This window comes from Pseudomonas sp. S2_B10 (assembly GCF_054668425.1).
The window spans coordinates 5,481,851-5,597,193 of record NZ_CP162768.1 but is presented as its reverse complement, the minus strand read 5'-3'; the positions used below and the strand labels follow the sequence as shown (position 1 = coordinate 5,597,193).

The window sequence follows — 115,343 nt, the reverse complement described above, 5'->3', positions numbered from 1 at the left end:
GTCGAGGCCGACGCGTCGACGATCACCAGCCAGATTTCATGGGGCGAACGGGTGCGCTGTTGAAACAGCAAATCGGCGCGGCGCTGCGGGCGGCCATTGAGCAGCGTGCCCGGCCAGTTCACCGAACCGCTGCTGGCAGCGTGCCGTTGGCCCTGGCGGCCATTGTCGAGTTGTCCGGCACGGGGTCTGGCATTCGCCCCCGCGTCGGATCGGGGGCGAATGCCTAGGGCTTTTTTGCCTGTGGCGGCCAGCTCGGAACTTCGCGGCGGGCACCGGTAGCTTGCGCCGTTGCCGGCATCTCGCCCCACTGGCCCTGGCCTTCGCCGGATTTGCTGTCTGTGCCTGACGGAGATTGCGCTTGTGATTGGGCGCTGGACGAAGGTTGTTCGCGACGGCGATGGCGCAGGGCAAATTCGGCCACCGCGTCGATATCCTCTTCAGCAATCGCATCGGCCCCACGCCATGCCGCATGGGCGCGAGCCGCGCGCAACCAGACCAGATCAGCGCGCAAGCCATCGACGCCGGCGGCGAAACAACGCTCGGTAATCAACGCCAATGCCGCATCATCCAGAGGGATGGCCGCCAAGCGCTCGCGGGCGCTTTCACAGCGCGAACGCAGGATGTGTTGCTCGCTCGCCCACTGCGCGCAGAACCCTTGCGGATTGCTGTCGAAATCCAGCCGCCGGCGAATGATCTGCCCGCGTTCGGCGGGCGCAGTGTGGCCACTGAGGGCAACGTTCAAGCCGAAGCGGTCAAGCAGTTGCGGCCGCAGCTCGCCCTCTTCCGGGTTCATGGTGCCGATCAGAACGAATTTCGCCGAATGCCGATGGGAGATGCCGTCACGTTCGATCAGGTTGGTACCGCTGGCGGCGACATCGAGCAGCAGGTCGACCAGATGATCGGGCAGCAGATTGACTTCATCGACGTACAGCACGCCACCGTCAGCCTTGGCCAGGACACCGGGCGAAAACTGCGCGCGACCGTCGCTCAGGGCAGCGTCGAGATCGAGGGTGCCGACCAGGCGCTCTTCCGTGGCGCCCAGCGGCAAGGTGACGAACTGGCCGCTGGCGAGCAGGTCCGCCAGGCCCCGGGCCAGGGTCGACTTGGCCATGCCGCGCGGACCTTCGATGAGTACGCCGCCGATTTTCGGGTCGATGGCGGTCAGGCACAGGGCGAGCTTCAAGTCATCGGCGCCGACCACGGCGGAGAGCGGGAAATGCGGGGTGTCGGTCATGGGTTTCTCTTTCGTGGTCGTGGATGGTCGTGACGTTGTGGTGTGTCAGTTGTTGCCCTCGCCCTAGCCCTCTCCCAGAGGGAGAGGGAACAGACCGTGATGGCCTCTCGAGTTCTGTCGACGTGATGCATCGGGTCGACGCAAACTTCGACAGCGCTAAAGATCGGCCCCCTCTCCCTCCGGGAGAGGGCTGGGGTGAGGGTAGCTTTTTAGCGGCTACATATCTTCCTCGATATCCAACAGCAAATTCTCCAGCGCTTCTTTATAAGCCCCCGGCTCCTGCCACATCCCGCGCTGCTGCGCTTCGAGCATGCGTTCGGTCATGTCGCGCAGCGCATGGGGATTATGCTCACGAACAAAATCCCGGGTCGCCGGATCGAGCAAATATGCCTCCGCCAGCAACGCATATTGATGGTCGTCGATCAATTGCGTAGTCGCATCGAAGGCGAACAGATTATCAACCGTCGCCGCCAGTTCGAACGCGCCTTTGTAGCCGTGACGCTTGACCCCGTCGATCCACTTCGGATTCGCCGCGCGCGAGCGCACCACGCGGTTCAATTCTTCCTTTAAGGTACGAATCTTCGGCAGATCCGGTTGGCTGTGATCGCCGTGATAGCTGGCCGCCGCTTCGCCGCGCAGCGTCTCCACCGCCGCGAGCATGCCGCCCTGGAACTGGTAGTAATCGTTGGAATCGAGCAAGTCATGCTCGCGGTTGTCCTGGTTTTGCAGCACCGCTTGCACCTGGCTCAGGCGCTGGCTGAATTGCGCGCGGGCGGCCGTGCCCTCGTCGGCACCGCCGTAAGCATAGGCGCCCCAGTTCAGGTAGACCTCGGCGAGGTCTTCGCGCGACTGCCACAGACGTCCGTCGATAGCGCCTTGCACCCCGGCGCCGTACGCTCCCGGTTTCGCCCCGAAAATCCGCCACCCGGCTTGACGCCGCGCCGTGTCCTCGTCGAGGCCTGATTGCAACAGCGCTTCGCGTTCGGCGCGCACTCTGGCGGCGAGTGGGTTCAAGTCATCCGGCTCGTCCAGTGCGGCCACCGCTTGCACGGCGGCGTCGAACAGGCGGATGAGATTGGCAAACGCATCACGGAAAAACCCCGAAACCCGCAGCGTCACGTCGACTCGCGGACGATCGAGCAGGCTCAGCGGCAGAATCTCGAAATCATCCACGCGCTGACTGCCCGTGGCCCAGACCGGACGCACGCCCATCAAAGCCATGGCCTGAGCAATGTCATCGCCGCCAGTGCGCATGGTTGCAGTGCCCCACACGGACAAGCCGAGGTGGCGCAAGTGATCGCCGTGATCCTGCAAGTGTCGTTCGAGAATCAGCGTGGCGGACTGGAAACCGATGCGCCACGCTGTAGTTGTTGGCAGATTGCGCACGTCGACTGAATAAAAATTACGCCCGGTGGGCAACACGTCGAGGCGGCCACGACTGGGCGCACCGCTGGGGCCGGCCGGGACGAAACGACCGCTGAGGGCGTCGAGCAGACCGCGCATTTCGGCGGGGCCGCAAGCGTCGAGGCGCGGGGCGACGACTTCGCGCAGATGGTCGAGTATCAAATCAACCTCAGTCCAACCCGCCCCTTGTGGGAGCGAGCCTGCTCGCGAACTCGGTGTGTCATTCAACAATGATTTACCTGACGCACCGCTTTCGCGAGCAGGCTCGCTCCCACAGGGGACATTCAGTGCTTGGAAGATCAGGTCTGCGGCGAAGAGTTCGAGGCGTTCGCGGGTGTCGCCGGCGGTGCGCCAGACTTCTTCGCTGATGGCCTGCAACTCGATCGGACACGGGCCATTCCAAGGATCGGCCAATGCACAATCCAAGGGGTCGAAGCCCAACTCAAACGCCTTGGCCAACGCTCGCAACAAGCTCGACTGCGCGCCTTTACCGTCACCGCGCGGGATGCGCAGCAACGCCAGCAAGGTGTCGATACGCAAGCGCCCGCTCGGCGATTCACCAAAAATGTGCAACCCATCGCGAATCTGCGATTCCTTCAGATCGCACAGATAAGTGTCGAGACGCGGCAACCAGATCGCCGCATCGGCATCGCTGTCCAGCGCTGCATCCAGTTGCAGCTCGCGGTCGATCTGCGTGTCCCGCACCAATTGCAGAATGTCGCGCTGCAACTCGCGGGCACGGCGCGGATCGAGCAGTTGCGCCTCGTAATATTCGTCGGCCATCAACTCCAGATTACGCAGCGGCCCATAGGTTTCGGCGCGGGTCAGCGGTGGCATCAGGTGGTCGATGATCACCGCCTGCGTGCGCCGCTTGGCCTGGGCGCCCTCGCCCGGGTCGTTGACGATAAACGGATAGATATTCGGCAACGGCCCGAGCAGCGCGTCGGGCCAGCAGTTTTCCGACAGCCCAACACCTTTGCCCGGCAGCCATTCGAGATTGCCGTGCTTGCCGACGTGGATCACGCCGTGGGCGCCGTAGGTGTTGCGCAACCAGAAATAGAAGGCCAGATAGCCGTGCGGCGGGACCAGATCCGGGTCGTGATACACCGCGCTCGGATCGACCTGGTAACCCCGGGCCGGCTGAATGCCGACAAAGGTCAGACCGAAACGCAGACCGGCGATCATCAGGCGACCGTCGCGGCACATCGGATCGTTTTGCGGCGCCCCCCAACGCTCGAGCACCGCCGCGCGATTCGCCTCCGGCAGTGCATTGAACATTGCCAGGTAATCGTCCATCGTCAGGCTCTGCTGGCACGGGCGCAGGTCGAGACTGTCGAGGTCGTTGCTGACACCGCCGAGCAGTTGCTGGATCAGTTCGGTGCCGCTGTCGGGCAACTCGGCCGTGACCGGATAACCCTCTTCGCGCAACGCGCGCAGGATGTTCAGCGCCGCCGCTGGCGTATCGAGGCCGACACCGTTGCCGATGCGGCCGTCGCGGGTTGGGTAGTTGGCAAGGATCAGCGCGATGCGTTTTTCGCCATTGGCCACACGCGCCAGATCAACCCAGCGCCGCGCCAGTTCGGCAACGAAATCCATGCGTTCAGGCTGGGCGCGATAGCAGACCACATCGGACTGACTGCGCTCGCTGCGCCAGGCCAGATCCTTGAAGCTGATCGGTCGGCTGATGATGCGTCCGTCAAGTTCCGGCAAAGCAATGTGCATCGCCAGATCGCGCGGCCCGAGGCCCTGTTCGCTGTCGCGCCAGCCAAGCTCGTTGTCCTGGGCGCAGATCGCTTGAATCACCGGGATGTTGCGGCGAAACGGGCGTAGATGCGGCGCCTCGGGACTCGATTGGGCAAAACCGGTGGTGTTGAGAATCACCCCCGCCTCGACTTCATCCAGCCAGTCCTCGACCACCGACAAGCAACCGGGTTCTTTCAGACTGGCCACCGCGATCGGCAGCGGATTGAGTCCGGCTGCCTGCAAACGCTGACAGAACACATCGATGAACGCCGTGTTCGCCGCCTGCAAATGCGAGCGATAAAACAACAGCGCCGCCACCGGTTGACCGGGCAGCCATTCGGCTTGCCAGTCGCTCAGGGCAGCGCTGTTTTTCTGTGGGTGATAAATCGCCGTGCGCGGCAGGGTTTGCGGCTCGCTCCACGGGTAATCGCGGGCGAACCATTGGTTGCCCAGGCAACGGAAGAAATCCAGCGCGTTACCCATGCCGCCCTGACGCAGGAATTGCCAGAGTCGATCGCGCACGTCGGCGCTGACCGTGCTCAAGTCGCTGAGCTCGGGGTCCGGGCGGTCATCGCCGGGCACCAGAATCAGTTGCACGCCGCGTTCGGACAACTCGACCAGCCGCTCGACGCCGTAGCGCCAATAGGCGATGCCGCCGTGCAGCGAAATCAGAATGACCTTGGCGTGGCGCAGCACTTCGTCGACATACAGATCGACCGAGGCATGATTCTGCACCTGCATCGGGTTGGCCAGACGCAGGCTCGGATAGTCATCGGGCAGTTGCTGCGCAGCCTCGGCGAGCAGCGCCAGGCTGGAATCGCCGCTGCACAGGATCACCAACTCGGCGGGGGTTTGTCCGAGATCGGCAATGTTGTCATCCGAGACGAATCCGCCGGGCTGGGTCCTGAGCAGGTGCATGACTTAAACGCTGAGCGCAGCGCGCAACTGCGCTTCGAGTTGTGCCGCATCAAGCTCCTGACCGATCAGCACCAGACGCGTGACGCGCGCTTCTTCGGCGCCCCACTGACGGTCGAAATGCTTATCGAAACGCGTGCCCACGCCCTGGATCAACAGGCGCATCGGCTTGTGCGGAATCGCCGCGAAGCCTTTTACCCGCAGGATGCCGTGCTGCACCACCAGTTGCGTCAGCGCATCGAGCAGCAGGCTCTCGTCAGCTTGCGGCAGTTCGATTGAGATCGAATCGAAGGCGTCGTGATCGTGATCGTCGTCATCACCGTCATGGTGGTGATCGTGGTGACTGTGGCGGCTGTCGATGTGCTCCTCGGAGCCGGCACCGAGACCGATCAGCACGTCGAGCGGCAGGCGGCCGTTGCTGGCTTCGATGATTTTTACCGCTGGCGGCAGCTCTTCGGCGACTTCAGCGCGCACCCGAGCCAGATCTTCCGCGCTGGTCTGGTCGGCTTTGTTGAGGATGACCAGGTCAGCACTGGCCAGTTGATCAGCGAACAATTCGTGCAGCGGCGACTCGTGATCAAGGTTCGGATCGAGTTTGCGCTGGGCATCGACCTGATCCGGGAACGCTGCGAAGGTGCCAGCAGCGACGGCCGGGCTGTCGACCACGGTGATCACCGCGTCAACGGTGCAGGCGCTACGGATTTCCGGCCACTGGAAGGCTTGCACCAGCGGTTTTGGCAGGGCCAGGCCCGAGGTTTCAATAAGGATGTGGTCGAGATCGCCGCGACGGGCAACCAGTTCGCGCATTACCGGGAAGAATTCTTCCTGCACGGTGCAGCACAGGCAGCCGTTGGCCAGCTCATAAACGCGGCCGGTGGCCTCTTCTTCGGTGCAGCCGATGGTGCATTGCTTGAGGATTTCACCGTCGATGCCCAACTCGCCAAACTCATTGACGATCACCGCGATGCGCCGGCCCTGAGCGTTGTCAAGCATGTGCCGCAGCAGCGTGGTTTTGCCCGAACCGAGGAAACCGGTGACGATGGTGACGGGGAGTTTGGCCAGTGTTTTCATCGGTATGCCCTTTGGCAAGCGGCGGGCATACGGGACGAGAACCGGCAGCGCGCGTGCACGCCGGAAGCATTCGCCACCGGATCACCCCGCCCGGTTGTAGTGAGAATCTGTGACGAGGCAGGTCTCCTGGCTGACGGCGTTCAGGCGTTGGGCCTGGCGTCCATTGCGCCTTCCCGCTGGCTCATCGGTTGAGCTGGCAGTGGCGTGGCAACGAACATCACCGTTCACAGTTGCGGGGGCAGCCGCGGCTTTGACCGCGTTCCCTTCTTAGCTTCGGCGAGTGCCGAAGAACCTCGAAAGCGCAAGGCTACGCATGGGTCCGTCGTGGGTCAATGGTCGGTGAGTCTGAAACTGGGGGTATATCCGTTGCTGCGGTAACGGCTTCTTATGGTTTCGCTCTTACAGCGAGTCCCTTTTTCAAACGCCAAAAAGGAACCAAAAGGCTTTGCCCCGGCGTACGGCCCGCTCGCTGGGGCTCGGGGTACCTTCGTTACGGGACCGATCCGGGCGCAGCGGCTACGGTTTGCTTCGCTGCACCTCCTTCCGCTGTGTACGACTGCGTCGTACGGTCGCTGCGCTCCCACCCCCGGATCGATCCCGTAACGAAGCCTGCCGAAGGGGCAAAAGATCAAAAGCCAGAGCAAAAGCAAAGGCAAAGGCAAAAGCAAAAGATCGCAGCCTTCGGCAGCTCCTACAGTTGGATCGCGCACCAGCTCAAGAACAGGTCGGCTGTCAGGCCGCCTTCGCGAGCAGGCTCGCTCCCACAAAAGCAAAAGTAAAGCAGCGCAGCCGCCCCACTCAACAATGAGCGTTAGCTCGAGTGCTCTTGATCTTGATCCACCGGCGACGTCGCAAGGCTGAGTGGAGGGATTGATCCGGGCGTGGGAGCGCAGCGACCGTACGACGCAGTCGTACACAGCGAGTGTAGGTGCAGCGAAGCAAACCGGAGCCGCTGCGCCCGGATCAGTCCCGGAGCGAAGGAACCCGAGCCTGCGAGGGCCGAACGTAGGAGCAAGCCTTTTTGGGTACTTTTTCGGCGTTTGGAAAAAGTGCCTCGCCGTAAGGGCGAAACCGTAATCAGCAACACCCGCAGCAACGGATATACACACAAAAACATCAGAAAAATACCCCCACTGCAGTACCGAAAACTCCCGGAAATTGACTAAAAACCCAAACCCATGTTCTCCTGCACACCTTGTTACGGGTGCCCCTCACAGGGTGAAACGGGAAACCGGTGAATCATGTGCTTTACTCAAAGCCATGTCAGTCCGGTGCTGCCCCCGCAACGGTAAGCGAGCGAAGCGTCAGATCCACTGTGCCCCGGCATGGGAAGGTGATGCTTGCAGGTCGGCGACCAGCCAACCCCTCGCGAGCCCGGAGACCGGCCCGCAACACCCAGCACGCGCAAGCGCCGCTGAACACAAACAAACCCGCGGTGGGCGGGCGCTGTTCGAAATCCCTGCGTGCCCGGCCCGCAGGGATTTTCATGCGCTCTGTTTACCCGCTGACATTTCAGAGGGAAGCGCTATGTCGATCATCAGTAACACCGTCAGCCACACTGACCACATCTCCAGCAGCACCACACTCGGCCAACGCGTCGCCGCCGCCCTCTTCGCCTCGATCCTCGGTGCCAGCCTGGTCTGGTTCGCCGGTTTCTCGCACATCGAAGCGGTGCACAACGCCGCCCACGATACCCGCCACAGCGCCGCGTTCCCGTGCCACTGAGGCCTGCCGAAATGATCAAGCGTATCGCGCAAACCGCAGGCTTCACCGGCTTGCTGGCCGCCCTGCTGCTGACCCTGCTGCAGAGTTTCTGGGTATCACCGTTGATTCTGCAGGCCGAATCCTTCGAGAAATCCGAACCGGTCGCGCAAGTCCACGAACACGCCGCCGGCACCGCCGCCCACAGCCATGATGGCGAAGCCTGGGAGCCGGAAGACGGCTGGCAGCGCGTGGTCTCGACCACTGGCGGTAATCTGGTGGTGGCAGTGGGTTTCGCCTTGATGCTCGCCGGCCTGTACACCTTGCGCGCGCCGACCAAGACCTCGCAAGGGCTGCTCTGGGGTCTGGCCGGTTACGCCACGTTCGTTCTCGCGCCGACCTTGGGCCTGCCACCTGAATTGCCGGGCACTGCGGCTGCCGATCTGGCATCGCGGCAGATCTGGTGGATCGGCACTGCCGCTTCGACCGCCGTCGGTCTGGCACTGATTGCCTTCAGTCGTCACTGGCTGATGAAGCTTCTCGGTGTGGCGATTCTCGCCGTGCCGCATGTGATCGGCGCCCCGCAACCGCAGGTGCATTCGATGCTCGCTCCAGAGGCATTGGAAACCCAGTTCAAAATCGCTTCGCAGCTGACCAACGTCGCGTTCTGGCTGGCCTTGGGCCTGATCAGTGCATGGTTGTTCCGCCGCAAAAGCGCAGGCCCATATCAGGCATGACCGATGACCGCGCAGCGCCGACCCTCGTGGTCGGCCTCGGCTGCCAGCGCGGCTGCCCGGCCAGTACGTTGCGTGCATTACTCGATCAAGCGTTGCAGGCGCACCGCATCGAGTTGCGAGCGGTCAAGGCTTTGGCGAGTATCGACCTCAAGCGCGACGAACCGGGGTTGCTGGAACTGGCCACACAATTGAACCTGCCGCTGCAGTATTTCAACAGTGCCGAACTGGCGCCCTATCAGCAGCGCCTCAGCCATCAATCGCAGATCGCCTTTGAGCGCACCGGCTGCTACGGCGTGGCGGAAAGCGCCGCGCTGGCGCTCGCCGAGCAACTGATTCAGGCGCCGGCGAAACTGCTGATCCACCGGCAGAAATATGCGCAGGCCACGCTGGCATTGGCCGGCGCTGCATAAAATCCCGATAATCCCCGCCATCGATCATGAGCACGCTTCATCTGCAGTGTGCCTGCGCCTCTTCACAAGGATTCAACGATGACCGTCTACTTCATCGGCGCCGGCCCCGGCGACCCGGAACTCATCACCGTCAAAGGCCAACGGCTGATTCGCAGCTGCCCGGTGATCATTTATGCCGGTTCGCTGGTACCCGCAGCGGTGCTGGAAGGTCATCAGGCCGAAATCGTGGCCAATAGCGCTGAACTGCATCTGGAACAGATCATCGATCTGATCAGGACTGCCCATGCCCAAGGCCAGGATGTGGCCCGTGTGCATTCCGGAGACCCAAGTCTGTACGGCGCGATTGGTGAGCAGATCCGCTACTTGCGTGAGCTGAACATTCCTTTCGAGATCATTCCGGGCGTAACCGCGACGGCGGCATGCGCAGCGCTGCTGGGCGCCGAGTTGACCCTGCCGGACATTTCGCAAAGCGTGATCCTGACCCGTTACGCCGACAAGACCGCGATGCCCGCCGGCGAAGAACTGGCGAGCCTGGCGCAGCACGGCGCGACCATGGCCATTCATCTGGGGGTCAATCATCTGGAAAAGATACTGGTTGAACTGCTGCCGCATTACGGCGCGGACTGCCCGATTGCCGTTATTCACCGCGCGACATGGCCGGATCAGGACTGGGTGGTAGGTACATTGGCGGACATTGCCGCAAAGGTCGAGGCCAAAAGCTTTCGGCGTACGGCGCTGATTCTGGTCGGGCGGGTGCTGGGCAGCGAGGTGTTCAGCGAGTCTTCGCTGTATCGCGCCGGGCATGCGCATCTTTATCGGCCTTGAAGACGCCTTCGCGAGCAGGCCCGCTCCCACAGGTCATTGCATTTCAATGTGGCAGCGAGCCTGCTCGCGAATGGGGCGGCAAAAGTTGCCCATAAAAAAACGGCGCTCACGGGGCGCCGTTTTTCATGATCGCAGCGAACACCTTAGTAGTAGGCGTTTTCTTTCTGCGTGTGGTCGGTCACGTCGCGAACGCCCTTGAGCTCCGGAATGCGCTCGAGCAAGGTGCGCTCAATGCCTTCTTTCAAGGTTACGTCAGCCTGGCCGCAGCCCTGGCAACCGCCGCCGAACTGCAACACGGCAATGCCGTCCTCGACAACATCGATCAGGCTGACCTGACCGCCGTGACTGGCCAGCCCCGGGTTGATCTCGGTTTGCAGGTAATAGTTGATGCGCTCGTTGACCGGGCTGTCGGCGTTGACCATCGGCACCTTGGCGTTTGGCGCCTTGATGGTCAGCTGGCCGCCCATGCGGTCGGTGGCGTAATCAACGACCGCGTCATCAAGAAACGCTTCGCTGAAGGAATCGATGTAGGCGGTGAAGCTTTTCAGCCCCAGCGCGGTGTCTTCAGGCTTCTCTTCGCCCGGCTTGCAGTAGGCAATGCAGGTTTCGGCGTACTGGGTACCAGGCTGGGTAATGAAAACGCGGATGCCGATGCCCGGGGTGTTCTGCTTGGAGAGCAGATCAGCCAGGTAATCATGGGCGGCGTCGGTAATGGTAATAGCGGTCATAAAAACTCCTCGCAGGCGTGGGCGCAGTTTACGCCAATCGGCGCGGCTGACAAAGTCCTAGTATTTTTGTCGGGAAAGAATCCCGGGCACACGCCTGCGAATACTCAAAGATTCTCGTACCGGTTCATATCCAGCACGCCCTCTTCCACCGGGTCGGTTTCATGGATGTACTGGCTCAGATCGTGGAAATACAGCCAGAACTGCGGATGACTGCGCCGAATGCCCCAGCGCTCGACGATCTTTTCGAACCGATTGGCATCCCTGGCATTCTCCATCGCATCGACAAACGCCGGCACCTGCTCGGCCGGGACGTTGAACATGAAATTCGGGTAACTGGTGAGTACGCCCGGATAGACAGTCAACGTGTCGAGCCCCGGCTGATAGCGCAGCGACTCACCGAGCAAAAACGCCACGTTGCTGTGGGCGCGGTTGCGCAGCACGCTGTAGACCTCGCGCTTGCCACTGGCGGTTTCAACGCGCAGCAAGGTCGCTTCGGGCAACTGGTCGATGACTTTCAACCCTGCGGCCGGGCGCGAGGCCAGACGGCTCAGGGCCTGCTCGGCATCCTGCAACGCCGGATCGATATTCGGTCGCGAGCAATAAGCGCCGTCGCAGCGATTGATCGGGTCTGGCCGCGCGTTCAGATCACCGTAGCGCGCCAGCAACTGCATGGCGAAATCATGTTTCGGGTCTTTTTCGTCGAGTTTCAGCGCGGTCGGTTTGTCGTCATCGATGGCCTCGTAATCGAGCCACATCTTGAACTGGCCGCCGTCCTGGTACCAATCGTTGAGGTAGTCCTCGCGCGAGTCGGCGGGCATCAGGCGCAGGAAGTTCTGCTCCGCGCCGTTACGGATCAGATCGAAATACAGACGGGTCTGCGCCTGATGGGAAACGTTGCCGAACACGTCGAAATTGACCGCGAGCTGGTAATAAGTGCGCTCCAGCAGCGGATAGTCGAACAGCCACATGGTTTGCGGCACCTCACCGATAAGCCCCTTGGTCACCGAAGCGCTGTCGAAATGGCGGAAAATGCTCAGCAAGGCGTTGTCGTTGCCGGCCCACAGCGTCGACCAGCTCGGCGCCGGCAGATCGGCATAGCTGTCACGGCGCAGTGCCTCGTATTCGTTGCGCTTGTCGCGATAGTTGCGCCACAGACTCAGCACGCTGCCGACATCGTCGTTCTGCCCCGGCATCGCCAGCAGCGGCGTGGCCTGGCCGCGGTAGTTCGGGTCGGTGATATAGAGATCATGTTCCGGCGCCTGGAACAGCGCCCAGAAGTTGTCGCGGATCACGTCGGTCGCGATCTGCCCACGGCACACCGGGCCGCGAATGAAGGTGCGGACGAAGTATTCGGCGTTATCGAGCATGAACTGATAGCGCGCCTGCGCCGGAATCGCTTCGAAAGTGGCAAACGGATTGGCACGGCTTTGCGGGCCGTAACCCGGCAGCGCGTTGACCTGCCAGTTGCCGCTGTAGAACAGGCTTTTGATCCGGGCCATTTTCGCCGCGCTCAGCGGATAAGTGATGTGCGTCTTGTGCACGATCACCCCTTGCACCGGCCACATGCGGTAATACACCTGCGTGCCCGGGTCGTCGTTGGGGCGGCGAGTGGCGATCAGATCAATCGGCTGGCCGCTCGGCGTGCGCGAACGCACCCACTGGAAATAATGCCCCGGCTCGCCGTCCTTGAAATAGATGTGCGCCAGATACCAGTGCTCGAACAACCAGCGCCCGACCAGACTTTGCCGAGCACCGGGAGCATTGAGCAGGTTCTCCCACTGCAGGATCTGCATGGCCTCTTTGGCACTCGGCGCCAGGCTCTGTTCGTCGATCGGCGCGCCAGACGCCAGCCAGCGCTGCAAGGTCTGGTATTGCTGGTCGGTCAGGCCAGTGACCGCCAGCGGCATGCCCTCTTTCGGGTGCGCGCCGGCATATCCGTCGAACTCCGCAGGCATTGCGCATAGATTGTTGCGATTGAGCCCAAGAACAATCTCTTCTGGCAGTTTGGCGTTCGGCGTCAGCGGCGTCTTGTGGCCGAGTTCAAGCATGCGTGCCATCAGCGCGGCCTGGCTGCCCTGGGCATCGAGTACCGAATAGAAGTCTTTCTGCTGCCAGGCGCGCTTGCCGAAGGCGTCGTAAAACAAGCGCGTGGTCGGTGCAGCCTGGGTGCGTTCGCCGTCATATACCGGCATCTTGCTCGCGCCACGGGCGGCGCCTTCGCCACTGCCGAGATTGAGCTGACAGGCCGAGTCATAGCACGCATGGCAGGCTACGCACTTCTCGGTGAAGATCGGTTGGATATCTCGGCTGTAGGAGATGGAAGAAGAAATGGCGGGATCTTGCGCCGCAACGCTCCCGCTCAGGACCAGCAACCATAAACTGATGAAGCGGTGCGGCATGCTGCTGATCTCGATGATAAAAAAAGGCTGCGATTCTACCGTTATGACGCTCGTACCAACATGAGCGATATTCATGCAAAAGCTGCACATGCTCCAAAAGCGCACAGGTTTGCTATGATCGCGCTCCTTCGTAATGGTCTTTCCGAGTAGTCCACATGTCCGATCGCAGCGTCCGCCTTCAAGCTCTCAAGCAAGCCCTCAAAGAGCGCATCCTGATTCTCGACGGCGGGATGGGCACGATGATCCAGAGCTACAAGCTCGAAGAACAGGATTATCGCGGCAAGCGCTTCGCGGACTGGCCGAGTGACGTCAAGGGCAACAACGACCTGCTGGTGATCACCCGTCCGGACGTGATCGGCGGTATCGAAAAAGCCTATCTGGACGCCGGCGCCGACATTCTCGAAACCAACACCTTCAACGCCACGCGCATTTCCATGGCCGATTACGGTATGGAAGAGCTGGCGTACGAGTTAAACGTAGAAGGCGCACGTCTGGCGCGCAAGATTGCCGACGCCAAGACCGCCGAAAACCCGGCCAAGCCGCGCTTCGTGGCCGGCGTGCTCGGCCCGACCAGCCGCACCTGCTCACTGTCGCCCGACGTCAACAACCCCGGCTACCGCAACGTCACCTTCGATGAGCTGGTGGAAAACTACACCGAAGCCACCAAAGGCCTGATCGAGGGCGGCGCCGATCTGATCCTGATCGAAACCATTTTCGACACCCTCAACGCCAAAGCGGCGATCTTCGCCGTTCAAGGTGTGTTCGAAGAGCTGCACCTCGAATTGCCGATCATGATTTCCGGGACCATCACCGACGCCTCCGGCCGAACCCTGTCGGGGCAGACTACCGAAGCGTTCTGGAACTCGGTAGCGCACGCCAAGCCGATTTCCGTAGGCCTGAACTGTGCCCTCGGCGCCAGCGAACTGCGCCCGTACCTGGAAGAGCTGTCGAACAAGGCCAGCACCCACGTTTCGGCGCACCCGAACGCCGGCCTGCCCAATGAATTCGGCGAGTACGATGAACTGCCCTCGCAAACCGCGAAAGTCATCGAAGAGTTCGCCCAGAGCGGTTTCCTCAACATCGTCGGCGGTTGCTGCGGCACCACGCCGGGGCACATCGAAGCGATTGCCAAAGCTGTGGCCGGTTATGCGCCGCGGCAGATTCCGGACATTCCCAAGGCCTGCCGCCTCTCCGGTCTGGAGCCGTTCACCATCGATCGCAGCTCGCTGTTCGTCAACGTCGGCGAGCGCACCAACATCACCGGTTCGGCAAAATTCGCCCGCCTGATCCGTGAAGACAATTACACCGAAGCCCTCGAAGTCGCGCTGCAGCAGGTCGAGGCCGGCGCGCAGATCATCGACATCAACATGGACGAGGGCATGCTCGATTCGAAGAAGGCCATGGTGACCTTCCTCAATCTGATCGCCGGCGAACCGGATATCTCGCGCGTGCCGATCATGATCGACTCGTCGAAATGGGAAGTCATCGAAGCCGGCCTCAAGTGCATCCAGGGCAAGGGCATCGTCAACTCGATCAGCATGAAAGAAGGCGTCGAGCAGTTCATCCACCACGCCAAGCTGTGCAAGCGCTACGGCGCTGCGGTGGTGGTGATGGCCTTCGACGAAGCCGGCCAGGCCGACACCGAAGCGCGCAAAAAGGAAATCTGCAAACGCTCCTACGACATTCTGGTCAACGAAGTCGGCTTCCCGCCGGAAGACATCATCTTCGACCCGAACATCTTCGCCGTCGCTACAGGCATCGAAGAGCACAACAACTACGCCGTCGACTTCATCAATGCCTGCGCCTACATCCGCGACGAACTGCCGTATGCGTTGAGCTCCGGCGGCGTGTCCAACGTGTCGTTCTCGTTCCGTGGCAACAACCCGGTGCGTGAGGCGATTCACTCGGTGTTCCTGCTCTACGCGATCCGCGCCGGGCTGACCATGGGCATCGTCAACGCCGGTCAACTGGAGATCTACGATCAGATCCCGGTGGAGCTGCGCGATGCCGTCGAAGACGTGATCCTCAATCGCACCCCGGACGGCACCGACGCCCTCCTCGCCATCGCCGACAAGTACAAGGGCGACGGCAGCGTCAAGGAAGCCGAGACCGAAGAGTGGCGTAACTGGGACGTCAACAAACGTCTGGAACACGCGCTGGTCAAGGGCATCACCACGCATATCGTCGAAGACACCGAAGAATCCCGGCAGTCGTTTGCGCGGCCGATCGAAGTGATCGAAGGCCCGTTGATGTCCGGCATGAACATCGTCGGCGACCTGTTCGGCGCCGGCAAAATGTTCCTCCCGCAAGTGGTGAAATCCGCCCGCGTGATGAAGCAGGCCGTGGCGCACTTGATCCCGTTCATCGAACTGGAGAAAGGCGACAAGCCGGAAGCCAAGGGCAAGATCCTCATGGCCACGGTCAAGGGCGACGTCCACGACATCGGCAAGAACATCGTTGGCGTGGTGCTTGGTTGCAACGGCTATGACATCGTCGACCTCGGCGTGATGGTCCCGGCCGAGAAGATCCTGCAGGTCGCCAAAGAAGAAAAATGCGACATCATCGGCCTTTCCGGCCTGATCACCCCGTCGCTGGACGAGATGGTCCACGTTGCCCGCGAAATGCAGCGTCAGGACTTCCATCTGCCACTGATGATCGGTGGCGCGACCACCTCCAAGGCGCACACTGCGGTGAAGATCGAGCCGAAGTACAGCAACGATGCCGTGGTCTACGTGACCGACGCCTCGCGCGCCGTCGGCGTGGCGACACAGTTGTTGTCCAAGGAACTCAAGGCCGGTTTCGTCGAAAAAACCCGCCTGGAATACATCGACGTGCGCGAGCGCACTTCCAATCGCAGCGCCCGCACCGAACGCCTGAGCTATGCCGCCGCCATCGCCAAGAAGCCGCAATTCGACTGGGCCAATTATCAGCCAGTGGTACCGACCTTCACCGGCAGCAAGGTGCTCGACAATATCGATTTGAACGTGCTGGCCGAGTACATCGACTGGACGCCTTTCTTCATTTCCTGGGACCTGGCCGGCAAGTTCCCGCGCATCCTTGAAGATGAAGTGGTCGGTGAGGCCGCCACTGCGCTGTACAAGGACGCCCGGGAAATGCTCACCAAACTGATCGACGAAAAGCTGATCAGCGCCCGTGCGGTGTTCGGTTTCTGGCCGGCCAATCAAGTCAACGAAGACGACATCGAGCTGTACGACGACAACGGCAAGCCGCTGGCCAAGCTGCATCACTTGCGCCAGCAGATCATCAAGACCGACGGCAAGCCGAACTTCTGCCTCGCCGACTTCGTTGCGCCCAAAGACAGCGAAGTCACCGACTACGTCGGCGGCTTCATTACCACCGCCGGCATCGGCGCCGAAGAAGTGGCCAAGGCTTATCAGGACGCTGGCGACGACTACAACTCGATCATGGTCAAGGCCCTCGCCGACCGCTTGGCCGAGGCCTGCGCCGAATGGCTGCACCAGCAAGTGCGTAAAGAACATTGGGGTTACGCCAAGGATGAAACCCTCGACAACGATGCACTGATCAAAGAGCAATACCGTGGCATCCGCCCCGCTCCCGGCTACCCGGCCTGCCCGGATCACACCGAGAAAGCGGCACTGTTCACCCTGCTCGATCCAGAGGCTGCGGAAATGCGCGCCGGGCGCAGTGGCGTGTTCCTCACCGAACACTACGCAATGTTCCCCGCCGCAGCGGTCAGCGGCTGGTACTTCGCCCATCCGCAAGCGCAATACTTTGCGGTGGGCAAGATCGACAAGGATCAGGTGCAAAGCTACACCGCACGCAAGGGACAGGATCTGAGCGTGACCGAGCGTTGGCTGGCGCCGAATCTGGGTTACGACAGCTGAGGCTTGTTGCAAAGCCGATCCGGGAGTTTGCGATTCCCGGATCGGGTCAGCTCCTCAGTCCCGACGCGAGGACGGCCCCGGTTGCGGTGACGCCGGGCGTGTCTGCGAATCCCCCGCAGCGACCCGCGCAAGGTTTACCAGTTCCTGGCGAGACAGCTCCTTGAGTTTGTCGGTGCGTGCCTGCGCCAGCTCGATTTCCAACTGGCTCATCGCTTCCACGTACAGTCTTCGCGAGTCCTCGTCGTTCCACTTGTCTGGATGCGCATCCTCGACTTCTTCCTGACGGTGTGTGGCGCTGCGTTCAAGCTCATCGAAGATGGCGGCGTGTCGGTCGCGCATGTAGCGAATCCAGTAATCGCGGGCAATCAAGTCCTCGAGGAACAGGTCTGACGCTTCGTCGGCCAGCACAGAAGCGCGTGCCTCGCTCAGCAGTTGTCCCTCGATCGGTGTCCTGTACAACATGTGATCCGGTTGCGCAGGCAGCTCTAACCCGTCGGGCCAGCCGCGCGTCATGCCGATTCGGTACTGCAGACGGATTTCGGCCCGATCCTGGAACCTGCCAGCTGCTTCCGCCAGCCTGTCGACCCTTTCCAGTCGGAACAGGCGCCGCGTCAGCTCGACCAACGCTATGCCGCGCTGATCAGGCAGATGGCGTGGGATGTCGCGCAATGCGGTGTATTCATAGACCCGCGTTTCCAGCTCACTGAACGACAGTATTCGGCCATCGGGGCAGGTGCCGTGAGTCGCGGAGTTGAAGAAGAGCAACTCGCGCAACTCCGTGTTTTCGCTTGCCGCTTCTATCACCCGCCATACCCGTTGCGTCAGATCAGCGCCCGACACACTGAAATCGGCAGTGTCGTGCAACATCGACAGCAGGTGAAAGAACGCCTCATGGTTGGGTTCGCGCGCCAATTGCAGCCATAGCGCTTGCCGCGTTTCGCGCGTCTGGGTCCGGGTGTAATTGAGCCAGGTGTTCATTGCCTGCTCATCTACGTCTTGCTGCGGATTGGCGATGATTTCGTCTGCTTCCACGGCTTCATGCCTGTCCACGCGTCCGGCACCGCCGGCATTACTGTCATCCCTATCGCTACTGTCGGAATCAAAAGGCGTATCGGGCTCGCTTTCGGACGTCGTTTCATACTCGGTAATTGCGCGCTCGAGAGAGGCAAACGAATACCCCATGACGCCACGGTTCGCGTTAGCCGCACTGTAGTCCCTGAGCTGTTCCAGACTCTCGAGAGGCAGTCGGTTTTCGCGCAGGTCGGTGCCTGCCACAAGTCGCTCATGGTTGCCATCCAGCAGCGTGTCGGGAAATAGGGAAATACGGTTGCCAAGAAGATTGAGAGTTTGCAAATGCTCCAGTGCCTGTACCCCATCAGGCCAGTGGCTTATCGAATTGAGAGACAGATTCAGGCGCTCGATCCGGGTGAGTGCGCTGGCGTTGAATTGGCTCAGTTGGTTATGACTCAGATCCAGCGAACGCAGGCGATTGCCCATTTGCTGCAAAACGCCAGGCGCTTCAGCAAAATGGTTAATGCGTAGCTCCAGATGCTCCAGCCTCTGCAATGTACCGACAGCCTCCGGTAGCCCCTCCAGATTGTTGGAGTTAAGCACCAGCGTGGTCAGTTCAGGGAAAGCGCTGCAAAAATCATTCAGGCTCTGCAAGGAAAACCCTACCGAAGTCAGGTCGAGCGTTCGTACTTGCGTAAACGCGTTCGACAGAGGCGGCAACTCAACAATGTACAAGCCGCTGAGGTCGAGCTTGCGACCCGCTTCTTCGGTATGACGGGTCAGTCCATCGACCCAGCAATCACGGATTCTCATCGCCGTGAAGACTCTGTCTTGCGTCGAAACCCGAGCGGCCGCCGGCTTGAAGATCCAACCGTTCAACTGACGCGTCAGCGCCTCGTCACTCTCTCGCCAGTCCTTGATCCGGGCATCAATCTGCGCTTCATCCAACCCTGCGCCGCCCAACCGCGCAATACAGTGCTGGGCCTGTTCCTGGGAAAGGTCCGGATTCAATTCCCGCAACCGCCTGACCAGACCTGCGCTACCTTCAGCCGCAGATGACGCAGTACGCAGCGGTAACAGAAACTCGTGAATCCGGGAAAACGCGGTGCCTTGGCACCGAGGTGGTCGCAGCGACCAGGTAGCCGGCCGGCTGACTTTCATAGCTTTTCAATGCACCTCGAGGCAAACCGTTGCTCGCCTCGATACGCCCGCGCGCCGTCGTCAGAGCTGCCTCTGCCTCAGCGCTGAACGGGTTCCCGGTCAGATGGCTCTTGAGCAATACGCTGTCGATGGCAAGAACGCGCTCGGGCAGCGAATCGAGGCTGTTGTCTCGCAGATCCAGCCACTTCAACCCGGACAGATTTTCCGCCCCCGCTGGCCACGTTTGAAGGCTATTGCCACTCAAATCCAGCACTTCGAGCTTCGGCATGGCCGTCACGTCCAGCGCCGTCAAACGGTTGCGCCGCAAGTTCAGAAACTCAAGCGCCTTGAGCTCGGCGAACTGGCTTTGAATTTCCCCCGTAGAGGTGATCTGGTTGCTGGACAGGTCCAGCCGCGTCAGCTGCGCAAAATCCGCCGGTTTCACCGGCAAATCGGTCAATCCGCAGCCTGTGATTTGCAGCGTCCGCACGCCGCTGAACGCTTGCAGAAAAGCCTGAATCTGTCCAGCCGGCACGTTCAACCGATCCAGACGTAAGGTCTGCACATGGGAAAATGTACCGGCCGGCAATGGCACAAGCTCGCTGATGGCCGCGCCATGGTTCAAACCGTCTGTGTCAGACAGCTCGAATACCAGAGAATCGTCCCCCAGGTCGAGCAGGCGATAGCGTTTGCGTACGCTCGCGCGCCAGTTTTCCTCAAGCTCACGCACCACCGCGCTGTTCGGCGGCGACTGCCAGCGCGGCTCGCGTGCAGCGCCACGCAGGCCATCGGACGTCGTCGGTTGATAAAACCGGCGGAAGATCCCGGCGTGTTCCAGGCGCAGCAGTTCGATCGCTTTCAACCGGGTTTCCGGGGTATTCCAGACAGTCATGATGTGCTCAGGCAACGGATCGAGAAAGCGGCCTTCACCCGTCAGGAATTTCAGTTCACCGAGGCAGTACTGGCGGACCATCAAGTTCAGGTCCATCAGATGCCCCATGGACCCCGAATAATTTTTGACGTACTCGAATGCAGGTTTGAATGCCTCATGGGAGAAGTTCGACCAATTCAGTGACAGGCCCGCCCACAGTTTTTCATGGCCGGTATAGAGCGCTGGAGGAATGGAAGCGATTGACGTCCGAAACAGATCCAGCCTCTGCAGCTCGGGAAGCGCTTGTACGAATGCTGGCCATTGCGTCATGCCGGGTGCTTCGATCTTGAGTCGTTTCAGGTGTTTGAGCGCGGCCAGTTCCAGTGCCGGCGGGTTCTCGTCAATGAATCCTTGAAAATCGAGTTCAAGGGCTTCGAGCGAGGTCAACATTTTCACCCGCTGAGGGAAATCTGTGGCCATTGCCGGGGCCGAGGTCCTCAGCTTGAGCGTTTTCAATGCAGGCATCCTGGCTAAGCTTGCGGGCAGAGAGGACAGCGACTGCTGGTGCATACCCAAATCAAAATAACTCTCGCGCTCACCCAGCGAGAGTTTTTCCAGGCCGGGAAACAGGGCAAGAAAAGCGTCGGCATTGCCATCAGTAATGCCATCTCCGCGAAGGGATAATTTACGCACGTGGGAAAAGTCTGCTGTCAGCGCGGGCAAAGCATCGTAAGTCACCAGGCGCAGTTGATCCGCATTGGGCACTTCATCGACCAAAAGGGCATTGCGCCAACTGGTTTTAAGCGCTTGCGCGACCAGCAGATTCTGAACAGTACCGGAAGGTTCCCAGGGAGCCATCGCGTTGGTCCCCGCCCACTCGTCCAGTGTTGCCTCAAGTTGTTGCCACTCTTCGCGTCGCGACTGCAACCACCGAAAAATCTCCCGGTTGTTTCTGCCCGCACGCACCTGCTCAAGGATCAATCCACTGGCCTGCTGATCGGTGAGGCCCGGGTAGAGGTCGCGCAGGTCGGCAACCAGATTGCGCTCCAGCCAACCCGCTCTTCCGCTGGCGGGATAGCCGATCAACGCTTCGTTTACCCGTACCGGCGGTCTCATCCACTGCACTGGCTGTTCCAGCAATGCGGCCGCCATGCCGTGGTGCTGGTCAGCGTGGGCGATGATTTTCTTTTGCAGTTCGGCCGACTGACTGACCTCGGGCACCCCCAGGGCGCGCCGCGCGTGATCCGGCAGAGCGTGCATGAGAGAGGCATAAAAGTTGTCGCCGTGGCGTGGCAGGCTGTTGAGCGTTTCGCCTCGGTCGTTGAATGCCTGAAATTGCTGGCCGCTTTTGATCAGGTACTTTCTCTCGAAGGCCGTCTGGCTGCCAATGCTCTCAAGCAACGGACCGCTGTCGCTGCCCTCGCGTATTTCAAGGCGCAAGTTGTCCGGCCAGCCGGGCAACTGTTCAAGCGTGTGCAACGCCAGGCATCGACTGTCCGCCGAGGCAATATTCTCGCTGCGCAGCCCCGCATATGCCCGCACCTGCCGGCTGCGGCGCGCATACCAGCGAGCTTCCTCCAGCATGCGCAGCGGTATGGGACGAGTTGAGCCGAGCCGTTGCAGTTCATCCGGCCGCGCCTGCGCCAGCACTTGCTGTGCAGCTGACTCACTGAGTCCCGGACAGGCGTTCTGCAATTGCCTGACCTGATCGGCGACAGGCTCGGTGCCCTGATAAATACTGTCGTAAATGGCCGATTGGCGGGTTTGGGCATAGGCCGCAATTTGCTTGGCGAGTTCTGCAGGTCTCGCTTCTCGAACCCGCGCACCTTCACCTCCGAGCAAGTGGACGATTTCCGATTCATCCAGTCCGCCCAGAACAAGCTGCGGCAGGTCGCCGCTGAGGACGTCCGCCCGGGAAATCCGGATCGGTGCCTTGCCCCCGACACCCCGCACCCGATATCCGCCGCCATACTTGACGGATCTGCCGGTCAGTTGCGTCCCCTCAAAGACTTCCAGTACGCGATTGGCCGGCCAGCGCGGCATGTCAGTGACCAGTGGCAGGGCATACAGATACTTGTCATCGACCGGCGCCCCACCCTCCAGTTGCTCAATGACTTGCGCGGCTTGTGCATCGGTTTTCAACAAGCGCATGGCCTGAATCAGCTCCGGTGGCGGCACTCCATGGTCGAGGTGCATCTTGCGCAACATATCGTCGCTGACGCCGCTGATATCCATCGCGTTGAGCAGCTCCGTATCGGATAGCGGCTCGCAGATGTGGCCCATGCGCCGCAACAGCGTCAGACGATCCCATTCCAGAGGACGTTCCAGGGTATGGCGCCACGCTCCATGGCCATTACTTTGCAGAACAGGTTGATAGGCTGCAGGATCGGTCGGGTGCTTTATGCGCCACTGGTTGATCGAGTCGTCGAAGACCTGCTCATACACCTTGTTGTCCTGACGGATCCAGGTTTTGCCATCCACCGCATACTGCCCGGAAGGATTCGGGGTCAGGTGTGCGTCAAGGACAACAGCGGCCTCGTAGCCGCTGAGATCAGGTTTCCACAGGCGGGTTTCGCCATTGGGTAACGTGACCGGACTCAACTGTTCGATGACCGGTACAGCCCTGGCGGCCGAGAACTTCCTTACACCTGCTCCAACACCCGCCATCACGGCAACCTGAGCGAGATTCTCGGCCACGTCGACCAGGTGATCCCTGGCGGCCCTGCGATCACCTTCACTCCACTCGATAGCGCCTTCAAGGGTTTCATACAGCAGTTGTCCCGCCATCACGATCATCATTGTTTCGCCCAGCACAGGCACGAACATCGACACCAGATTCAAGCCCAGCATGCCGATCTGCATCAGATGGGCCAGTTTGGCATCTCGTGCGTTCGCATCGACATCGGCAGTGGGTACCGCGTGGCTTCGCGCGTCGGCCAACGCCTTGGCGCGATTCTGCGCATAAAGGTATTGCCACAAGTCCTCGTTGGGCGCCCAAAGCCCCCTGCCCTTGCGTTCGACTGTCGAAGGCGCGATGTACGGATCAACCGCCGGCTCCCACTTGACTGTGCGTTCGGGCGGAACCTGTTCGATGGTGGTGAATGTAGAACCACCGGTAAAACCCTGTACGAAGGCCAGCCAAGGGGAACGCAGAACGTCCCAGGCATCGCCAGGTGAGTCGGCTGCCTTTTGCCTGAACTGGCTGAAATAGTACGGGCGCTGATCATAGGGCAGGAACTGACTGAAAAAACGCTGGTAGGCGGTGGGCTCTGCGCTGGTCTGTTGCGACGCATCACGTGCGGTGAGCAAGCGCTCGAGCTCTTCGCGCATTTGCTCGAACGTGTAGCGCTTGAGCGGATGTTCCGGGTCGTTGGGGATGTAAAGGATCAGTTCATCGGTGTAACGGTATTTTTCGCAGATGACGAAAGCCACGCACCCGGTCAGCCTTTTTTTCATCAGCCCGAGGTCCTGGAACCAGACTTGCTTGCGCCCCATCCACGGGTGCATTTCGCCGTCGATGACCGAGAGGATCATCGCGTGATCTGCCGCCTCGATGTCATTGCGCAATAGCGCCTGTTCGGCTGCGGCGCGCATCGCTGCCTTCTGGCTGGCGATGAAGCGTTCGCTGAGCACCGCCTCTGCCACCGCGTCCCCCGGATGAAAAAAACCCTGCAGGTAAGTCTGGTATTGCTGACCTATATCCAGATTGCGGCAAAGGTGCAAAAACTGGCTGACCGAGAGGCCTGTGTCGACGTGCTTGAATGTGTCCGCAGCAGGCGTCGCCACAACAAAACCGGAGCTTGAATGATAGGTCCCCTCGCATTCGTCAGCTTCGAAGTTGTGCAGCGAGGCTTCCAGCAGCGTGATCTTGAGAACCTCGAACGAGGCCAAAACGGTTCTCTGAATACCCATTTCGACCGGGCGCCGCAGACATAACAGGGTGTTGTCTACGTCGATTTCCAGCGCGTATTTATCCTTCAAGGCTTTGATCAATAACGGCCTGGCGAATGATTCGACATCGACGAATTTCGCCATGCTCTTGTCGAGACTGTTCTGGGCAATGACACTGGCCTTGAAAGTCTCGTCGAGGGTTTTGCGCTGGGCCGGCGTCGCATTCTGATACCAGGCCGGTAACGCGGTCGGAACCGCCTTGAGCGCCTCGCGCCGATGCGGCAAAGCGCTGGTCAACCATTGCGGGATCGATGTCTCGAGAAACTCGCCGTGCAGACTTTGCGTTGCAATGAGCTTTACTGACCGACCGGGGTCTGCCGGCTGAGCGGTCGACGCAGGCAGCGCGGACACTGGTTTGGGCGGGATAACGTTCATGGTCACTCCTTTTTCATGGAGCGGACAGCAAACCATGTCGCGTTATCGCTTCTGCGTTATCCGGGTATCGCTCAAACTTGTCCGGGCTGCTTCGATGGCATCCCGGACCCAGCGGATTGGCTATGCTTCAGGAGGATGACTTTTCGCAGAGGGATTTATGGACGATCCAGTCGACAACAAACCGCCGAGTTTCTGGCAGATGCTGCACAGCGTCATGGCGGCGGCGTTCGGGGTGCAGAGCGGCAAGAACCGGGAAAGGGATTTCACCCACGGCAAACCCAGTCACTTTGTGATTCTGGGAGTTTTGTTCACGGCGGTGTTCGGCCTGACGCTGTTTGCCATCGTCAAGCTGGTGCTGTATCTGGCCGGGGTGTGATGGCACTGAACAGGCATCTGCCACAGGTTATCCGGGCCTTGGGAGAACGGCCCGGAGCGCGGATGTTACTGGTGACTGACCCAGAAGACCGCTGTTCCTACTACGAGAATGATCAGAAACAAAATGGCCCACGCGTCGACACTGCTGTCGCTTTTTCTGGCTTTGGTCGGGTTGCTCATTGCATCGCCTCTTGTCGGTTTTATCGGTGATTGCACAAAGACTCGATCACAGTTAAGACGATGATTGTCCGCACGACAAATGTGGATTAGATGACCGGCATTCGCGTTAGGCGATTTGGTTCTTTACATATACTCAAACATCACTTTTGCGCATAACTGCAAACGGGTATATTGCCCCGGCTCCGTGACGGAGTGCGCGGCCGTGCGCGCAGAATTGCAGAGGCAACATCGGACTCCAGCAAGCGAAAACGCAGCGTTTTCCGAGAAGCCCAAGGCTGAGAACAGGACTTATATGTACGTATACGACGAGTACGATCAGCGGATCATCGAGGACCGCGTCAAGCAGTTCCGTGATCAGACCCGACGCTATCTGGCAGGTGAGCTGAGCGAAGAAGAATTCCGCCCCCTGCGCCTGCAAAATGGCCTGTATATCCAGCGTTTCGCGCCGATGTTGCGCGTGGCCGTGCCTTACGGCCAGCTGACTTCGCGTCAGGTGCGCATGATGGCGAAGATCGCCCGCGACTACGACAAGGGCTATGCCCACATCAGTACGCGGCAGAACGTGCAGTTCAACTGGCCGGCGGTTGAAGACATCCCGGACATCCTCGCTGAACTCGCGACCGTGCAGATGCACGCCATTCAGACCAGCGGCAACTGCCTGCGCAACGTCACCACCGACCAGTTTGCCGGCGTCGCCGCCGATGAAGTGATCGACCCGCGTCCATGGTGCGAAATCGTCCGTCAGTGGACCACGTTCCACCCGGAGTTCGCCTACCTGCCGCGCAAATTCAAGATCGCCGTCAACGGTTCGACCAGTGACCGCGCTGCCATTGAAGTCCACGATATCGGTCTGGAACCTGTCTATAACGCTGCTGGCGAGCTGGGCTTCCGAGTGTTGGTCGGCGGTGGCCTCGGTCGTACGCCGGTGGTTGGCGCATTCATCAATGAATTCCTGCCGTGGCAAGACCTGCTGAGCTATCTCGACGCCATCCTGCGGGTGTACAACCGCTACGGCCGTCGCGACAACAAATACAAGGCGCGGATCAAGATCCTCGTCAAGGCGCTCACGCCTGAGGTGTTCGCGCAGAAAGTCGACGCGGAAATGGAGCACCTGCGCGGTGGCCAGACCACGCTGACCGAGGCCGAACTGCATCGCGTCGCCAAGCACTTCGTCGATCCGGACTACAAGACCCTCGACAACCAGACCGCGCAACTGGCCGATCTGGACAAAGAGCATCCGGGTTTCGCCCGCTGGCGCAGCCGCAACACCCTGGCGCACAAAAAACCGGGCTATGTCGCTGTGACGCTGTCGTTGAAGCCGACCGGCGTTGCCCCGGGCGACATTACCGACAAGCAGCTCGACGCCGTCGCCGATCTGGCCGAGCGCTACAGCTTCGGTCAACTGCGCACCTCCCACGAGCAGAACATCATTCTCGCCGATGTCGAGCAGAGCCAGTTGTTCACCCTGTGGGGTGAGTTGCGTGAAAGCGGTTTCGCCACGCCGAACATCGGCCTGCTGACTGACATCATCTGCTGCCCCGGTGGTGACTTCTGCTCGCTGGCCAACGCCAAATCGATCCCGATTGCCGAATCGATCCAGCGCCGTTTCGATGACCTGGATTACCTGTTCGATATCGGCGAACTGGACCTGAACATCTCCGGCTGCATGAACGCCTGTGGTCACCACCACGTTGGCCACATCGGCATCCTCGGCGTGGACAAGAAAGGCGAAGAGTTCTACCAGGTTTCCCTCGGCGGCAGCGCCAGCCGTGATGCGAGCCTGGGCAAGATCCTCGGCCCGTCCTTAGCACAGGAAGCCATGCCTGACGTGATCTCGAAGCTGATCGACGTTTACGTTGAACAACGTACCGAAGACGAGCGCTTCATCGACACTTATCAGCGTATTGGCATCGACCTCTTCAAGGAACGCGTCTATGCAGCGAATCATTAAGAACAACGAAGTCGTCGACGAAACATGGCACCTGTTGCCGAAGGATTTCAACATCGATGAGATCAGCAACTGCGACGATCTGATCGTTCCTCTGCAGTTGTGGCGCGAGCACAGCCGCATGCTCAAAGCCCGCGACGGCGGTCTGGGCGTGTGGCTGGATGCTGACGAGGAAGCCGAAGAAATCGGTGAAGACGTCGGTGAGTTCCAGGTAATCGCGCTGAATTTCCCGGCGTTCACCGATGGCCGCAGTTATTCCAATGCCCGTCTGCTGCGTGACCGTTATGGTTTCAAAGGCGAGCTGCGCGCGATTGGCGACGTGCTGCGGGACCAGCTGTTCTACATGCACCGCTGTGGCTTCGACGCCTTTGCCATTCGCGCGGATAAAGACCCGTACGAAGCACTGGAAGGTCTCAAGGACTTCTCGGTGACCTACCAGGCCGCCAGTGACGAACCGCTGCCGCTGTTCCGTCGGCGCTAAGCCAGCGGGTTTATTGCGGACACAAAAACGCCGGTCATTGACCGGCGTTTTTTTATGCCTGGTGTTCACCAGAAGCGTTGCTGGGTAAGACGACTCCACCAGCTCAACAGCACGCGGTCTACCGAACCGCTGGCGGCCATGCCGATGCGTTCCTGCAGGCTTTTACGCTCGGCGTAGTGCAGGTGGTAAATCTCAGCCTGTTTGGCTTTCTGCGCCAGGTATTCATCGCTGGTCTTGAGCTCGTCCACCAATTGGTTTTCCAGCGCAGCGATACCGAGCCACACCTCACCGGTAGCCACTTCATCGATCGCCAGTTGCGGGCGGTACCGCGCCACGAAGTTTTTGAACAAGCGATGGGTGATGTCGAGGTCTTCCTGGAACTTCTCGCGGCCCTTTTCGGTGTTTTCGCCAAACACGGTCAGTGTGCGTTTGTATTCACCTGCGGTCAGCACTTCAAAGTCGATGTCGTGCTTTTTCAGCAGGCGATTGACGTTAGGCAATTGCGCGACCACGCCGATCGAACCGAGGATGGCGAACGGTGCACTGATGATCTTGTCGCCGATGCAGGCCATCATGTAACCGCCGCTGGCCGCGACCTTGTCGATACAAACTGTCAGTGGCACGCCCGCATCACGGATTCGCGCAAGTTGAGAAGACGCCAGACCGTAGCTGTGCACCATGCCGCCTCCACTTTCCAGACGCAGAACCACTTCGTCTTTCGGCGTGGCCAGGGTCAGCAGTGCGGTGATCTCGTGGCGCAGGCTCTCAGTGGCGGAAGCCTTGATATCGCCGTCGAAGTCGAGCACGAACACCCGGGATTTGGTCTCAGGCTTGTTCTTCTGTTTCTTCGCGCTTTTTTCCGTTTTCGCTTCGCCCTTGCGCAATGCCTTGAGCTGATCCTTGTCGAGCAAGGTCTGCTCCAGGCGTTCACGCAGCCCCTTGTAGAAATCGTTGAGCTTGCTGACCTGCAACTGCCCTGCCGATTTGCGCCGGCCTTTGCTGCGCAACGCGGCGAAACTGGCGAGCACCACCAGAATCGCGATCACCAGTGTGACGGTCTTGGCCAGAAAGCTGGCGTATTCGGTGAAAAAATCCACAGAGACTCCTCAAAGCAATGCGTGACGGTGTATTACACGCGGAATGGCTCCAGCATACCCATGCGTCGGCTCGTCGGCCAGCCGTGAAACCTCTGGCAACACGCCTGTAACGGGCATTTCAAACAAGCGTATGTTTTTTCATTGACAGCCTTACGCCATCCTCATAACCTCGCCTGACCTTCAACGTACCGGGACGACGCGGACGTGGGCAGCATCTACTTGATACGACATGGCCAGGCCTCCTTTGGTGCAGACGATTACGACGTCCTGTCGCCGACCGGTGTGCGTCAGGCAGAAATTCTCGGCCAGCACCTCGCCGACCTTGGTATCAGCTTCGATCGTTGCCTTGCCGGTGATCTGCGCCGCCAACAGCACACCGCCAGCAGTGCACTGGAGCAATTCAGCGCCAGAGGCCTGCCGGTTCCAGTCCTCGAAACCGATTCCGCTTTCAACGAATTTGACGCCGACGCGGTGATCCGCGCCCTGCTCCCGGCCATGCTGCCGGAAGAGCCGGAAGCCCTCGACATCCTGCGCAACGCCGCGCAGAACCGCGGTGAATTCCAGCGCATCTTCGCCCTGATCGTCGAGCGCTGGCTTGCCGGCACCTACGACACACCCGGACTGGAAAGCTGGCTGGGTTTCGTCGAACGGGTTCAGGCCGGGCTGCACCGCATCCTCGACCTGGCGGAAAAGAACCAGAAAATCGCCGTGTTTACCTCCGGCGGCACCATCACTGCCCTGCTCCACCTGATTACGCAAATGCCTGCCAGACAGGCCTTTGAATTGAACTGGCAAATCGTCAACACCTCGCTCAACCAACTGAAGTTTCGTGGTCGCGAGGTGGCTCTGGCTTCCTTCAACAGTCACGCACACCTGCAACTGCTGAAGGCCCCGGAACTCATCACTTTTCGCTGAGTCCGGCTTACTGTGACCCTGGCTGTAACCACCCAGCTCCCATGACCAAGAAAGGATCGAACCATGACCTCCGTAGCTGATGCCGTAAAAGCAATGCAAGCCAAGTTCAACCCAGCCGCCGCTGCCGGTCTGGATCTGGTCTTCGGTTTCAACATCACCGACGAAGACAAGCATTACGCACTGATCGTCAAAGACGGCACCTGCAACATTCAGGAAGGCGAAAACCCGGACGCCAACTGCACGCTGGTGCTGGATAGCGAAACCCTGAAAGGTATCGTCAGCGGCGAGACCGACGGCATGCAGGCCTTCATGAGCGGCAAGCTGCGCGTTGAAGGCGACATGATGCTGTCGATGAAGCTGTCCGAGCTGTTCCCTTCGTAAGAAGCTTCTTGGTAAAACACAAATCCCGCTTATTGGCGGGATTTGTCGTTTCAACCATTGAAGACATGGCAACGTGAGTTAACGCTTGGCTGAAGCCGTCCCATCAAGCTCTTTTTTTACCTGGAGGTATGCCGCCTCTTCATCACTTTTTTCGATCAGATTCGAAGCCATCGAGCGGGGCAGGAGTTTCTTTTCTGTCACGTCCCAATCGATCGTAACGACCACGGTCTTGTTTGCAAACGTGATGAAAAGCCAATAGGAATCCACCGGCCTGTCAGGCTCGGCAAATGAACTATAGGCATACCGTATCTGGCGGTGCAGGTCCGGCGTATTCAGAATGAGGTCTTCGGTGTCCAACTTCGGAAACTGTCGCCCTACAGCGAATAACGCTTCGGTCAAGAGAACATCATTCTCAATATGTCGCAAACTTTCAGGCTTATTGCGCAGCATGGTCACTGGGCTCTCTTCAGGCGGAGTACCCATGAGACGCGGGCGATACATACCTGAACTGAACCACCGGCTGGCATCGAAACGGTTCTCTTCCGGACTCCACGGGCCGTAATACATCATTGCTTTGGCTGGCATCTGGGCTTCCTTGGCGTAAATAAATAGTCCTGCAAAGCTGGCAGCAATCAACAAGACACAGAAGACGTGACGTTTGCCTATAAACTTCAGGAGCGTCATAGCGGTTTATAGGCAAGCAGGTGTTTGGGTACGCCGTCCGGTGTATCACCTGATCGAACGTCACGATGTGCGCCTAAGGCATCCAGCGGAAATCCAATCTTTCGTTCATACAATGCTCGGCTGTCATCGTGCGCCAGCAAATTGCGCTCTTCTTCAGAGACTGTTGGCGTCGGCGCCTGCGGCGCCTGTTCATCAGGTAATTGCGCCGTTGGGTCTTTGAGGGTCTTGCGATGTTCGATCAGCTTTCGTTCATAAGCGGTTTTTCGACTCAAATAATTCCGCATCGCTCGCCCATCAGCTGCTTCTCTTTCACGAATGCCCGGCACAGATCCCCGTTCCGCGGCAGTACCATAAGTTGTGTCGTAGTTGCTGCGTCTTGGAAATGCCCACACGGTGGTCCGGGTAGCATTAGCAAGAATCTGCGCCAGGCTGCGCTCGTAATGAGGATCTTCTGTTTCATTGACCTTGAAGTCGGCATCGATACCCAAACCTGTGCGACAAGCGTAGGAGTGAATTTTCGCACCATAGGCAAACGCTTCGGGTTTGAACATATACGCCTGTGCATCACGCAGACGGTAGCTATCGTTTTTATCCAGCTCGTAGCCCAACTCGATACTGCCCACCACACCATGGGAAAAAAAGTCGAGCTGTTTGATCTCGCGCCCGCGGCGTTGCCGAGCTGCGATGAAATCCACAAGACCGGATATCGAGTCCATCTCTCGGTACTGGGCCCCGTGCTGATTTTCGACAACGTCCTTCAAAGCCGTCAGCAAGTTCTCCGGATAGTCATTTTTGAAAATCAGAAATACACGCTGGATCGTGAAGTTTGGAGTGCCGGTTGGATACTTTGTGAGTTGGCGGATACCCTGATTGATAAAGCGCATCTTGTTGCCCTTCTGGCCACGAACCTTTTCATAAAGGGACATGTAAGACGCACCCACAACCGTTACGTAATCCTGTGCCAGCGTACCTTTCACTTGGGTCGTTGTATGTCGATCGCTTGTTCGAGCTTGATTCTTTTTGGGGGCTGCCACCTGCCACCTCCCTTAGTAATCTAGGCCGAGCGCGTCGAGATGGGCGGCGGCTTCCTTACCCCACTGCACAACTATCGAAGTCGGGTTGGCCGTAAACACTCGCGCGGCGTTACCATGACTGTCGGTATGGCCTACGAGACGCTGCCCGTCACCCGTTTCGATGCAATAGAGCATGTCGGGAATAGCTTCGCCAGTGGCCTCATCAACCAGTTGGAAGCGCTCGCTGTGTTTAGGAACAGTGATAATCGGGGAGAAAGGTGCGGAACCGACCTGGGTGCCGACAAAAACGTCGCCAGAGCCCGTGATTATCATGCCTCCGTGGGCCGTCGCACTGCCCAAGAAAGCAATAGGCTTGCCATTGATCAAAATATTGCTGATGCCTTCGGTGACAGTGTCTCCGCACGCTGTGGTGTCTCCGACACGCAAAACTGGCATTCCATTGATGTTTACATCACCGGAACCGCTGTTACTGGGATTGGTGCCATGGCCTGTGATCGGGCATGCATTAAGATCGCTGAGTCGAGCGGCAGGCTTTGCCATCTTTAACTTCCTTGTAGTAAGCGTGGGCGCGAAATGTACCGGATCTTTATATTGGTTGAAAGCTTCAATCCAGACGTAGAATGCGAGCCGCCGCGAATGTAGCTGGCAGCGACTCATCGGCCCTTGATCGCTCCCGGAACCTGGAAATTGTCGTGTCGGATTCGCAGGCCCACACAAATCCGATCAACCCTCCTGCAACAACCGCGTATCCAGCCCAAACCGCTCTTGCGAAACCATCCTGAACTGACCTTCCGCCAGATCGCAACTCACCAGCAAATTCCACGAGTGTCGGGTGGCCACCGAAGGCACCAGAATAAATGGATGTTCAGCCAGCAGTGCGTCGGCAAACTTTCGCTGGTTGGGCGAGGTTTTTATCGGGGTGAGCCAATGCGGATTGGGCACGTCTTCCGGTTGCACGATTCTGACGCTGGCGTCGTGGGTGATTTCAAAACAGGTCAATACATAGGGCTCCTGATCAAGTGCATCGAAGCTGCCATGGGCGGCCACCTCCAGTATCGCCGTGGAAGGGTCGACCGACGCATAAACGACTCTGCGGCCAGGGGTATTCCAGCGACCGCCGTCCCGTTTCGACCCCAGGCCGCTGTCCCAGGTCTCGCTGTACACCTCGCGATCCAGCCGCCACGCGTACCAGCGATCATCCCAGGGCAAGGGATTCATTGATAAACCCCGTATTTGATCTGGTTCAGATACTCCTCCACCATCCTGAAGCCCAACGCATTTCCAACCAGATCGAGCGGCACATAACCGTAGAAGTAAGTGGCGCGTTGCTCCAGCCATGATTCGGCCTTGGCCTGTCGCCCGAACACCTCGATGGCCAGTTCCAGCGCTGCCGCATATTGGTAGGCGATGATGCTCTGCGGCGTGTCCAGGCGCACCGACGCGCCTTCCTTGAGCAGACGTCGCACGGTTCTCACAGATTTGCCGGTGATACGTTTGACCATCTCTCCCTGTTGGTACAGTTCGGAGGTTGCGATCATGTTCACCACATCGTGCAGCTCAAATCCTTCGGCTGTGCAGCGCAGAATGAGCATCGGATCGTCGCCGGTGTCCTGCCCTCGCAACAGCAATTCCAGAGGTTTGCCCTCAAGCTTCTTCAGGCCCGTGAGCCGGGGCACTTTGGCGCTCGGCATGGCAACGTCCTCCGAGGGGCATCTCGCGCGGTCGTCGCGCCAGTAATGGCGAGGCGAGTAAGCAGGCGTATGGCTTTCAATCAGTGGGATTCGCATAGTCCATCCTTTGTCCAGGTCCAGAGCGATCTGTGCGCTCGATGACTTCAATGTCAGGACTGATCCTATAGATCCGGCGTCCGACGACCAACCTGAAAAAGTCGTCAGAAATATCCCCTCATCTGATCAAAACGCTCCTGTTTCCGTAGGACTTAAACGGAATTTTCAGCGGTTTAATCCGTTGTGGCTTTCAAGTTGGGGAGAGGGACTTTTGACTTACAATGCGCCCCACCTTCAGATATCGGCCCCGCCCCATGGACATCGACCTCGCCCGCACTTTCCTCGAAATCGTCCGCCACGGCAGTCTTGCCGCCGCCGCGCAGAAGCTGTTCGTCACACAAACGGCGATCACCGCACGGGTGCAGAAACTCGAGGGCCAGTTGGGCAGCACGCTGTTCGTGCGCAATCGCGCCGGGGCGAAGTTGACGGCCAATGGCGAAGCGTTCGTGGTCTACGCCAATCAACTGGTGCAGACCTGGGAAGCCGCGCGCCGCGACTTGCCGCTGCCGGAGGGTTATCACAACGTTCTGCACATTGGCGGTGAGGTCAGCCTGTGCAACCCGTTGATGCTCAGTTGGGCGGCGGAACTGCGCGAGAAAATCCCCGGCCACGCACTGCGCATGGAAATTCGCGACGGCGAAAATCTTTTGCGTCAGCTCGAACTCGGTGTGCTCGATGCGGCGCTGGTTTATCAACCGGAATACTGGCCGGGATTGCAGGTCGAGCAAGTGCTGGAGGAAAAACTGATTCTGGTGCGCGCGCCCGAGCGTCCGGAGCCTTACGTCTACATCGATTGGGGACCGGACTTTCGTCGTCAGCACGACGCCGCCCTGCCGGAAAAAGCCAAAGCCGCGCTGAGCTTCAACCTTGGCCCGCTGGCCCTGCAATACATCCTCGAACATGGTGGCAGCGGTTATTTCCGTACCCGGGTCGTGCGCACTTATCTGGAGACCGGCGCACTGGAAGCCGTCACCAAAGCCCCGGAATTCGGTTATCCGACCTATCTGGTGTATTCCCGCGATCGCGATTCGGCAGTGCTGCAACAGGCTTTCGATTTGTTGCGCGAGGTGATCCGCACCGATGACGACTGGTCGCAGCGCTGGAACCCGTTGAGCTGACGGGCAGCTTCAGTCCAGAGCATGGCGCTTAAGGCCGCAAGGTTCGCCCTGCACAAGTCAGCGGATCGGCTAATCTGCCGGGTATAACAACAATACCCGCAGGTGAAAGCGTTGAGGCAGACCACCGAGGCATTCCGCAGCCGCTACCGTGCGGCCATTCATCCTTTATACAACCCGTGGTTGCATGGCGCGTTCGTGTTGCTGTTCGGCATTTTCGCCGTCGCTGCGTTCTGGCGCACGGTGCATTCAGTGAGCTGGCTGGAATGGCTGACCGTGCCGCTGAGCCTATTGTTGTTCAACTTCGGCGTGTACATGGTCCATCGCCATCTGGGCCATCACAAAAAAGTTTTCGCGAAGATGTTCTACGCGCGGCATGCCGGGGACCATCACAGCTTTTTCACCCCCGGCCATATGACCTACGACAGCGCGCGGGACTGGCGAGTGATTCTGTTTCCAGCCTGGCTGATCGTCATTCATACGCTATTGATCACCCTGCCCCTCTGGTGGCTGCTCGCGCAGGTCAACGCCAATGTCGCCGGGCTGTTTGCCGGGTGCATGGTGCTCGGTTATCTGCTCTATGAGGTATTCCATGCCTGTGAACATCTGCCACCGCAGAATCCGTTGACTCGTTTGCCGTGGATTCGCCAGATGCGCCGTCTGCACGAACTGCATCACCGCCGCGAGCGTATGCAGGAGCGCAATTTCAACATCGTTCTGCCCTTGATGGACTACCTGTTCGGCACGCTGTACCGCGAGCCGGAACCCGCCCCTTTGAGTTATTCGAAAATGCCCATGACGCGCATGCAGCACCAGATCGATATCGCCGGCGAACCGGTCGCCGTGCTGGCTTATGCCGCCAGCGTCAGTCACTGGCCGGACTGGCATCCCTCCTCATTGAAGATTGACGGTGCGCAAGGTCCACTGCATGCCGGTGCACGTTTCGAAGAGGACATCCATGCCGGCGGACGTGCCGGTCACTTGCGTTGGGAGGTTACTGAATATCTGCCGGGCCGGCGCTGGTGCGCACGCGCGCAAAGTGATCAGGGCTTGTCCCTGCGGTTGACTTACGAGTGCTCAGCGGAGGCTGGCGGCACGCGTTTCGTGCGCACGCTGGAATATCGCTTTGACGGTTTGCTCATGCGTCTTGCCAATCGCCTGCTGCTCAAGCGGCGCATCGAGCGCGAATCTGCCGCGTCCATGCTCGCCCTGCGCGACATGGCTGCGCAATTTATCGGCGCGGCGAGGGCCAGCGCGTGAAATTACGTTATGTGCTGTGCCTGCTGATCGTTCTCGTCATCGCCTTCTTGTTGTTGCTGCCGACCAAGGTCGAACCGGTCGCCTGGACGCCGCCACCGGCGCCGTCATTGGAAGACGGCATCTACGCGGACAACCAGCGCCTCAAAGCTGTGGCGAAGGTCGGGCCGAGCGACATCGAAGGGCCTGAGGCGTTGCTACTGGAAGACGAATTCCTCATCACCGGATTGCATGACGGCAGGCTCATCCGTAGCAGCCTCGACGGTACGCAGCGCAAGGTCCTGGCCGACACCGGTGGCCGTCCACTGGGCCTGGCCCGTCATCCGAATGGCATGCTGGTAGTTGCCGATGCGGTCAAAGGCTTGCTGTCGCTGGATGCGCAGGGCCGCGTGATTCCGTTGACCACCGAGGCCAACGGCGTGCCATTTGGATTTACCGATGATGTAGCGGTCGACAAGTCAGGCCACTACGCCTACTTCAGCGATGCCTCGAGCCGTTGGGGCTATGGTCATGACGGCGAGGCGATCATTGAGCACGGCGCCGACGGACGTCTGCTGCGCTACGACTTTCAAACCGGCAAGACCAGCGTCTTGCTCGACAAGTTGCAGTTTGCCAATGGCGTCACTCTTGGTCCGGACGAGGCCTATGTGCTGGTCAACGAGACCGGTGCTTACCGCATCAGTCGCTACTGGCTGAGCGGGCCGAAGGCCGGTACCCATGATGTGTTCATCGACAACTTGCCGGGGCTTCCGGACAACCTCTCGTTCAATGGCACCAATCGCTTTTGGGTAGCGCTGTATGCGCCGCGCAATGCCTTGCTCGATGGCACCGCTGAACACCCGTTCGTGCGTAAGATGATCGTGCGGGCTTTGACGGTTTTACCCAAGCCTGTCGAAAAGCGTGGGTTTGTGCTGGGACTGGATCTGGACGGCAAGGTGATTGCCAATCTGCAGGACGCGAGCGAAGGCAATTATTCGCCGATTACCACGGTGCGCGAGTATGGGCAGTGGTTGTATTTCGGCTCGTTGAAGGCGAGGCATATGGGGCGAATGGGGTTGGATGCGGCGCTTAAGTAAAACCGAAAAATTTTCACCGTATGGACCGACGATATCGCTGGCAAGCCAGCTCCCACAGTGTCCGTGTGAACTCCAAATATGTGTTCACCAGACGAACCTGTGGGAGCTGGCTTGCCAGCGATAGCGGTCTGTCAGTTGCCGGACCGGTCGAACTTCTCCGGATCTTCATCCTCCGGCAGTTCCTTCACGGTTTTTTCCGGATGCGCTGTGGTATGCGCCGGGCTGTTCGGTTCAGGACGGGTAGGAATCGGGTCGAAACCACCCTGCTCTTCACTGGGGAATTTGGGGTCGTTCATATGGCACCTCGCAACAAGTCGATGGTTTGCAGACTCTGCACATTGGAGGTGCCATTGGCCGTAGCCGTTCCCTTTAGAAAATGACCACGGGTCGGGGGACTACTGTCCCGTCAGCGGCTGCCCGGCGAGTTGAGCAACGATCTGTTCCTTGACGATCACGCGCTTCTCTTTGAGCTTTTTCAATTCGTCGTCAGTGGGGGCGTCTGACTGGGCGTTCTCGGCTTCGACCACGGCTTTATCCACGTCGAAATACTTGTTGAGCAGCGAATCCAGCTTCGGATCCTCGGAGCGTTTTTGCTCGATCTCTTCCTTCTTGCAGCCCAGGTCCTGATACAGATCATGTGAAACCGGCATGAAACACCTCCATCAATTTGATCGACAACCAGCGCGACCGATGCGCTGACTCATTATCAGCATGGCCTTGCCCGATGACTTCTGTCGACTCCCTGTCAGACCAGCGGTTGCCGTTCGTCGCCCTGTCGTAAATGCGATAAAACCTTTGGCGTCTGCGCTCGCTCCATTGGATAACGCTCACAAAAACCTGCGTGGAGATACCCAATGGACGGATTCAACCTGCGTCATCTCGCTCTGGCTGTTGCACTGTCTGCCGGCATGGGCAGCGCCTTTGCCGCAACCGACAACGACTTTGTCGACAATGCCGCCGCTGGTGGCATCGCCGAAATCGAAACCAGCAAGCTGGCACTGGAAAAAAGCCAGTCAGCCGACATCAAAGCCTTCGCTAACCAAATGATCGCTGATCACACCAAGGCCAATGAAGAGCTGAAGAAGATCGCGACCACCAATGACATCGAAGTCCCTGACGACACCACCCTGGTCAAACAAGCCAAGGAAAAAATTCTCGACATGCGCGATGAATCCTTCGATGCGGCCTACGCCAACAACCAGGTCAAGGCTCACGAAGAGACCATCGAGCTGTTCAAGAAGCAGGCGAACACCGTGACCGATGACAAGGCCAAGGGCGCTACTGAACTGAAAGCGTTTGCGCAGAAGATGTTGCCAGCGCTGGAAAAACACCTGGCCCACGCCAAAGAGCTGCAAGCCAAACATCCGAGCAAGTAACCGGCCGGCAATAAAAAGGCCGCATCCTTCGATGCGGCCTTTTTGCGTTTCAGCGATCAACCGCCATCGGTGTCAATATCGGCGTCGGTGCTTTCGCCCGGTTCAGGACGGTCCGGGTCAGGCTTGAAGCCGGGGCTGAAGTCGTTGCTGTTGTCGTTGTGATGCTGCTTCTGATCGACCTCGGCAGCCGCGCTGTCCGCCTGCCCTTCTTCAACCGGCGCGGGAGTATTTTGCCCCGGCGTTTGCGGGTCGATGGCCGGGTCGTTGCGGTTAATTGACTCTGAGGACTGATTTTGCTGTTGCGGCGCTTGCTCGTTCATATCCACCTCATTCATAGTCCTGCCTCCTTCTTCCAGCACGACTGGAAAACGTCGGGCATGCAGATTCGAAGCCTGACGCCGTAGATTCGTTCAAAAGATCGTTGCCTGCCGCCACGCCGACTAGAGTTAGCGGGGCGTTCGACGCGGCAGGCAGAAAAATTCATCGCTAGCTGAACAACTATTTCAAGCGGTAAATGTCAGTCAAATCGCGCCGGTCATTTCGCCGAGCCGGCCCATATACGTAACGGAGCGACACGCACATGGCAGCACTGCAGAACAGCACAGTTGAAGCAATCAAGAACAACCAGACTCAGCTGTTGAGCGAGTGGACCAAACGCCTCGAAGCCAGCGGCGCCACACGCAACCTCAAGGAACACGACCTCGCTCAGCAAACCCGCGACTTGCTGGGCCTGCTCCTGGCGGGTCTGGAAAACGGCAACGGCAGCAAGATCGCCGCTGCGGGTTGGGAGGATACCCGTCAGTTCCTTGAAAAGCTGTCGCAGAGCCGCGCCCTGCTCGGCCAGGATTCCCAGCAAACCGCCAATTTCATCTTTGCCCTGAAAGGCCCGTTGTTCGCCCTGCTGCAAAACCATTATCAGGACCAGCCGGCACTGCTTGCCGAGCAATTGCTGGAAGTCTCCGAATTGCTCGACACCGTCGGTATGCACACCATCGGCACCTTCCAGAAATCCCGCGAAGCGGTGATCAAGCGTCAACAGGAAGAGCTGCTGGAACTGTCGACTCCGGTGGTCAAGCTGTGGGATGGCGTCCTCGCCCTGCCAATGATCGGCACCCTCGATTCGCAGCGCACCCAAGTAGTCATGGAATCGCTGCTGCAACGCATCGTCGACACCGGTTCGGAAATCGCCATCATCGACATCACCGGCGTGCCGACCGTTGACACCCTGGTCGCCCAGCACTTGCTGAAAACCGTGACCGCAATTCGCCTGATGGGCGCTGATTGCATCATCAGCGGCGTGCGTCCACAGATTGCGCAAACCATCGTTCACCTGGGTCTGGATCTGCAAGGCGTAGTGACCAAGGCCAACCTGGCCGACGCATTGAAACTGGCCCTGACCCGCTTGGGTGTCAGCCTCGTCAAGACGGCTTGACCATGGAACGTATTCCGATTCTTCAAATGGGCGATATCTTGCTGGTGACCATTCAGGTCGACATGCATGACCAACTCGCCCTGACCCTGCAGGACGATCTGTCCGAGCGCATCAGCCGGACATCCGCCCGGGGCGTGCTGATCGACATCACGGCGCTGGACATGGTCGATTCGTTCATCGGGCGCATGATCGGCGACATTTCCGGGCTGTCGAAAATCATGGACGCCAAAACCGTGCTGGTCGGCATGCAGCCGGCAGTGGCGATCACGCTCGTTGAGCTGGGCATGACTTTGCCAGACGTGAGCACCGCCCTGAACGTCGAACGCGGGATGAAACTGCTGCGGGAACGAGTACTTGCACAATGACCGTGCGCAGTAGCGGTACGCAACCCATTCTCATTGAACAGGACGTAGTGCTGGCCCGCCAGACCACGCGCAAGCTCGCCACCGAATGTGGCATGCGCCTGATCGACCTGACCAAACTGGTGACCGCTGTCAGTGAGTTGGCGCGTAACACCATGGTCTATGGCGGCGGCGGCGACATGGACTGGCAGATTCTCGAGGAAAACGGCCGGGTCGGTTTGCGCATCACCTTCCGCGACGAAGGCCCTGGCATCCCCGACATCAAACTGGCGATGACCGACGGCTGGACCTCCGGCAGCGGGTTGGGCCTTGGCCTGACTGGCGCCAAGCGCCTGGTCAATGAATTCGAACTCGACACTGAGCCCGGCAAAGGCACGCGCATTACGATCACACGATGGACATGAATATCACCGGGTCGTTGACCCAGGTTCTGCCGATCGAGGACAGCAGCCAGATCGGACACGCCCGGCGCACCGCGCAGAAACTCGCCGAGCAGCATGGCTTCGACGAAAACGATGCCGGCCGCGTGGCGCTGGTCGCGACCGAACTGGCCAGCAACGTACTCAAGCACGCCCAGCGTGGTGAATTTCACCTGCGTTTACTGGCTCGGCCGGATAGCGGTTTCGGCATCGAAATGCAGACCGTGGATCGGGCCCAGGGCTTTGATCTGGATGCCTGTCTGGCGGATGGCTTTTCCACTGGCGGCACACAAGGCATCGGCCTCGGCGCCGTATCGCGGCAGACCAGTGTCTTTGATGTCTACGCCGACCACCGTGGCGCGGTGTTGCTGGCGCGGATCTTTGCCCGCAGCGATCGGCAGGCCGATATCCGCTTCGGGGTCAGCCAGCATTCGCTGCATGCCGATCCGGCCTGCGGCGATGTCTGGCATCTGAAATATGAAGGCTCGCGGATCAGCGCGCTGGTGGTCGATGGCCTCGGTCATGGCGAAGACGCCGAGCGCGCAGGCCTGGCCGGGGCGCAGGCATTCGCCCGGGCACCGTTTGCCGATCCTGTGGTATTGATGGAAGACCTGCATCAGGAAATGCTCGGCACGCGCGGTGGCGCCGTGGCGTTCGCGCAGTTTGACAGCCAGCGCGACGGCCTGACGTTCGCCGGTGTCGGTAACATCGGCGCCAGTCTGCTGGAGCCTGGCAAATCCCGCGGCCTGGCCTCACACCCCGGTATCGTTGGCGGCCAGTACCGTAAAGCCAAACCCTTTGACTATGCTCACGTGAACGGACATTTATTGATCATGTACAGCGACGGCCTACAGTCCCGTTGGAATCTTGCAGACTACCCCGGCCTGGTGCATCGCCATCCTGCCGTGATAGCCAGCGTCCTGCACCGCGACTTTTGCCGTGGTCGCGATGACGTGACGGTGCTGGTCGTGGCTCTGGAGGCCGCCCATGGCTGAATCGACTCACTTGAGCCACGCCGAACAGGCGGCGCTCATCGCTCAGTTGCAGCGCGAAACCACTGCCCTGCGCGAAGAACTCGATGAAACCAACCAGGGTGTTCTGGCGCTGTACGCCGAGCTCGACAATCAGGCCGAAGAACTGCGTCAGGCATCGGATCTCAAGAGCCGTTTCCTGTCGTACATGAGCCATGAATTCCGCACGCCGCTGGGCTCGATACTGAGCATCAACAGTCTGCTCGCTGACGAACTCGACGGTCCGCTCAGCCCTGAACAGCACAAGCAGGTAGCCTTCGTCAGCACCGCTGCCCGCGAGCTCAGCGACATGGTTGATGACCTGCTCGATCTGGCGAAGATCGAAGCCGGGCGCATCAGCATTTCCCCGGCCTGGTTCGACATGTTCGACCTGTTCTCCGCCCTGCGCGGGATGTTCCGGCCAATCGTCGACGCCTCGGCGGTGGATCTGATCTTCGAAGAGCCACTGGGCCTGCCGCGCCTGTATACCGATGACAAGAAGCTCGGGCAGATCCTGCGCAACTTCATTTCCAACTCGTTGAAATTCACCACCCGTGGCGAAGTGCGGGTATCGGCGCGAATGGAAGGTGAAGACAAAGTGCGCTTTGCCGTCAGCGACACCGGCATCGGCATCGCGGCCGAACTGCATGACACGCTGTTCGAAGACTTCTCCCAAGTCGATTCGCCATTGCAGAAACGTCTGCGCGGCACCGGTCTGGGTCTGTCACTGTGCAAGCGTTTCGCCGCCCTGCTCGGCGGTGAAGTCGGGGTAGACAGTACGCCGGGCGTCGGCTCGACGTTCTTTGTCATCATCCCGCTGGCGATCGCTCTGGAGAACGTCGATGAATCGTGACATCCGCCTGTTGATCGTCGATGACAACGTCGCCACCCGTTACGCCCTGCGCCGGCGCTTGGAGCGCCATGGCTACACGGTGCTCGAAGCCGGCACCGGCAGCGACGGCCTGGCCCTGATCGAGGGCGAAGCCCTCGATGCGTTGATCCTCGACGTCAACCTGCCGGACATGAGCGGTTTCGACATCGTCCGCCTGCTGCGCGCCGACCCGGGCACCGCGCTGCTGCCAGTGATTCATGTGTCAGCGGCGTCGATCCAGACCGGCGATATCATCACTGGTCTCAACGCGGGTGCCGATGCCTATCTGATTCACCCGGTCGACCCCGATGTGCTCTTGGCGACCCTGCGTACCCTGCTGCGGGTGCGCGACACGGAAAATGCCCTGCGCGAGAGCGAGGCACGTTTCCGCGAGATTTTCGCCAACGTCTCGGCACCGATCGCCGTGCTCGATGCCAATCTGAAAGTGTATGAATGCAACCACGCCTTTGCCCAACTGATCGTCGATAACCGCGACGCGCAGGCGCTGCGTGAATGCTTTGCCGAAGATCAATGCTCGATCCTCGATGAACTGCGTCTGCGTCTGGTCGACGGCGAGCGCTGGAAAGGCACGCTGAACATGCGTGTGCAGGGCGAGATTCGCGAGACGCAATGGCAGATTTCGCCGTATCGCACCCCGGAACTGAGTCTGGTGTTCGTCGAGGACGTCACCGAACACCGCCACCGCGAGCGCTCGCACCTGGCGCGGCTGGATGACACCACCACGCAGCTGGCCAAGGAAGTCGCCGAGCGCGTGCACGCCGAAGCGCAATTGCTGCAAGTGCAGAAAATGGATGCGCTGGGCAAGCTCACCGGCGGTATCGCCCACGACTTCAACAACCTGCTGACCGGGATCATCACCAGCCTGGAACTGATCCAGAAACGCGTGGCCGATGAGCGTCTGGACAAGGTGCAGTTCTATACCGAAGCAGCGCTGAACTCAGCCATGAGCGCGGCCTCATTGACCCATCGTCTGCTGGCATTTGCCCGCCAGCAGCCGCTCGATACACGGCCGGTGGACATCAACGAGCATGTCCGCTCGCTGGAAGAATTGCTGGTGCGCACCATCGGCGAGCGCATCACCCTCAAGCTGGAACTGACCAACAAACCGGCGATTGCGCTGGTCGACCCGGTGCAGCTGGAAAGCGCGGTGCTCAATCTGGTGATCAACGCCCGTGATGCCCTGCCCTCGGGCGGCAATATCTGGGTCAATACTTACGCCGCTTATTCCCATGGCGATCCGAATCTGGCCGATGGCGCGTACGTGGCGCTGTCGGTACGCGACGACGGCACCGGCATTGAACACAACGTGATCGACAAGGTGTTCGAACCGTTTTTCACCACCAAGCCTTTGGGCCAGGGCACCGGGCTCGGTCTGTCGACGATCTACGGTTTTGCCCGTCAGTCCGGCGGTGACGCGCACATCCGCAGCGTCGCCCGACGTGGCACCGAAGTGACCATCATGCTGCCCGGCACCAACGACCCGACCGGGGCCGACGCACCTGTGCCCGTGCCTGACGCGAAAGGCAGTGGCGAGCATGTGCTGATCGTCGAGGACATGGCCACGGTGCGCTTGTTCGTCACCGAAGTGCTGGAGGATGCCGGCTATCGCTGCACGCAAGCGGCGGATATCGAATCGGCGCTGGAGCGCTTGCAGAACGACCCGTCGATCGACCTGCTGCTGACCGACGTCGGCCTGCCGCGCATGAGCGGGCGGGAGTTGGCGGATGTTGCCCGTGGCTGGCACGAAGGGCTGCCGATCCTGTTCATGACCGGCTACGCCGAAACCGCGCTCAACCGCCAGGTCTTCCTCGGTACAGGCATGGACATGCTGGTCAAACCGTTCCAGATCAGCGAACTGCTCGACAAGGTCCGCCGCACGCTGGATGGCGCCTGAACTGGCGCCATCGCTGGCAAGCCAGCTCCCACAGGGGCATCAGTGTGCGCAGATTTTCGGCAACAACTTGAATTTCTGTGGGAGCTGGCTTGCCAGCGATGGCGGCCAGCAAGGCGCTGCAGTTATCGGCTTAAAGCACGGGCAAGAAACGGCGCGGTCTTGCTCTTCTTGCTGGCGGCGACTTTCTGTGGTGTGCCGGCGGCGACGATCCTGCCGCCCTGATCACCGGCGCCGGGGCCGATGTCGATCACCCAGTCGCTCTGCGCGACGACACGCATTTCGTGTTCGACCACAATCACCGTGTGCCCCGCCGTTACCAGCGTATCGAGTTGTTCCAGCAAGCGATCGACATCTCTCGGGTGCAATCCCGTGGTCGGTTCATCCAGTACATACAAGGTCGCACCACGCTGGCTGCGCTGCAACTCGGTCGCCAGTTTGATCCGCTGCGCTTCACCACCGGACAGTTCCGTGGCCGGTTGCCCCAGGCGCAGATAACCCAGGCCGATATCGCGCAGCACTTCCAGCGAACGACGAATCCCCGCCTGTTCGGCAAACACCGCTACCGCTTCATCGACTGTCAGTTGCAGGACTTGGGCGATGCTCAAGCCCTGCCAGAGAATCGCCAATGTCTGCGGGTTATACCGCGCTCCGTGGCAGGTCGGGCATGGCGCATACACGCTGGGCATGAACAGCAATTCCACACTGACGAACCCCTCACCCTCGCAAGTAGCGCAACGGCCCTTGGCGACGTTGAAAGAAAACTGCCCGGCATCATAGCCCGCCGCTTGTGCCTCAGGTGTCGCGGCAAACAGCTTGCGCACGTTGTCGAACAACCCGGTGTAAGTCGCCAGATTGGAGCGCGGCGTGCGTCCGATGGGTTTCTGATCAACCTGCACCAGCCGTTTGATCGACTCCAGGCCGGCGCTGATCTGCCCGGTGCTGGGCGGCGGAGTGTCATCTTCCAGGCTCGGCTCTTCTGACTCGGCCTCGGCCACCGGACGGCCCAACTGCGCGCCGACCAGTTCGAGCAAGGCCTGACTGACCAGACTCGATTTGCCAGATCCCGATACGCCGGTCACCGAGGTGAAACAGCCCAAGGGGAATTCGGCGCTAAGATTATTCAGGTTATTGCGCGTCACGCCGTCGAGCTTCAGCCAGCCGCTCGGCTTGCGCGCGGCGCGCTCAGGGCGTTGGTTTTCGGCAAACAGATAAGCGCGGGTCTGCGAATCTGCAATATCAGCAAGTCCCGCAGGCGGACCGCTGTACAGCACGCGCCCGCCCTTCTCGCCCGCCGCTGGGCCGACGTCGATCAGCCAGTCGGCACGGCGCATGGTTTCGACATCATGCTCGACTACAAACAGCGTGTTGCCGTCCGCCTTCAAGCGCTGCAACGCTTCGAACAGCGCCTCACCATCCGCCGGATGCAGACCGGCAGACGGCTCGTCCAGGACATAAATCACCCCGAACAGCTGCGAACCCAATTGCGTGGCCAGGCGCAAACGCTGCAACTCGCCCGACGACAAGGTCGGCGTACTGCGTTCCAGCGCCAGATAACCCAGGCCGAGATCGGTCAGGGTGCTGACCCGCTCCAGCAAATCCTCAGCGATGCGCTGCGCCGCCAGACGCTTTTCCAGCGACAGGTTCGGCGTATGGCGCACGTCCGGTGCGCTGGCATGCCCGCTCGCGCCATGGGCGACACGCTGCTGACGGGCCTCGCGGGTTTGCGCATGGCTGAGGGTGTCGCCGCTCTCCTCGGCGTGTTCCAGATAATTTGCCGCTGCTACAGGCCGCAGCACTTCGGCCACTTGCAGCAACGGCATCTGCGACAGCTCACCGATGTCGTAGCCGGCGAAGGTTACCGACAACGCCTCGCGCTTGAGCCGTTTGCCCTCGCACAATGGGCAAGGGCTGCCGCGCATGAACTGCGAAACACGCTTCTTCATCAGCGCACTTTGCGAGTGGGTGAAGGTGTGCAGGATGTAGCGCCGCGCGCCGGTGAAGGTGCCCTGATAACTCGGCTCCATCTTGCGCTTGAGGGCGACGCGGGTTTCCTCCGGGGTCAGCCCGGCGTACACCGGCACCGTCGGCGTCTCTTCAGTGAAGAGAATCCAGTCGCGCTGCTTTTTCGGCAGTTTCTTCCACGGAATATCGACATCAATGCCCATGGTCACGAGGATGTCGCGCAGGTTCTGCCCTTGCCACGCCAAGGGCCAGGACGCCACGGCGCGCTGGCGGATGGTCAGGTTCGGGTCCGGCACCATCAGCGCTTCGGTGACTTCATAGACGCGACCAAGTCCATGACACTCCGGACAGGCGCCCTGCGGCGTGTTCGGTGAAAAATCCTCGGCATACAGCATTGGCTGCCCCGGCGGGTAACTCCCGGCCCGGGAATAGAGCATGCGGATCAGGCTCGACAACGTCGTCACGCTGCCCACCGACGAACGCGCGCTCGGCGTGCCGCGCTGTTGTTGCAGAGCGACGGCAGGCGGCAGTCCTTCGATGGAATCGACATCCGGCACGCCGACCTGATCGATCAGCCGCCGCGCGTAGGGCGCCACCGATTCGAAATAACGCCGCTGGGCCTCGGCGTAAAGCGTGGAAAACGCCAGCGACGACTTGCCCGAACCCGAGACGCCGGTGAACACCACCAGCGCATCACGCGGAATATCGACGTCAACATTCTTCAGGTTATGTTCGCGGGCGCCGCGCACACGAACCATGCCGGCGGGTGCTTTGGAATTGCGCTTGGAAATCATCGGCCTGCCTTGATTGAAAAACTGGGCAGCGCTCGGCATCAGGTGCCGAGCACCTCGCAAATCATCTGCAGTAAAGCTTGCGGGCTGTAGGGTTTGCCGAGCAGATGCGTATCGGGGCTGAGCTGGTGGTCGCGGGAAATGATGTCGCGGGTATGCCCGGAAGTGAACAGCACCGGCACTGGCGGCGTCTGCACCTTGGCCCACGCGGCAAGATCGGAACTCTTGATCAGGCCGGGCATGACCACGTCGGTGAAGATCAGATCGATCTCGATGCCTTCCAGCAGCATCTGCATGGCCACGTCGCCATTGCACGCGGTCATCACCCGATAGCCTTCTTCGCGCAGCAACTCCACCGCCGAAGCGCGCACCGCGTCATTGTCTTCCACCACCAGAATGGTTTCGTGGCCGCCGCTCTTGCGCTCGCCGACACTGGCGGTCTCTTCACGAACCGGACGCAGACTGCGCGGGAAATACAACTGCACCCGCGTGCCTTCGCCGAGCTTGCTGTCGATCTCGACGTGGCCGCCACTCTGTTTGACGAAGCCAAAGACCATGCTCAGACCGAGACCAGTGCCCTGCCCGTCGGCCTTGGTGGTGAAAAACGGTTCGAAAACCTGTTCCAGCATTTGTGGGGCAATGCCCACGCCGGTGTCGGTGACCGCCACGCGCACATACTCACCGGACGCGATGCCCTTGCCGACGCAGTATTCGCTGTCCAGGCAGACATTGGCGGCACTGAGGCCGATAACGCCCTCGCCCTTCATCGCGTCGCGGGCGTTGATGGCCAGGTTGAGAATCGCGTTTTCCAGTTGGTTGCGGTCGACGTTGATGTGCCAGGGCTGCGGCGGCAACTGCACGTCGATCTGAATGGTTTCGCCCAATGCACGTTGGAGCAATTCGCCGACGCCTTCGAAAATCTGCTCAGGGTTGCACACGGCCGGTGACAGCGGTTGCCGCCGGGCAAATGCGAGCAATTGCGAAGACAGTTTGGCACCGCGTTCGACCGCCGCCAGCGAAGCCACGACCCGGCGTTGTACGTTGGCATTGTTGGGCTCATGCCGGGCGAGCAGATGCAGGTTGCCGGCGATGACTTGCAGCAGATTGTTGAAGTCGTGGGCAACGCCACCGGTCAGGCCGCCGATGGCTTCGAGCTTCTGCGATTGGCGAAGTTGTTCCTCGGCTGCCAGCCGCGCATTCACTTCGGCGGCCACGCGCTGTTCGAGATTACGGGTGAATTTGAGCAGTGATTCTTCGGCGTTTTTGCGCTCATGGATGTCGATCAGCACACCGGGAAAGCGAAACGGCTTGCCTTGCTCATCGAACTCGCAGGCACCACTGGCCAACACCCACAGGTACTGGCCGTCGGCCCGCTGCACGCGGTATTCAGCGTTGTACGGCTCGCCAGTGCGCACGCTATGGGCAACTCGCTCCTGCACCCACCGATGATCTTCGGGATGGATGCGCGATTCGGCGATGTCTTGGTGCAGATCGCTCAGGTCCTGATCCGGCGGGTAGGAAAAGGTGCGGGCGAAACGTTCGTCAGCAGAGAAGCGATTGTTCTTGATGTCCCAGACAAACGAGCCCAGCAGTGCGCCGGCATTCAGCGCCAGACGCACGCGCTCATTGTCGGCGCGGTACGCATCTTCCGCCGCCTGGCGCAGACGCTCGGAATGCACCAGCTCGGTGGTCTCGACCACCATCGCCATGACGCCACCCGGCACGCCTTCATCGTTGGCCACCGGGCTGTAATACAAGTCCATCCAGACGTCTTCGGGCACGCCGTCGCGCAGCAATACCAGCTCTTTGTTGCGATAGGACAAGGTGCCGCCGGCCAGGCAAGTGTCAACGACGTGGCGGTTGAATTCGGCGACTTCCGGCCAGCCCAGCTCTACCGGCACGCCAAGCAGATAGGGATGGCGGCCACCGGCGAATTCGGAGTAGGCGTCGTTGTAGATCATGTAGCCGGCATGGCCCCAGAGCATCACCATCGGCAGCGGCGAAGCCAGCATCAGCTGCACGGTGTTACACAGACTGGCCGGCCAGTCGGCGAGCGGACCCAGTTCGGTGAGGCTCCAGTCGAACGCACGGATGCGTCCGGCCATTTCGCCTTTCCAGCCCTCACAGCCGTGGCTTTCGGATAAAAACTGCATCGCCTGACTCAGTGTCCTTTTTTGCGGTTTTCCGATCTATCGCAACGCTACAACGACGCGACGCCCGTGTGTTTCGAGGCCCTGAAAACGCATTGGTTTCATTGGAGGTATAGCCGATTTGCGACACAGAGCCATTCAGATGCCAATCAAGTGTTTGAGTGGGTGATAGCCGGTTTTCATTTTTGCAGCAACGTCGAGAATCGCCTTCTCGATTCCGTTGAGGTGCGTGCAGGTCAGCTCGATCGCGGCGCTCTGATTACCGGCCTCGATGTACTCAAGCAAACGCAGGTGTTCATCGTCGCGGCAGGCTTGATGACTGTCGTCATCGAGCGCGGCGGCATACAGCGAAGCGCGCGAGATCAGCTTCTGGAACCAGTCGAGCAGCACCGGATTGTTCAGGCTGCGCGCCAGTTTGAGGTGGAATTCGCCGAGCAGATGGATCAGCCGTTCATGGTCGCCGGCCGCATGGGCGGCATCCTCCAGCAACAAGTGCTCACGCAGATCCTGCATCGCAACGGTGTCTTTGCGCCGGCACAGTTCGGTGACGATGCCGATTTCGATCAACCGCCGGGTTTCGAACAGCGAACGCAGCTCTGCGTCACTGGGCAGCGACACCGATGCACCTTTGTTGGGCTCAGTGGTGACCAGACCATCGGCTTCCAATTGCTTGAGCGCAGCACGCACCGACGTGCGGCTGACATTGAACAACTCGGCCAGCGAGGCCTCACCCAGCTTCATGCCCGGGCGCAACGAACGCTTGCTGATCGCCGCGTAAACCCCTTGGTAGACGCGATCGACCGTGGTTTCCAGTTTCTTTTCGCTCATTCGAACACTCCTTTGGCGTCGGGCAATTCATCCTGGCAGTGGCTGGCCATGGAGATTGATCGGGTTCCCGTACCGTTGTGAAGCGCAGAATATCTGCCTTCGGTCCAAAGGTGCAGCCTTTTGATTTATCTCGATTTTGAATAAACAGCCAAAACCTGTGGGAGCGAGCCTGCTCGTGAAGGCGGCGGCACAGTCAACATCGTCATTGCCTGACAGTCCGCTTTCGCGAGCAGGCTCGCTCCCACTCTGATACGAGGCAGATCGACCATCTTCATTGCAACCAAAATCCCTGTGGGAGCGAGCTTGCTCGCGAAGGCGGCGGCACGTTCGACATCGTCATTGCCTGACAGTCCGCTTTCGCGAGCAGGCTCGCTCCCACTCTGATACGAGGCAGATCGACCATCTTCATTGCAACCAAAATCCCTGTGGGAGCGAGCTTGCTCGCGAAGGCGGCGGCACAGTCAACATCGTCATTGCCTCAGACTGCGCTTTCGCGAGCAGGCTCGTTCCCACAAAGGTCAGTGGAAATCCCGGCTCTGCACGTGAATGCCATTGAGCAGCGGGCTAAGGTCGCTCATGCGCCCGGCGATCAGGTGGCGCACATCGCCTTCGCGTTCCCAGCGGCCGTCGACCTTGAGCAATTGCGACCCCACCAGCACTTGGCGCTGACGCTCGGCCAGGTCACGCCAGACCACCACGTTGACGTTGCCGAACTCGTCTTCCAGGGTCACGAACGTCACGCCGCTGGCCGTACCGGGGCGCTGTCGGCCGGTGACCAGACCGGCCACGCTGACCGGCCGGCCATGTTCGATATCCATCAATTCCCGCGAGCTGCGGCAACGCCGGGCCTGCAACTCGCCACGCAACAACGCCAGTGGATGCGGCCCCAGCGTCGTCCCCACCGTGGCGTAATCAGCATGCAGGTCTTCGCCAACGCTGGGTTTGGGCAGGACGATTTTGACTTCTTCTTCGTTGGGCAGGCCGGCGAACAGGCCGAGCTGTTTCTGCACCCCGGCCACTTCCCAACGCGCACGATGACGATGCCCGGCCAGACCGCGCAAGGCGCCGGAGTCTGCCAGCAAGGCCTGCGCACGACTGTCGAGGGCGGCGCGCTCACCCAGGTCAGCGACATCGGCAAACGCCCCGTGTCGGCGCGCGGCTTCGATGCGCCGTGCGTCCTCTTCGCGAAAACCCTTGATCATGCGCAGGCCCATGCGAATCGCCGGTTGCCCGGCACTCAGCGGCTCGAGGCTGCAATCCCAGTCGCTGGCGCGCACGTCCACCGGACGGATCTGCAATTGGTGCCGCCGCGCGTCCTGCAGAATCTGGTCCGGACTGTAAAAGCCCATCGGCCAACTGTTGATCAATGCGCAGGCGAACGCCGCCGGCTCGTGACACTTGAGCCAGCAACTGGCGTAGGTCAGCAAAGCGAAACTGGCGGCATGGGATTCGGGGAAGCCGTAACTGCCGAAGCCCTTGATCTGCTCGAAGATCTGCGCAGCGAATTCCGGTGTGTAGCCGTTCTTTTTCATGCCGGCGGCGAGGCGCTCCTTGTGCGGCTCCAGTCCGCCATGGCGCTTCCACGCGGCCATGGAACGGCGCAGTTGATCGGCCTCACCGGGGCTGTAGTCGGCAGCGACGATGGCGATCTGCATGACCTGTTCCTGAAACAGCGGCACGCCCAGGGTTCTTTTGAGTACGACTTCGAGCGCCGGCGACGGATAGGTTTCCGCCTCTTCGTTATTACGTCGGCGCAGATACGGATGAACCATCCCGCCCTGAATCGGCCCGGGACGGACAATCGCCACTTCGATGACCAGATCGTAGAAAGTCTTTGGCTTCAGGCGCGGCAACATCGACATCTGCGCCCGCGACTCGATCTGGAACACGCCGACGGTATCGGCGCGACTGATCATTTCGTAGGTCGGTTTGTCTTCAGGTGGAATCGTCGCGAGTGTCAGGTCCAGATCACGATGCCGGCGCAGCAGATCGAAGCAGCGGCGAATCGCACTGAGCATACCCAAGGCGAGAATATCCACCTTGAGCAGGCCGACCGCATCGAGGTCGTCCTTGTCCCATTGGATGATGGTGCGATCGGCCATGGCTGCGTTTTCCACTGGCACCAGGGTATCCAGCGGTTGCTCGGAAATCACGAAACCACCGGGATGCTGCGACAGGTGCCTGGGGAAGCCGATCAGTTGCCCGGTCAGGCTCAGTACCCGACGCAGCACCGGACTGTCCGGGTCGAAGCCGCCTTCACGCAAACGTTCCAGCGGCGGCGCTTCATCGCTCCAGCGCCCGCAGCAATCGGCCAGCGCGTTGATCTGATCCGGTGGCAGGCCGAGGGCCTTGGCCACATCGCGCACGGCACCGGTCGCGTGATAGGTGCTGACCACCGCGGTCAGCGCCGCACGCCGCCGGCCATAACGGTTGAACACGTATTGCAGGACTTCCTCGCGGCGCTCGTGCTCGAAATCGACATCGATGTCCGGCGGCTCGTTGCGCTCTTTGGACATGAAGCGTTCGAACAGCAGCGTAGTGCGATCCGGATCGATCTCGGTGATGCCCAGGGCAAAACACACCGCCGAGTTGGCGGCCGAACCACGGCCCTGACAGAGGATGTTCTGCGTGCGGGCAAAGCGCACCACATCGTGCACGGTGAGGAAGTAGCTTTCGTAGCCGAGTTCAGCGATCAGTTGCAGCTCGTCATCGATCTGCTTGAGCACCTTGGCCTGAGGCCCTTTAGGCCAGCGCCAGGCAATGCCCTCCTCGGTCAGATGACGCAACCAGGAACTGGCATTGTGGCCCTCGGGCACCAGCTCTTTCGGATATTGATAGCGCAGCTCGCTCAGATCGAAGGTGCAGCGTCTGGCCAGTTTTAGCGACGCTTCGAGCAAGTCCGGCGGATACAGTGCGCGCAGCTCATCGAGGCAACGCAAATGCCGCTCGCCATTGGGATGCAGGCGCAAACCCGCTTCGGCCACGGGGACGTGATGACGGATCGCGGTCATGGTGTCCTGCAAGGCACGGCGCCCCCGGGCATGCATGTGCACATCGCCGCTGGCCACGGCTGGAATCTGCAGCTCAGCCGCCAGAGCCAACAATGCCGCGAGCCGCTGCTGATCGTTCTGCCCGCGATGCAGTTGCACCGTGAGCCACAGGCGGTCGCCGAAGGTTTGTTTCAGCCAGCGTCCTTCTTCGCGGTCATCCACTGAGTCCGGCACCCACAACACCAGCAAACCCGGCAGTGCTTCGTCGAAGTCTTCGCGCAGCACCTGATACTGGCCTTTCTGCGTACGCCGCCGGGCCTGGGTGATCAAGCCGCACAGGGCCTGATAACCGGCAAGGTTTTCCACCAGCAGTACCAGTTTCGGGCCGTTGTCGATGCGCACCTCGCTGCCGATGATCAGCGGCAACTCCACGGACTTCGCCGCTTGCCATGCACGAACGATCCCGGCGAGGGTGCACTCGTCGGTGATCGCCAGTGCCTGATAGCCGTGCTTTTTCGCCCGTTGAAACAGCTCCAGCGCGCTGGAGGCACCGCGCTGGAAACTGAAATTCGACAGGCAATGCAGTTCGGCGTAATCGGCACTCATGCGAACCAGCCTTGCAGCCACAGCGGGCCGCCCTCACCCACAGCGCGCCAGGCCCAGCCCTGCTGACCGGCGCGGTTCTGGATCAGGTAGTAATCACGCCGCACGTCGCCACCGTCCCACCAACCGGATTCGATGCGCTCCGGCCCCATGAGAATCCGCGCCGAACCTTCCGGCACGCTCTGCGGTTCGTTGAGCAGCCAGCCCGGGCGCTTGACGCTGGGCAAACCTGTGCAAGGCTGTTTGTCGACGCCATTCTGCCACGCGCACTCGGGGCGATGATCGGCCTGAAAGCGCAAGCCCTGCACCGCGTCATCACCCAGCCGTGCGCGCAGACGTTCGCGCAATTGCTCCCAGGGCAAGGTCTGCTGCGGGCGGTCGTCGAACAGTTCCTGATACTGCGGAACGAAACTCGGCAGGTCTTCGGCGCGCAAGCGAAAACCACGCACCGGCGCCTCGACCTGGACTTGCTCCAGCCGGCCACGGGCCAGTTCAAACAGCATCGCCGCGTCACGCTCGGCACTGAGCAGGCCGACCTTGATCACCGTGTCCGGCAGCCCTGCGTGTTCCAGATGCAGATCAAAACGCTGCACGCCACTGTCGCGCCCACAGAGGAACGCCGACAGGTCGCCGGTCAAGCGCCGTAACGGGAACAGCAATGCCTGATGGGATTGCACGTCGAAATTCAGTTCGATGCGGATATCGAAACGGTCTGGCGGCAGATAGAACGCCAGCGCCAGCGGGCGTGCGCCGAACAGCGTGTCGAGGTGCTTGAGCATCTGCGCTTCGAAACGCCGGGCCAGTGCCTGGCGTGGCAGGCTTTGCACCTGACTGAGATTGCGCAGGCCCATGCGCGACAACGCCGTGGCGACATTCGGCTCCAGCCCCACACGATCAACCGGCAATTGCCCGAGATGATGCTGCAAGGCTTCGCTGTCCGGCACCACCAGGCCATCGTAGGCATTGGCCAGCACTCGTGCCGCCACCGGGTTCGGCGCGGCGACGATGCGATGGCGAAAGCCCAGATCTTTCAATTCCTGGCGCAGGCGAGCTTCAAATTGCGGCCAGGTACCGAACAGTCCGAGGCTCGATTCGATCTCGAACACCACGGTACGCGGGTAATGCACGCTGACCTGCGCGCTGAAGCGATAGGCCCACGCGGCGAGAAACTGCTGCCAGTGCTCGACCTCGGCCACCTCGTAATCGGCGGTGGCAAAGCCTTTGCTCATGGCTTGCGCGGCGGTCATCGACATGCCGGGGCGCAGGCCGAGTTTGCGCGCCGCCGGATTTACCGCTTGCAGCACTCGGCGTTGGGCCGGACCGCTGAGCAGCACCAGCGGCTCTTCAGGGTCGGGGCGCTGACGCAGCACAGCGTCGAGGGCCAGTTGCGGAAAGAGAATACATACCCAGCGCATGACGATCAGTGCCCCACGGCAAAGGCAATCGGCGCCGCACGCGCCAGCCCGCCACGGCATTTGAGTACGCGGAGTTGCGCCGGTTTGGCATCGATGGCTATGCGCAACGCTGCCGGTGACGGGTTAACCGCCTCGCTCAACGGGCGCCAGGCAAAGGCCAGGGTCTGGCCGGTTTCCGCCGCTACCTGCAAACGCCGCAAGGCTCGGTCATCGGCCTTGTTCGGCCAGCACAGCACCGCGCCGCAACTGCCCGAGCGCAGACACTGCTCCGCCGCCCACAAGGCATCGCGTTCGCTGGCCTGAATCACCGACAACTGGCGCAAATCGACCCCGGCATTGGCCCAGGCCTGCGGGTACGGCACGAACGGCGGCGCCACCAGCACGATGCGCTCACCGGCCGCGGACAATCGCGCCAGGGTTGGCCAGACCAGTTGCAGCTCGCCGACACCAGGGCCGGCGAGAAGGATTTCGCTCAGCGCCGCTTCCGGCCAGCCGCCGCTGGGCAGAGCTGCGTCCAGTCCCGCATGCCCGGTCGGCTGCGGACTCGCCGCCGGTGGCGCAGGCCTGCCGCGCCAGACTTGGCCGCCATTGAACAGCGCATCCAACGCAACGACGACGCCCATCAGCCTTGCCTCACCAGACCACAGAACACGCCTTCAATGGCCAGATCCTGATCATCACGCACGACAATCGGCTTGTACGCCGGGTTGCGCGGCAGCAGGCGCACTTCATCCCCGACCCGTTCGAAGCGTTTGATGGTGACTTCACCGTCCAGACGCGCAACGACGATCTGGCCGTTCAGCGCCTCGGGATTGCGCCGCACACCGACCAGATCGCCATCGAGAATGCCGTCTTCGATCATCGAGTCGCCCTGCACCCGCAGCATGTAATCCGGGGTGCGGGAGAACAGCGCCGGGTCGAGCAGCAAACGGTTATGGATATCGGCATCGGCGCCAATCGGCGCGCCGGCGGCCACACGACCGAGTACGGGGATCTCCAGCAGCTCCGGACGCGATGGCTGGCCGAGCAAACGAATGCCCCGGGCCTGATGCGGATTGACCTCGATGAAACCGGCTTCGGTGAGCGCCAGCACATGCTTGCGCGCCACGCTGCGCGAGGCAAAACCAAAAGCCTCGCTGATTTCAGCGAGGCTTGGGGGCTGACCGTGCTCAGCGATGCGATCGCGGATAAAGGTCAGAATGGCGGTACGGCGGGGAGTCAGATTGGTCATGGAGTACATTTGTACTCCTGTGGGAAATGCCTGACAAGAACCGCCAGTCGGCGCATGCCGACGCAGGGAGCTGCAATCGGATCAATCTGTGAACACAGTCCCTGTGGGAGCGAGCCTGCTCGCGAAAGCGTAGTGTCAGGCGACGATGATGTGAATGTGCCGACGCCTTCGCGAGCAGGCTCGCTCCCACAGGGGGCCAGGAAAATTCAGGAATTCAGTTGCGCCAGGTACTCCCACGGATAAATCCCGCGTTGATGCCCGTCGCTGAACACCAGTTGCACACCATAACCCTGCGGGTTGAGTTCGATCAGACGCACGCGCTCATCGACCAGCGGCGTGACGCCGCGCAGGCGAAATGCGCGGCATTGCGAGCACGGGCATTGCCGGCGCAGATCGGCATGCTTGAGCAGCGATTCGCGCCCGTCCGGCCAGCTCAGGTGTAACGTGCGCTCACTCTGCGAGTTGCCCACCGACAGCGGATTCATTGCAGCTGACTCAACGCGATGCGCACGGCTTTGCGCACTTCCGGGTCGCCGTCGTCCTGCGCTGCCTGCAACGCGGCCACGGCGCCGCGATCGTTCAACTCTCCAAGCGCCAGCGCGGCCTCCTTGCGCAGGTTGCTGATGCGGTGGCCGAGAGTATCAATCAGCGCATCCAGCGCCGGGACGAAGCGCAGACGACCGAGGCTGCGAGCGGCGCGCAGGCGCACTTGCCAGTAATCATCGCTCAGCGCTTCGACCAAGGCCGGGCCGGCGTCGCTGTGGCCAACCTTGCCCAGCGTGGTCGCAGCTTCTTCGCGCACTTGCCAGGCGGGGTCGTGCAAGGCCTGGCTCAGCGCCGGCAACACTTCGGCGCCACTGGCCAGACCCAGCGCACCCGTCGCGGCGCGACGCACTTCGGTGTCCGGGTCGTCGCTGGCCAGTTGCGCCAGGGCTGGCAGCGCGTCGAGCTGTTTGAGCCAGCCGAGCACGCCAACCGCTTCGCGCCGAACATGAGCATCGGCATCTTCCAATGCCGCGACGGCAGCCGGCGAGGCCTCGGCAAAGCGCAATTCTCGCAACGCCCGAAATGCGGCGATGCGCACACTGACATCGGCATGTTCGGTCCACGGCAGAATCACGCGCCCCGCCGCTGCAGTCTTGAGCAGGCTCAGGCTTTGCGCCGCTGCCGATTGCACAGCGGGCGACGGATCCGTCAGCGCTTCGCACAAGGCTTGCACGACCGCATCGTCCTCCCACGCTTCAAGCAATCGCGCAGCTTCAGCGCGAACATCCTCGGCAGGATCCTGACGAAGTCGATCAACCAGCCAGAGCAAGCCATCCGGTTCTTCGAGATCGGCCAGATCGATCAGGGCAATGCGCCGCACGCCAGCGTCTTCAGCCGTCAGGCGCGGATGCAGGGCGAGGATGTCTTCGTTGTCGGTCACAGCAAAAATAGAGGTCATAAGGCAAATCGCGGCAAAGGGTTTTCAGGAGGCAGGCCGAGCGGATTGAGGCGCGGCAGCGGTCGGTCGTTGTCGTGGCGCAGCAGGTCGAGGCAGTGGCGCTTGAGGCGAGCGAATGCCGGGCTGGTGACCAGTTCACTGGTACGCGGGCGTGGAAAGTCCAGAGGCAAGTCTTCGATGATTCGCCCCGGTCGCGCGCTCATCACCAGCAAGCGGTCGGCGAGAAACAACGCCTCGTCGATGTCGTGAGTGACGAAAACCACCGTGGTGCGGATGCGCGTCCAGATGTCCAGCAGCAGTTCCTGCATGTTCAGACGGGTCAGCGCATCCAGCGCGCCGAACGGTTCGTCCATCAGCAACAGTCGCGGGCGATTGACCAGCACCCGGGCGATTTCTACCCGTTGCTGCATGCCCCCAGAGAGCTGATCGGGCCAGCGCTCGGCGAAGCCTTCGAGGCCGACCAGTTTGAGGATGTCGTCAGCGGCTCGATGCCGCTCAGCCTTGCCGACCCCGCGCATTTTCAAGCCGAAGGCGACGTTGTCGCGCACCGTGCGCCACGGGAACAGCGTGTGATGCTGGAACACCATGCCGCGTTGCGGCGACGGGCCGGTCACCGCGCTGCCGTCGACTTTCAAGCTGCCGGTACTGGCATTCAAGTGTCCGGCCAGGGCGCCGAGCAAGGTCGACTTGCCGCAACCGGAGGGGCCGAGAATGCACACGAACTGGCCGGGTTCGATCTGGCAATCGAGGCCCTGCACCGCTTCGAAGGCTTCGCGGCCCTGGCCGAGGACGATGGACAACTGGCGAATGTCGATCCGCCCTGCCGGGATTTGCATCACGCTCATCAGGCTTTGCCTCGCGGTCGATGCCAAGGCGTGAACAAGCCGCCCAGGCGTTTGATCAGCCAACTGCTGCCCATGCCCAACACGCCGATCAGGAGCATGCCGACGACAATGTCGGCGTAGTTCTGAATGGTGTAGGACTCCCAGGTGTAGTAACCGATGCCGAACTGCCCGGAGATCATTTCCGCCGTCACCAGACAGAACCACGACGTGCCCATGCCGATCGCCAGGCCAGTGATGATGCTCGGCGCAGCGCCCGGCAGGATTACTTCCAGCAGAATCGCCCGACGCCCTGCCCCGAGGCTCTTTGCCGAGGCGATCAGGCGTGGATCAACGCGTTCGACGCCGTGCACGGTGTTGAGCAGGATCGGGAACAGCGCGCCAGTGAAGGTGATGAAAACCATCGACAACTCCGAGGACGGAAACATCAGGATCGCCAGCGGAATCCACGCCACGGCGGGGATCGGGCGCAGGACTTCCAGTGGCGGCAGCAAAATGTCTTCAGCCCATTTCGAACGGCCGATGGCCAGGCCCAGGGCGATGCCGATGATCAGCGCCGCCAGATAGCCGGCGAAGACGCGGCCGAGGCTGCTGCTCAAGTGCTGCCAGAGTTTGCCCGAGTCGCCCAGGCCCAGTGCGGCTTCGATCACCGCCAGTGGCGTCGGCACGTTGGCAAAGGTGACCAGGCCGAGGTTCCAGTGATGGCTGGCGGCGAGTTGCCAGAAGAGCAGGCAGAGCAGCAGTGAGGCGGCTCTTGATGTCCAGCGCAACGGTGTTTTCATAGTCCGGTTTCCAGTTCGGGTTCTGTGTGATGGCTGAGATTTACCCCCTCACCCCAGCCCTCTCCCCCAGGGGGGCGAGGGGGAAAGGGAGCCGATTTGCGTGCTTTTCACGACCTGAGTTCGACTCGGTACTTCACGTCGGCGTATCTCTCACCAACAACTCGGTCAGTCCCCTCTCCCCTCCGGGAGAGGGTTAGGGTGAGGGGCTTTTGATCTCAGCGCTTGCAGACCTCAGTTCGACTCGGTAATTCACGTCGGCGTATCTCTCACCAACAACTCGGTCAGCCCCCTCTCCCTTTGGGAGAGGGTTAGGGTGAGGGGCTTTTGATCTCAGCGCTTGCAGACCTCAGTTCGACTCGGTACTTCACGTCGGCGTATCTCTCACCAACAACTCGGTCAGTCCCCTCTCCCTTTGGGAGAGGGTTAGGGTGAGGGGCTTTTGATCTTCAGCGCGCAGCAACAACCTGCGCAGTGGCATCGCTGAAGTCGAACACCTTGCCACCCTGCGCCGCAGCGTATTGCTGGGCCTGGCCCTTGAGCAGAAATGCGCTGAGGCGACCCTTGGCATCGCTGGCAAACCACGCTTGTTCGGCGAGCAACTTGATCCCGCTGTCACTGGCCTGCGCATACACCGCACGAATGTTCTTGCCCTCCTGCTTCAACCCTGCCAACGCGGTGAAGGCCGCTTCAGCCGAGCCGTAACGGCGGACTTTTTCCTCACCGCGCACCCAGATTTCCGCGACATGGCTGACGTCGGTGATGGCTCTGCCCGTCGCCGCATCCACGCCCGGCAATGGCGTCTGCGCGTAGTTGGCCAGTTGCGCGGTGTAATCGAGGTTCGCAGCCTTGAAGGCGGCGCGGATGTACTGGTCGTCGATGAAGTTGTTCAGGTCGAGCCCGCGATCGGCTTTCTTCAGCAGCTTCAAGGTATCGATGGCGGTACCGACAGCCTGGCGGTATTCCGGTTTCCAGCTCAGGTCGCGGGTCTGTACGCCGAGCGGGCCGTGGAACAGGTAGTTGACCTCGGCATCGACCCCGGTGACTTTGGCGATCAGTTCGCTGTACTTCTCGGGTTCGGCGGCAAGCAGTTGGTTGGCTTCGATGCTCGCGCGCAAATAGGCGACGACGATTTCCGGGTACTTCCTGGCGTAGGCCTGATCCACCAGTGCGCCATGGAAAGTCGGCGCGTTGGCCTGGGCGCCGTCGTAGATCTTGCGGGCGAAACCACGGCTCGGGAACAGCTCGGCGAACGGCACGAAATCGGCGTGGGCTTCGATCTTGCCGGCCTGCAATGCCGAGCCGGCGACTTCCGGTGGCTGGGCGATGATGTTGACATCCTTGAGCGGGTCCCAGCCCTGCTCTGCCACGGCGCGCAGCAACATGCCGTGAGCCGTCGAGGCGAACGGCACCGAAATGGTCTTGCCCTTGAGTTCGCTCAGGCTCTGCACCGACGAAGCGCTCGGCACGACGATGCCGTTGCCGCTGCCCTTGATGCTGCCTGACAGCACGCTGATGAACAGGCTGTGCTTGCCCGCCGTTTCGAATGCCACGCCGTTGAACGCACCGGGGAAATCGGCCATGGCACCGAAATCGAGTTTGCCGGCGACCATCTCATTGGTCAGCGGCGCGCCACTGGTGAAATTCTTCCACTGCACGTCATACTTCGCGTCTTTGTAGGCGCCATCGTGGGGCAGGTATTTTTCCAGCAGACCCAGTTCCCTGATCAACAACCCGCCAGCGGCGCAGTTGATGGTGGTGTCCTGAGTGCCGATGGCGATGCGGATGGTTTCGGCCGAGGCCGACAAGGTGAATGAAGCCAGTACCAGACCGGCAAGTGCTGCACGCAACATGAGTGTTTCCCCTCGAATCATTTGTTTGAAGTTCGTCTCCGCCGCGATCAGGGCGCGGTGGGAAACGAGGGGTGTTTTGCATTCAGCGTCCGGGGTTCACCGGATGGCTATTGGATAATCACAATTGCAATGTGGGAGCGAGCCTGCTCGCGAAGGCGGCGGGTCAGTCACCATCATTGTTGAACGAACGATTGCTTTCGCGAGCAGGCTCGCTCCCACAATGGATTTGGGGTCAACGCAACAAATAGGGGATGTCGACCTTCACCGCCCCAGTCGGGCAATCCTTCTCGCACGGCATGCAGTACCAGCATTCATCGAACGCCATGTAGGCCTTTTGCGTGGCCGGGTTGATCGCCAGCAGGTCCATCGGGCAGACGTCGACGCACACGGTGCAGCCCTTTTCGGCGATGCATTTGTCCTCGTCCACGGTGACCGGGGCGTTGGAGCGGAAGAAGATTTCCTGAGCTTGATAAGCCATGGTTCGGACTCTCTTTCTAGTGATGCATCAAGCGGCGAAGGCGCCGACCCGCAGGCGGTGATAGGCCTGCATTTCTTCGGCATCGAGCGGGATGATGTAGGGCTCGACGGCCTTCTTGAAACTGGTCATCTGGCCGTCCTCGCCCTTTTTCAGATGGCAGTGGCAGAACCAATCGGCGTCGTTGCGTTGCGGATGATCGACGCGAGAGTGGTACAGGCCCCAGCGGCTTTCGGCGCGGAACAACGAAGCGCGGGCGGCCATTTCGGCGCAATCGCGGATCACGCTGGTTTCCATCGCTCGCATCAGTTCGTGAGCGTTGTTGGCTTTCATCTGCTCGAGATCGCGTTCGATGTCGCTGAAACGCTGCAGGCCGATCTGCATCTTCTTGGTCACTTTCGGCGGTTGCAGGTAGTCGTTGACGAAGCGGCGCAGCTTGTATTCCACCTGCGCCGGTGGCAGGCCGTGTTCGCGGTCGAGCGGCGCGTAGACCCGGGCTTTTTCCTTGGCGATCTGCTCGCTGTCCAGTGCGGAAAACTCGCGGCCGGCGACGAACTCCGCCGCGTTGTGCCCGGCGAACCAGCCGTAAGTGAACGCGCCAAGCATGTAATTGTGCGGCACCGCAGCCATGTCGCCGGCCGAATACAAGCCTTTCACTGAAGTCTCGGCACGCTCGTTGACCCACACGCCGGACGCCGAGTGGCCGCTGCAAAAGCCGATTTCCGAAATGTGCATTTCAACCATCTGCGTGCGGTAGTCGGTGCCACGGTTGGCGTGGAACTGGCCACGGCTCGGGCGCTCATTGCTGTGCAGGATTTCCTCGATGTTCTGGATGGTTTCCTCGGCCAGGTGATCGAGTTTGAGGAACACCGGACCGTTGCCGCTCTCCAGTTCCTGATGGAACTCCCACATCATCTGTCCGCTCCAGTAGTCGCACTCGATGAAGCGTTCGCCCTTGTTGTTGGCGGTGTAGCCACCCAGCGGGCCGGTGACGTAGGCGCAGGCCGGGCCGTTGTAGTCCTTGATCAACGGGTTGATCTGAAAGCACTCGAGATTGGCCAGCTCAGCCCCGGCGTGATAGGCCATCGCGTAGCCGTCGCCCGCATTGGTCGGGTTCTCGTAGGTGCCCATCAAGTAGCCAGACGATGGCAGGCCGAGGCGTCCGGCCGCGCCGCAGGCGAGAATCACTGCTTTGGCCTTGATCACATGGAAGTCGGCGGTGCGGCAATCGAAGCCCATAACACCGTTGACCGCGCCCTCCTTGTCGGTCAACAAACGCGTGCAGACCAGGCGATTGGTGATGCTCACCCGCGCACGTTTCAACTGCCGATACAGGACTTTCTTGATGTCGTGCCCTTCCGGCATCGGCAGCACATAGGCGCCCATGTGGTGGACCTTTTTCACCGCGTAGTCGCCGGTCTCGTCCTTCTCGAACTTCACGCCCCAGCGGTCGAGTTGTTCGATGGTTTCAAAACTGTGCGTCGCATAGGCGTAGACCGCCGCCTGATTGACGATGCCGTCATTGGCGATGGTGATTTCCTTGGTGTACTGCTCCGGTGTCGAGTGGCCGGGAATGATCGCGTTGTTCAGGCCGTCCATGCCCATGCTGATCGCGCCGCTGCGCTTGACGTTGGCCTTGTCGACCAGCAACACGCGCAAATCGCGGTTCTTCTCTTTGGCCTTGATCGCCGCCATCGGCCCGGCCGTGCCGCCGCCAATCACGACGATGTCGTATTCCTGTTCTAGAACGTTGCGGGTCATGCCTGCTCCCCTTTTTGCCGGTCGATCCGCAGGCGGTACTGGAACGCATCGCCACGGTAATAAAGGTGTTCGAAGTCCAGCGGCTGGCCGTGGGCATCGTGGGTCAGGCGCTCGATGCGCATGATCGGCGAGCCCGCTTCGACGCTGAGTGCCTGGGTCAGGTCGCTGTCGGCCAGCACCGCATCGATGGCCAGATCGGCGTGGCCGAGGGCGATGCCGCAGTCGTTTTCCAGAATCAGAAAGATGTCGCGGGTGACCAGATCGGCCTTCTCCAGCCGCTCGCCGACGTCTTTGGGCAGGTAGGTGATTTCCAGCGAGATCGGCTCGCGGTTGATCAGGCGCACGCGTTTGATCTGCGCGACGATTTCACCCTCGGCCACCTGCAGACGCTCGGCCACACGCTTGTCGGCCGGAATGAATTTGAAACTGCGCAGGCGGTTGATCACTTCATAACCGCGCCCGGTCATCGACTCGGCGAGGCCTTGCAGGCTGCTGACGTTCTGAAAGGTTTTCGGCTTGGCGACGAAGGTGCCCTTGCCATGGATTTTGAAGATCAGCCCTTCTTTCTGCAGATCGCCCAAGGCCTGGCGCACGGTGATGCGGCTGACTTTGAACAGCGCACCGAGTTCGCTTTCGGAAGGCATTTGACTGTCTTGCGGGTATTCACCGTCGAGAATCCGCGCACGCAGAACGTCGCGCAGTTGGGTGTGCAGCGGAACGCTACTGAGGGAGAGAACGTTATCGGTCATCACGGAATCACTTGTCATAACGAGTTATGACGTGATCTTAGAGATGTGATGACGAGGTTGAGAAATATTGTTTGGGCATAACCTTAGATGCGTGTTGCGCCGGCAAAACCTGTGGGAGCGAGCCTGCTCGCGAAAGCGGTGTGTCAGTCACCCAAGATACTGACTGACAGAATGCTTTCGCGAGCAGGCTCGCTCCCACAGGGGATCGTGAGCTATTCAGCGTTTGAGTATCCGGTCCATGACCCAGTCGGTCTTGACGGCTTGCTCGGCCACGGCGGGGTGCTGTGAATCACCCCGAATATGCGCATTCATCCCCAGCACGTGATGCCACTGGATATGCTCGTGATGGGCAATCTCCAGGCTGATCTGCTCGTCGGCAAACAGCTGCACCGGATGTTCATCAAACACCGAAAACCCGATCCGCCCTTTGCTGCCGATAATCTCGACGCGATCCTCACGGCGGTCCGCAACAAAGTTCCAGCAGCCCATGCCCAGCGCTCCGGAAGCGAACCGCCACGTGGCGCTGACCGCATCTTCGGCGGCGTACAGACCCGCCTGACGCGCGGTGAAACCGGCGACCTCAACGATGTCGCCAAGCAGATACTGGAACAGGTCCAGGCCATGGCTGGCCAGGTCGGCAAAGTAGCCGCCGCCAGCCACCGCAGGGTCGGTGCGCCAATTATCGCGACCCTCAAGATCAGCCGGCGACGGCGCTTTGGTCAGCGTCCAGCTCATATGCCGGACATCACCGATGCGGCCCTCCTCCAGCCAATGCCGCACCTGGGCAAAGCGCGGTAGCGAGCGGCGGTAATACGAGACGAACAAGTGCAGACCGGCAGCGACAAACGCTTGCTGCATCTCGCGGCTTTGCCCGGCGTTGAGCGCCATGGGCTTTTCCACGCAGCAATGCTTGCCGGCGGCGGCGACTTTCAGGCTGTAGGCATGGTGGCTGTCGGGCGGCGTGGCGATGTACACCGCGTCCACCTCGGGATCGTTGATCAGCGCATCGACATCGGTGTAGACGCGACTAATGCCGTGGCGCGCAGCGTAGTCGGTCACCGCTTCGAGGCGACGGCCCATTACCGCAATCAGCGCCGAACCGGGCGCCTTGTAAAAGGCCGGCCCGCTCTTGCGTTCAGCGACGCTACCGCAACCGATCATGCCCCAGCGCACCACGTTCATCTTCAGTCCTCAGCCGATGCGCAGCGCGCGCAGATCAAGGCGTCCGTCCTTGAGCGGCGGGCACCAGTAGTAGCCGCCGGTGATTGGTCGGCTGATCTGGTACAAGCCATCGGCAATACCGTCTTCCAGACCGCTCATACGGCGCAGCTGCGCTTCGAAGGCATCGAGGGAGAAACCGAAAGCGAGGAACATCAAACCGGCACGATCGCCTTCGATCCACGGCATCGAACGGCGCACGACGAACGCTTCCGGCGCGAAGCTTTCCTGCGCGGTGCGTTTAACGTGGGCGGAGATCGGCGCGTCGTCGATTTCTTCGTTATCGCTCAAGCGCCGCCCCATGATGTCGTCCTTGGCACCGGCAGACAGGCGATGAAAGCCCTTGAGGTCGTGCTGCCATTGCTGGATCGCGGCGAAGCTGCCACCGACCAGTCCATCAGCACCACTGCTTAGCAGTGCGGCGGCGACAGCGGCGTCATCGTGGGGGTTTTCCGTGCCGTCTTCGTAACCGGTGAGGTCGTGGCCGTCCATGTGGCGGAAGGCTTCCTGCATCTCGACCAGACGCAAGGCCGGGGCCAGCGCGGCTTCGATAGCGTTGCAGCGGTTGAGCAGCTCACCACGGTCAACACCGTGCAGCCAGATCCACAGGGCATGCTGGGTCGACGGGTTATTCACGCCAACTCCGGTCAGCGCCGGGAAGCTGCGCAGGCCATCGATCTCTACGTTCAGCGCCTTGGTCAACGACTCACCAAAGCCAACCACCGCCGACTTGCCATCCACCAGCATCAGCAGGTTGTCGATCGCCTGCGGCAAGGCTTCAACCGACGCCAGGGCGAAAAACAGATGACGTGCTTGCGCAGGAACAGGGGTAGCGAGAATGCCCGGCTGGTAGTAACTCATGTGAACTCCTTGAAAAAGTGCGCGGAGTTTACCTGTAGCCGGATCGTTTGTGTGGGTAACGAGAGCGTCGTCGTTCAGCGTTCACCGCCTTCGATCAACGCCCTCAATACCAGCGCATCGGCGGTGGCGGCACCGCTGGCGGTGTTGTCGAAGATGCACCAGATGTCTCTGCCGTCGGCCTTCGCGCGCCGCAGGTTCTGAGCGAGCTGTTGCAGATAAGCCGCTTCATAAGCGCTGTGATAAATCCGTGGCGAGCCGTGCAGGCGCCAATACTGCAGGCCTTGCCAGCCACCCGGCGCGGTGTCGCTGCTGATCCGCGAGGGATCGACCACCGCTTGGGCGATTTGCAGATCGACCAGCATCGCCTCAGCGCCAGTCCACGATTCGTGTCGCGGTTCCAGCACCACACTGCCTTTGAACCGCTCGCGCAGGGCACGAAAAAACGCCTCGGCGACCGGCGCCTCAAACGCCAGTTTCGGTGGCAGTTGCACCAGCAGGCAACCGAGTCGATCACCCAAGCCCTGGCACTGTCCGAGAAACTCATCGAGCGCGGCCGCGCTGTCCGCCAGCCGCTGTTCATGGGTGATGAGCTTCGGCACTTTCACGGCGAAGCGAAAGTCCGGCGCCACCGAGTCGGCCCAGCGCTCGTAGGTCTGACGGCGATGCGGGCGGTAGAACGAGCTGTTGATTTCCACACAGTTGAAGCGCGCGGCGTAGCGTTGCAGGTGCGTGCCTTCGGCGGGGAATGCCGGCCAGTGCTCGCGACCGAGACTCCAGCCGGCGCAACCGATAAAGATCGCTGGCTCGTTCAAGCGCCCACCGTCATTTCTTCCCGGGCAACACGGCGCCGAGCACCTGCTTGGCGGTCTGCACAATCACCCCGGCTTCATCCGGATCACCCTTGAGCAGGGTTGTGGCGAACTTCTTCGCTTGCTCAAGCTTGATGTGCGGCGGCAGCGGCGGCACGTTCGGGTCGGTCTTGAACTCGATCAGCACCGGCACTTCCGAGGCGAGCGCTTGCTCCCACGCAGCGGCGACCTCTTCTTCACGATCAACAAAAATGCCCTTGAGGCCAATGGAGATCGCGAACAGGTGATACGGCACGTCCGGGATGCTCTGCGACGCTTCGAACTTTGGATCGCCCTCCATCACCCGCTGCTCCCAGGTGACTTGATTGAGATCCTCGTTGTTGAACACCGCGCAGATCCATTTCGGGCTGTGCCATTGCCGCCAGTATTTGGCGACAGTGATCAGCTCGGCCATGTTGTTCATCTGCATCGCGCCATCGCCGACCAGGGCAATGACCGGGCGTTCCGGGTAGGCAAACTTGGCCGCGATCGCATAGGGCACCGCCGCGCCCATCGAGGCCAGGCCACCGGACAGTGAGCATTTCATGCCGCGACGGATTTTCAGGTCACGGGCGAACCAGTTGGCGCAGGAGCCGGAATCACTAGTGATGATTGCCTGCTCAGGCAAGCGCGGTGACAACTCGTAGACCACTCGTTGCGGGTTGACCGGATCGGCTTTGGCCATGGCGCGTTTTTCCAGGGTTTTCTCCCAACTGCTGCGCCAGCCTTCGATCTTCTTGCGCCACTTGTTCGAGGTTTTCTGTTCCAGCAAGGGCAGCAACGCGGCAAGGGTTTCCGCTGAATCGCCGACCAGATTGACCTCCATCGGATAACGGAGGCTGAGCATGTCCGGCTGCAAGTCGATCTGCACGCCGCGCGCCTGGCCTTCCTTGGGCAGAAACTCGGAATACGGGAAGCCCGAACCGATCATCAGCAAGGTGTCGCATTCGCTCATCAGCTTGTAGCTGGGCTCGGTGCCAAGCAGGCCGATGCTGCCGGTCACCCACTGCAAGTCATCGGGGAGTGCCGCTTTGCCGAGCAGAGCCTTGGCGACACCGGCGCCAAGTTTTTCCGCCACGGCGATGACCAGATCGGTCGCCTCCAGCGCGCCGGCACCGACCAGAATCGCGACTTTCTCGCCGCTGTTCAGTACCTCGGCGGCGCGTTGCAGATCGGCTGCATAAGGAACGACTTTCGGCTTGCTGTAGCCGACGCCGGAATGCGCGGTGCCATGGGCGCGCGCCGGTTGTTCGTAAGGCAGATCCTGCAAGTCATTGGGCAGAATCAGCGCGGTGACGCGGCGCTCGCCGACGGCGGTACGCACGGCGCGATCAAGCAGATGACGCACTTGCGAAGGCGCCGAAGCCTGCTGCACAAAAGCCCCGGCGACGTCTTTGAACATCGACACCAGATCCAGCTCCTGCTGGTAGTGACTGCCCAGCGCCGTACGCGCCTGCTGACCGACAATGGCCAGCACCGGCATGTGGTCCATGCGCGCATCGTAGAGGCCGGTGATCAGGTGCGAAGCGCCGGGACCGGAGGTGGCGATGCACACGCCCAGCTCGCCGGTGAACTTGGCGTGGGCCGAGGCCATGAACGCAGCCATTTCCTCGTGCCGTGCCTGAACGAATTCGATCTTGCCTTTGGCTCGGCTCATGGCGCCGAACACGCCGTTGATGCCATCCCCTGGATAGCCAAAAATCCGCGTCACGCCCCATTCGCTGAGCCGCTCAACCAGAAAATCACCTACTGTCATCGTCATCTTGACCCTCGCCATTTACCGCTGCATGGACATGTAAGGGTCTGGACAGCCCGGTGCGCGATGAAGTTTCGCTGGATTTTCCGGGCATCAACATCGGCGCCGTGTTTGCGCGGCAATGATTTTTTGAGGCGTGCGCCCTGCTCTGTGGTCGATTGAGGAATGATCGAAGGAGGATGGGCCATGACTGAAGTACAAACCCTGCTGCTGCAACGCAATGACTGGGTGCCGAACAATCCGCGTCTGCCAGTGCTGATCTACCGCAGCGCGATTGCCGTTGAAGGCGACGATCCGGCGGCGCGCTTCGAGCAGACCTTCGGCGCCAATGGCTGGCCGGCGCAATGGCGCTACGGCATTTATGACTATCACCACTACCACACCGAAGGCCACGAAGTGCTTGGCGTGGCGGCCGGTCAGGCGCGGTTGATGTTGGGCGGGCCTGACGGGCAAGCCGTCGACGTCAGCGCCGGGGATGTGTTGTTGCTGCCGGCCGGAACCGGCCACTGCAATCTGGGATCGAGTGAGGATTTTCTCGTGGTGGGTGCTTATCCGCCGGGGCAGCAGGCGGATATTTGCCGGGCCGCGCCGAGTGATGCGCAGTTGGCGCGGATTGCGGGGCTGGCGTTTCCTGAGACAGATCCGGTGCAGGGAGTCGGGGGGGCGGTTGGGCGGTATTGGAGCCATTAGGCGCGGCGACCCTGCCGACGCTTTCGCGAGCAGGCTCGCTCCCACAATGAATACGGGTGAACCCTGTTTCTCTGTCCAATACATACCCTGTGGGAGCGAGCCTGCTCGCGAAGGCGGCAGATCGGTTTACATCATTCAATATGAATAACCGCACTCACCGCTGGCACCCGCCGGAAATTTTCCCTACGGTGTCTACCTGTTCTCTCCCAGCATCGACGAGGTCCGTTTCATGAGCAATGCGTCTTACGTTCCGCCCAAGGTCTGGAAACACGAAGCCCCGTCCGGCGGCCACTTCGCCAGCATCAACCGGCCGATCGCCGGGCCGACCCACGACAAGCAACTGCCGGTCGGCAAGCATCCGTTGCAGCTGTATTCGCTGGCCACGCCCAACGGCGTCAAGGTCACCATCATGCTCGAAGAGTTGCTCGCACTCGGGCACAGCGAGGCCGAATACGATGCGTGGCTGATCCGCATTGGCGAAGGCGATCAGTTCTCCAGCGGCTTTGTCGAGGTCAACCCGAATTCGAAAATCCCGGCGCTGCTGGATCGCAGCGTCGAGCCGCCGATCCGGGTGTTCGAGTCCGGTTCGATTCTGCTGTATCTCGCGGAAAAGTTCGGCGCCTTGCTGCCCAAGGATCCGGCCGGTCGCACCGAAACCCTCAACTGGCTGTTCTGGCAAATGGGCTCGGCGCCGTATCTGGGCGGCGGCTTCGGGCACTTCTACGCGTATGCGCCAGAGAAGCTCGAATATCCGATCAACCGCTTCACCATGGAAGCCAAACGGCAGCTGGATGTGCTCAACCGCCGTCTCGCCGACAACACCTATCTGGCCGGCGACGATTACACCATCGCCGACATCGCCGTGTGGCCCTGGTACGGGCAACTGGTGCGCAACAACGTTTACTCGGCGGCGGAATTTCTCGCCGCGCACGAGTACACCCATGTGCAGCGCTGGGCAGAAGAAATCGCCAAGCGGCCAGCGGTCATCCGTGGGCAGCGAGTGAATCGCACCTGGGGTGATGAAGACAGTCAGGTGCCGGAGCGGCATGAGGCGAAGGATCTGGACTGATAGCAAAAACCGCATAACCCTGTGGGAGCGAGCCTGCTCGCGAAAGCGTCGTATCAGACAACGCATCTGTTGAATGACCCACCGCCTTCGCGAGCAGGCTCGCTCCCACATTTGCGTCCGAAGGCCATCAAATCCAATTGTGAAAAAATCATTAACTAACTGACTCGTACGGGTTTATTCCCCCGGAAACTTCCGACATACTAATGCGAATAATTCTTACATTCACTCGCATTAGTTTCGTTTGGGTAAATCTTGGGGAAGCAGATAGATGTCGTTTCACACCATTCACCGCCGCTCGAACCTTTCACCTAACCTCCTCGCACTCGCCATCGGCATGGCCAGCATCGCTCCTGCGTTGGCTGAAGAAACCGCAGCCACTGCGCCAGCCAATGGCCCGCTGGAACTGCAAGCGACCGAAATCGGCGCTACGCAGATGAGCAGCACCACCGAAGACACGCAGTCCTACACCACCGGCCCGATGCAGACCGCGACCAAGCTGTCGCTGACCATGCGCGAAACGCCGCAGGCGGTGACGGTAATCACTCGTCAGCGCATGGACGACCAGAACATGACCAGCGTCAACGACGTGGTGCGCGGTACGCCGGGGCTGTTCCTCAGCGAGGCCAGCGGCCCGGGCCGGCAGACTTACAAGGCGCGCGGTTTCGACATCGACAACATCGTGTACGACGGCCTGCCCAGCTCGTATTCGCCGTTCACCCTGGCGGTGCAGCCGAACCTGGCGATGTTCGACCGGGTGGAAATCGTTCGTGGCGCGACCGGCCTGGTCACCGGTGCCGGCAACCCGTCGGCGGCGATCAACATGGTCCGCAAGCGTCCAACCGCCGATCAGCGCGTGACCCTCACTGGCGCCGCCGGCAGCTGGGATGACTACCGTGGTGAAGTCGATGCCTCCAGCCCGCTGAACGACAGCGGCACCCTGCGTGGCCGGGTGGTGACGTCGTATCAGGGCGCCGACAGCTTCCGCGACAAGGAGGAAAACGATCACGGCCTGTTCTACGCCATCGGTGAAGCCGACCTGAGTGACAGCACCACCGCGACCCTCGGCTTCTCGCGGCAAAACGATCAGACCAACTATTTCTGGGGCGGCCTGCCGATCGGCGAAAACGGCCACCACCTCGACCTGCCCCGCTCCACCTACCCGGGCACCGATTGGGAAAACCGCAAGCTGCAGGTCGACACCGTGTTCGGTGAAGTCGAACACCGTTTCGCCAATGACTGGAAACTGCACCTCGGCGGCTCGACGTCGACCCTCGAGGGTGAATTCTCCGGCACGTACCTGTCGCGCTACGACGGCCCGCTGGAAACCACCGCCTACCAATCGCACCACACCGACAAGCAACGCGCCTTCGATGGTTTCGCCAGCGGCCCGTTCGAAGCGTTCGGCCGTACCCACGAATTGGTAGTCGGCGCCAGCAACCGCGTGTACGACGCCACCACCAAGGAATACGCGCCCTACGACACCGGCCTGCCGATCGCCGCGCCCAAGCCTGACTTCGTGCGCAGTGGCAAGTCGCGTAACGTCACCACCCAGGACGCGGTTTACCTGACCACGCGCTTGAGCCTGGCCGACCCGCTGACGTTGATCCTCGGCAGCCGCCTGGACTGGTATGACTACGACGATCGCAGTGCCGACGGTGACTTCAAGGTCACGCGCAACCTGACCCGTTACGCCGGCCTGATCTACAAACTCGATGACCATCATTCGGTCTACGCCAGCTACACCGACATCTTTACCCCGCAAACCCAGAAAGATCTCGGCGGCAAAGTGCTCGAGCCGATCGTCGGTGAAAACTACGAAGTCGGTATCAAGGGCGAATATTTCGACGGTGCGCTGAACGGCAGCGTGGCGGTGTTCCAGATGGACCAGACCAACCGCGCCACCCAGGCGGCGACCCAGCTCGGCTGCCCGGAACTGACCTGCTACGAAACCTCCGGCAAGGTTCGCGCCCAAGGCGTGGACATGGAACTGCAAGGTGCGCTGACCGAGCAATGGCAAGTCGGCGCCGGCTACACCTACACCCGCGCCCACTACATCAAGGACGAAAACCCGGCCAACAATAACCAGAAATTCGACACCGACATGCCCGAGCACCTGTTCAAGGTCTCCACCGTGTACCGCTTCAAAGGCCCGCTGGAAAAACTGCGCGTGGGCGGCAACGTCTACTGGCAGAGCCGCATGTACAACGACATCGCTCTGGCCAATGGCGGCAGCTATCGTCTAGAACAGGGCGGCTACGCGGTCACCGACCTGATGGCCGGTTACGAGGTCAACAAGCACCTCGACCTGCAGGTCAACGCCAACAACATTTTCGACCGCAAGTACTATTCCTCCATCGGCACCGACGTGACCTGGGGCTCGACCGACAACTACGGCACCCCGCGCAGCTACATGATGACGGCCAAGTACAAGTTCTGAGGCGATAGCGCTCAGCAAGCACCGCACAGGGCGTCGAGAGTTTTTCCGGCGCCCTTTTTTGCAGGTTCATTAGGCATGTCCGGCGTTTACCGATAGTCTCTGGCGACACTTTCGCGAAGCGCCGGCCATGCCCCAGACAGATTTCTCCTCCGACCTCGAAGCCATCGGCAGCATTGACGCCGTGCCGGTGATCCTGAGCATGGTCAAGCACATGACCGGCATGCGCTTCGCCGCCGTAGCGCGGGTTACCGAGAGCAAGTGGATCGCCTGCGCCGTGGATGATTCGATTGACTTCGGCCTGTTGCCTGGCGGCGAGCTGGTGCTGGAATCGACGATTTGCCATGAAATCCGTCAGCACCATCAGCCGGTGATCTTCGGCCATGCCAGCCAGCACCCGGTTTTCTCCACGCACCACACGCCGAAAACCTATGGTCTGGAAAGCTACATTTCGATTCCGATCATCAAGGCCAATGGCGAGTTTTTCGGCACACTCTGCGCCATTGATTCGGTTCCGGCGAACCTCGACGACCCGGCCATCGAAAAGACCCTCACCCTCTTCGCCCAGCTGATTGCAATGAGCCTGGATACCCAGGGCCATTTGCACGCGACCAAAACCGCACTGGCCGATGCCAACGAATTGGGCCGTCTGCGCGAGCAGTTCATCGCCGTACTGGGCCATGACTTGCGCACGCCACTCAGTGCCATTCGCATGAGCGCCGATCTGCTGCAAAGCAAAGCCGAAGACAAGCGCTCGCGCACGCTGCTATCGGCGATCCGTACCAGTTCGGTGCGCATGGGCGTGCTGATCGAAAACATCCTCGACTTCGCCCGGGGTCGGCTCGGCAGTGGCATCCCGGTGCAGCGCAAACTGGTCGATGACTTGCAGCAAACGCTGCGCCAGACCCTTGAAGAAATCCAGGTGGCGTACCCGCAGGCGACGTTTATTGATTCGCTTGAGGTACCGACCGGGGTCTATTGCGACCCGCTGCGGATCAGTCAGTTGTTGTCGAATCTGCTGGGCAACGCGGTGACCCACGGTTCTACGGCCGAACCGATCGTGCTCAAGGCGTTTGCCGAGGGCGACGAGATGGTGATTTCGCTGACCAACCAAGGCGCGCCGATTCCACCCGCGCTGATGCCGCTGCTGTTTGAACCGTTCTCACGTTCCGAAGCCGGTCAGCGCAATGAAGGGCTGGGGCTGGGCTTGTACATTGCCGGGCAAATTGCCAATGCGCACAACGGCACCTTGACCGTGACGTCCGACAGCGAGGCAGGCACCTGTTTCGTGGCGCGCTTCCCTGCCCGCTTCAAGTGGGTCTGAGCGCTGCTCTAAATATTCAGTGGCGTCTGCGGCGTGTCCGGGTTGAGCTGGCGGCGACGAAACTGCCCCGGTGGCTGGCCATGAATCTGGCGAAAACGTCGAGAGAAATAGGCCTCATCAGCAAATCCACACAGCCGCGCGACCTCGCCCACCGAGCGCGTGCTGTTGAGCAGGAAATTGCGCGCCGCGTGCATGCGCCGCTCCAGCACCAGCTCGGTGAACGTCTTGCCGATCTCCTTGCGCAGCCAGTGCGTCAGGTAAGTCGGTGACAGATAGGTCGCAGCGGCGACTTTGATCAGGTTGAGATCAGGATCGGCGATGTTCTTCCGCAAGTACTCGAACATTCGGCTCAAGGCGTCGCGACGGCTGTTCTCGGCGGCATTCTCTTCCGCCAGGCGCTTGAGCGGCTCGGCGTAAAGAAAACACACGCTGCCGATCATCTGCAGCAACAAGCCCTTGAGCATTTCCCGTGTGCCGAACTGACGGTTCTCATCAAGGCTGCGCATCTGCTCGATCAGGCCGCAGACCTGAGCGAAATCCTCATCGCCCAAAATGAAATCCAGATGCTCCTGAAAGCGGAACGGCGACAGTTCAGGCGCGAGCAGGATTGACACCTCTTCCAGATCCATCGGGTCGCACTGTAGATGCGGCAAGAGGAACGTCTGGGAAAAATTGATGACGATGAAATTGCTGTCTGCGGGATGCGGAATCACATGCACGCGGTGCGGCAGGATGAACGCCAGAGTGTTGCGCGGGAACGGCCGTTGCACGCTGCCGATGTGCTGCACGGTGTCGCCACCGAGGTTGATCTGGATTTGAAAATACTCATGCCGGTGAGGCGCGGTTTCGGCGCGCCGACCCTTTTTGTCGCGAATGTAGAAATCGGTCAATTCGCTGCGTTGCTGCATGACGTAGGTCGGGATACGGCTGGGTGAAGACATGGGCGGGAGGTCCTCCGGGCAGTGAGGTGGCGCCCGTCATCTTGCAGGGTTGTGCGGTGGGCGGCAACGAGTCATACGATGACGTTGTCTTTTTTGAAAGAAGCCTCGCGATGAGTCTGTCCAAAAACCGCACCACTATAAAAATACAGATAGTCGTTATTCTTCAGACATTTGGGATTTAAACCTGATCTTTATTCTCAAGACAATTTGTATTTGTCCTTTTGGACACGTTCGCCAAATCTACTTTTTTGAAGAGAAAACGTTCTAACCCATCGGTTGATTTAGAACCGTTGTACGACCACTGTAATGACCAACGCAGCCCAACCTCTTTCAAAAACAATCAAAGGTGCGCACGTCATGATCCTGCTATTTCCCCTCGCCGCCCCGCCCGACCTCCCCTTGAAGTCAATTGCACAAAGACGTTCCTGAACGTCTGAAAGCCGCGCTGCAACCCGTTCGATTGCCTTGCCCCACACCTTGCGGGCAACGGCATCGGCTGCTCGAAAAATCTCGACTCTTCTAACAATAACGAGGTCTCCGCATGTCCAACTCCCATTCTTCCAGTGCCACGGTGCCGCCGGTGATAGCCGGCGCACGCGATGCCGTTTCGGCGCAGCGTCTGCCTACCCGGCGGCGCTGGTTCATGCTGTCGTTGCTGCTGATTGCGACGATCATCAATTACATCGACCGGGTGAACATTTCGATTGCCGCGCCGTTCATGGCCAAGGACCTGGGTCTGGACAAGATCGAGATGGGCCTGATTTTTTCCGCATTCGCCTGGACCTATGCGCTGGCGCTGGTGCCGGCGGGGTTTATCGCTGACAGGTTTGGCTCGCGCTTCACCTACGGCGTATCGCTGATCAGCTGGTCGACCGTCACCGTTTGCCAGGGTTTCGCCACGGGGTTTGCCTCGCTGTTCGGCCTGCGACTGGCGGTCGGCGCCATGGAAGCCCCGGCCTTTCCGGCCAACAGCCGCGCCGTGACGGTGTGGTTCCCGGCGCGGGAACGCGGGATGGCCAGTAGCATTTACGTGTGCGGCCAGTACCTCGGCACGGCGCTGTTCACCGGCGCCCTGTTATGGCTGGCGACCACTTTTGACTGGCGCCACGTGTTTTACAGCACCGGCGCACTCGGCATCGTCTTCGGTGTGCTGTGGCTGTACCTGTATCGCGATCCGCTGAACTGCAAGAAAGTCAGCCAGGAAGAATTGAAGTACATCGAAACCGGCGGCGGTCTGGTCAAGAGCAGCCAGGAGCGCACGCGTTTCAACTGGCGGCAGATCGCCGAGCTGTTCAGCTATCGGCAGATCTGGGCGATCTGCATCGGCAAATTCGCCAGCACCTCGGCGCTGTACTTCTTCCTCACCTGGTTCCCGACCTACCTGATCGAAGAACGCAAACTGACCATGATCAAGGCCGGGATCTTCGCCGTGCTGCCGTTCGTCGGTGCGACGGTGGGGATTCTGCTGGCCGGCATCGTTTCCGACTTGCTGATCCGTCGCGGCTACTCGATGTCGTTTGCGCGCAAGTTGCCGCTGGTGGTTGGCTCGATGCTGGGCATGTCGATCGTGCTGGTGAATTTCACCGACTCCAACCTGATCTGCATCGCCGTGTTGACCATCGCGTTCTTCGCCCAAGGCATCGCGTCCTCATCGTGGGCGGCGGTATCGGAAGTGGCGCCAAAAGAGCTGATCGGCCTCACCGGCGGCATTACCAGCCTGGCGGCGAACATCGGCGGCATCGTCACGCCGATCGTGATCGGCGCCATCGTCCACGCCACCGGCACCTTCGCCTATGCCTTCTGGTTTATTGGCGGCGTGGCGCTGATCGGCACGCTCTCCTATTCGTTGTTGCTCGGACGTCTGTACCGCATCGAGCTGAAGGTGCGCTGAGGCGAAAAGCCCGGATTTGTCCAAACGCAGGCGGCTTTCGTCCAACTTCGCCGACGCCAGCCGCCGTACGCTGCCCTTTCAAACAGGATGACCCGCAGGATGAACATGACCGAATACGTCTTTACCCCGGATCTGCCCGTGACCTTGCCGGTCCTCGGCACCGAGCAGCGCTTCCCCGTCGGCCGGGTGTTCTGTGTCGGCCGCAACTACCCATGGCCGGACTCTCAAGGCCAGTCGCGCCAGCCGCCGGTGTTTTTCATGAAACCGGCAAGCTGCGTGGTCGATGCCGTCGGCGACGTCGCCTTCCCCTCAGTGTGCGAGGACTTCGTTCACGAAATCGAACTGGTCGTTGCCATCGGTGAAGGCGGCGCCCATATCCCCGAGGATCAAGCGCTCGCCTACGTGTGGGGCTACGCCGCCGGCCTCGACCTGACCCGCCGCGATGTACAACGCGCAGCCAAGAGCAACGGTTTGCCGTGGGAAGGCGCCAAGGTGTTCGACGGCGCCGCGCCGATGACTGCCGTTGTCCCGGTGAGCCGCTGCGGCCATCCCGAGGGCGAGTTGTGGCTTAACGTCAACGGCGAAGAACGCCAGCGCGACAACCTCGACAGCCAGATCTGGTCGGTCAGTGAAGTAATCGCGCGCATCTCGCAATCCGTGGCCCTGCGCGCCGGCGACCTGATCATGACCGGCAGCCCCGCCGGGGTTGACAGTCTGCAACCCGGCGATGTGATCAGCGCTGGCATCGACGGCATCGGCCACCTGGAAATGCGCGTCGGCCCACGGCCCTGATCCTGCGGATTAAGAAAAAGGAGAACAACAATATGACAACCTCTTTGAAAGTCGCGCTGGTGACCGGCGCCGGCAGTGGCATCGGCCGCGCCGTGGCACTCGGCCTGATGGCCGACGGCTTTACCCTTGTGCTCGCCGGACGCCGGCCCGAGCCCTTGCAAGCGCTGGTCGAACTGGCGCAGAGCCAGGGTCACCCAGCGCTGGCGGTACCCACCGACGTGCGTGATCCGGCCAGTGTCGACGTGCTGTTCGCGACCATTGCCGAGGTCTACGGGCGCCTCGATGTGGTCTTCAACAACGCCGGCGTCAACGCCCCCGCCGTGCCGCTGGACGAGCTGACCTTCGAGCAGTGGCGCAACGTGATCGACACCAACCTCAACGGAGTCTTTCTGTGCGCTCGCGGCGCGTTTGGGCTGATGCGCAAACAACAGCCGCAGGGCGGGCGGATCATCAACAACGGCTCGATTTCCGCACACACGCCGCGCCCGTTCAGCAGCGCCTACACCGCGAGCAAACACGCCGTGCTCGGCCTGACCAAATCCCTGGCGCTGGATGGCCGCGAATTCAACATCGCCTGCAGCCAGATCGACATCGGCAATGCCCTGACCGAAATGTCGGTGCGCATGACCAAAGGCGTACGCCAGGCCAACGGCAGCATCGCCGTCGAGCCGATGGTCGACGTCAAACACGTCGCCGATGCAGTGCGCTACATCGCCGGCCTGCCGCTGTCGGCCAACGTCCTGAACATGACCGTCATGGCCAGCGCCATGCCGTTTGCCGGCCGCGGTTGAGCCGGCCTTTTTATTGCGTAACGAGGTAGCCATGAAGCCAGAAATCCTGCAACTGAGCCCGATCCTGATCCCGGCAATCAACGCGCGTCTGGACGAACTGTTCACCGTACGCCGCTACTTCCAGCAAGCGGACAAACCCGCCTACATAAACGAACACGGCGCCAACATTCGCGGCGTCATCACCGGCGGCCACACCGGCATCAGCCAGGCGCTGATGGCGCAACTGCCGAACCTGGAAGTCGTCGCGGTCAACGGCGTCGGCACCGATGCCGTCGATCTGGCCTACGCCCGCGACCGCGGCATCCGCGTCACCGCCACCATCGGCGCCCTCACCGAAGACGTCGCCGACCTCGCCATCGGCCTGCTCATCTCGGTCTGTCGCGGTTTGTGCACCAGCGACCGCTACGTCCGCTCCGGCCAATGGCCACAAAGCCCGACCCCACTCGCCCCGCTGCCCCTGGCACGACAAGTCTCCGGCATGCGCATCGGCATCGTCGGCATGGGCCGCGTCGGCCGCGCCATCGCCACCCGCGCCGCCGCCTTCGGCTGCCCGATCAGCTACACCGACCTGCAACCGATGAGCGACGTCCCCCACACCTTCGTAGCCGACCTCAAACAACTCGCCCGCGACAGCGACGCCCTGATCCTCGCCGCCGCGGCGGACAAGGGCGAAGCGATCATCGACGCGCAAGTGCTGCAAGCGCTGGGCAAGGACGGTTATCTGATCAACGTCGCCCGGGGCAAACTGGTGAATGAGGCGGATCTGGTTGCCGCGCTTGCGGCTGGCGAGATTGCCGGGGCTGGGCTGGATGTGTTTGTCGATGAACCGAATGTGCCGGAAGCGTTGTTTGCTAATGAACAGGTGGTGCTGCAACCGCATCGGGCCAGCGCCACGCTTCAGACACGCACGCGGATGGGGGAAATGGTTGTGGCGAGTCTGGTAGATACGTTTGCGGGGAAAGTGCCGGTTGGGTGTGTGACGGGGTGAATGGTTGTTTGGGATAGGCTGCAGATTGCGTTGAGTCAGTGAAACCCAGCCCCCTCACCCCAGCCCTCTCCCCCCAGGGGGCGAGGGGGAAAGGGAGCCGATCTTCGTTGAATTCAAGAACGAGCTCGACGCAGAGTCTCAGGTCGGCGCATCTTCGACAAACACCTCGACCAAGTCCCCGGTACATACAACCCCGGGGGGCGAGGGGGAAAGGGAGCCGATCTTCGTTGAATTCAAGAACGAGCTCGACGCAGAGTCTCAGGTCGGCGCATCTTCAACAAACACCTCGACCAAGTCCCCGGTACATACAACCCCGGGGGGCGAGGGGGGAAGGGAGCCGATCTTCGTTGAATTCAAGAACGAGCTCGACGCAGAGTCTCAGGTCGGCGCATCTTCAACAAACACCTCGACCAAGTCCCCGGTACATACAACCCCGGGGGGCGAGGGGGAAGGGAGCCGATCTTCGTTGAATTCAAGAACGAGCTCGACGCAGAGTCTCAGGTCGGCGCATCTTCAACAAACACCTCGACCAAGTCCCCTCTCCCCTCTGGGAGAGGGTTAGGGTGAGGGCCGTCCCTGGAGAAACCGGATCGCAAGACAAAAGAACACTCCCCAATCATCATCGTGTTGCCTGATACACAGCCATCGCGAGCAGGCTCACTCCTACAGTTTTGATCGGATGCATTCAGTGAGAAAACGGTCGGCTGTCAGGCCGCCTTCGCGAGCAAGCTCGCTCCCACAGAAAAGCAAAAAGCAAAAGCAATCCGCCTCCTGCTTTTCACCACTCAATACAATGAGCGCAAGCTCGAGTAGCTTTTGATCCTGAAGCCCGTCGGCAGGCTGAGTGGAGGGATTGATCCGGGAGTGGGAGCGCAGCGACCGTACGACGCAGTCGTACACAGCGGAAGGAGGTGCAGCGAAGCAAACCGTAGCCGCTGCGCCCGGATCGATTCCGGAGCGAAGGTACCCCGAGCCTCAGCGAGCGGGCCGAACGTCAGGGCGCAGCCTTTTGGTTACTTTTTGCTGGGCCGGCATTCCGGCGTTTGAAAAAGTGACCCGCTGTAAGAGCGGAACCGTAATCAGCCACACCCGCAGAAACGGATATACACCCAAAACCCGAAGAGCATGGTCGGCCCAAAGGCCGCCAAGTCCAAAAAAAAGCCCCACAACCGAAAACCAGTGTGGGGCGAAAAAATTGGTTGGTTGCGGCCAACCAAAGGAGCTCTGTCAAAACCCGTCAAGCGCTCAGATCAAATGCACTCCTGAGCCGCCCGCTCAAAACTCGAAGGCAACAAATTCGACGCCAGCAAATGCCGCTCATAAATGAACACCTTGCCACCCTTCCCCGCCTTGTACGCCTCCAGCACGTTATCCGCCGACACCTTGCTCGGCACCACAATCCGATAACTGCGCTGACTCTGCGAAACCGTCGGATTCAACGCACTGCCCTGCAACTTCGGCACCACGCAATCGGCGTACTGCGCCGGCGTCTTGCTGGTCTGCAACGTCAGAGTCGGATCGTTCGGCGCCGAAGCACAACCGCCGAGCAAAAGGGAAACAAAAGCCATGGCTGGCACGAATAAAGGACGCATCGGGGTAATCCTGAAAATAAAGGTTCGGTTCAACCGGCAACGGTTCGACTTCACGGGATCGCCGCTGCCATTCAATTTTTTGGAGAATCAGCTCGACGCCACCAGGGCCTTGAGCGACACATCGAATTGCTTCAGCGCATTGAGTTGCAGATCACGCTGCTGATTGATCTGCGCGGCAATCTGCGGCGCTGCCTGGTTGTGCACCCAGACCGAAGGCAATTCTTGCTCGATCGCCCCCTCGGCCTTGCCGATGTACTGCAGATCGGCGTCGTAGAACCGTGCAGAGAAGCGCGCCTCGACCAGGCTGTTGCGCTGAGTCAGCAAGCGGTTGAAGGTATCGAGCTTGACCACCACATCCGGATGGGCCTGAAGCAGCACATCCAGATTGTCGTAAACGGTCACCGAGACGAACTGTCGCTGCAGCGAACTCACCAGCCAGTCGAGGGCCAGTTCTGGGTCGGAGCTGCCGACAAAGGCGTCGCGGATTCGCGAGTCCAGTGCGTCTTTGGCGCCGTTCAGCGCCATGTCGTGGTAACGCTCCAGGTATTGCAGGTTCTGCAAGGTGTTTTCGCTCAACAACACACCCACGGTCTGCGTGTGCTGCAGGGCCGAGGCGCTGGCGGCGATGGGTTGCAGGTGACACGACCGGGCGTCGTCTGCGTAAGCCGGTGCGGTAACTACCCCGCCCATCAGCAGGGCGATCATTGCCAGTCGAGTCAGAATGTTCATCGCGCAATTTCCTTGAGCTGCGTCTTCGATGGAGGCGATTTTCCGCCGATCGCCGCCAAAGCAGAACTTGCGTTTCTTGATGGTCACTATTACTTCCAGCAATAGTTGCGTGTCGCGCAGACTGATGCACACTGGATACATCCAAGAAAAATGATGAGGGTCTCGCCTTGAGAACGTTCGATCTGATCCGTGACGCCGTGCTGCCCGATTTCCGCGAGCGCGTGGCCGACTACCTGGTGCAGTACGAAAGCGTCCTGCTGGACAAAAACACCCGCGATGCGCAATTGATTCGCGACACTGCCCAGCAACTGCGCGGTTATCTGCGCGGGCTCAACACCACGCGGGTGCTGGGCATGGCCTATTGGGAAGAGCTCGATCGCCGCGTGGTAGACACCTGGCTAAGCCCGCAAGAGTGACCGCTGAAGCGCCAGTGGTCTGCCCGGCAACACGCCCCCTGCGAAAAACCTGACCAAACGCTTACAATCGCAGGCCTATTGCCATACAGACAGGCCTGCCCGGAAATGCCGCTCGACCCGCCAACGATGCTGACCATCACGATCGCCCTCGCAGCCGCTGCCGCGCTGTACCTGGCGGTCGAGTGGCGCAGCATCCGTGAGCCTTCGCTACTGTTCTGGAGCGCCGGTTTCGCCACCATCACCATCGGTTCCACCCTCGCGCTGCTGCGCAGCAGCGGTTTTCTGCTGCTGGGCATCTGGTTCGCCAACGGCCTGCTGGTGACCGCGCATTTCTTTTTCCTGCTCGGTGTGGCGCGCTTCACCCAGACCCGACTGTCGCCGGCGTGGTACCTGATTTTCGCAACCTGGCTGATCATGTTGATGTTGCCGGACGGCCCGCTGTGGTCCAAGGCCATGCTGGTGGCCAACTCAATGCTGGTGGCGATCCCGACCCTCAAGGCCAGTTCGCTGCTGCGCCCGCACGGCAAGTCGTTGAGCGTGGGCGCGGTGCAATTGCGTTATGTGCTGCTCGGCCATGGCATCTTTTATGTGGCCAAGGCCCTGACCGTGGTGATCCCCGGCACGCTGATCGATCTGGCGGCGTTTCGTGGCGAGATCATTCAGATCTCGCTGGTCGAAGGTGCGATGGCGATCATGTTGATCGCCCTGTCGATGACCGGCACCGAGCGTTATCGCCGGGAAAAGCAAATCGCCCGCCTCGCCGAGCGCGATCCGCTCACGGCCCTCTACAACCGCAGGGCGCTGGAAAAACGCACGCCCCGCCTGTTGGCCGGTGTCTCCGCGCACAGACCGGGTGCGCTGCTGTTGATCGATATCGACAACTTCAAACTGGTCAACGACCAGTACGGGCATATCGCCGGTGATCGCTTGCTGATTGCTCTGAGCGAGATGATCCGCGCCCAGCTGCCGCCCCATGCGCTGACGGCGCGGCTGGGTGGCGACGAGTTTCTGATGCTGCTCAACAATGCCTCAGCCGAAGCTATCCTTGAACTGGGCAATGCCTTGCGCGAACAGTTTCTGGCCTTGGCGTCGCACACCTATCCCACGTCCGCTGCGGTGACCTTGAGCATCGGCGCCACCCTGTTCGACAAACCGCCGGCCAGTCTGGCGGCGCTGATCGAACTTGGCGACGCCGCGCTCTACGAGTCCAAACGCGGCGGACGCAACCGCTTGCGCCTGTCCGGCCTCGCCACTCCAGGATGAAACCCGCCATGTCCAGCCACGACACCCCACTGCAAGACCTCGCCGCCCCCGAAGGCGTTTGTTACGGCTGCGGCGGCCGCAATCCGCAAGGCCTGCACGTGAAAAGTCGGTGGGATGAGGACGGCAACCACGTCATCGCCGAGCATCTGCCCGAAGCTCAATACTGCGGCTGGCCGGATCTGGTTTACGGCGGGCTGATTGCCATGCTCGTCGACTGTCACTCCAACTGGACCGCCATGGCCTGGCACTACCGCGCAGAAAACCGCGAAGCCGGCAGTCTGCCGCGCATCGACTGCGTCACCGGTAACCTTGGGATCAAATTCATCAAACCCACACCGATGGGCGTGCCGCTGCTCTTGCGCGCGCGAGTCGAAGGTGAAGTCGGGCGCAAGACCCGGGTGATTTGCGAGGTGTATGCCGGGGAAGTGCTCACGGCGGTGGGTGATTCGGTGTTTGTGCGGGTGGATACGGGGCAGTTGGCGGATGCAGCGCATGGCCGCAAAAGCCAAAGCCCCTCACCCTAGCCCTCTCCCAAAGGGAGAGGGAACTGACCGAGGTGCTTGGTGCAGATACGCCGACCTGGGAAACCGAGCCGAACTCAAATCTTGAAAAAACCCTCACCCTAGCCCTCTCCCAAAGGGAGAGGGAATTGACCGAGGTGTCTGGTGGAAATACGCCGACCTGGGAAACCGAGCCGAACTCAAATCTTGAAAAAACCCTCACCCTACCCCCTCTCCCAGAGGGGAGAGGGGATTTATCGAGGTGTCTGGTGGAATAGGCCGACCTGGGAAACCGAGCCGAACTCAAATCTTGAAAAAACCCTCACCCTACCCCTCTCCCAGAGGGAGAGGGGATTGACCGAGGTGTCTGGTGGAATAGGCCGACCTGGGAAACCGAGTCGAACACAAATTCTGAAAAGCATGAAAATCGGCTCCCTCTCCCTCGGGAGAGGGCTGGGGTGAGGGGCTGCGGTTCAAGCCACGCAGCCACACTCAAGCCGAAAGCGAAACGTTCTGAGCCAGCTCTTCAACGCGACAAAGCCACCACACCAGCCCGCGCCGCGTGCAGCTTTTTATAGCTTTCGATCAAGCGCAAATGCCGATCCAGCCCTTCCAGCTTCATGCTCGTCGGCGTCAAACCGTAAAAACGCACACTGCCATTCACCGAACCAATCGCAGCATCCATACGCTCGTCACCAAACATCCGACGGAAGTTGGCCTCGTAGTCTTCCAGCTCGAGATCCTCGTCCAGCTCCATCTCCAGCACCACATTCACTGCCTGATAGAACAAGCCGCGCTCTACGGTGTTGTCGTTGTATTGCAGGAACGCCTCAACCAGATCCTTGGCCTCGTCAAACTTCTGCAGTGCGAGGTAGATCAGCAGGCGCAGTTCCAGAATCGTCAGCTTGCCCCACGGCGTGTTGTCGTCAAACTCGATGCCGATCAGCGTGGTGATATCGGTGTAGTCATCCTGCTCGCTGCGTTCCAGGCCCTGGACCAGATTGCGCAGGCCAACCTTGCTGAGGTTGTGCAGATTGAGGATGTCGGCACGGAATTGCAGGGCTTTGTTGGTGTTGTCCCAGATCAGGTCTTCGACCGGGTAGATCTCCGAGTAATCCGGCACGAGGATGCGGCAGGCCTTGGCGCCGATGTGCTCGTAGACCGCCATGTAGACTTCCTTGCCCATGTCTTCGAGGATGCCGAACAGGGTCGCGGCTTCTTCGGCGTTGGAGTTTTCGCCTTGGCCTGAGAAGTCCCATTCGACGAATTCGAAATCTGGTTTGGCGCTGAAGAAGCGCCACGACACCACACCGCTGGAATCGATGAAGTGCTCGACAAAGTTGTTCGGTTCGGTCACTGCCTGCCCCGAGAACGTCGGCTGCGGCAAGTCGTTGAGTCCTTCAAAGCTGCGGCCCTGAAGCAGTTCAGTCAGGCTGCGTTCCAGCGCGACTTCCAGGCTCGGGTGCGCGCCGAACGAGGCGAAGACGCCGCCAGTGCGCGGGTTCATCAGGGTCACGCACATCACTGGGAATTCACCGCCCAGCGAGGCGTCCTTGACCAGCACCGGGAAGCCCTGCTCTTCAAGGCCTTTGATGCCGGCGAGGATGCTCGGGTATTTTTCCAGTACCTCTTGCGGTACATCCGGCAGGGCCATTTCGCCTTCGAGTATTTCGCGTTTGACCGCGCGCTCGAAAATTTCCGACAGGCACTGCACCTGCGCTTCGGCCAAGGTGTTGCCGGCGCTCATGCCGTTGCTCAGGTAGAGGTTTTCGATCAGGTTCGACGGGAAGTACACCACTTCACCGTCCGACTGGCGCACGAACGGCAGCGAGCAGATACCGCGCTGAGTGTTGCCGGAGTTGGTGTCGTAAAGGTGCGAGCCGCGCAGTTCGCCGTCGCGGTTGTAAATGCCAAGGGTGTAGTCGTCGAGAATCTCGCTTGGCAATTCGTCTTTCGAACCCGGCTTGAACCACTTCTCGTCCGGATAATGGACGAATTCGGCGTTGGCGATGTCTTCGCCCCAGAACTGGTCGTTATAGAAGAAGTTGCAATTGAGGCGCTCGATGAACTCGCCCAGCGCCGACGCCAGTGCGCCTTCCTTGGTCGCGCCCTTGCCGTTGGTGAAGCACATCGGCGAATGCGCATCGCGAATGTGCAGCGACCAGACGTTGGGCACGATGTTGCGCCACGAAGCGATTTCGATCTTCATGCCGAGGTCGGCGAGGATCTTCGACATGTTGGCAATGGTCTGTTCCAGCGGCAGGTCCTTGCCGGCGATGTAGGTGCCTGCCTGGGAATCGGACTGCGGCATCAACAAGGCCTGGGCATCGGCGTCGAGGTTGTCGACTTCTTCGATGATGAACTCGGGGCCGGTCTGCACCACCTTCTTCACGGTGCAGCGGTCGATGGAACGGAGGATGCCCTGGCGATCCTTGTCCGAGATGTCGGCCGGCAACTCGACCTGAATCTTGAAGATCTGGTTGTAGCGGTTTTCCGGGTCGACGATGTTGTTCTGCGACAGGCGAATGTTCTCTGTCGGAATATTGCGTGTGTCGCAGTACAGCTTGACGAAGTAAGCCGCGCACAAGGCCGACGACGCCAGGAAGTAGTCGAACGGCCCCGGTGCCGAACCATCACCCTTGTAGCGAATTGGCTGATCGGCGATCACCGTGAAGTCGTCGAACTTGGCTTCAAGTCGAAGGTTGTCGAGAAAGTTGACCTTGATTTCCATGCGGGATTACCAGAATACGGCTAAACGAATGGCGGCCATTATCCGGTTTTTGTGCGGGAAGTCTCGCCCTTTCGGGATTCGCCGCTGGCCGGCGCTGCTGGAAATTCCGGCAGATTCGCTACACTTTGAAAAAATCCAGGCGATACCAATAACAACAATCTGAACATTGTGCGCTCGCCATTGTTCTAGATTCAGAAGACACCGGATCAAGGACGAGCACATGGCCGTTATTCTCCCTGCGCAGCCAATCCCCACCCCGCAACGCGCCGTCACCCGGCGCCTGGCCATCGCCGTTGGCGCACTGTTCGTCGCTGGCGTTATTGCCGCGATCAGCACCCTGCTTGGCATTGCCAATACCCTGGATGCGAAAGATCTGGAACAGAACCAGTTCTATTCCGTGCGCGCCGTGGAAAACCGCATCACCGCGTCGAAAAACTACATCACCAGTTATGCCTACTGGACCCGCGCCTATGAGGCCTTGAGCGGGCCGATCGACGTCAATTGGGCCTACACCGAACAGAACATGGGCAAGACGCTGTTCACCAGCGACGGCTACGACGGCGTGTTCGTCCTTGATCGCAATCGCACCAAGTACGCGGTGATTCGCGGGCAGATGGTTGAAACCGACGTATCCAGCGTACTGCAAGCGCCCGCCTCGGCGCTGGTCGAGCAGGTGCTGAGCCAGCCTGATCTGACCAAGCCGATCAGCAGTTATTCATTGTTCGAAGGCTGGCCGGCGCTGATCACCGCTGCCGCGATCATTCCCAATGACGAGCGCCCGCTGGATGAATTGAGAAACACCTCGGTGCTGGTGTTCGTCGACAAGCTGACCCCGACCAAACTGCGCAAGATCGGCAGCGGTTATGGCCTGACGAACCTGACCCTCGTCCCGGATGAAACCATTGAGAAAGGCCATCCAAGCGTACCCCTCGACAGCACCGGCTACAGCCTGGTTGCCGACCTGCAGCGACCCGGTCAGCAATTGCTGTGGACGCTGGTGCCGCCGCTCGGCGCGACGTTTCTGGTGCTGATGCTGCTCACCGCCTATTTTTTCCGCCATGCATTGCGCTCATCGCAATACGTCGACAACAGCATTCATGCCATGCAGGCCTCGAATCAGGCACTCGAGAAAGCCAATCATGCCCTCGAAGCCAGTGAAGAACGCTTTCGCGCCGTGGCCGAAGCGGCGTCGGACTGGATCTGGGAAGTTGATGATCAGTTGTCGCTGACCTATCTGTCGGCGCGCTTCAGCGAAGTCACCGGTTACCCGCAAGCCCTGTGGCTGGGCCAGGACATCGGCGAATTACTGACTTGCGACACCACGCCACTGGAACTGTGGCTGCGCAAACTCAGCGAGGAAAACAGTGCCGGCGACTTGCGCTGCACTTATCGCGATCACTCCGGGCAGCCGCGCCACTGCCGGCTCTCGGCGCGGCCGATTTTCGACAAGAACAGCGTCGTCGGCTATCGCGGCACTGCCAGCGATATCACCGACGAAGTCGCCGCCCATGCGCAGATCCAGCACCTGTCGATGCATGACGCCCTGACCGGCCTGCCCAACCGCAACAAACTGGCGCGTTATCTCGACGACGTCCTGGTATTGAAGGAACACGCGCCGCCGCTGTCGCTGCTGATGATCGATCTGGACAACTTCAAGCCGATCAACGATTCCCTCGGCCATCCTGCCGGTGACGCGGTTCTCCAGGAAGTCGCCACGCGCCTGCGCGAATGCACCCGCGAGCACGACATCGTCGCCCGTCTCGGTGGTGATGAATTCGTCGTGGTGCTCAACGGCATGGACAGCCATAACGAGATCGACAAATTCTGCACACGGCTGATCGGCAGCCTGCATCAACCGATCAATTACGAACAACATCCGCTGCACATCGGCGCCAGCATCGGCATCGCCCTGAGTCGTCGACACGGTTTTGCCGCCAGCGATCTGATCCGCTACGCCGACATCGCGCTGTATCAGGCCAAATCCGACGGCAAGAACACCTGGTGCTTCTTCGAAGCGCACATGAGCGACCAGATCCAGACGCGCCGGCAAATGGAAGATGACCTGCGCCATGCGCTCAAGCACAACGAATTCGTCCTGCACTATCAGCCGCGCTACAAGGTTGATGGCAAGCACATCGTTTCGGTGGAGGCGCTGGTGCGCTGGCAGCATCCGACCCAGGGCCTGCTCGGGCCGGACGTGTTCATTCCGCTGGCCGAACAGACCGACCTGATCGTCCCGCTGGGCCGCTGGGTGCTGCGCGAAGCTTGCGAAACCGCGCTGGAATGGCCCCATGACATTCTGCTGTCGGTCAACCTCTCGCCTGCGCAGTTCGCTCTCAGCGACGTCGTCGAGGATGTTCGTGAAGTGCTGGTGGAAACGCGTTTCCCGGCCAGCCGTCTGGAGCTGGAGATCACCGAGAACGTGATGCTCAACGACACCGATGGCGCGCTGACTACCATGAATCAGCTCAAGGAGCTCGGCGTGCGTCTGAACATGGACGACTTCGGCACCGGTTATTCGTCGCTCGGTTACCTACGCGCCTATCCATTCGACGGGATCAAGATCGACAAACGCTTTATCGCCTCGATCAGCAGCGGCGCCAACGACCGTGCCGTGGTGCAGGCGATCATCGGTCTGGGCAAAGCCATGGGGCTGACGGTGACCGCCGAAGGCGTCGAGACCGAGGAGCAACTGGCGATTCTCGGCAAGGATCAATGCAACGAGGTGCAGGGTTATTTCATGAGTCGGCCGATCGACAAGGCGGCTTTTGCTGATCTGCTACGGGCTTCGCGACTGTCGCTGGTGAGCAAAAAAGGTCGGGTGACGTGAATATCAGCCATCGTTGGCAACGCGGACCTTGCCGCTGAACACGCGGAAACCGAAGGTGTTGTAGGCCAGCGTGATGGGGATCAGGACGGCGAATCCGACCAGCATGAAGATCTGGCTGTTCGGGCTGGATGCGGCTTCGCTCAAGGTCAGATCCGGCGGAATGATGAAGGGAAATAGCGCGACCAGCATCACCGCGAAAGCCAGGACGAAGATGCCCAATGCGGCGAACAGTGGGATGAAGTCGAAGCGGCAGTGAAAGCCTTTGCTGAACACCCATCCTAGAGCGCTGACGATCAGTCCTGCCGGCAACCACAGGCGAATATCGGCGAGCCTCCGGGCATATTGCGGCTGCAACGTCGCCGTCCATGCGATCAGCACCAGCAATAGTGCCGCGACGACCAGCGCCAGCATGCGGGCCTGACGAGCCGAGCGCTGCTGCAATTCATCCAGGGTGCGCCAGTACAACCAGCACGTCCCCAGCCAGACGTAACCGAGTACCAGCACCAAACCGCAAAACACCGGGAAGGGATTCAGCCAGTCGCGGCCATCGCCAATGTATTGACCGCCCCGATGCGCAACGCCTTGCACGAGAGTGCCGAGCACCATGCCCTGGACCAACCCGGTCAGCAGCGAAGCCAGGGCCAGCACACCGTCGACGATGCGCTTGCGTCGCTCGTTCGGTGCGTAATCGCGAAACTCCAGCGCCATGGCCCGCGCGATCAAGGCGAGGAACATCACGATAAAAGGCACGTACAAGGCCGGCAGCAAGATCGCGTACGCCAGCGGAAACAACGCCAGCAGCCCGCCGCCGCCGAGCACCAGCCAGGTTTCGTTGGCGTCCCACACCGGCAGAATCGACACCGCCATGGCTCGTCGCTGGTGTTTGCAATCCGTGAGGCCCATGAGCATGCCGACGCCCAGATCGGTGCCGTCGAGCACCACGTAGTTCATCACCGAGAACGCCAATGCGGCAGCGCACAACAGCGTCAGCCAGTCGGTGTCCATATCTGCGACTCCTCAGTGCCCGGTTTCGTCGGCAAGGGTGGGCTGCGGCCCGGGTTGATCCTCCTGCGGCGGCTCGCGCAACAGGCGCAGCAACACCCACAGACCGATGCCGAAGATCAGCAGATAAAACAGCAGAATCAGCCACGTCGACCCGACGACTTGAGCCCTGGACACCGATGACAGACTGTCCGCCGTGCGCATCAATCCGTAAACCGTAAACGGCTGTCGCCCCACTTCGGTGACAACCCAGCCGCTGAGCATTGCCAGAAATCCGGCCGGTGCCAGCAGCACGCACGCGCCCAGCCAGCGCCGCGCCGTGTACAGGCGATTCCGTCGGCGCAGGATCAGGCTGACCACACCCTGCCCAAGCATCAACAGCCCCAGCCCGACCATCAGCCGAAATGCGAAAAACACCGGCGCCACGGGCGGGATGTCCTCAGCCGGGAACTCATCAAGCGCAGCGATTGTGCTGGTCAGGTCATGCTGCAGGTAGAGGGAACCAATGCGCGGAATCGCCACCTCCCAGTGGTTGCGGCGCTCTTGCATATCCGGCCATGCGAACAGCCGCAGTGGCTCCCCTGCCCCTTGGGCCGGGCGCGTCCATGAGCCTTCGATGGCCGCCACTTTCTGCGGCTGGGCGTGCAAACTGTGCCGGCCATGCAGGTCCCCGACGACAATCTGCACCGGCATCAGCAGCGCAATCACCCATAGCCCCATGGAGAATTGCAGGCGAGCACGCGGGTTTTTCGGGGCCTTGCGCAATTGCCAGGCACTGATCCCGGCAATCAGCGTCGCGCTGCCGATGAACACGGCAAGCAGCATGTGCGCCAGGCGATAGGGAAACGAAGGGTTGAAGATGATTGCCCACCAGTCCTCGGCAAGGAACCGCCCGTCCGCGCCAATCGAATAGCCGGCCGGGGTTTGCATCCAGGAGTTGGCAGACAGAATCCAGAACGCGCTGATCAGCGAGCCCACCGCCACCGCGCACGTGGCAAAAAAGTGCAGACTCGGGCCGACTTTCTTCAAGCCGAAGAGCATGATGCCAAGGAAACCCGCTTCGATGAAAAACGCCGCCATCACTTCATAGAACATCAGCGGACCGAGGACATCACCGGCCTGCACCGATAGCCGTGACCAGTTGAGGCCGAACTGATACTCCAGAATCAATCCCGACGCCGTGCCCACCGCAACGTTGAGGGCGAATACCTTGAGCCAGTAACGATAAACATCCAGATAAACCTGGCGCCCGGTTTTCAACCACAACGCTTCCAGCACCATGAGGAAATTCGCCAGACCGATGCTGAACGCCGCCAGCACGATGTGAAAGCTGATCGTGATCGCGAACTGGGCGCGGGCGGCCATCAGGGCCGAATCAACAGGCTCCATCCATCAGCCGCTGTAGAACACAGCAAGCTTGTTGCCTTCGGGGTCGCGCAGATAGGCCACGTAAAAGTCCGGCGTATAGGCTTCGCGCGTGCCCGGCGGTCCTTCATTGCTGCCGCCACTGTCGAGCCCGGCCTTGTGCACCTGATCGACCTGGTGCCGCGAGTCGGCGCGAAATGCCGGCATCATGCCGTTGCCGGGTGTCGCCGGCTCACCATTGAACGGTTGCGAGATGTGCACACTGCCGGGGCCGTTGGACTTGTCGATGCAATCGGGCAGGTAAAAACAGTAGTGTTCTTCGCGATCATGCCGGTAGCCCAGCGGCGTCAGGATCGCCTTGTAAAAAGCTGCCGAACGCTCGACGTCGTTGGCGCCGATAAACAGATAACTGAGCATGGGACGTCCTCCGATGACAGCTGTCAGCGCTGCGGCTGTTCTTGGTTCAAGGTGAACACATTGCCGGCGTCACGCACCAACTGGCGCCATTCGGCACTGGTGATCAGGCCTTGCTCCTCCATCTGATCCGCAGCCTTGAGCAGCTCGTCATATTGCTGTTCCGGATCCAGATCGCCCTCGGCCTGCTCTGCCATCTTCCGCCATGCCGCCAGTGATGCCTGCTTTTGCTGATCGAACATACCGGTATCTCCTGAGGGACTTACCCGGTAGAAAAATCAGCGCGAGAGAGGTTCAGGGCAGACGACGGATGGACGGTTGATGCGCAAAACCTTGTCGGAGTGAGCCTGCTCGCGATAGCGGTATATCTGTCAAATTAAATTTGAATGTTCCTCCGTCATCGCGAGCAGGCTCACTCCCACAGAAAAGCAAAATCAAAAGATCGCAGCCTTCGGCAGCTCCTACAGTTGGATCGCGTACCACCTCAAGAACAGGTCGGCTGTCAGGCCGCCTTCGCGAGCAGGCTCGCTCCCACAGAAAAGCAAAATCAAAAGATCGCAGCCTTCGGCAGCTCCTACAGTTGGATCGCGTACCACCTCAAGAACAGGTCGGCTGTCAGGCCGCCTTCGCGAGCAGGCTCGCCTACAAAGCAAACGCAAAGCAGCGCAGCTGCCCGCGGCGAAGCCGCACCACTCAACAATGAGCGCAAGCTCGAGTACCGCTTTTGATCTTGATCCACCAGCGACGTCGGAAGGCTGAGTGGAGGGATTGATCCGGGCGTGGGAGCGCAGCGACCGTTCGACGAAGTCGAACACAGCGGAAGGAGGTGCAGCGAAGCAAACCGTAGCCGCTGCGCCAGGATCGATCCCGCAGCGAAGGAACCCGAGCCTGCGAGGGCCGAACGCAGGAGCAAGCCTTTTGGGTTACCTTTTTGGCGTCTGAAAAAGGTGACTCGCCGTAAGGGCGAAACCGCCAGCCGCAACACCCGAAAAAACGGATATACACCCAAAACCCCAAGAGCCTGGTCGGCCCAAAGGCCGCCACGCCCAAAAAAACCCGCAAATGTCAAAACCGCTCCGCCACCCGCTTGTACGCATAATCCGGCTCCCGGTACTTGCCCGGCTTCTGCCGTTTCGGCAACTCGACCTTGTCGCGCTTCACCTCTTCATAGGGGATGCGACTGAGCAGATCAGTGATGATGTTCAGCCGCGCACGACGTTTGTCATTCGAGTCGGCAACCCTCCACGGCGCCCAATCGGTGTCGGTGTGCTTGAACATTTCGTCCCGCGCCCGTGAGTAGTCATACCAGCGGCTGTAGGATTTCAGATCCATGGGTGTCAGTTTCCAGATCTTGCGCCCGTCATTGATTCGCGCTTCAAGCCGGCGGGTCTGTTCCTCCGGACTGACCTCAAGCCAGTACTTGAGCAGGATCACCCCCGAATCGACGATGGCGTTTTCCACCCACGGGATCGACTTGAGAAACTTGTCGGCCTGCTCCTCCGTACAAAAACCCATGACCCGTTCGACACCGGCGCGGTTGTACCAACTGCGGTCGAAAATCACCACCTCGCCGCCCGCCGGCAGATGCGGCAGATAGCGCTGTACATGCATCTGACTTTTTTCTCGATCGGTTGGCGCCGGTAATGCCATCACGCGGAACACCCGTGGGCTGACGCGCTCCGTGATCGCCTTGATCACCCCGCCCTTGCCCGCACCGTCGCGCCCTTCGAAAACAATACAAACCTTGACACCTTTGGCGATGACCCACTCCTGCAGCTTGACCAGCTCAACGTGGAGCTTGCGCAGCTGTTCGAGATAGTCCTTGTTTTTCAAGCGCGGACGTTCGATTGCCTTTGCAGGTTTCTTCTTGTCTTTCGCCATGAACCTGTCCTCGCGCTTCAACAGCCCGCTGAATTTGTTTATTGACCCGAAGGGCCTGATCCGTGAGGTTAGTTCACGCCCGGTTGTTTGCCATTGCCGGGCAAAAAAGCCCTGTCGCCATGTGTTTCCTGAGGTTGTTCCGACGTCGCACTGTTCATTGCCCGATCCCCTGTTTGCTGGAGTTTTTTCGATGCCGTCGTCCAAATCATTGCCCACTGCCCTGCTCGGTCTGGCCCTGGCCTGCCCGGCGATGGCCGAGACCCAAGGTCTGGAGCTGGGGCAAGTGCTGATTTCGGCAGATGAGCGCAGTGGCAGCGATGCAGCGGTCGAAGAAGCGCGGCAACGCCTTGAGCAGGTTCCCGGCGGCGCCAACGTGGTCGACATGCGCCAGCCGTTGCAGGGCCGCGTTGCCAGCAATCAGGATGTGCTGGCCTATCAGCCGGGGGTGTATGCCCAGTCGGCGGGCAACGAAGGCGTAAAGATTTCCATCCGTGGTTCAGGCATCAACCGCGCACCCGGTGCCCACGCCTCGGGGCTGTACACGATGCTGGATGGCTTGCCGCTGACCGGCCCCGGCGGCACGCCGTATGAATTGCTCGAACCGCTGTGGGTCGACCATGTCGAAGTGCTGCGCGGCGCCAACGGCTTCGATCGCGGCGCGCTGGCACTGGGCGGAGCTATCGATTACGTCAGCCACACCGGTTACACCGCGCCAAAGCTGCACGTGCGCTACGCCACCGGCAGCCATGGCTATCAGCAGCGCCAGGTCAGCTCCGGGCAAGTGCTGGGAGATTTCGATTACTACGTGTCCCTGACCGATGCCAACGCCGACGGCTATCAGGACCACACCGCCAGCGAGAGCAAAGGCCTGGTCGCCAACTTCGGCTATCGCTTCAACCCGAATCTGGAAACCCGCTTCTACTTCCGCTATCGCGAAACCGACAACGACCTCGCCGGTCGCGTGACCAAGCATTCCATCGAACACAGCCCACGGGCAGCCAACCCGGCGTATGTGGCCCGCGATGACAGCCGCAAGCAGCCCGGCAGTACGTTCATCGGCAACAAGACCACGTTCTACCTCGATGACGATTCGAGCATCCAGACCGGCCTCGCCTACCACGACTACCCGATGGATCTGCGCGAAGGCCCGAACCGGCTGAAGGTGGCTTATACCGACGTCAGCGGCACCTTCGACTACAAACGCCGCGACACTTTGTTCGGGATGGAAAGCCGCAGCAACGTCGGCCTGCGCGTGACCAAGCACCTGCCCAACGATGGCGCCAGCGAGTTCGTGCGCATCCCGAGTGGCAACACCGCCAGCTACGCCCCGGGCACGCGGATGCGTAATTTCACTTATCAGGGTTCAGATACCGTGCTGCATTTCGGCAATGACCTGGAAATTGCCGACGACCTGTGGCTGACCACCGGCCTTGCCGCCATCTACACCCGCCGCGAAAGCGCCGTGACCTATCCGCAGGGCGGCGGCAAAACAAGTCTCAGCGACTGGGACTATGCACCGCGCATCGGCCTGCGCTACCAGATCACCCCGGACGTGCAAGTGTTCGGCAACCTCAGCCGCTCCGTCGAAGCACCGCACCCGTGGTCGCTGATCTACAGCTCCAACGTGCGCTTCCCTGCCGGCAACGGCGCCGCCACCGGCACCCAGCGCGACCCGGTCGAACTGCAAAACCAGACCGCTACCACTCTGGAACTCGGCGGCCGTGGCGACAGCCATTTGGGCGAATGGAGCCTGGCCTGGTACTACGCGCAAGTTCGTCACGAACTGCTCTCGGTACTGCCGGACGCCAACGCCGTCACGCCCTACGAACTCAACGCCAGCCCGACCGTGCACCAAGGCATCGAGGCCAGCCTGAACAGCAAACTCTGGACCGCCGCCGACGGCCGCCAGTTGAGCTTGCGCCAGGCCTACACCTTCAGCGACTTCCACTACCGCGACGACGAACGCTTCGGCGACAACCGCTTGCCGGGCCTGCCGATGCATTATTACCAAGGCGAACTGCGTTACGACTGGCCGCAGGGCTTCTTTGCCGCCGTGAACACGCAACTGGTCTCCAAAGTTGCCGTGGACTACGCCAACAGCTACTACGCCGATCCCTACGCCCTGTTCGGCGCCACCCTGGGCTACAACGCCCCGAAGGGCGACTGGCAAGGTTGGGTCGACATGCGCAACCTGACCGGCAAACGCTACGCGGCAACGGTCACGCCGGGGTATGACGACAAAGGTCTGGATGCTGCGCGGTCGACTCCGGGTGAAGGGATGGGGGCTTATGTTGGGGTTTCGTGGAGTTTGCTATAAGACCCAACGCGAAATTCAAATGTGGGAGCGAGCCTGCTCGCGAAAGCGGTGTATCAGCCGTGAGTTATTTCAACTGACACGACGCCTTCGCGAGCAGGCTCGCTCCCACAGTTGGCTTTGTGGTGTGGGTTAGAACGACGCAGGATTCGAATCTCTGGACGAGTATCATCGTGACAGCACGTCTCATCGGACCGACCAGATAATCATCGCTCTCCATTGAAAATAACGGACTGACCTCATGGATACTTCCCAAGAAAACCCTCTGGAAACATCGCTCCGACTGGCGGCCGATGAACCTGCGCATCGCCCTGAGTTCTATCGCACCCTGCTGGATTCCACTGTCTACATCCTCGGCACCGCCGGTGCGGCGCAAGGTCATGTCAATCTCGAAGCCGGCAGCAACATCAGCATCGCCCATTGGCAGAAGCCCGATGGCACGCCGGTCATTCCGTTCTTCTCCTCGCTGCCAACGCTGCAACAATCCATCGACAGCGAGCAGAGCTATGTAGAAATCCCTGCCCGATCATTGTTCGAAATCACGCTGGGCGCGCTGCTCTTTCTCAATCCGAAGTCGCCGTACGGCAAGGAATTCTTTCCGGAGGAAGTGCAACGCCTGCTCTCAGGCGAAATCGGCCGGCCCGCCACGCAGCGTACCGTTGAAAAAGAAACCAACGTCTTGCTTGGACAGCCTTCGGACTACCCATCGACGATGGTCCATTCGCTCTCGCAACTGCTGGCCAAACACGCCAATGTGAAACGCGCGTTCCTGGCGCTGATGCACGACCCCTCGGTTGATGAAAAACCGCACTTGATCGTCGGCATCGAAGCGGATGGCGATATCGAACAGGTCATGCGCGAAGCCGGCAATGTCGCTGCGGACACAGCCCCTGATGGCGGGCCGGTTGATTTTTGCCGCGTGCTGACGGGACAAGCCGGGCTGAGTGATTACTTCCTCAGGGAGACCAAACCGTTCTACGAGCGCAAGTCACCGAGCAAGCTGCGTTCGTTCTTTGGCTTTGGTTGAATACGATCTGATGAAAATCGCAGTCGCCTGCATGTCGCTTGATCAGCAGGCCAGTGGTCGATTCTCATGAGCGTGACCTTGGATTCTCTCAACCCGCCCTCATAACAGTGGGTATCCCCCCATCGTCTCGAGAGGAAGCACACACCATGACCACTCAAACCGAAACTGCCATTCTCGCCGGCGGCTGCTTCTGGGGCATGCAGGATCTGTTGCGCCGCTATCCGGGTGTGCTGAAAACCCGCGTCGGCTATACCGGCGGCGATGTGCCGAATGCGACCTATCGCAACCACGGCAACCACGCCGAAGCCATCGAAATCGAGTTTGATCCGGCCGTGATCAGCTACCGGCAGATCCTTGAGTTCTTCTTCCAGATCCACGACCCGAGCACGCCTAACCGTCAGGGCAACGATCTTGGCCCGAGCTACCGCTCGGCGATCTACTACCTCAACGACGAGCAGCGTGCCGTCGCTGAAGACACCGCCGCCGATGTAGACGCATCGAAGTTGTGGCCGGGCCGAGTGGTTACGGAAATAGAACCGGCCGGCCCGTTCTGGGAAGCGGAACCCGAGCATCAGGATTACCTGGAGCGGATTCCGAACGGCTACACCTGCCATTTCATCCGGCCTAACTGGAAACTGCCGAAGCGCGGTTGAAGAAACTGCTGGCGGGGTTCAATGCCCCGCCACCACCGAAGCTTCTACAGAGCGCGGGCCCGACTTGAAACCGTGGGCCCGGGCACCCCAGGCAATGGCGAAGGCGATAGCGACCAGTGCCAGCATGGCCCACGGAAATGAGGTAACGCCCCACTGATCGAGCAGCACGCCGCCGACGACACCGCTGCCAGCGATCGCGCTGTTCCACGCCACTACGTTCAACGACAAGGCGACATCCGCTCCGTCGCCCGCCGCATCAGCCAGCGCCGTTTGCAACAGCGTCGCCGCGCCGCCAAAGGTTAAACCCCATGCCGCCACGCCGAGATAAATCACCTCTGGGCTGCCTCCGCCAAATCCCAGCGCCACGCAGACGGCGGCAAAGGTCGCCAAACTCAGCAGAACCGTCGAACGCAGCAGCGGCTCGACCAGCTTCGCCGTCAGCCATATCCCGACCAGAGCGGCGATGCCGAAGCTCAACAACACCACATCCACCCGCTCGGCCATGCCCGCCGGCGCCACGAACGGAGCGATATAGGTGTAGAGAATGTTGTGCGCCAGCATCCAACTGATCACCACGGCTAGCACAGGACGCACGCCCGGGGTAGTCAGGACTTTGCTCAGCGATAGGCGTTGATGGGCCGGCTGCGGCGGGTAGTCGGGCACTTTCACCAGTACCCAGACGATCAGTACCAAGGTCAGCGCCGACATCAGACCGAATGTAGTGCGCCAACCGACCAGCCCACCGAGCCACGTACCCAGAGGCACGCCCAGCGACAGCGCAATCGGTGTGCCGACCATCGCCAGCGCCAACGCCTTGCCCTGCTGTTCGGGCTCAACCATGCGTCGCGCATAGCCGGCCAGCAGACTCCATGCCAGACCCGCCGCAACCCCGGCGAAGAACCGCGCGACCAGCGTCACGCCGTAATGCGACGACAGCGCGGTAATCGAATTGAACAGCAGGAAACCGACAATCGTCAGCAGCAGCACGTTGCGGCGCCGCCAGCCCCGGGTGGCGATGGTCATCGGGATCACCGCCAGTACGGAACCCAATGCGTACGCGGTAACCATTTGCCCGGCCATGGACGGCGAAATCGCCAGGCCTTCACTGATCAACGGCAACAGGCCCGCCGGCAGGGTTTCGGTGACGATGCAGATGAAGCCAGTCATGGCCAGCGCCAGCAAAGCGCCGATGGGCAGACCTTTTGGCGTAGCCGTTAACGTGATTGAAGGTGTCACTGGAAGCTCCTCGAAAAAACCGACTCAGATTTAAATACCGATCGATCTAGATCCTGAGGGTGCATGCGCAGCGTTGTCAACAATTTCTGTATCGACTAGTCTTTATATTAAATCAATGAGGAGTCAGGTCATGGCGAGAACCGGTCGCCCCCGTCAGTTTGATCGCGACGACGCCGTCGATCAGGCTTTGCAACTGTTCTGGCAACACGGCTACGACGCGACATCGCTGGCCCAATTGAAGGCAGGCCTGGGTGGCGGTATCTCTGCACCTAGCTTCTACGCCGCGTTCGGTTCCAAGGAAGCGTTGTTCGATGAATGCGTGCAGCGTTATTTAACCACCTATGCGCAAGTCACCGAGTGCCTGTGGGACGACAGCCTGCCACCACGCCAGGCGATCGAGACCGCTTTGCGCCAGTCGGCACGCATGCAGTGCGACGACACACACCCCAAGGGCTGCATGGTTACCCTCGGCGTCATGAGCGCACCGAGCCCGGAAACCGCCCATGTGGCGCAAGCCCTGACCCACTCAAGGCAGCGCACCCGTGCCGGCATTCAAGCCTGCGTCGAACGCGCTGTGAATGCCGACGAGCTGGCCAGCGGCACAAGTGCGGCGGCGATGGCGACGGTATTCGACAGTTTCCTGCAGGGCATATCCATCCTCGCCAGAGACAACACCGCGCTGGATAACATTGATGCTGCTATCACTCAGATCATGCAAATCTGGGAAATTGCCGCCACGCGTAAGGCGGATTGATCAAATCACAAATGCACCGGTGCCACCGGCGCCGAACCCGGCTCCGGCACATCGACATTGACCTTCAGGGCAATCAGCAGCGCGGCCAGCAACATCAGAATTCCAGCTGCTACAAACACGCCATTGATGCCGCTGAAACTGAACACCGAACCGCCGGCGGCGGCGCCTGCGGCAATCGCCGACTGCACCGATGCGACGACCATGCCGCCTGCGCTTTCGGCCTGATCGGGTATCGATCGCGCCACCCAGTTCGACCATGCCACCGGCACGCCACCGAAGGCCATCCCCCACAGAGCCAGAAGCAACGCCTGCCCGGTGAGCGACGCCGGTAACCCGACCAACGCCAGAGCAGCAACGCCCACCAACACCGGCATCAGCACCAGTGTTGCGCGTGGATTGCGCTGCAACAGCCAGCCGGCGAACAGCGTGCCGGCAAAGTTCGCCACGCCGAAACCGAGCAGCATCAGCGCCAGCGTCTGCGCGCCGACTCCGGTGGTGCTTTCCAGAAATGGCCTGATATAGGTGAACAACGCGAAGTGGCCGGTGTGCACCAATACACAGCCGAACATGCCAATGGCAATGCCCGGTCGCAGCAACACCTCAAGCACCGTACGCAGGCGTGACGGTCGATGTGGCGCCAGACTCGGTAACGTGAACATTTGAAAGACCAGCGTCACCACGCCAACCGCCGCAGCTGCGAAAAACGCACTGCGCCAGCCAAACTGGCCGCCGAGATAACTGCCCAATGGCACCGCGACCACGGTCCCGACGGCGATCCCGCTGAAGATAATCGACAGCGCCCGTGGCAGCAGCGCCGCCGGCACCAGGCGCATCGCCACGGCCGCCGCCATGCTCCAGAATCCGCCCAGAGCTATGCCCAAAAGGATGCGCATGATCAGCAAAACTGCGAGGCTCGACGACAGCGCCACCAGCAGATTCGACGCGATCATCAGTACCGAGAAACCGAGCAAGACCAGCCGCCGATCAAGACTGCGCGTCAATCCAGGTACGAGCAATCCGGCAAAGAGCGCCACCACTGCGGTCACCGTCACTGCTTGCCCGGCCAGCGCTTCGCTGACGCCGAGATCCAGCGCCATTGGTGTCAGCAGGCTGGCCGGCAGATATTCCGCAGTGAGTAAACCGAACACCCCCATCGCCAGTGAGAAAACCGCCATCCACGCAGGAGCCATCGGCTCCTCTTCAGTTCGCCCATCACCTACACATTCATTCATTTCAAGACTCCCTCGGACATTTCAAGAGAGCAATCTATTAGCGGCAAACCGGATGATCTATGATGCGCAGTCTTGAACTTTTGATCGAAACCCCGAACATGAGCAGCACTGATTCCTTTTCACTGTCATCAGACCTGATCACTGAATTGCTGCGCAGCATGCGTCTGCGTGGCGTGCAGTATCGGCGGATCCACGCCGGTCCGCCGTATGGTCTGGGTTTCAGCGACAAATCGGGCCATGCGTATTTCCACTTCGTTGCCGCTGGATCGACGGTGTTGCGACTGGAGGACGGCAGCCTTTACGAGTTGGCGGCGGGCAATGCGGTATTCATTGCCCATGGTGCCGCGCACCAGTTGCTGTCACACCCAAACGCCGAAGTGCAGGACATTGACAGCGCCGTCGCCGCGCCACTCGGCGATACGGTCTGCGCGGTGCAGGTCGGTCACAGCGCCGTTTCGCCCGATAGCGCCCTGCTCTTCAGTGGCTGTATGGAGTTCGAGCTCGGCAGCCTGCAGGGCCTCGGTCGGCTGATGCCGGGACTGATGCTGATCGACGCCGGCGGCCAGCGTTATCCGGGGCTTATGCCAATTCTTGCGACCATGGAACGCGAAGTCAGCGCAGCGCGCATCGGCTTCGCCGGCATTCTCGCTCGCCTTGCCGACGTAGTGGCGGCAATGATTGTTCGTGGCTGGGTCGAATGCGCTTGCGGCAATGCCTCCGGTCTCGTCGCCGCCCTGCGCGACCCTCGTCTGTCGAAAGCTTTGCTGGCCCTGCACCAACAACCGGGGCGCGACTGGAGCGTCGCGGAGCTGGCAACGCTGTGCAACACCTCACGCTCGGTCTTCGCCGAACGCTTCCAGACCACCCTCGGCACCCCGCCGCTGCGCTACGCCACCGAACTGCGCATGCGCTTGGCCAGTCAGTGGCTGACACTGGAAAGACTGCCGATCGAAGAAGTGGCGCAGCGCTTGGGCTACACCTCCCAAGCGGCGTTCAGTCGTGCGTTCAAGCGGATAACGGGAAGCTCACCGGGAGCGAGTCGGCGCCAGCGCGCACTGTAGAAATTGCGTTAACAGGGCGGCAATGAATCCGAGCCGCCCTCACCGCTGGATTTTCCCCAGCCCCGCGCCCACCCGCTCAGCAGCCTGCAAATCCCCGCGCGCCTCCAACTCCTGCGCCACTTGCCGCAACTGCTCAACCGTCAATCCCACATTCAGACTGATCTTCAAATGTGACTCCAGCTGCGATTCCACCCCAGCCATTGCCGCCAGCGCGCCAACCGTCGCCAGTTCCCGATCCGTCCATGCCAGGTTGTCGCGGGCGAAGATGTCGCCGAACAAGTGCACTTTCAGGAACTGATCGATCGCCGGGGCGAATTCGAAGAGCGGGCCGGACACTGGCGCGCCGACCAGACGGGTCTGATTGTCGGTGCCGAGTTCGGTAAGTGCATACCCCGACGGAACCGGGCCGGGCTCTCGTCCGGGCGCGTCTTCAATGCCCCGCGCGGCGCGTTCCTGCACAACCTTCATTAGCAAGGACAAGGCGTTGAGGCTGCGTGGGAACCCGGCGTAGGCGTACAGCTGCACCAGAACTTCCTTGGTTTCGCTGATGCTCAACCCGGCATCGAGGCCGCGATTGAGTGCGTCGTGCAAACGCGGCATGTCGCCGATTGCAGCGTTGGCGGCAATCGGGGCGATCGCCAGTTGCTTAAGCGTCAGAGGTTGTTCTTGCATGATCGGTTTCTCCGGTGATCGGGAAGGATTGGCGCACAGAGGATTCACGCAGGCTGCGCTGGCGAGGACCGCGCAGCCGAGAGCCACAATGCGCAGAAGGCGCGGCTGATGCAGGTTTTTCAGCTTCATCAATGAATCTCCTCACTCATCCAGCGTGAACGTCACCCGCACATCGCCACGCCCCAAGGTCTCGGCCAAGTCCTGCGGCCGGTCGATGCGACCAAGGCGCGAATAGCGGTAAGACGAATCGAAGGTTTTGTAGAAGACCACCAACGTATCGTCGCCATACAAAAGGAAATCGCCGTTGTGGATCGTGCCCGGCCGATAGGGCTGCGTGGGCAAGGGCGGCTGCACGGTGGCGTATTTTTCGTTGCTGTGCAGGTCGACCATGTTCAGGCTCAGCGGCAATCGCGTGAGCAATTGCCGAGTGCTCGGGTTGTCCTCAAGAGCAATGGCAAAACGGTGTTCTCCGACGGTCATCCACATCGTGGTCTCCTCCGGGTTAGCAGCAGACTGAGCAAAGGGCAGCCATGCCATCAGTACGAATCCCTTCCAGCCGTTGGCAAAAATCCGCATCGCTTTGCTCCGTCGCGTTGAAAGTTACTTCAGGTTGCTCTTGAAGAACTGCGTCAGCTTGGCAAAAGGAATCAGCTCGGCCCGGTCGTACAGATCGACATGACCGGCATTCGGCACAATCACCAGTTCTTTCGGCTGCCCCGCCAACCGGAACGCCTCTTCGCTGAACTCACGGGAGTGCGCATCGGCACCGGCAATAAACAACATCGGGCGCGGCGAGATGCTCTCGATATCGACGAATGGATAGAAGTTCATGAACTTGGTGTTGCTGCTCAGCGTCGGGCGCGTGGTCTGTTGCGGCGTCGAGCTGGCCGGGGTGAATTCGCCGCGCGGGGTGCGGTAGAAATCGAAGAATTCACGCTGGATCGGATGGGTGTCGGCCTTCAGTTCCAGCACCGTGCCGCCGGTGTATTCGACCTTGCCGCCAGTAAACTCGGCGTAACGCTGCTCGGCCGCTTGCGCAATGATCTGCTTGCGCTGCTCAAGGCTTTGCGAATGCTTTAGGCCGTCACGGTTGGCGGCGCCCATGTCGTACATGCTGACCGTGGCGATGGCTTTCATGCGCGGGTCGATTTTCGCCGCGCTGATCACGAAGCTGCCACTACCGCAAATGCCCAACACGCCGATGCGCTCGCGGTCGATGAATGGCCGTGTGCCGAGGTAATCGACGGCCGCGCTGAAGTCTTCGGCATACATGTCCGGCAGCACGGCATTGCGCGGCGCGCCCTCGCTTTCGCCCCAGAACGACAGATCCAGCGACAAGGTGACAAAGCCCTGCTCCGCCAGTTTCTGTGCGTACAGATTGGCGCTCTGCTCCTTTACCGCGCCCATCGGATGACCAACGATAATCGCCGCGCTACGCGCTGCCGGGTCGAGTCCTTTAGGGACAAACAGGTTGCCGACCACGGTGAGTTGATATTGATTTTTGAAGCTGACCTTCTGCACGGTCACCTTATCGCTCTTGAAAAAATTGTCAGCACCGTGGGACATGTCAGCTCCGAATGCAGTGAATGAACTCAGGAGAAACCCGAGCAGTATGAACAGTCGTTTCATGGGGGCGTCCTTGATCGAGAAGCCAGGCGTGGCCGGGATGAAGGTATTGTTGCGCACGCTCGAGACTTTGATTAGCTAATGAGTGCTTAATGCGGTTATAAACTCTGCTAATCAATAAACCCGAGCGCGCGCCCATGGCCAAACCCAATTTCAACGACCTGCTCGCCTTCGTCACGGTTGCCCGCAGCGGCAGCTTCACCCGCGCGGCGGTGCAACTGGGCGTGACGCAATCGGCGGTGAGCCAGGTAGTCTCGGCGCTGGAAGCGCGTCTGAAAATTCGCCTGCTGACCCGCACTACGCGCAGCGTGTCACTGACCGCGGCCGGCGAACGCTTGCTGCACACCGTGGGTCATCGTTTCGATGAAATTGAAGCCGAGCTGGACGCCCTGACCGAGTTGCGCGACAAGCCCGCCGGCACGGTGCGCATCACCTGCGGCGACAACATCATCAAGACCACTCTGCTGCCGAAGCTGACGCCACTATTGCTGCAATATCCGGACATCAAGCTCGAGTTCGATATCAACTACGGTTTCCGCGACATCGTGGCCGACCGCTTCGATGCCGGCGTGCGTTTCAGCGATACCGTCGCCCAGGACATGATCGCCGTACCGATCGGCCCGCCACTGCGCATGGCCGTGGTCGCTTCGCCCAGCTACTTCGCCCAGCACCCCGCCCCGCAACATCCGCGCGATCTGGCGGCGCACCGTTGCATCGACATCCGCTTTCCGACCTACGACGGTGTCGATGCGTGGGAATTCGAGCGCGAGGGCAAAAAGCTGAAAGTACGGGTCGACGGCCAACTGGTGTTCAACTCCACCGTGCACATCGCCGACGCGGCTGTGAACGGGTTAGGGATTGCCTACCTGCCTGAAGACGAGTTCGGTACGCATCTGGCTGAAGGGCGTTTGGTCAGAGTGCTGGAAGACTGGTGCGAACCGTTCGGTGGCTTCCACCTCTACTACCCCAGCCGCCGCCAACCGTCGCCGGCGTTTTCACTGGTGGTGGATGCGTTGCGCGTGGTCAGAGACCCAGCCCCGTTGTAGGAGCGAGCCTGCTCCGATAGCGTCGGCACATCCAACAGAGTAAGTGCCTGACCCAGCGCTTTCGCGAGCAGGCTCGCTCCCACAGGGTTTTGCGTCAGATCCCGGAAATCAATCGATTCACAAATCCATTGTGGGAGCGAGCCTGCTCGCGAAGACGCCAGACCAGGCAAATCATCTCTGCATGCCACCCCGCGCGCGCCTCACAACTTCGACACATCCCCGGTAGCCTCGGCAATCGTCGCCAAGGTTTCCTCCATGCTGGCGATGTCTTCATGCAGCTTTTGAAACACCAGATCCAGCGACTCGGGAGCGTCCACGGTCTGATGGCCACCTAGCGACTCGACGCTAGCGCTCTCCACGTGCTGAAGAATGTCCACGCTTTCTCGCAGTGCCAACAGCTGATCGAGGATCGCGGCAATCTGCGCCTGGCTGCGGGTGCTCATCGCTTCCCCGGCTTACAGATCAGTGATCCCCATCCCAGACATGTGATGACCATAAATCAGCCCCTTCTAAAGAAACGATGAACACAGAAAACAACAGCCTGCTCAGCCTTTGGTTTTTCGCGGATCGGCAGCGCGCGGTAAAGTGCGTTCTTGCGTGAATGATCAAGACCGATAATGGATTGACCTTGAGCGGTTCAGAGAGTTTGAAAGAATTGTTCCCGACTCAATACGCGAACTCGTGCCCCAACTCGCTCTCCATCCACGCCAGAAAACGCCTGACCCGTGGAAAGCTCGAATGCGCCTTGGGGAATACCAAATGGTGCGCCGCCACCGCAGCACTCAGTGATTCAGGCGCGACTTCAACCAGCGTGCCCGCGGCCAGATACTTCTGCGCCAGCAATGTGCTTTCCAGCGCGAAACCCAAGCCATGACTCGCCGCTTCCAGCGACATGTAGGAACGATCGAAGCTCAATGCGTAAGGCCGTTCCGGACGCGCCAGACCATGCTGGGCAAACCATTGCGGCCATTTGAGCAGAGTGGCTTCCGACAGAATCAGATCGCACTCCAGCAGATCCGCCGCGCCGCGTATCGGGCGCTGCGCGAGCAGTTTCGGTGAAGTCAGCACCGCGAACGTCTCGTTCCTGACCGTGCGCACCTCATAGCTTGGCCAGTTCGGCAGACCATGGCGGATATCGACGTCGATCTTGTCGCGACTGAAGTGCAGCGATTCATAGGAGCACGACAGGTTGATCTGAATGTCCGGGTGACTGGCGCGAAATGCTTCCAGGCGCGGCATCAGCCAGAGCAGGCCGAAGCTTGGCGATGAGTGCAAGCGCAGGCAATCGAGGCTGACATCGCTGGCCGCACGCTCGGTGGCAACGGCGAGACTGTGCAGAATCCCGGAGACTTCCTTGAGGTATTGCTCGCCGACCGGCGTCAGCGAGACGCCACGGGCAGCACGGACGAATAATTGCCGGCCGATCATCCCTTCCAGTTTCGCCAGTTGATGGCTGACTGCCGAGGGTGTCAGGTCCAGCACTTCCGCCGCTCTGGCGACGTTGCCGAAGCGCGCGGTTTGTTCGAAGGCCTGAATTGCTTTCAGCGGTGGCAGGTTGATCGATGCCTCAGTGTCTGAGCGCATGGTGACTCCGTGGTGATTTCTTGTGATGTACGGACCGGTTTCATTCAAGCATTTGCGAAACGGCCTGACGAGTGCTGAATTTTTTTCAGCATTGAGTGACTTCCGCGTTATTGCTCACGCTCGCCCCGGAGGACAAGCTGAGTCATCGGTTACTTACACACCGACCCAATAAAAACAATTCGAGGGAATCCTCCATGCTTCTTCAAGGCAAAGTCGCAATCATTACCGGTGCCGCATCTGCCCGTGGCATTGGCCGCGCTACCGCCAGTACATTTGCGCAACACGGCGCTCGCGTGGTCATCCTCGATCTGGATGCATCCGCAGCACGTGACGCCGCCGCAGCACTGGGCGAAGGTCATCTGGGCCTGGCGGCCAACGTGGCCGACGAAGCGCAGGTTCAGCAAGCCGTCGCCGCCATCATCGAGCACTTCGGGCGCATCGATATCCTCGTCAACAACGCCGGTATCACCCAGCCACTGAAGACTCTGGATATTCGTCCTTCGGACTACGACAAAGTGCTGGACGTCAGCCTGCGCGGCACTTTGCTCATGTCCCAGGCGGTGATTCCGCTGATGCGCCAACAGTCTTCCGGCAGCATCGTCTGCATGTCGTCGGTGTCTGCCCAGCGCGGCGGCGGCATCTTCGGCGGCCCGCATTACAGCGCGGCCAAGGCCGGTGTGCTGGGGCTGGGCAAGGCCATGGCGCGGGAATTGGGGCCGGACAACATCCGCGTCAACTCCATCGCCCCGGGCCTTATTCACACCGACATCACCGGCGGCCTGATGCAGGATGAACGCCGCCACGCCATCATCGAAGGCATTCCGCTGGGGCGCCTGGGTCAAGCGCAGGACGTCGCCAACGCCGCGCTGTTTCTGGCCAGCGACCTGTCCGCTTATCTGACCGGCATCACCCTCGATGTGAACGGCGGCATGCTGATTCACTGAGTAACTCTGGGCGGGCCTGCGTGGCCCGTGCGGTTCTGGATCGATGACGCAGCCGGGCCTGATGGCCTGGCGGTCAATAAAAACAAGAGATCAGACCATCATGACTACCCTGTCGCTCGAAGCGGTTTCGACCGTGCGCTCTTCTGCCTACCGCAAAACGGCCTGGCGGCTGATGCCGTTCCTGATGCTGTGCTACCTGTGCGCCTATCTGGACCGGGTCAACGTCGGTTTCGCCAAACTGCAAATGATGAACGATCTGGCCCTCAGCGAAACAGTCTACGGACTGGGCGCCGGGGTGTTTTTCATCGGCTATTTCCTTTGCGAAGTGCCCAGCAACATCATCCTGCACAAGGTCGGCGCGCGAGTGTGGATTGCGCGGATCATGATCACCTGGGGCATCGTCTCGGCGCTGTTTGCCTTCGTCGAAACCGCCTGGCAGTTCTATGCCCTGCGCTTTCTCCTCGGGATTGCCGAAGCCGGTCTGGCGCCGGGCCTGCTGCTCTACCTCACCTACTGGTTTCCGTCCTATCGGCGGGCGCGCATGACCGTGTTGTGGTTTATCGCCATTCCGCTGTCAGGCATGGTCGGTGGCCCGCTTTCGGGCTGGATCATGAACCACTTTGCCGGTGTGCACGGCTGGGCCGGCTGGCAGTGGATGTTCGTTTTGGAAGCGGTGCCCACCGTGCTCGTCGGCCTGCTGGTACTGAGTTATCTGAAAGACGGCGTGCATCAGGCGACCTGGCTCAATGACGAGGAAAAAGCGCTCATCACTCGCGAGCTGGCCGAAGACGACCAGCAAAAGGTCACCCATGCCTCGGTCGGCGAGTTCATTCGCGACCGGCGCTTGTGGCTGCTGGCGGCGATCTACTTCTGTGTGGTGATGGGCCAATATGCGATCACCTTTTGGCTGCCGACACTGGTGCGTAACGCAGGGGTTTCCGACCCGCTGCACATCGGGTTCCTGACCAGCCTGCCTTACCTGTGCGCCATCGCCGCCATGCTCCTGGTCGGCCGCAGTGGCGACAAACATCGCGAGCGCCGCTGGCACCTGATCGTGCCGATGATCGCCGGTGCGATCGGCTTGAGCCTGGCAGCAATGATGGGCGGCAATCCGACCTTGTCGATCCTCAGCCTGTGCCTGGCCGCCTCCGGCATTCTCTCCGCCACCTCGTTGTTCTGGATGCTGCCCACCACGCTGCTTGGCGGGGTGTCTGCGGCCGCCGGCATCGCCGCGGTCAACAGCTTCGCCAACCTCGCCGGGTTTTGCTCGCCCTATCTGATCGGCTGGATCACCACCCTGACCGGTTCCAGCGCCATCGGCATGTACCTCATCACCGGCGTGCTGTTCCTCGGCGCCAGCCTGGTCCTGCGTATTCCTGCCGCTTTGGTCAATCGTTGAGTCAACGGAGTTTCATCATGACGACTAATCTTGCACACGCTGCATCGCTGAGCCTGACCCAGCGCGCGCACAACATTCGCCGCCATGCATTGCGCATGGGCCAAGTTCAGGGCCAGGGCTATGTGGGCCAGGCCCTCGGCGCGGCTGACCTGCTGGCGGTGTCTTACTTTCATGCGATGAATCATCGCCCCGCAGATCCCGAATGGGAGCAGCGCGATCGCTTCTATCTCTCCATCGGCCACTACGCCATTGCGCTGTACGCAGCGCTGATCGAAGCCGAGATCATTCCGCTCGACGAGCTGGAAACCTACGGTTCGGATGACAGCCGCCTGCCGATGTCGGGCATGGCCGCCTACACCCCGGGGATGGAAATCACCGGCGGTTCGCTGGGTCAGGGCCTGGGTATCGCGGTCGGTGCCTGCCTGGGCCTCAAGCGCAAAGGCTCGGCCTCGTTCGTCTACAACCTGCTGTCCGATGGCGAACTCAATGAAGGCTCGACCTGGGAAGCGGTGATGTCGGCTTCGCACTGGAAGCTCGACAACCTGATCGCCATCGTCGACGTCAACAACCAGCAGGCCGACGGTTACTCCAGCGAGATTCTTTCGTTCGAACCCATTGTCGATCGCTGGCAAGCCTTTGGCTGGTTTACCCAGCGCGTCGATGGCAATGACCTTGACGCACTGGTGACTGCTTTCGATGCCGCACGCCAGCATTCGGGCAATCAACCGCGGGTGATCATCTGCGACACGAAAATGGGCAAAGGCGTGCCGTTTCTGGAGAACCGGGAAAAGACCCACTTCATTCGCGTCGAAGAGCACGAATGGGACCTGGCACTGAGCAACCTTGCAGAAGGAAAAGACCAATGAGCAACGCCGCCAACACTGCGCCTTCGACTGCTACTGGCGCGCCGGTGAAAAAGCGCCTGACCACCTCGGCGATGATTGCCTCGATTGCTTCCGAGGGTCAGGCGACCCGTTCGGCACCGTTCGGCCATGCGCTCGCAGCGCTGGCAGACCAGCGCGCGGACATCGTCGGTCTCTCGGCTGACCTGTCCAAGTACACCGACCTGCACATTTTCGCCAAGGCGCATCCGGAGCGTTTCTATCAAATGGGCATGGCCGAACAGTTGCTGATGAGCGCTGCGGCGGGCATGGCGCGTGAGGGTTTCGTACCCTTCGCCACCACCTACGCGGTGTTCGCTTCGCGGCGTGCTTACGATTTCATCTGCATGGCCATCGCCGAGGAAAACCTTAACGTCAAAATCGTCTGCGGCTTGCCCGGTCTCACCACGGGTTACGGGCCGAGCCACCAGGCCACCGATGATCTGGCTATTTTTCGCGCCATGCCCAATCTGATGATTGTCGACCCGTGCGATGCACTGGAAATCGAACAGGCCGTGCCGGCCATCGCCGCTCACCAAGGCCCGGTCTACATGCGTTTGCTGCGCGGCAATGTGCCGTTGGTGCTGGACGAGTACGGTTATAAATTCGAGATCGGCAAGGCCAAGACTCTGCGCACGGGCAATGATGTGCTGATCATCTCCACCGGGCTGATGACCATGCGCTCACTGGAAGCGGCCAAGCAATTGCAGGCCGACGGCATTGATGTGGCCGTGCTGCACGTGCCGACCATCAAGCCGCTGGATGAACACACCATTCTCGCCGAAGCGCGTAAATCCGGGCGTCTGGTGGTCACAGCCGAGAACAGCTCGATCATCGGCGGTTTGGGCGAGGCGGTTGCTGGGTTGTTGTTGCGCAATGGCGTGACGCCCACCTTCAGACAGATCGCGTTGCCCGACGCCTTCCTCGACGCCGGTGCCCTGCCGACGCTGCATGATCGCTACGGCATTTCGACGCCGGCTGTCTGCGCGCAGATCAAAGCCTGGCTGTAACTCCACCGTGGGCGGCGCTTCGATCAGAGGCGCTCGCTCATTCGAGAACAGGAGGCAGAACGTGAAAGCACATGAACTGCTGGATCCCGACTTCAAAAGCTTTTTAACCCCCGGCGCACAAGCCTGGACGTTGGAGACGCTGCCCGCGATCAGGGAGCGTGTCCATGCGACATTCAAATCCCGAGAACAAGCGCGCGGTGAAAGCCTATGGACCAAGGCCCACGACGGTGAGGATTTGCGCCTGTGTCTTTACCGGCCCGCCGCCGGGGCACCGGGCGGTAATTTTGCGGTGATCCTGTACATCCACGGTGGAGGTTTCGTCCTTGGTTGCCCCGAAATGGCCGATGACTATCTGGCTAACCTCGCCGAAGAACTTCAGGCGATCATCGTCGCTGTCGATTACCGTCTCGCGCCAGAGCACCCCTTCCCTATTCCCCTGGAAGATTGCTACACCGCCCTCGGCTGGGTTGTCGCCCACCGGCAAACGCTCAACATGGACGCCGACAACGTGATCGTCATGGGTCACAGTGCCGGTGCAGGTCTGGCAGCAGCGCTGGCAATTGTGGCGCGGGATCGCGGCGTATATTCCATCGCCAGCCAGTTGCTGGTGTATCCGATGCTCGATTACCGTTCGGGCAGCCCGGCCTCGCCTCACCAGAACAGCACGACCGGAGTGATTGGCTGGCCGGCGCAAGCCAACCAGTTCTGTTGGGATTGCCTGCGCGCTGACCAAGCGCTGGATGATCTGCCAATCGGCTGGTTTTCGCCGGCCCTGCAAGACGATCTGCGTGACTTGCCACCGACGTTTATGGCCGTCGGGGCGCTGGATCTGTTCCTGGAAGAGGACGTTGCATTTGCCATGCGTCTGTCGCGCGCCGGGGCTGCCGTCGAACTGCATGTCTACCCTGGGGCGCCACATATGTTTGATCAGTGCCCCGGTAGCGTTAGCGATCAGTCTGCGCTGGATATCGTCCGATCACTTCGGCGATCGATAGCTAGCGCATTAACTGCTGAGGGATAGAAAGAACAGCTGAAACGGTACGACTGGATTTCTTATACAAAGCCTTCCCCCCTCCCACGCTTATTGATTAATACCTTCGCAGACCGGCAGCTGCGGAGGTTGGCCTGCGCTTTGAGAAATTCAATATCGCTTAGCCATCGCTCTCCTCGATTCCGCCCGGATATTTTCCAGCGTCTCGTTGGATAATGTCGAAACCGACACATTTTGTTGCACCCAAAAACCGCTTGGATCCAACGTCCCGACAAACGGTAACGACCTGAATAGAGCAGATTTTCAAATAGATAAACGTGGGCAAATGGCCCATCCATACGCTCGTCAAAAATCAGGCAGCCCCATCCGACACTCCCTATCTATGGTTTTAAAACCATCCGTGGACGTCCGCCCCACCCATTTACAGGGAGTAGTAATGGACAACATCGTCATTGCCGACAAAGCCAATTCTCAGCTCACTGCCCAGAACTGGGGCAATGTTCAGCTCAGTCAGCCTTCAGTTGTACAAATGCCGGTTCGGCCCGATCAATTGGCGTCGACCAGTCGCAGCGGTCAGGATTTGATCGTCAATCTGAAGTCTGGCGAGCAAATCAAAATCTCCAATTTCTTTGTCACCAGCCCTGACGGCGTGCCCAATGACATTGTCTTTCAGGGTGACGACGCGACGCTGTGGCAGGCGCGCTACAGCGCCGAGCCGTTCAATGGCTTTACCTTTGACGAAATCAATTCGCTGGACGAGCTGATCGCTGGCGTCGGTGTGGTGGATGGCGCGACGCCGGCATGGGCGATTGCCGGGCTTGGCCTGTTGGGCGCGGGTGGTGCGGCAGCCGCTGCCGGCGGAAGTGGCGGCGGCGGCGGTGGTGGTGGCGATGGAGACGCGACGCCTCCTGCGCCTGCGACCGGATTAACCTTGTCGGCCGATGGCCGGGTGCTGAGTGGTTTTGGCGAAGCTGGCAGTGTCGTTCAGGTACGCGATGCAGCCGGCAACCTTTTGGGTTCCGGAACCGTTGGCGCCGATGGCAGTTTCCAGGTCGACCTGGGTACGCCACAGAACAATGGCCAGCCGCTCGACGTCACGCTCACCGACCCCGCGGGCAACGTTTCGACGCCGGGTACGGTCACTGCGCCGGATACCTCCGCGCCCACTGCGCCTGGCAACCTCGCTGTGAGCGCCGATGGCACGCAACTCGGCGGCACCGGTGAAGCCGGCTCGACCGTCCAGGTGCGCGCCGCCGATGGCACGCTACTCGGTAGCGCTGTGGTGGCGGCGGATGGCACTTTCAGCGTCGCCCTCAGCCCCGCGCAAACCGGCGGCCAGCCGCTGACCGTGAATGCCACCGATGCGGCAGGCAATATCTCGACCGGCGCAACGGTCAGCGCGCCGGAGATCGTCGAACCGACGACGCCAGGCAATCTCGATTTGAGCAGCGACGGCAGTCAACTGACCGGCACCGCCCGAGCCGGCACCACGATTGAAGTCCGTGCCGCCAACGGAGAATTGCTCGGGCGTGCGGCGGTGGCTGCTGACGGCACTTTCCTGCTGACGCTGGTTCGTGCGCAGGCCAACGGTGAAACCTTCAGTATCGTGGCGGTCAACAGCGCCGGTGCGCAATCGCCGACCGTGACCTTCAATGCACCAGACATCACCGGCCCCGCTGCTGCAACGGATCTGGCCGTGAGCAGCGATGGCCTTTCGGTGACCGGCCGTGGCGAACCCGGCAGCACGGTCAGCGTCACCAATGCGCAAGGTACGCTGCTCGGCACAGCGCAGGTGGCAGCCGATGGCTCGTTCACCGTGCAACTTAACGCCGCGCAAATCGATGGTGAGGCGCTGAGCGTGCTGGTCACCGACGCCGCCGGCAACCCTTCGCCAGCAGTGACTATCATCGCGGTTGACCTCGACGGGCTGACCCAACCAAGTGACATCGCAGTGAGCATCGATGGCACGCAGTTGAGTGGACGCGGCCAGGTCGGTTCGACCGTAACGGTGCGCGACGCCAACGGCAATGTGCTCGGCACGGCCGCGGTGGCGGCGGACGGCATGTTCAGCCTGCAACTGAGCAGTCCGCAGAACAATGGCGAAACACTGCAGATCAGTGCCAGCGACGCCGCTGGCAACACTTCCGCACCACTGAACTACGTGACGCCTGACACCCAAGGGCCGACGGCCGTCTCCGATCTTGCGCTCGACGCTCAGGGGCAGACGCTCACCGGTAAGGGTGAGTTGGGTGCGTCGGTCACTGTGCGCGATCCGGCCGGCAACATCATCGGCTCGGGCACGGTGGATGCCGATGGCAATTTTACCGTTCCACTTTCCACACCACAGACCGATGCGCAACAACTGCAAGTGATCCAGACCGACGCGGAAGGCAATCCTTCGGCGCCGGTCAACGTCACCGCACCCGATCTGACCACGCCGGTCGCCGTGACCGATGTGAGCATTTCCGCCAATGGCGCCGTAGTCTCCGGCGCGGGTCAGATCGGCGCCACCGTTACTGTCACTGACACCAACGGGACCGTGCTGGGAACAGCTTTGGTCGGCAGCAACGGCCGGTTCGAAGTCACCCTGTCTTCACCACAAACCAATGGCCAGAATC

General features: G+C 60.6%; 96 protein-coding genes and 2 riboswitches (2 of these 98 running past the window's edge). Of the genes, 44 read left to right on the top strand and 52 right to left on the bottom strand.

The features are described 5' to 3' along the window. From AB4O45_RS24965 to cobW, 4 genes are all read right to left on the bottom strand, one after another. On the bottom strand, positions 1 to 251 hold the 5' portion of the coding sequence (locus AB4O45_RS24965; RefSeq protein ID WP_460161521.1) for a vWA domain-containing protein. The gene continues 442 nt to the left of window position 1, outside the view; only the first 251 of its 693 coding nucleotides appear in the window; the start codon lies at positions 249 to 251; the stop codon falls past the left edge of the window. Then, positions 224 to 1,234, bottom strand: coding sequence for an ATP-binding protein (locus tag AB4O45_RS24960; RefSeq protein ID WP_310219680.1), 1,011 nt, complete (start codon positions 1,232 to 1,234; stop codon positions 224 to 226). The genes AB4O45_RS24965 and AB4O45_RS24960 overlap by 28 nt, the downstream gene beginning before the upstream one ends. Positions 1,235 to 1,450: 216 nt before the next feature. Then, complete coding sequence (gene cobN, locus AB4O45_RS24955) at positions 1,451 to 5,299, bottom strand: cobaltochelatase subunit CobN (protein WP_460160710.1); 3,849 nt, start codon at positions 5,297 to 5,299, stop codon at positions 1,451 to 1,453. Between the two features lie 3 nt (positions 5,300 to 5,302). After that, complete coding sequence (gene cobW / locus AB4O45_RS24950) at positions 5,303 to 6,367, bottom strand: cobalamin biosynthesis protein CobW (RefSeq protein WP_305382855.1); 1,065 nt, start codon at positions 6,365 to 6,367, stop codon at positions 5,303 to 5,305. Positions 6,368 to 6,466: 99 nt separating this feature from the next. Then, a riboswitch (cobalamin riboswitch) is annotated at positions 6,467 to 6,678 on the bottom strand. Positions 6,679 to 7,552: 874 nt separating this feature from the next. Beyond that, a riboswitch (cobalamin riboswitch) is annotated at positions 7,553 to 7,771 on the top strand. Positions 7,772 to 7,894: 123 nt separating this feature from the next. Here cobW and AB4O45_RS24945 point away from each other — a divergent pair. The 4 genes from AB4O45_RS24945 (at position 7,895) to cobM (ending at position 10,040) form a co-directional block, all read left to right on the top strand. Beyond that, complete coding sequence (locus tag AB4O45_RS24945) at positions 7,895 to 8,092, top strand: CbtB domain-containing protein (protein ID WP_016774486.1); 198 nt, start codon at positions 7,895 to 7,897, stop codon at positions 8,090 to 8,092. An 11-nt stretch (positions 8,093 to 8,103) separates the two neighbouring features. Further along, positions 8,104 to 8,805: a CbtA family protein gene (locus tag AB4O45_RS24940; protein ID WP_122751413.1), complete on the top strand. Its 702-nt coding sequence runs from the start codon at positions 8,104 to 8,106 to the stop codon at positions 8,803 to 8,805. Next, the gene (locus AB4O45_RS24935; protein WP_122507089.1) at positions 8,802 to 9,215 is read left to right on the top strand and encodes a cobalamin biosynthesis protein; all 414 of its coding nucleotides are present in this window, start codon (positions 8,802 to 8,804) and stop codon (positions 9,213 to 9,215) included. The genes AB4O45_RS24940 and AB4O45_RS24935 overlap by 4 nt, the downstream gene beginning before the upstream one ends. A 78-nt stretch (positions 9,216 to 9,293) precedes the next feature. Continuing rightward, positions 9,294 to 10,040 (top strand): precorrin-4 C(11)-methyltransferase, encoded by a 747-nt coding sequence (gene cobM / locus AB4O45_RS24930; protein WP_460095495.1) that lies wholly within the window; start codon positions 9,294 to 9,296, stop codon positions 10,038 to 10,040. A gap of 143 nt (positions 10,041 to 10,183) precedes the next feature. Here cobM and nfuA read toward each other — a convergent pair whose 3' ends face one another. Both nfuA and AB4O45_RS24920 read right to left on the bottom strand, forming a co-directional pair. Next, positions 10,184 to 10,768 (bottom strand): Fe-S biogenesis protein NfuA, encoded by a 585-nt coding sequence (gene nfuA, locus AB4O45_RS24925; RefSeq protein ID WP_003225494.1) that lies wholly within the window; start codon positions 10,766 to 10,768, stop codon positions 10,184 to 10,186. Positions 10,769 to 10,872: 104 nt separating this feature from the next. Further along, complete coding sequence (locus tag AB4O45_RS24920; protein ID WP_460160709.1) at positions 10,873 to 13,167, bottom strand: fatty acid cis/trans isomerase; 2,295 nt, start codon at positions 13,165 to 13,167, stop codon at positions 10,873 to 10,875. A 155-nt stretch (positions 13,168 to 13,322) separates the two neighbouring features. On the opposite strand from AB4O45_RS24920, the gene metH reads away from it, so the two are divergent. Continuing rightward, positions 13,323 to 17,033, top strand: a complete 3,711-nt coding sequence (gene metH, locus AB4O45_RS24915; protein ID WP_041478700.1) for a methionine synthase — start codon at positions 13,323 to 13,325, stop codon at positions 17,031 to 17,033. Positions 17,034 to 17,087: 54 nt separating this feature from the next. Here metH and AB4O45_RS24910 read toward each other — a convergent pair whose 3' ends face one another. Both AB4O45_RS24910 and AB4O45_RS24905 read right to left on the bottom strand, forming a co-directional pair. Then, positions 17,088 to 19,055: an NEL-type E3 ubiquitin ligase domain-containing protein gene (locus tag AB4O45_RS24910; RefSeq protein ID WP_460160708.1), complete on the bottom strand. Its 1,968-nt coding sequence runs from the start codon at positions 19,053 to 19,055 to the stop codon at positions 17,088 to 17,090. Positions 19,056 to 19,089: 34 nt separating this feature from the next. Continuing rightward, positions 19,090 to 24,090, bottom strand: coding sequence for a dermonecrotic toxin domain-containing protein (locus AB4O45_RS24905; protein ID WP_460161520.1), 5,001 nt, complete (start codon positions 24,088 to 24,090; stop codon positions 19,090 to 19,092). A gap of 448 nt (positions 24,091 to 24,538) precedes the next feature. Between AB4O45_RS24905 and AB4O45_RS24900 the strand changes: the two genes are divergently transcribed. From AB4O45_RS24900 to AB4O45_RS24890, 3 genes are all read left to right on the top strand, one after another. Further along, positions 24,539 to 24,757 (top strand): DUF2970 domain-containing protein, encoded by a 219-nt coding sequence (locus tag AB4O45_RS24900; RefSeq protein ID WP_016774481.1) that lies wholly within the window; start codon positions 24,539 to 24,541, stop codon positions 24,755 to 24,757. Between the two features lie 471 nt (positions 24,758 to 25,228). Beyond that, positions 25,229 to 26,887 (top strand): nitrite/sulfite reductase, encoded by a 1,659-nt coding sequence (locus AB4O45_RS24895; protein WP_460160707.1) that lies wholly within the window; start codon positions 25,229 to 25,231, stop codon positions 26,885 to 26,887. After that, positions 26,871 to 27,365 (top strand): DUF934 domain-containing protein, encoded by a 495-nt coding sequence (locus tag AB4O45_RS24890; protein WP_041478697.1) that lies wholly within the window; start codon positions 26,871 to 26,873, stop codon positions 27,363 to 27,365. Before AB4O45_RS24895 ends, AB4O45_RS24890 begins: the two co-directional genes overlap by 17 nt. Positions 27,366 to 27,430: 65 nt before the next feature. Here AB4O45_RS24890 and sohB read toward each other — a convergent pair whose 3' ends face one another. Continuing rightward, positions 27,431 to 28,462, bottom strand: coding sequence for a protease SohB (gene sohB, locus AB4O45_RS24885; RefSeq protein ID WP_310219665.1), 1,032 nt, complete (start codon positions 28,460 to 28,462; stop codon positions 27,431 to 27,433). A gap of 204 nt (positions 28,463 to 28,666) precedes the next feature. On the opposite strand from sohB, the gene AB4O45_RS24880 reads away from it, so the two are divergent. Next, a complete protein-coding gene (locus AB4O45_RS24880; protein WP_041478696.1) occupies positions 28,667 to 29,377 on the top strand; it encodes a histidine phosphatase family protein in 711 nt (236 codons plus the stop codon). A gap of 63 nt (positions 29,378 to 29,440) precedes the next feature. Continuing rightward, the gene (locus AB4O45_RS24875) at positions 29,441 to 29,758 is read left to right on the top strand and encodes an SCP2 sterol-binding domain-containing protein (protein ID WP_150635532.1); all 318 of its coding nucleotides are present in this window, start codon (positions 29,441 to 29,443) and stop codon (positions 29,756 to 29,758) included. A gap of 78 nt (positions 29,759 to 29,836) precedes the next feature. Here the strand turns inward: AB4O45_RS24875 and AB4O45_RS24870 are convergent, their stop codons facing one another. From AB4O45_RS24870 to AB4O45_RS24850, 5 genes are all read right to left on the bottom strand, one after another. After that, on the bottom strand, positions 29,837 to 30,442 hold the full coding sequence (locus AB4O45_RS24870) for a hypothetical protein (protein WP_056785201.1): 606 nt from the start codon (positions 30,440 to 30,442) through the stop codon (positions 29,837 to 29,839). Continuing rightward, positions 30,439 to 31,476 (bottom strand): hypothetical protein, encoded by a 1,038-nt coding sequence (locus tag AB4O45_RS24865; protein WP_150635534.1) that lies wholly within the window; start codon positions 31,474 to 31,476, stop codon positions 30,439 to 30,441. The genes AB4O45_RS24870 and AB4O45_RS24865 overlap by 4 nt, the downstream gene beginning before the upstream one ends. 12 nt (positions 31,477 to 31,488) lie before the next feature. Then, positions 31,489 to 32,016, bottom strand: coding sequence for a PAAR domain-containing protein (locus AB4O45_RS24860; protein ID WP_041478692.1), 528 nt, complete (start codon positions 32,014 to 32,016; stop codon positions 31,489 to 31,491). Between the two features lie 183 nt (positions 32,017 to 32,199). Next, positions 32,200 to 32,694, bottom strand: a complete 495-nt coding sequence (locus AB4O45_RS24855) for an RES family NAD+ phosphorylase (protein WP_039758650.1) — start codon at positions 32,692 to 32,694, stop codon at positions 32,200 to 32,202. Continuing rightward, positions 32,691 to 33,167 carry an MbcA/ParS/Xre antitoxin family protein gene (locus AB4O45_RS24850; protein ID WP_150635535.1) on the bottom strand — a complete coding sequence of 159 codons (477 nt, stop codon included), beginning with the start codon at positions 33,165 to 33,167 and terminating at the stop codon, positions 32,691 to 32,693. The genes AB4O45_RS24855 and AB4O45_RS24850 overlap by 4 nt, the downstream gene beginning before the upstream one ends. Before the next feature lie 350 nt (positions 33,168 to 33,517). On the opposite strand from AB4O45_RS24850, the gene AB4O45_RS24845 reads away from it, so the two are divergent. From AB4O45_RS24845 to AB4O45_RS24835, 3 genes are all read left to right on the top strand, one after another. Continuing rightward, positions 33,518 to 34,381: a LysR family transcriptional regulator gene (locus AB4O45_RS24845; protein ID WP_056785192.1), complete on the top strand. Its 864-nt coding sequence runs from the start codon at positions 33,518 to 33,520 to the stop codon at positions 34,379 to 34,381. A 111-nt stretch (positions 34,382 to 34,492) separates the two neighbouring features. Then, positions 34,493 to 35,638 carry a sterol desaturase/SRPBCC family protein gene (locus AB4O45_RS24840; RefSeq protein ID WP_460160706.1) on the top strand — a complete coding sequence of 382 codons (1,146 nt, stop codon included), beginning with the start codon at positions 34,493 to 34,495 and terminating at the stop codon, positions 35,636 to 35,638. Further along, entirely contained in the window at positions 35,635 to 36,711 is a 1,077-nt protein-coding gene (locus tag AB4O45_RS24835; protein WP_460160705.1) for an SMP-30/gluconolactonase/LRE family protein, read from the top strand. The genes AB4O45_RS24840 and AB4O45_RS24835 overlap by 4 nt, the downstream gene beginning before the upstream one ends. Before the next feature lie 131 nt (positions 36,712 to 36,842). On the opposite strand, the gene AB4O45_RS24830 is transcribed toward AB4O45_RS24835, so the two are convergent. Further along, positions 36,843 to 37,007 carry a hypothetical protein gene (locus tag AB4O45_RS24830; RefSeq protein WP_016774471.1) on the bottom strand — a complete coding sequence of 55 codons (165 nt, stop codon included), beginning with the start codon at positions 37,005 to 37,007 and terminating at the stop codon, positions 36,843 to 36,845. A gap of 99 nt (positions 37,008 to 37,106) precedes the next feature. Further along, positions 37,107 to 37,361, bottom strand: a complete 255-nt coding sequence (locus AB4O45_RS24825; protein WP_041478686.1) for a DUF465 domain-containing protein — start codon at positions 37,359 to 37,361, stop codon at positions 37,107 to 37,109. 204 nt (positions 37,362 to 37,565) lie between these two features. Here AB4O45_RS24825 and AB4O45_RS24820 point away from each other — a divergent pair, with 204 nt between their 5' ends. Further along, positions 37,566 to 38,087 carry a DUF4142 domain-containing protein gene (locus tag AB4O45_RS24820; RefSeq protein ID WP_056785185.1) on the top strand — a complete coding sequence of 174 codons (522 nt, stop codon included), beginning with the start codon at positions 37,566 to 37,568 and terminating at the stop codon, positions 38,085 to 38,087. Between the two features lie 56 nt (positions 38,088 to 38,143). On the opposite strand, the gene AB4O45_RS24815 is transcribed toward AB4O45_RS24820, so the two are convergent. Next, entirely contained in the window at positions 38,144 to 38,407 is a 264-nt protein-coding gene (locus AB4O45_RS24815) for a hypothetical protein (protein WP_110647015.1), read from the bottom strand. Positions 38,408 to 38,667: 260 nt separating this feature from the next. Here AB4O45_RS24815 and AB4O45_RS24810 point away from each other — a divergent pair, with 260 nt between their 5' ends. Genes AB4O45_RS24810 through AB4O45_RS24785 form a run of 6 tightly spaced genes read left to right on the top strand, consistent with a single transcriptional unit; the run spans position 38,668 to position 44,096 of the window. Next, positions 38,668 to 39,519, top strand: coding sequence for an STAS domain-containing protein (locus AB4O45_RS24810; protein WP_041478684.1), 852 nt, complete (start codon positions 38,668 to 38,670; stop codon positions 39,517 to 39,519). A gap of 2 nt (positions 39,520 to 39,521) precedes the next feature. After that, a complete protein-coding gene (locus AB4O45_RS24805; RefSeq protein ID WP_056785183.1) occupies positions 39,522 to 39,884 on the top strand; it encodes an STAS domain-containing protein in 363 nt (120 codons plus the stop codon). Continuing rightward, complete coding sequence (locus AB4O45_RS24800; protein ID WP_016774465.1) at positions 39,881 to 40,285, top strand: anti-sigma regulatory factor; 405 nt, start codon at positions 39,881 to 39,883, stop codon at positions 40,283 to 40,285. The genes AB4O45_RS24805 and AB4O45_RS24800 overlap by 4 nt, the downstream gene beginning before the upstream one ends. Further along, positions 40,282 to 41,295 (top strand): ATP-binding protein, encoded by a 1,014-nt coding sequence (locus AB4O45_RS24795; protein WP_460143576.1) that lies wholly within the window; start codon positions 40,282 to 40,284, stop codon positions 41,293 to 41,295. Before AB4O45_RS24800 ends, AB4O45_RS24795 begins: the two co-directional genes overlap by 4 nt. Further along, positions 41,288 to 42,163 (top strand): sensor histidine kinase, encoded by an 876-nt coding sequence (locus AB4O45_RS24790; protein ID WP_041478682.1) that lies wholly within the window; start codon positions 41,288 to 41,290, stop codon positions 42,161 to 42,163. Before AB4O45_RS24795 ends, AB4O45_RS24790 begins: the two co-directional genes overlap by 8 nt. Beyond that, positions 42,153 to 44,096: a response regulator gene (locus AB4O45_RS24785; protein ID WP_460060916.1), complete on the top strand. Its 1,944-nt coding sequence runs from the start codon at positions 42,153 to 42,155 to the stop codon at positions 44,094 to 44,096. The genes AB4O45_RS24790 and AB4O45_RS24785 overlap by 11 nt, the downstream gene beginning before the upstream one ends. A 122-nt stretch (positions 44,097 to 44,218) precedes the next feature. On the opposite strand, the gene AB4O45_RS24780 is transcribed toward AB4O45_RS24785, so the two are convergent. The 19 genes from AB4O45_RS24780 to AB4O45_RS24690 form a co-directional block, all read right to left on the bottom strand. Beyond that, positions 44,219 to 46,852 carry an excinuclease ABC subunit UvrA gene (locus tag AB4O45_RS24780; protein WP_460143105.1) on the bottom strand — a complete coding sequence of 878 codons (2,634 nt, stop codon included), beginning with the start codon at positions 46,850 to 46,852 and terminating at the stop codon, positions 44,219 to 44,221. A gap of 38 nt (positions 46,853 to 46,890) precedes the next feature. Then, positions 46,891 to 49,002 carry an ATP-binding protein gene (locus tag AB4O45_RS24775; RefSeq protein WP_460160704.1) on the bottom strand — a complete coding sequence of 704 codons (2,112 nt, stop codon included), beginning with the start codon at positions 49,000 to 49,002 and terminating at the stop codon, positions 46,891 to 46,893. 135 nt (positions 49,003 to 49,137) lie between these two features. Further along, positions 49,138 to 49,827: a GntR family transcriptional regulator gene (locus tag AB4O45_RS24770; RefSeq protein ID WP_460160703.1), complete on the bottom strand. Its 690-nt coding sequence runs from the start codon at positions 49,825 to 49,827 to the stop codon at positions 49,138 to 49,140. Between the two features lie 518 nt (positions 49,828 to 50,345). Continuing rightward, the gene (locus AB4O45_RS24765; protein WP_460160702.1) at positions 50,346 to 53,423 is read right to left on the bottom strand and encodes an error-prone DNA polymerase; all 3,078 of its coding nucleotides are present in this window, start codon (positions 53,421 to 53,423) and stop codon (positions 50,346 to 50,348) included. Further along, complete coding sequence (locus AB4O45_RS24760; protein ID WP_460160701.1) at positions 53,420 to 54,835, bottom strand: Y-family DNA polymerase; 1,416 nt, start codon at positions 54,833 to 54,835, stop codon at positions 53,420 to 53,422. Before AB4O45_RS24760 ends, AB4O45_RS24765 begins: the two co-directional genes overlap by 4 nt. A 5-nt stretch (positions 54,836 to 54,840) precedes the next feature. After that, on the bottom strand, positions 54,841 to 55,458 hold the full coding sequence (imuA, locus tag AB4O45_RS24755; RefSeq protein ID WP_258708063.1) for a translesion DNA synthesis-associated protein ImuA: 618 nt from the start codon (positions 55,456 to 55,458) through the stop codon (positions 54,841 to 54,843). Further along, positions 55,458 to 56,075: a transcriptional repressor LexA gene (gene lexA / locus AB4O45_RS24750; protein WP_041478675.1), complete on the bottom strand. Its 618-nt coding sequence runs from the start codon at positions 56,073 to 56,075 to the stop codon at positions 55,458 to 55,460. Before lexA ends, imuA begins: the two co-directional genes overlap by 1 nt. Before the next feature lie 197 nt (positions 56,076 to 56,272). Then, positions 56,273 to 56,551, bottom strand: coding sequence for a DUF971 domain-containing protein (locus AB4O45_RS24745; protein ID WP_423661843.1), 279 nt, complete (start codon positions 56,549 to 56,551; stop codon positions 56,273 to 56,275). Further along, positions 56,548 to 57,510 (bottom strand): HEAT repeat domain-containing protein, encoded by a 963-nt coding sequence (locus tag AB4O45_RS24740; protein WP_460160700.1) that lies wholly within the window; start codon positions 57,508 to 57,510, stop codon positions 56,548 to 56,550. Before AB4O45_RS24740 ends, AB4O45_RS24745 begins: the two co-directional genes overlap by 4 nt. Further along, on the bottom strand, positions 57,507 to 58,355 hold the full coding sequence (locus AB4O45_RS24735; RefSeq protein ID WP_460160699.1) for an ABC transporter ATP-binding protein: 849 nt from the start codon (positions 58,353 to 58,355) through the stop codon (positions 57,507 to 57,509). Before AB4O45_RS24735 ends, AB4O45_RS24740 begins: the two co-directional genes overlap by 4 nt. After that, positions 58,355 to 59,134, bottom strand: coding sequence for an ABC transporter permease (locus AB4O45_RS24730; protein ID WP_423661837.1), 780 nt, complete (start codon positions 59,132 to 59,134; stop codon positions 58,355 to 58,357). The genes AB4O45_RS24735 and AB4O45_RS24730 overlap by 1 nt, the downstream gene beginning before the upstream one ends. A gap of 446 nt (positions 59,135 to 59,580) precedes the next feature. Beyond that, positions 59,581 to 61,005: an ABC transporter substrate-binding protein gene (locus tag AB4O45_RS24725; protein ID WP_460160698.1), complete on the bottom strand. Its 1,425-nt coding sequence runs from the start codon at positions 61,003 to 61,005 to the stop codon at positions 59,581 to 59,583. Positions 61,006 to 61,216: 211 nt separating this feature from the next. Beyond that, positions 61,217 to 61,462 (bottom strand): 4Fe-4S dicluster domain-containing protein, encoded by a 246-nt coding sequence (locus tag AB4O45_RS24720; protein WP_003225615.1) that lies wholly within the window; start codon positions 61,460 to 61,462, stop codon positions 61,217 to 61,219. Between the two features lie 27 nt (positions 61,463 to 61,489). Then, complete coding sequence (locus AB4O45_RS24715; protein WP_460160697.1) at positions 61,490 to 63,220, bottom strand: fumarate reductase/succinate dehydrogenase flavoprotein subunit; 1,731 nt, start codon at positions 63,218 to 63,220, stop codon at positions 61,490 to 61,492. Continuing rightward, positions 63,217 to 63,969 carry a GntR family transcriptional regulator gene (locus AB4O45_RS24710; RefSeq protein ID WP_056785156.1) on the bottom strand — a complete coding sequence of 251 codons (753 nt, stop codon included), beginning with the start codon at positions 63,967 to 63,969 and terminating at the stop codon, positions 63,217 to 63,219. The genes AB4O45_RS24715 and AB4O45_RS24710 overlap by 4 nt, the downstream gene beginning before the upstream one ends. 216 nt (positions 63,970 to 64,185) lie before the next feature. Next, positions 64,186 to 65,151: a Gfo/Idh/MocA family protein gene (locus tag AB4O45_RS24705; protein ID WP_442101731.1), complete on the bottom strand. Its 966-nt coding sequence runs from the start codon at positions 65,149 to 65,151 to the stop codon at positions 64,186 to 64,188. 9 nt (positions 65,152 to 65,160) lie between these two features. Further along, on the bottom strand, positions 65,161 to 66,048 hold the full coding sequence (locus AB4O45_RS24700; protein WP_056785150.1) for a Dyp-type peroxidase: 888 nt from the start codon (positions 66,046 to 66,048) through the stop codon (positions 65,161 to 65,163). A gap of 74 nt (positions 66,049 to 66,122) precedes the next feature. Then, positions 66,123 to 66,860 (bottom strand): DUF72 domain-containing protein, encoded by a 738-nt coding sequence (locus tag AB4O45_RS24695; RefSeq protein WP_460160696.1) that lies wholly within the window; start codon positions 66,858 to 66,860, stop codon positions 66,123 to 66,125. 10 nt (positions 66,861 to 66,870) lie between these two features. Then, a complete protein-coding gene (locus AB4O45_RS24690) occupies positions 66,871 to 68,658 on the bottom strand; it encodes a thiamine pyrophosphate-requiring protein (protein ID WP_460160695.1) in 1,788 nt (595 codons plus the stop codon). Positions 68,659 to 68,838: 180 nt separating this feature from the next. Between AB4O45_RS24690 and AB4O45_RS24685 the strand changes: the two genes are divergently transcribed. The 4 genes from AB4O45_RS24685 (at position 68,839) to AB4O45_RS24670 (ending at position 74,169) form a co-directional block, all read left to right on the top strand. Continuing rightward, complete coding sequence (locus tag AB4O45_RS24685; protein ID WP_236169020.1) at positions 68,839 to 69,342, top strand: cupin; 504 nt, start codon at positions 68,839 to 68,841, stop codon at positions 69,340 to 69,342. A gap of 229 nt (positions 69,343 to 69,571) precedes the next feature. Beyond that, complete coding sequence (gene yghU / locus AB4O45_RS24680; RefSeq protein WP_095179710.1) at positions 69,572 to 70,411, top strand: glutathione-dependent disulfide-bond oxidoreductase; 840 nt, start codon at positions 69,572 to 69,574, stop codon at positions 70,409 to 70,411. Between the two features lie 268 nt (positions 70,412 to 70,679). Next, the gene (locus tag AB4O45_RS24675) at positions 70,680 to 72,848 is read left to right on the top strand and encodes a TonB-dependent siderophore receptor (protein ID WP_460160694.1); all 2,169 of its coding nucleotides are present in this window, start codon (positions 70,680 to 70,682) and stop codon (positions 72,846 to 72,848) included. Between the two features lie 127 nt (positions 72,849 to 72,975). Continuing rightward, a complete protein-coding gene (locus tag AB4O45_RS24670) occupies positions 72,976 to 74,169 on the top strand; it encodes a GAF domain-containing sensor histidine kinase (protein WP_460160693.1) in 1,194 nt (397 codons plus the stop codon). A gap of 8 nt (positions 74,170 to 74,177) precedes the next feature. Here the strand turns inward: AB4O45_RS24670 and AB4O45_RS24665 are convergent, their stop codons facing one another. Beyond that, entirely contained in the window at positions 74,178 to 75,110 is a 933-nt protein-coding gene (locus tag AB4O45_RS24665) for a helix-turn-helix transcriptional regulator (RefSeq protein WP_150742602.1), read from the bottom strand. Positions 75,111 to 75,651: 541 nt separating this feature from the next. Here AB4O45_RS24665 and AB4O45_RS24660 point away from each other — a divergent pair. The 4 genes from AB4O45_RS24660 to AB4O45_RS24645 all read left to right on the top strand — a co-directional run bounded on the left by AB4O45_RS24660 (position 75,652) and on the right by AB4O45_RS24645 (position 79,572). Next, the gene (locus tag AB4O45_RS24660) at positions 75,652 to 77,001 is read left to right on the top strand and encodes an MFS transporter (protein WP_056785134.1); all 1,350 of its coding nucleotides are present in this window, start codon (positions 75,652 to 75,654) and stop codon (positions 76,999 to 77,001) included. 99 nt (positions 77,002 to 77,100) lie between these two features. Then, positions 77,101 to 77,793, top strand: coding sequence for a fumarylacetoacetate hydrolase family protein (locus tag AB4O45_RS24655; RefSeq protein ID WP_095179706.1), 693 nt, complete (start codon positions 77,101 to 77,103; stop codon positions 77,791 to 77,793). 32 nt (positions 77,794 to 77,825) lie between these two features. Beyond that, entirely contained in the window at positions 77,826 to 78,584 is a 759-nt protein-coding gene (locus tag AB4O45_RS24650) for an SDR family oxidoreductase (RefSeq protein WP_095179705.1), read from the top strand. Between the two features lie 31 nt (positions 78,585 to 78,615). Beyond that, on the top strand, positions 78,616 to 79,572 hold the full coding sequence (locus tag AB4O45_RS24645; RefSeq protein WP_310219610.1) for a 2-hydroxyacid dehydrogenase: 957 nt from the start codon (positions 78,616 to 78,618) through the stop codon (positions 79,570 to 79,572). 1,250 nt (positions 79,573 to 80,822) lie between these two features. Here AB4O45_RS24645 and AB4O45_RS24640 read toward each other — a convergent pair. Beyond that, positions 80,823 to 81,164: a YajG family lipoprotein gene (locus AB4O45_RS24640; RefSeq protein ID WP_041480431.1), complete on the bottom strand. Its 342-nt coding sequence runs from the start codon at positions 81,162 to 81,164 to the stop codon at positions 80,823 to 80,825. An 87-nt stretch (positions 81,165 to 81,251) separates the two neighbouring features. Then, on the bottom strand, positions 81,252 to 81,893 hold the full coding sequence (locus AB4O45_RS24635) for an ATPase (RefSeq protein WP_460160692.1): 642 nt from the start codon (positions 81,891 to 81,893) through the stop codon (positions 81,252 to 81,254). A gap of 167 nt (positions 81,894 to 82,060) precedes the next feature. On the opposite strand from AB4O45_RS24635, the gene AB4O45_RS24630 reads away from it, so the two are divergent. From AB4O45_RS24630 to AB4O45_RS24620, 3 genes are all read left to right on the top strand, one after another. Continuing rightward, positions 82,061 to 82,309 (top strand): hypothetical protein, encoded by a 249-nt coding sequence (locus AB4O45_RS24630; RefSeq protein WP_217850253.1) that lies wholly within the window; start codon positions 82,061 to 82,063, stop codon positions 82,307 to 82,309. A gap of 105 nt (positions 82,310 to 82,414) precedes the next feature. Next, positions 82,415 to 83,572 carry a GGDEF domain-containing protein gene (locus AB4O45_RS24625; RefSeq protein WP_460160691.1) on the top strand — a complete coding sequence of 386 codons (1,158 nt, stop codon included), beginning with the start codon at positions 82,415 to 82,417 and terminating at the stop codon, positions 83,570 to 83,572. Positions 83,573 to 83,580: 8 nt separating this feature from the next. Beyond that, positions 83,581 to 84,096 (top strand): PaaI family thioesterase, encoded by a 516-nt coding sequence (locus AB4O45_RS24620; RefSeq protein ID WP_056785119.1) that lies wholly within the window; start codon positions 83,581 to 83,583, stop codon positions 84,094 to 84,096. Between the two features lie 502 nt (positions 84,097 to 84,598). On the opposite strand, the gene AB4O45_RS24615 is transcribed toward AB4O45_RS24620, so the two are convergent. Then, complete coding sequence (locus AB4O45_RS24615; RefSeq protein WP_460160690.1) at positions 84,599 to 86,803, bottom strand: OsmC domain/YcaO domain-containing protein; 2,205 nt, start codon at positions 86,801 to 86,803, stop codon at positions 84,599 to 84,601. A gap of 220 nt (positions 86,804 to 87,023) precedes the next feature. Between AB4O45_RS24615 and AB4O45_RS24610 the strand changes: the two genes are divergently transcribed. Further along, complete coding sequence (locus AB4O45_RS24610; protein WP_460160689.1) at positions 87,024 to 89,633, top strand: bifunctional diguanylate cyclase/phosphodiesterase; 2,610 nt, start codon at positions 87,024 to 87,026, stop codon at positions 89,631 to 89,633. A gap of 3 nt (positions 89,634 to 89,636) precedes the next feature. Here AB4O45_RS24610 and cydB read toward each other — a convergent pair whose 3' ends face one another. The 5 genes from cydB to ppk2 all read right to left on the bottom strand — a co-directional run bounded on the left by cydB (position 89,637) and on the right by ppk2 (position 94,295). After that, positions 89,637 to 90,638 (bottom strand): cytochrome d ubiquinol oxidase subunit II, encoded by a 1,002-nt coding sequence (gene cydB / locus AB4O45_RS24605; protein ID WP_460160688.1) that lies wholly within the window; start codon positions 90,636 to 90,638, stop codon positions 89,637 to 89,639. Positions 90,639 to 90,650: 12 nt separating this feature from the next. After that, positions 90,651 to 92,024 (bottom strand): cytochrome ubiquinol oxidase subunit I, encoded by a 1,374-nt coding sequence (locus tag AB4O45_RS24600; RefSeq protein WP_460160687.1) that lies wholly within the window; start codon positions 92,022 to 92,024, stop codon positions 90,651 to 90,653. Positions 92,025 to 92,027: 3 nt separating this feature from the next. Further along, complete coding sequence (locus AB4O45_RS24595; protein ID WP_150635567.1) at positions 92,028 to 92,417, bottom strand: VOC family protein; 390 nt, start codon at positions 92,415 to 92,417, stop codon at positions 92,028 to 92,030. A gap of 23 nt (positions 92,418 to 92,440) precedes the next feature. Then, a complete protein-coding gene (locus AB4O45_RS24590; RefSeq protein ID WP_095179697.1) occupies positions 92,441 to 92,656 on the bottom strand; it encodes a hypothetical protein in 216 nt (71 codons plus the stop codon). Positions 92,657 to 93,479: 823 nt separating this feature from the next. Further along, positions 93,480 to 94,295 (bottom strand): polyphosphate kinase 2, encoded by an 816-nt coding sequence (ppk2, locus tag AB4O45_RS24585; protein ID WP_056785103.1) that lies wholly within the window; start codon positions 94,293 to 94,295, stop codon positions 93,480 to 93,482. Between the two features lie 190 nt (positions 94,296 to 94,485). On the opposite strand from ppk2, the gene AB4O45_RS24580 reads away from it, so the two are divergent. The 3 genes from AB4O45_RS24580 (at position 94,486) to msrA (ending at position 98,289) form a co-directional block, all read left to right on the top strand. Continuing rightward, entirely contained in the window at positions 94,486 to 96,612 is a 2,127-nt protein-coding gene (locus AB4O45_RS24580; protein ID WP_252877965.1) for a TonB-dependent receptor family protein, read from the top strand. A gap of 238 nt (positions 96,613 to 96,850) precedes the next feature. Next, positions 96,851 to 97,636: an enhanced serine sensitivity protein SseB gene (gene sseB / locus AB4O45_RS24575; RefSeq protein WP_095179694.1), complete on the top strand. Its 786-nt coding sequence runs from the start codon at positions 96,851 to 96,853 to the stop codon at positions 97,634 to 97,636. A 146-nt stretch (positions 97,637 to 97,782) separates the two neighbouring features. Next, a complete protein-coding gene (gene msrA, locus AB4O45_RS24570; RefSeq protein WP_016774420.1) occupies positions 97,783 to 98,289 on the top strand; it encodes a peptide-methionine (S)-S-oxide reductase MsrA in 507 nt (168 codons plus the stop codon). A gap of 18 nt (positions 98,290 to 98,307) precedes the next feature. Here msrA and AB4O45_RS24565 read toward each other — a convergent pair whose 3' ends face one another. Further along, positions 98,308 to 99,525 (bottom strand): MFS transporter, encoded by a 1,218-nt coding sequence (locus tag AB4O45_RS24565; protein WP_076563247.1) that lies wholly within the window; start codon positions 99,523 to 99,525, stop codon positions 98,308 to 98,310. Between the two features lie 130 nt (positions 99,526 to 99,655). Here AB4O45_RS24565 and AB4O45_RS24560 point away from each other — a divergent pair, with 130 nt between their 5' ends. After that, the gene (locus AB4O45_RS24560) at positions 99,656 to 100,279 is read left to right on the top strand and encodes a TetR/AcrR family transcriptional regulator (protein ID WP_056785092.1); all 624 of its coding nucleotides are present in this window, start codon (positions 99,656 to 99,658) and stop codon (positions 100,277 to 100,279) included. A 5-nt stretch (positions 100,280 to 100,284) separates the two neighbouring features. Here AB4O45_RS24560 and AB4O45_RS24555 read toward each other — a convergent pair whose 3' ends face one another. Further along, positions 100,285 to 101,511 (bottom strand): MFS transporter, encoded by a 1,227-nt coding sequence (locus tag AB4O45_RS24555; protein ID WP_435405993.1) that lies wholly within the window; start codon positions 101,509 to 101,511, stop codon positions 100,285 to 100,287. 59 nt (positions 101,512 to 101,570) lie between these two features. On the opposite strand from AB4O45_RS24555, the gene AB4O45_RS24550 reads away from it, so the two are divergent. Beyond that, positions 101,571 to 102,572 carry an AraC family transcriptional regulator gene (locus AB4O45_RS24550; RefSeq protein WP_371857501.1) on the top strand — a complete coding sequence of 334 codons (1,002 nt, stop codon included), beginning with the start codon at positions 101,571 to 101,573 and terminating at the stop codon, positions 102,570 to 102,572. 39 nt (positions 102,573 to 102,611) lie between these two features. Here AB4O45_RS24550 and AB4O45_RS24545 read toward each other — a convergent pair whose 3' ends face one another. The 3 genes from AB4O45_RS24545 to AB4O45_RS24535 form a co-directional block, all read right to left on the bottom strand. After that, positions 102,612 to 103,244, bottom strand: coding sequence for a carboxymuconolactone decarboxylase family protein (locus AB4O45_RS24545; RefSeq protein ID WP_224787239.1), 633 nt, complete (start codon positions 103,242 to 103,244; stop codon positions 102,612 to 102,614). Between the two features lie 141 nt (positions 103,245 to 103,385). Further along, on the bottom strand, positions 103,386 to 103,820 hold the full coding sequence (locus AB4O45_RS24540) for a cyclophilin-like fold protein (RefSeq protein WP_224787240.1): 435 nt from the start codon (positions 103,818 to 103,820) through the stop codon (positions 103,386 to 103,388). Positions 103,821 to 103,844: 24 nt separating this feature from the next. Then, a complete protein-coding gene (locus tag AB4O45_RS24535) occupies positions 103,845 to 104,873 on the bottom strand; it encodes an alpha/beta hydrolase (RefSeq protein ID WP_095179692.1) in 1,029 nt (342 codons plus the stop codon). 134 nt (positions 104,874 to 105,007) lie between these two features. Here AB4O45_RS24535 and AB4O45_RS24530 point away from each other — a divergent pair, with 134 nt between their 5' ends. Continuing rightward, positions 105,008 to 105,916: a LysR family transcriptional regulator gene (locus AB4O45_RS24530; RefSeq protein WP_252869309.1), complete on the top strand. Its 909-nt coding sequence runs from the start codon at positions 105,008 to 105,010 to the stop codon at positions 105,914 to 105,916. Positions 105,917 to 106,116: 200 nt separating this feature from the next. Here the strand turns inward: AB4O45_RS24530 and AB4O45_RS24525 are convergent, their stop codons facing one another. Further along, complete coding sequence (locus tag AB4O45_RS24525) at positions 106,117 to 106,359, bottom strand: hypothetical protein (RefSeq protein ID WP_406228916.1); 243 nt, start codon at positions 106,357 to 106,359, stop codon at positions 106,117 to 106,119. A gap of 223 nt (positions 106,360 to 106,582) precedes the next feature. Continuing rightward, positions 106,583 to 107,500, bottom strand: a complete 918-nt coding sequence (locus AB4O45_RS24520) for a LysR substrate-binding domain-containing protein (protein WP_258708033.1) — start codon at positions 107,498 to 107,500, stop codon at positions 106,583 to 106,585. A gap of 194 nt (positions 107,501 to 107,694) precedes the next feature. On the opposite strand from AB4O45_RS24520, the gene AB4O45_RS24515 reads away from it, so the two are divergent. The 6 genes from AB4O45_RS24515 to AB4O45_RS24490 all read left to right on the top strand — a co-directional run. Continuing rightward, the gene (locus AB4O45_RS24515) at positions 107,695 to 108,444 is read left to right on the top strand and encodes an SDR family NAD(P)-dependent oxidoreductase (RefSeq protein WP_024012667.1); all 750 of its coding nucleotides are present in this window, start codon (positions 107,695 to 107,697) and stop codon (positions 108,442 to 108,444) included. Between the two features lie 100 nt (positions 108,445 to 108,544). Continuing rightward, positions 108,545 to 109,843 carry an MFS transporter gene (locus AB4O45_RS24510; RefSeq protein WP_041480451.1) on the top strand — a complete coding sequence of 433 codons (1,299 nt, stop codon included), beginning with the start codon at positions 108,545 to 108,547 and terminating at the stop codon, positions 109,841 to 109,843. 17 nt (positions 109,844 to 109,860) lie between these two features. Further along, positions 109,861 to 110,709 carry a transketolase gene (locus tag AB4O45_RS24505; RefSeq protein ID WP_460160686.1) on the top strand — a complete coding sequence of 283 codons (849 nt, stop codon included), beginning with the start codon at positions 109,861 to 109,863 and terminating at the stop codon, positions 110,707 to 110,709. After that, the gene (locus AB4O45_RS24500; RefSeq protein WP_150742626.1) at positions 110,706 to 111,734 is read left to right on the top strand and encodes a transketolase family protein; all 1,029 of its coding nucleotides are present in this window, start codon (positions 110,706 to 110,708) and stop codon (positions 111,732 to 111,734) included. Before AB4O45_RS24505 ends, AB4O45_RS24500 begins: the two co-directional genes overlap by 4 nt. A 61-nt stretch (positions 111,735 to 111,795) precedes the next feature. After that, positions 111,796 to 112,755, top strand: coding sequence for an alpha/beta hydrolase (locus AB4O45_RS24495; RefSeq protein ID WP_460160685.1), 960 nt, complete (start codon positions 111,796 to 111,798; stop codon positions 112,753 to 112,755). Positions 112,756 to 113,161: 406 nt separating this feature from the next. Continuing rightward, positions 113,162 to 115,343, top strand: partial view of a BapA/Bap/LapF family large adhesin gene (locus AB4O45_RS24490; RefSeq protein WP_460160684.1) — the beginning only. Its footprint extends 9,539 nt past the window's final position; the window shows 2,182 of its 11,721 coding nt (coding positions 1–2,182); the start codon lies at positions 113,162 to 113,164; its stop codon lies off the right edge, out of view.

Coding starts and splice junctions, on each gene's coding strand:
- AB4O45_RS24960 (WP_310219680.1), bottom strand. CDS start 1,234: ATGACCGACACCCCGCATTTCCCGCTCTCCGCCGTGGTCGGCGCCGAT.
- cobN (WP_460160710.1), bottom strand. CDS start 5,299: ATGCACCTGCTCAGGACCCAGCCCGGCGGATTCGTCTCGGATGACAAC.
- cobW (WP_305382855.1), bottom strand. CDS start 6,367: ATGAAAACACTGGCCAAACTCCCCGTCACCATCGTCACCGGTTTCCTC.
- AB4O45_RS24945 (WP_016774486.1), top strand. CDS start 7,895: ATGTCGATCATCAGTAACACCGTCAGCCACACTGACCACATCTCCAGC.
- AB4O45_RS24940 (WP_122751413.1), top strand. CDS start 8,104: ATGATCAAGCGTATCGCGCAAACCGCAGGCTTCACCGGCTTGCTGGCC.
- AB4O45_RS24935 (WP_122507089.1), top strand. CDS start 8,802: ATGACCGATGACCGCGCAGCGCCGACCCTCGTGGTCGGCCTCGGCTGC.
- cobM (WP_460095495.1), top strand. CDS start 9,294: ATGACCGTCTACTTCATCGGCGCCGGCCCCGGCGACCCGGAACTCATC.
- nfuA (WP_003225494.1), bottom strand. CDS start 10,768: ATGACCGCTATTACCATTACCGACGCCGCCCATGATTACCTGGCTGAT.
- AB4O45_RS24920 (WP_460160709.1), bottom strand. CDS start 13,167: ATGCCGCACCGCTTCATCAGTTTATGGTTGCTGGTCCTGAGCGGGAGC.
- metH (WP_041478700.1), top strand. CDS start 13,323: ATGTCCGATCGCAGCGTCCGCCTTCAAGCTCTCAAGCAAGCCCTCAAA.
- AB4O45_RS24905 (WP_460161520.1), bottom strand. CDS start 24,090: ATGGCGAAATTCGTCGATGTCGAATCATTCGCCAGGCCGTTATTGATC.
- AB4O45_RS24900 (WP_016774481.1), top strand. CDS start 24,539: ATGGACGATCCAGTCGACAACAAACCGCCGAGTTTCTGGCAGATGCTG.
- AB4O45_RS24895 (WP_460160707.1), top strand. CDS start 25,229: ATGTACGTATACGACGAGTACGATCAGCGGATCATCGAGGACCGCGTC.
- AB4O45_RS24890 (WP_041478697.1), top strand. CDS start 26,871: ATGCAGCGAATCATTAAGAACAACGAAGTCGTCGACGAAACATGGCAC.
- AB4O45_RS24875 (WP_150635532.1), top strand. CDS start 29,441: ATGACCTCCGTAGCTGATGCCGTAAAAGCAATGCAAGCCAAGTTCAAC.
- AB4O45_RS24870 (WP_056785201.1), bottom strand. CDS start 30,442: ATGACGCTCCTGAAGTTTATAGGCAAACGTCACGTCTTCTGTGTCTTG.
- AB4O45_RS24860 (WP_041478692.1), bottom strand. CDS start 32,016: ATGGCAAAGCCTGCCGCTCGACTCAGCGATCTTAATGCATGCCCGATC.
- AB4O45_RS24855 (WP_039758650.1), bottom strand. CDS start 32,694: ATGAATCCCTTGCCCTGGGATGATCGCTGGTACGCGTGGCGGCTGGAT.
- AB4O45_RS24850 (WP_150635535.1), bottom strand. CDS start 33,167: ATGCCGAGCGCCAAAGTGCCCCGGCTCACGGGCCTGAAGAAGCTTGAG.
- AB4O45_RS24845 (WP_056785192.1), top strand. CDS start 33,518: ATGGACATCGACCTCGCCCGCACTTTCCTCGAAATCGTCCGCCACGGC.
- AB4O45_RS24830 (WP_016774471.1), bottom strand. CDS start 37,007: ATGAACGACCCCAAATTCCCCAGTGAAGAGCAGGGTGGTTTCGACCCG.
- AB4O45_RS24825 (WP_041478686.1), bottom strand. CDS start 37,361: ATGCCGGTTTCACATGATCTGTATCAGGACCTGGGCTGCAAGAAGGAA.
- AB4O45_RS24820 (WP_056785185.1), top strand. CDS start 37,566: ATGGACGGATTCAACCTGCGTCATCTCGCTCTGGCTGTTGCACTGTCT.
- AB4O45_RS24815 (WP_110647015.1), bottom strand. CDS start 38,407: ATGAACGAGCAAGCGCCGCAACAGCAAAATCAGTCCTCAGAGTCAATT.
- AB4O45_RS24810 (WP_041478684.1), top strand. CDS start 38,668: ATGGCAGCACTGCAGAACAGCACAGTTGAAGCAATCAAGAACAACCAG.
- AB4O45_RS24805 (WP_056785183.1), top strand. CDS start 39,522: ATGGAACGTATTCCGATTCTTCAAATGGGCGATATCTTGCTGGTGACC.
- AB4O45_RS24800 (WP_016774465.1), top strand. CDS start 39,881: ATGACCGTGCGCAGTAGCGGTACGCAACCCATTCTCATTGAACAGGAC.
- AB4O45_RS24795 (WP_460143576.1), top strand. CDS start 40,282: ATGAATATCACCGGGTCGTTGACCCAGGTTCTGCCGATCGAGGACAGC.
- AB4O45_RS24790 (WP_041478682.1), top strand. CDS start 41,288: ATGGCTGAATCGACTCACTTGAGCCACGCCGAACAGGCGGCGCTCATC.
- AB4O45_RS24785 (WP_460060916.1), top strand. CDS start 42,153: ATGAATCGTGACATCCGCCTGTTGATCGTCGATGACAACGTCGCCACC.
- AB4O45_RS24780 (WP_460143105.1), bottom strand. CDS start 46,852: ATGATTTCCAAGCGCAATTCCAAAGCACCCGCCGGCATGGTTCGTGTG.
- AB4O45_RS24775 (WP_460160704.1), bottom strand. CDS start 49,002: ATGCAGTTTTTATCCGAAAGCCACGGCTGTGAGGGCTGGAAAGGCGAA.
- AB4O45_RS24770 (WP_460160703.1), bottom strand. CDS start 49,827: ATGAGCGAAAAGAAACTGGAAACCACGGTCGATCGCGTCTACCAAGGG.
- AB4O45_RS24765 (WP_460160702.1), bottom strand. CDS start 53,423: ATGAGTGCCGATTACGCCGAACTGCATTGCCTGTCGAATTTCAGTTTC.
- AB4O45_RS24760 (WP_460160701.1), bottom strand. CDS start 54,835: ATGCGCTGGGTATGTATTCTCTTTCCGCAACTGGCCCTCGACGCTGTG.
- imuA (WP_258708063.1), bottom strand. CDS start 55,458: ATGGGCGTCGTCGTTGCGTTGGATGCGCTGTTCAATGGCGGCCAAGTC.
- lexA (WP_041478675.1), bottom strand. CDS start 56,075: ATGTACTCCATGACCAATCTGACTCCCCGCCGTACCGCCATTCTGACC.
- AB4O45_RS24745 (WP_423661843.1), bottom strand. CDS start 56,551: ATGAATCCGCTGTCGGTGGGCAACTCGCAGAGTGAGCGCACGTTACAC.
- AB4O45_RS24740 (WP_460160700.1), bottom strand. CDS start 57,510: ATGACCTCTATTTTTGCTGTGACCGACAACGAAGACATCCTCGCCCTG.
- AB4O45_RS24735 (WP_460160699.1), bottom strand. CDS start 58,355: ATGAGCGTGATGCAAATCCCGGCAGGGCGGATCGACATTCGCCAGTTG.
- AB4O45_RS24730 (WP_423661837.1), bottom strand. CDS start 59,134: ATGAAAACACCGTTGCGCTGGACATCAAGAGCCGCCTCACTGCTGCTC.
- AB4O45_RS24725 (WP_460160698.1), bottom strand. CDS start 61,005: ATGATTCGAGGGGAAACACTCATGTTGCGTGCAGCACTTGCCGGTCTG.
- AB4O45_RS24720 (WP_003225615.1), bottom strand. CDS start 61,462: ATGGCTTATCAAGCTCAGGAAATCTTCTTCCGCTCCAACGCCCCGGTC.
- AB4O45_RS24715 (WP_460160697.1), bottom strand. CDS start 63,220: ATGACCCGCAACGTTCTAGAACAGGAATACGACATCGTCGTGATTGGC.
- AB4O45_RS24710 (WP_056785156.1), bottom strand. CDS start 63,969: ATGACCGATAACGTTCTCTCCCTCAGTAGCGTTCCGCTGCACACCCAA.
- AB4O45_RS24705 (WP_442101731.1), bottom strand. CDS start 65,151: ATGAACGTGGTGCGCTGGGGCATGATCGGTTGCGGTAGCGTCGCTGAA.
- AB4O45_RS24700 (WP_056785150.1), bottom strand. CDS start 66,048: ATGAGTTACTACCAGCCGGGCATTCTCGCTACCCCTGTTCCTGCGCAA.
- AB4O45_RS24690 (WP_460160695.1), bottom strand. CDS start 68,658: ATGACGATGACAGTAGGTGATTTTCTGGTTGAGCGGCTCAGCGAATGG.
- AB4O45_RS24685 (WP_236169020.1), top strand. CDS start 68,839: ATGACTGAAGTACAAACCCTGCTGCTGCAACGCAATGACTGGGTGCCG.
- yghU (WP_095179710.1), top strand. CDS start 69,572: ATGAGCAATGCGTCTTACGTTCCGCCCAAGGTCTGGAAACACGAAGCC.
- AB4O45_RS24675 (WP_460160694.1), top strand. CDS start 70,680: ATGTCGTTTCACACCATTCACCGCCGCTCGAACCTTTCACCTAACCTC.
- AB4O45_RS24670 (WP_460160693.1), top strand. CDS start 72,976: ATGCCCCAGACAGATTTCTCCTCCGACCTCGAAGCCATCGGCAGCATT.
- AB4O45_RS24665 (WP_150742602.1), bottom strand. CDS start 75,110: ATGTCTTCACCCAGCCGTATCCCGACCTACGTCATGCAGCAACGCAGC.
- AB4O45_RS24660 (WP_056785134.1), top strand. CDS start 75,652: ATGTCCAACTCCCATTCTTCCAGTGCCACGGTGCCGCCGGTGATAGCC.
- AB4O45_RS24655 (WP_095179706.1), top strand. CDS start 77,101: ATGAACATGACCGAATACGTCTTTACCCCGGATCTGCCCGTGACCTTG.
- AB4O45_RS24650 (WP_095179705.1), top strand. CDS start 77,826: ATGACAACCTCTTTGAAAGTCGCGCTGGTGACCGGCGCCGGCAGTGGC.
- AB4O45_RS24645 (WP_310219610.1), top strand. CDS start 78,616: ATGAAGCCAGAAATCCTGCAACTGAGCCCGATCCTGATCCCGGCAATC.
- AB4O45_RS24640 (WP_041480431.1), bottom strand. CDS start 81,164: ATGCGTCCTTTATTCGTGCCAGCCATGGCTTTTGTTTCCCTTTTGCTC.
- AB4O45_RS24635 (WP_460160692.1), bottom strand. CDS start 81,893: ATGAACATTCTGACTCGACTGGCAATGATCGCCCTGCTGATGGGCGGG.
- AB4O45_RS24625 (WP_460160691.1), top strand. CDS start 82,415: ATGCCGCTCGACCCGCCAACGATGCTGACCATCACGATCGCCCTCGCA.
- AB4O45_RS24620 (WP_056785119.1), top strand. CDS start 83,581: ATGTCCAGCCACGACACCCCACTGCAAGACCTCGCCGCCCCCGAAGGC.
- AB4O45_RS24615 (WP_460160690.1), bottom strand. CDS start 86,803: ATGGAAATCAAGGTCAACTTTCTCGACAACCTTCGACTTGAAGCCAAG.
- AB4O45_RS24610 (WP_460160689.1), top strand. CDS start 87,024: ATGGCCGTTATTCTCCCTGCGCAGCCAATCCCCACCCCGCAACGCGCC.
- cydB (WP_460160688.1), bottom strand. CDS start 90,638: ATGGACACCGACTGGCTGACGCTGTTGTGCGCTGCCGCATTGGCGTTC.
- AB4O45_RS24600 (WP_460160687.1), bottom strand. CDS start 92,024: ATGGAGCCTGTTGATTCGGCCCTGATGGCCGCCCGCGCCCAGTTCGCG.
- AB4O45_RS24595 (WP_150635567.1), bottom strand. CDS start 92,417: ATGCTCAGTTATCTGTTTATCGGCGCCAACGACGTCGAGCGTTCGGCA.
- AB4O45_RS24590 (WP_095179697.1), bottom strand. CDS start 92,656: ATGTTCGATCAGCAAAAGCAGGCATCACTGGCGGCATGGCGGAAGATG.
- ppk2 (WP_056785103.1), bottom strand. CDS start 94,295: ATGGCGAAAGACAAGAAGAAACCTGCAAAGGCAATCGAACGTCCGCGC.
- AB4O45_RS24580 (WP_252877965.1), top strand. CDS start 94,486: ATGCCGTCGTCCAAATCATTGCCCACTGCCCTGCTCGGTCTGGCCCTG.
- sseB (WP_095179694.1), top strand. CDS start 96,851: ATGGATACTTCCCAAGAAAACCCTCTGGAAACATCGCTCCGACTGGCG.
- msrA (WP_016774420.1), top strand. CDS start 97,783: ATGACCACTCAAACCGAAACTGCCATTCTCGCCGGCGGCTGCTTCTGG.
- AB4O45_RS24560 (WP_056785092.1), top strand. CDS start 99,656: ATGGCGAGAACCGGTCGCCCCCGTCAGTTTGATCGCGACGACGCCGTC.
- AB4O45_RS24555 (WP_435405993.1), bottom strand. CDS start 101,511: ATGAATGAATGTGTAGGTGATGGGCGAACTGAAGAGGAGCCGATGGCT.
- AB4O45_RS24550 (WP_371857501.1), top strand. CDS start 101,571: ATGATGCGCAGTCTTGAACTTTTGATCGAAACCCCGAACATGAGCAGC.
- AB4O45_RS24545 (WP_224787239.1), bottom strand. CDS start 103,244: ATGCAAGAACAACCTCTGACGCTTAAGCAACTGGCGATCGCCCCGATT.
- AB4O45_RS24540 (WP_224787240.1), bottom strand. CDS start 103,820: ATGCGGATTTTTGCCAACGGCTGGAAGGGATTCGTACTGATGGCATGG.
- AB4O45_RS24535 (WP_095179692.1), bottom strand. CDS start 104,873: ATGAAACGACTGTTCATACTGCTCGGGTTTCTCCTGAGTTCATTCACT.
- AB4O45_RS24530 (WP_252869309.1), top strand. CDS start 105,008: ATGGCCAAACCCAATTTCAACGACCTGCTCGCCTTCGTCACGGTTGCC.
- AB4O45_RS24525 (WP_406228916.1), bottom strand. CDS start 106,359: ATGAGCACCCGCAGCCAGGCGCAGATTGCCGCGATCCTCGATCAGCTG.
- AB4O45_RS24520 (WP_258708033.1), bottom strand. CDS start 107,500: ATGCGCTCAGACACTGAGGCATCGATCAACCTGCCACCGCTGAAAGCA.
- AB4O45_RS24515 (WP_024012667.1), top strand. CDS start 107,695: ATGCTTCTTCAAGGCAAAGTCGCAATCATTACCGGTGCCGCATCTGCC.
- AB4O45_RS24510 (WP_041480451.1), top strand. CDS start 108,545: ATGACTACCCTGTCGCTCGAAGCGGTTTCGACCGTGCGCTCTTCTGCC.
- AB4O45_RS24505 (WP_460160686.1), top strand. CDS start 109,861: ATGACGACTAATCTTGCACACGCTGCATCGCTGAGCCTGACCCAGCGC.
- AB4O45_RS24500 (WP_150742626.1), top strand. CDS start 110,706: ATGAGCAACGCCGCCAACACTGCGCCTTCGACTGCTACTGGCGCGCCG.